This window comes from Pseudomonas sp. GW821-FHT03C07 (genome assembly GCF_059420925.1).
Map to the genome: position 1 here is coordinate 1 of NZ_JBWKUQ010000014.1, position 113,404 is coordinate 113,404.

Sequence of the window (113,404 nt, forward strand, 5' to 3'; positions counted from 1 at the left end):
CGGTCTTCCCTCGATGATCAGTCGAGAACTATCGCTCCTGACGGAGCGTTAGTCGAGATACAAGGAGCTGGCTTGCCAGCGATAGCGTCCGCAAAGTCGATGCAGAGCTTGCGGGCCTCATCGCTGGCAAGCCAGCTCCTACAAAGACCGCGTCCAGCCAGGCCGGTTACTCCGGCAACTGCATCACTCCGTCCTCATCGGTCATCGCCCGCTCCAGCAACTCCGCCGGCAGGCTCTTGCTCGCCCGCGCGCCCAACAGCTTGAGCTGTTCGCTGCGGCTGACCAGGTTGCCACGCCCGTCCGTCAGCTTGTTCCTGGCGGCGGCGTAGGCCTTGTCCAGTTGCTGGAGACGATTGCCGACCTCGTCCAGGTCCTGGATGAACAGCACGAACTTGTCGTACAGCCAACCCGCGCGCTCGGCGATTTCCCGGGCGTTCTGGCTCTGGCGTTCCTGCTTCCAGAGGCTGTCGATCACCCGCAAGGTGGCAAGCAAGGTGGTCGGGCTGACAATCACGATATTGCGGTCGAACGCCTCCTGGAACAGGTTCGGCTCGGCTTGCAAGGCCGCCGAGAACGCGGCTTCGATGGGCACGAAGAGCAAGACGAAATCCAGGCTGTGCAAGCCTTCCAGGCGTTTGTAGTCCTTGCCGGCCAGGCCCTTCACATGGTTGCGCAGCGACAGCACATGCTGTTTGAGCGCCGCCTGGCCGATCACCTCGTCATCGGCGACAACGTATTGCTGATAGGCGGTCAGGCTGACCTTCGAGTCCACCACCACCTGCTTGTCACCCGGCAACAGGATCAACACGTCCGGCTGGAAACGCTCGCCATCCGGTCCTTTCAGGCTGACCTGGGTCTGGTACTCGCGGCCCTTTTCCAGCCCGGCATGCTCAAGCACCCGCTCAAGAATCAACTCGCCCCAGTTGCCCTGGGTCTTCTGCCCCTTGAGCGCCCGGGTCAGGTTGGTCGCTTCATCGCTCAGGCGCAGGTTCAGCTGTTGCAGACGCTCCAGCTCCTTGCCCAGGGAAAAGCGTTCGCGGGCTTCCTGTTGATAACTTTCTTCCACGCGCTTTTCAAAGGACTGGATGCGCTCCTTCAACGGATCGAGCAATTGTCCGAGGCGTTGCTGGCTGTTTTCGGCAAACCGCGCCTCACGCTCATCGAAGATCTTTCCGGCCAGTTCGGCAAACTGCGCACGCAGCTCATCCCGCGAGCCCTGCAGGTCGTCCAGGCGCTGCTGATGGCTGTCCTGCTGCTCCCGCAGCTCAGCACTCAACGACGCCGCCTGGGCATCCAGGCGCCGCAGCTCGGCCTCTTTCTGGGCGCGCTCGAGGTTCCAGGCATGGGCGGCGTCGCGGGCGTTGTCACGCTCGATCTGCAGTAACTCGACTTCCCGGCGCAACGCCGCCAGTTCTGCCTGCTTGACCGTATTGGCCTGGCTCAGGTCGCTGACCTCGTCACGGCAGGCATCCAACTGGGCACTGAGACCGTCCGCCGCCAACCGGGCACTACTCAAACGCTCGTCCAACAGCAGCAACTCGGCCTGGGCAACACTCGCCCGGCGCTGCAACTGCCAGGCCAGCGCCAGCAACGGCAACGCCGCGCCCGCCAAACCGAGCAAGAGACTGGTCAGATCCAACGCCATAAGAACTCCCAAAGGGCCAACGAACGGTAAAGAATCAAGGGTAACGAACGTGATCGCCCCTGGACAGTTCGGCCCAGATGGAAATCGTATCGGCCCTGAACGAGGGCAGGGAAGCCAAGCGAAATTTCATGTAGCAGTACATGCCATATCGCAGGGCGCGCCACTCTACGCTGTTTTTCGTACGGGTAAAGTCGAAAAAACCCGGCATGCCCGGGCTAGAGCAAGCGCTTGGGACAATCCACAGAAGCTGTGGATAACTCAGTGGACAACCCTCCTCCAACCCTCGCAAAGCCGCATGGAATGGGGCTCGCAGTCAAACTGTCGATTTTTTCACCAATAAAAAAAGACGATATTTTTCATTGACTTGTATTGGCGATACAGGCATTCGAGGGACAGATTGCGCAGATGACAGTCAGGTGACAAGCCGTGGCCCAATTGTGCACAAGTAGTGCGATAACCGTTATATCGACGCACCTTTTTTGCACAGGCATGGCCATTCGCTCGCCAACGCCGCCTCTGGCACCGGCACATCGCCCTCTTTCGTGCCGCCTCCCGCCAGCGGGATCCTGCCTCAACGCCAAGGCAGCCCCCTGGACAATATTTTTCGCTAACACACTTCCCTTATTCATTTCAATGCGATAGTATCCGCACCGTTAGTACCAAGCTGAAAGTCAATTCTGGTCGAACATACCCTCATAAGCACTATCCAAAATGGATCAGTCGCTCGAAACAGGGATCGACCCCTCGATGGTTTCCAGGTAAATCTTCTCCAGTACAGCCTTATGAAAGGCGGCTGCCGAAAATGATTACTCTGACCGAACCAACCTGCAAGATTGATCAGGATCTTCACCCCGGGCCCAGAACCTTTGCCCTTGTTGTGACTGCCTGCCCTCCTAAGTACCTACCTGCCAGCCCAAGCGCCACTTAACTTCATGCGCTTCAACTGGCGGCTTTGTTCCAGTCAGGTTCTTCGTCCGATCCATAATGGTTCGACGCTACTGGAACGTTTTAACGTTGCACGGATCAGATTCCGTGTCATTTGCAGGAACACCTAATAATTATGTCGACTCAAATCCATACCCAGGATGCCATTCGCACCCTGACCAACGCCTTCGCACCGATGAACTGCCTGATCATGGCCGCTCGCAAAGGCTGCTTCAGCTTCACACTGGTCAACGAACACGGTATCGCTCGTCACAGCGAACGCTTGTATCCCGACCAGTACTCCAGCGCCGAACCGCTGCAAGCGATCATCGACCGCACGCGCCAAGCCCTGGTTGCCTGAAGTTCGAAACAAGCTGTAACCCAAAAGCCCGGCCTTTGTTGCCGGGCTTTTTATTGCCTGAAGTTTCGCGATTTTGGCTGTATGACTAAGCACGAATAAATATATAAGCCATGTGCTCATGGCTTAAATATTTTAAAAACAGACCTTTACAGCAAAGATATGACACTACACTTCAACTCAAGCGGCCCGGGCCGCTTCCGGCGGGCCTGAACGCCTCCACCGCTACCAGAGGCCAGGCCACGCCGACCAATAAAAAACGCCGATCACACGGCAGGAACATCGAGGGTGTCATGGGTATTGCCGCCAGGGAATTGCGCCTTTATGTGATTCGTCCGACCCTGCTGTACCTGGGCCGGCACAGCCCGAGCGCCGAGGCGCTGCTGCTGGGCATCGCCGCCAGCCAGTCCGACCTTGGCTCAGCCCTGCACGACCGGCGTGGCCATGGCCTGTATTGCATCGACGAGAACCGCCATGCCGCGTTATGGGACCGCTATCTGGCCCCGGACCCGGAATTGGCCAGCCTGGTTCGCGGTCTCGCCAGCCAGCACGCCTTTTTAAGCAGCCCAAATCTGGAGCTCGCGGTAAATCTTCGTTATGCCACCGCCATCGCCTGGCTGCTGGTGGAAGAACACCACCCTCACCTGCCCGCCATCGACGATCTGCTCGGTATGGCGCGGATCTGGCGACAGACTTTCCAGCCACAAGGACGCTTAAGGGACTTCACCCGCGCCTGGCGAAGTTGTGACTCATCGGTCACTCCGATCGCCTGTTAGAGCCCATACCGAGTTTCTGGAAAAACCCACCTACTTTGGTCGGATTGTCCTACAAAACCGCTCTATCTTCAGCAATACAGCCTATGGCGTCGAAGCGAAAATGTTGGTAGTTTTCGCTTCGGTGATCACCACGGAGTTCTAATAATGAAAAAAGTAATGCTCAAGACCACACTCAGCCTCGCCGTTGCTCTGGCATCCACCCAGTTGTTCGCGAGTGGCTTTGCCCTCAACGAACAGAGCATCAGCGGGATGGGGACCGGTTATGCGGGTCGATCTTCTTCTGCCGAAGATGCAAGCACCGTTTACGGCAACCCTGCCGGTATGTCCCTGCTCGGTCGCGATCAAGTGACTGCAGGTGTTGCAACCATCGATGCCAAGACCGATATCAAGAACGCCAGCGGCGGTCGCCGAGGCGGCACCAACGACGGCGATATGGTCCCGTTCACTTCCGTACCCAATGGCTTCTTCGTCAAACAGCTGGGTAACGGCTGGGCAGTGGGTCTGGGTGCTTACGCGCCTTTCGGCCTGATAACCGATTATGAAAGTGGCTTTGCTGGCAGTAACTACGGTCAAAAGAGCGAAGTCAAAGTTGTCACCCTGCAACCGACTGTCAGCTATGCCATCAACGATATGGTGTCTATCGGCGGCGGCCCGACCTTTAACCGTATGAGCGGCGAACTGAGCTCCACGACGGCGACTGGCGGTTTTGTGGACGTCAAAGGCGACGACACGGCGGTGGGTTACAACATCGGTGTGATTGTCCAACCAACCAACACCACCCGCCTGGGCCTGACCTACCATTCCAAGGTCAGCTACTCGCTGGATGGTCACACCGCCCTCAGCGGCGCGGGCTTCGGTCCCTTCAACGGTACCCGCTACAAGGGTTCCCTGGATATCACCACGCCAGAAAACGTCGACTTCTCTATCACCCAGAAACTGGATGATCAGTGGACGGTCTATGGCGGTGCCACCTGGACCCGCTGGAGCCGCCTGCAAAACATCACCATCAACAACCAGGGCGTTTCGCCGCTCCTCGGTGGCTCTGCCGGCCCGATCGGCACCATCACCGAACAACAGAACTGGCATGACACCTGGGCCTCGGCCATCGGTGTTTCCTACCGGGTCAACAAGGAATGGGTCCTGCGCAGCGGCTTGTCGGTTGACCAGGCGCCAACCAACAACACCGATCGTTCCGTGCGTATCCCGACCGGTGATCGCCGCGCCATCAGCTTCGGTGCTGGCTGGAGCCCAACCGATGACCTGACCATCGACCTCGCCGTCTCCTACCTCAAGGAAGAAGACGTCAACGTCAACCTCAACATCCCGGGTAAAGGCGCCTACAGCTCCACGTACGAAAACAGCGCATGGGGCTACGGCCTGGGCGCCACGTACAAGTTCTGATTCACAACGAGCCTGAACCACTCAGTTGTTGGATAGAAAAAACCCGCATCGTCTGATGCGGGTTTTTTATTGCCCCCTAGCAAGCACCCATCCCCAGTTGCATCAACGCCAGGCCGCCTTGATGCCAGCCCCACCAGGCCAGCGCCAGCAGCAAGGCGATCACCGCCAGGGCCAGCAGCCGCGACCAGAATGCACTCATGCCAGGCCTGCCTGCGCCTGTAACCGCGCCACGGGCCGCTCACGCACCGGCCAGTTCAAGGCCGCCGCCAGCAAGCTTAGAAGGATGGAGACCTGCCAGATCAAGTCGTAGCTGCCGGTACGGTCATAGACCACGCCGCCCAGCCAACCGCCGAGGAAAGCCCCCAACTGATGGAACAGGAAGACGATCCCACCGAGCATGGAGAGATTGCGTACCCCGAACAGCGTCGCCACGGTGCCATTGGTCAGGGGTACCGTCGACAGCCAGAGAAAACCCATCACCATGCCGAACAGGTAGGCACTGAACTGCGTCACCGGCGCCCAGAGAAACACCGCGATCACCACCGCCCGTGCCAGATACAGGGCGGTCAACAGGCGTGGTTTGGAGATCCGTCCGCCGAGCCAGCCGGCCGTGTAGGTACCGAAGATATTGAACAGGCCGATCAGCGCCAGCACCGTGGTTCCAACGGTGGCCGGCAAATGCTGGTCCACCAGGTAGGCCGGCAGGTGCACACCGATAAATACCACCTGGAAACCGCAAACAAAAAAACCGAACGCCAGCAACCAGAAGCCGGAATGGGAACAGGCCTCGCGCAGCGCCTCGGACAGGGTCTGCTCGCCCTCGAGCTTGGGCAGCGGCTTGTCCTTGAGCAGGCTCACCAGCGGCACGATCAGCGCCACCAGCACACCCAGCACCAGCAACGCCGTCGACCAGCCAAGCCAGCCAATCAGGCCCAGGGTGCCCGGCAGCATGGCGAACTGACCGAAGGAGCCGGCGGCACTGGCGACGCCCATGGCCATGCTGCGCTTCTCCGCTGGCACGGCACGCCCGACCACGCCGAGGATCACCGAGAACGAGGTCCCCGACAGGCCGAGACCAATCAGCAGGCCGGCACTCAGGGACAGGCTCAGCGCGGAGTCGGACAGGCCCATGCAGACCAGTCCGACGGCGTACAGCACGCCACCGATCAACACCACTTTTGCCGCACCGAAGCGGTCGGCCAGGGCCCCGGTGAAGGGTTGCGTCAGCCCCCAGATCAGGTTCTGCAAGGCAATGGCAAAGGCGAACACTTCACGGCCCCAGCCGAACTGCGCGCTCATCGGCGGCAGGAACAACCCGAAACCGTGCCGTATCCCGAGGGACAGCGCGAGGATCAGCGCGCTCCCGAGCAGAATCCAACCACTGGCACGCCACATCGATGTCATTGTTATGCTCCATTAGCGGGTATATACCCGCTTTATTCAAATAAAACGGCGATTACTCGCCGCTTGCCAACTCTTCCAGCAAGGCCAACAGAGTCGCGCGTTTTTCATCCCCGAGACGCTCCACCAGACGCTGCTGCGAGGCTTCCCAGGCCGGCTGGGCGGCCACCAGTCGCTCGGCCCCGGCATCGGTGAGCCGGACCAGGCGATTACGCTGGTCGGCGCCTTCGGTCAGGGCCACCAGACCGTCACACTCCAGTACCCGCAGGTTGCGCCCGAGGGTGCTGCGATCCAGGCCCATGGCTTCGGCCAGGCTGGAAATGCTCGGCTGGTCGAGACGCTTGAGATTGCACAGCAGAGAATACTGGGCAACATTGATCCCGAAGCCGTCGAGAGCGCCGTCGTAATGCCTGCTGACGCCACGAGCGGCGCGACGCAGGCTGATGCATAAGCAATCGGTTGATAACATAGCGTGTGTATATACCCGCAACACAGTAAAAACAAGTTTGAGCGATCTATCAGCGGTGTGGCGAATGACGCCATCGCCGGCAAGCCGGCTCCTACAGGGTGGTGGCGGTGTGGCAAATGTCGTGACCGTCGCGGCCCCTGTAGGAGCCAGCTTGCTGGCGATAGCATTCGCAAGATCGCCGAACAACCGTCAGACCAGCGCCAAGCCCACCAACACCACCATCTCCAGCAACTCCAGCAACGCCCCCGCCGTATCGCCTGTCGTACCGCCCAATCGCCGCATCATCAGCTGCCGCAACCAGCAGAAGCCCAGCACCGCCAGCCCGACCGCCCAAGCGCCCTTGATCCCGGCCAGCAGCCCACAGAACAGCACACTCACCAGCAACACATACCAGCCAGCCCGGCGCGGCAGATGATCGGCCAACGCCTGTCCCAACCCGCCGGCACGCACATAGGGGGTGGTCAGGAACAACCCGAGCAAGGCGCTACGGCCGATCAGCGGCACCAGCAGCAAGGTCACCGTCTGCTGGCGCTCGATCAACGCCAGCAAGGCGCAGAACTTCAACAACACCACCAGCACCAGCGTAACCACGGCAATCGGCCCGCTGCGCGGGTCCTTCATGATCAACAAGGTCCGTTCACGATCACCGAAACCGCCCAACCAGGCATCCGCGCTGTCAGCCAGGCCGTCCAGGTGCAGGCCGCCGCTGAGCAGCACCCAAGCCGTCAGCAGCAAAGCACCATGGAGCAACAACGGCGCGCCCGCCAATGCCCAATCGAGGGCATAAAGGACGGCGCCGAAGAGTAACCCCACCAACGGGTAGCAAAGCAACGACCGTCCCATGTCCCGGGGTTCCGGCATTCCCGGCAAGCGAATAGGCAGACTGCTGAGAAACTGCAAGGCGATCCAGAACGGCAAGCGGTTCACCGCGCCTCCCTCAACCCACCGTCCGCCGCCACCTGCAAGGCGAACAAAGCGCCATGGGCCACCTCGACCTGCAGCAACTGCTGACGTGGCAACCCACGAGCCTGGGCCAGCAAAACCTTCATCACCCCGCCATGACTGATCAACAGCAGGCGCTGGCCGGTATAGCGTTGCCGCAAGCGCGCCACCGCCGCCAGCACTCGCTCGGCAAACTGCTCCACCGGCTCGCCATCAGGCGGGGTAAAGCCATAGGGATCGGACCAGAACCGGCCCAGATCATCGGCGTCCGTCTCCATCAACGCTGCCGCGCTCTGCCCTTCCCAGGCACCAAAATGCAACTCGCGCAGGTCGCGCTCGATCTCGACCGCAAGCCCCAGGCGCGCGCCCAGTTCCTCGGCAAAACGCGCACAACGCTGCAAAGGCGAACTGATCAAGCAATCCCAAGGCCCTTGCTGCGCCACACCGGCCCGCATCTGTTCCCAGCCCTTGAGCGTCAAGGCATCGTCCAGGCTGCCGCGCAAGCCGCCACCCAGTTCGGTTTCGCCGTGACGCAGCAGGTCCAGGCGCAAATTCATGCCGGGCGATCGGCCACGGCCGCCTCGGCAAAGGTCGCCATCTGCCCGTGCAGGTCGCAGGCCAGGCGCACCAACGGCACCGCCAGCGCCGCACCGCTGCCTTCGCCCAGGCGCAGGCCCAGATCGAGCAAAGGCTCGGCCAGCAGGCTTTCCAGGACATGCCGATGCCCGCGCTCGGCGCCACGGTGGGCGAAGATCAGCCACTGCCGACACTCGGGATTCAAGCGCACCGCGACCATCGCCGCGACAGTGCAGATAAAGCCGTCGACCAGCGCCGCCACGCCTTCCTGGGCACAGGCCACATAGGCCCCGGCCAGCGCCGCGATCTCAAAGCCGCCCAGGCGGAACAAGGCCTGCAACGGATCGTCAGTATGCTCGGCATGCAGCGCCAGCGCCCGCTCGATGACCTGCGCCTTATGGCTGACACCGGCCGGGTCGAGCCCGGTGCCAGGGCCGGCCAACAACGCCGCCGGGCATTTCAGCAGCGCACAGGCCAGCGCACTGGCCGAAGCCGTGTTGCCGATGCCCATTTCGCCACCGATAAACAACTCGCTGCCCGCCGCCACCGCACGCCGCACGCTGTCACGCCCGGCGTCCAGCGCCAACCGGCCCTGGGCTTCGCTCATGGCCGGGCCCTGGGCGAAGTTCGCGGTACCGGCGCCGATCTGCAGATGACGCACGCCCGGCAGATTGAGCATCGGCGTCACGGTGCCGAGGTCGTTGATATCCAGTTGCGCGCCCAACTGCCGCGCCAGCACACTGATGGCCGCGCCGCCACCGACGAAGTTGGCGAGCATCTGCCCGGTCACTTCCTGCGGATAAGCCGACACCCCTTCCGCCACAACACCATGGTCGCCGGCAAAAATCGCGACCCACAGCGTGTCGACCCGCGGCTTGAGCCGGCCTTGCAAACCGGCCAGTTGCACCGCGACCTGCTCCAACTGGCCCAGGGAGCCAGCGGGTTTGGTCAATTGTTGCTGACGCTCGAACGCCGCGTCCTGCGCCTGCAGATCAATCGTCTTGCACGGGTTCAGCCACCACGATTCACTCATAACGCAGTTCCTTTCAAAGTCAGGGGCAAACCGGCGACTGTCAGCACCACACGCTGACAACGCTCGGCCAGAGCTTGATGCAGCCAACCGGCTTCATCGACATAACGGCGAGTCAGTTCGCCCAACGGGACGATACCCAGACCGGTTTCGTTGCTGACAAAAATGATCTCTCCCGGCAACTGCGCCAGGCCTTGCAACAGGGCTTCGCGCTCGATCTTCAAGCGTTCGGCGTCGTCCAGCATCAACAGATTAGTCAACCACAGGGTCAGGCAATCGACCAATAGACAGACATCGGGCGCCGCGTTCTCGCGCAGGACCCGGGCCAGTTCCAGCGGTTCTTCGATCAAGCGCCAATGGGCCGGACGCCGCTGGCGATGCAGGGCGACCCGTTCGTTCAACTCAGCGTCCAGCGGCTGGCTGGTGGCAATATAGATCACCGGCAGCGCGCTTTCCGCCGCCAGCCGTTCAGCCAGGCGACTCTTGCCGGAACGGGCACCACCGAGAATCAGTTGCAACATGGTCGGACGCCCTTATTCAAGACCGCAAAGCTGACGCAAGCGATCGGTATCCAGATGTTTTTCCACCAGGTCGGCCAGGCGTTCGATATCGCGCTCGCGCAGGGCGTGATAATCCACCTCCTGCACCTGCGCCAAGCCAGCCCAGCGCAGCAGTGCACTGCAGGCCCGGGGCGACTCGAACAAACCGTGCAGGTAAGTCCCGAGCACCTGTCCGTCAGCACTTTGGGCGCCGTCGCAACGACCATCGTCCAGGTGCACGAGCGGCTGTTCCAGCGCCGCGCCGACGGTTACCCCGGCATGGATCTCATAGCCGCTGACCTCGGCGTCTTCCAACGCCAGGCGACCGTGCACATTGCGCAGTTGTTTTTCCTGTTCCAGTTCGGTGCTCAGGGCCAGCAGCCCGAATCCTGCGCTGGAGCCCGGTGCCCCTTCCAGGCCCAAGGGATCACGCACCTGCTCACCGAGCATCTGCAGACCGCCGCAGATCCCCAGCACCTTGCCGCCATAGCGCAGGTGACGGTTGATCGCCGTGCCCCAGCCCTGCTGGCGCAGATAGGCCAGATCGCTGCGCACGCTCTTCGAGCCGGGCAGGATGATCAGGTCCGAGGCTGGAATAGCCTGGCCGGGACCGATAAATTGCAGGTCGACCTGCGGATGCAGGCGCAACGGATCGAAATCGGTATGGTTGCTGATGCGTGGCAGCACTGGCACCACCACCTTCAGCACCTGGTCGGCCTTGTCCGTCTGGCGTTGGTCGAGGCCATCCTCGGCTTCCAGGTGCAGGTCCAGTACATAAGGCAGTACGCCGATCACCGGCTTGCCAGTGCGCTGTTCCAACCAATCCAGCCCGGGCTGCAGCAAGGCGAGATCGCCGCGAAAACGGTTGATGATAAAACCCTTGACCCGCGCTTGCTCGCTGGGCGACAGCAGTTCGAGAGTGCCCACCAGATGGGCAAATACTCCACCGCGATTGATATCGGCAATCAACAGCACCGGGCAGTCCACTGCCTCGGCGAAGCCCATGTTGGCGATATCCCCGGCACGCAGGTTGATCTCCGCCGGCGAACCCGCGCCTTCGACCATCACCACCGGATAGGCGGCGCTCAGACGCTGGTGCGAGGCCAGCACGGCCTGCATGGCGATGCTTTTGTAGTCGTGATAGGCCACGGCGTTCATGCTGGTCACGGCACGGCCGTGGATGATCACCTGGGCACCGGTGTCACTGTTGGGCTTGAGCAATACCGGGTTCATATCGGTATGCGGCGCCAGGCCCGCCGCCTGGGCCTGCACCGCCTGGGCCCGGCCGATCTCGCCGCCGTCGGCGGTCACCGCGCTGTTGAGCGCCATGTTCTGCGGCTTGAATGGCGCCACACGCACGCCCTGGCGGGTCAACCAGCGGCACAGCGCTGTCACCAGGGTACTTTTGCCGGCATCGGAGGTGGTGCCTTGCACCATCAGGGTGGTCATGCCGGCTCCCCGGCAAAGACCAGCAACGCCTGCTCCAGCCGCAGCCAATCCGCTTCATTGGCGGGCAGGCCGAAACGCAGGCTGCTGTTCTGGGTGAACAGTCGCAGCAGAATGCCGCGACGGGCCATGAACTCATACAGCGCCTCGGCCCGCGCAGTCACCAGCCACTGGAACAGCGCGCAACCGCCCTGAGGTGCCAGATCGAAACGCGTCAACAACGCCACCAGCCGCTGGCTGGCCTGTTCGCTGCGCACCCGCTGGCGCTCATGGCCGGCGGTGTCGGCGAGGCAGACCTGCCCCAGTACCCGCGTCGGCCCGCTGACCGCCCAGGGCCCGACCTGTACGGCGAGCAACTTGAGCAACTTGCCTTCGGCCAGGACAAACCCCAGGCGTACGCCGGCCAAACCGAAGAACTTGCCGAACGAGCGCAGGACAATCAGCCCGACCTGGTGACTGTGGGCGGCCAGGCTGCGCTCTGGCGTGTTGTCCATGAAGGCCTCATCCACCACCAACCAGCCACCGCGCTGGGCCAGGCGGGCATGCCATTCGAGCAACTGCTCCGGGGCCAGGCTCAGGCCGGTGGGATTGTTCGGATTGACCACGACCAGCACGTCGAGGCTGTCGAGAAAAAACTCGACTTCATGCTCCAGCACTTCGCGCACGATGTAGCCATTGCGCCGCCAGGCTTCGGCATGCTCGGCATAACAAGGCGACAGCACACCGACCTTGCCCGCACGACGCAGGCGCGGCAGCAACTGGATCGCCGCCTGGGAACCGGGCACCGGCAACACCTGGGGGGCGCCGTAATAGCGGCAGGCGGCCTGCTCCAGGCCGTCATCGGTTTCCGGCAGGCGCGCCCAGGCACGCTCGGGGATCGGCGGGATCGGCCAGGGCCAGGGCGCCAGGCCACTGGACAGGTCCAGCCAATCGGCCTCGGCAATCCCGTAGTGTTCCACCGCCTTGCGCAGGCGCCCGCCGTGCTCAAGCATAGATCTCAGCTCCCAGACAAAGAATCAGCAACCACAACCACACACCCCGTTGTACCAATTGCCAGCCCCGGTCGATGGAGTCGGCGGTCGCCGGCTCCCCTTCGCCCAACGGCGGACGCTGATGCAATTCACCGTGATAAATCGCCGCCCCACCCAACTCGACCCCCAGCGCCCCGGCGCCGGCCGCCATCACCGGCCCGGCATTCGGGCTGTCCCAGGTCGGTCCCTGGCGGCGCCAGCATTGCAGCGCCAACCCGGTTTTGCCGAGCAAGGCATAGGTCAGGGCCACCAAGCGTGCAGGAATATAGTTCAAAACATCGTCGATCCGCGCCGCCGCCCAGCCAAAACGTTCGAAACGTTCATTGCGATACCCCCACATGGCATCCAGGGTATTGCTCAGGCGATACAGCACCACGCCGGGCGCGCCGGCCACGACAAACCAGAACAGCGCGGCGAACACCGCATCGCTGCCATTTTCCAGCACCGACTCGGTGGCCGCGCGGGCCACTTCGGTGTGATCGAGTTCCGTGGTCTGGCGACTCACCAGATAGCTCACGCGCTGACGGGCGCGATCCAGGTCATCGCTGCGCAAGGCCTGGGCCACGGGGATGACGTGTTCACCGAGGCTGCGCAAGCCGAGGGCGCAATAGAGCGCGAGGATATCGACGATCCAGCCGACATAGGGCGCCCACGACAAGGCCGTGGCCAAGAGGGTCAGCGGCAACACCGCCATCACCCACGCCGTGACCCCATGACTGCGCCAGCCACGCCCGCCGGAATTGAAACGTTGTTCGATACGGTCCGCCAGACGGCCGAACGCCACCAGCGGATGCCAGCGTTTGGGTTCGCCCAGCAGCGCATCCAGCGCTACCCCGGCGACACTCAACAACGCCACACTCATTGACTCACTCCCCAATAATTCTCATACAACAGTTCACTCAAGGGGCGCGGTTGCGCCCAACCTTCCAAGACCAGCATCGGTGCCGGATAAAACGCCTGGACCGGTCCCAGGCACAGCACCGCCAGCGGCTTGGCCCCCGTCGGCAGACCGAGCAGTTGCGCCAGGGCCTGCGGTTCGAACAGCGAGACCCAGCCCATGCCCAGGCCTTCGGCACGGGCGGCCAACCAGAGATTCTGGATGGCGCAGGACAAGGACGCCATGTCCATTTCCGGCAAGGTCCGCCGGCCGAAGATATGCCGCTCGCGATCATCCATCAGCGCGGCGACCAGCACCTCGGCACAGTCATTGATGCCTTCGACCTTCAACTTCATGAATTCATCGGAACGCTCGCCCAGGGCCTCGGCGGTGCGTATCCGTTCTTCTTCCACCAACTGCTGGATCTGGCCGCGCAATCCGCGGTCGGTAATGCGAATAAAACGCCAGGGCTGCATCAACCCGACGCTGGGCGCCTGATGCGCCGCCTCCAGCAAGCGCGAGAGCAGCTCGGGCGCGACGCTGCCAGCGGTAAAGTGGCGCATATCGCGGCGTTCACCGATGACACGGTAGACCGCCGCGCGTTCTTCAGGGCTAAAAGCGTTGTCGGTCATGGCCTCCGCGCGGGTAAGTCCGCGCGCTCCGAGAGTGCGCCGGCCTTGGCAAGGTGGATATCCGGGGCCAACAGCGCGGCAATCGCCCGCGGATTGGACGGAAAATAAAAGTGCACATAAGAAGCGGTCATCCGCCCTTGGCGATACACCGCCTCGGCGCCGCGCCCGCCATTGGGGCTCAGGCCCCGGGCAATCGGTTCCAGCGCCGTGGTGGTCAGCGAATGGTGATAGGTGTGACCGCGCAACAGCCCTTCCGGCAACGCCACCGCCTGCAAGGCCAGGGCCGCCAGGCGCTTCTGCATCGTCGCCTCACCCGCCAGCAGGCCCAGCAACTCGGCGCGTTGCCCTTCGACATCGGTCAGCGCATCGAGCAGATAGAGCATCCCACCGCATTCGGCGAGCAAGGGTTTGCCGGCCTGATGATGGGCGCGGATCGCCGCCAGCATCGGCGCGTTCCGGGCCAGGACCAGGTGATGCAGTTCCGGATAACCACCGGGCAGGTAAAGGCTGTCCGCCTCGGGCATGACTTGATCGTGGATCGGCGAGAAAAACCGCAACTCGGCGCCCATGGCCCGTAACAGATCCAGGTTGGCCCCATAGATGAAGGCAAAGGCCTCGTCATGGGCGACGGCGATGCGCACGCCGGCCAGCAGCGGCTCGGCGACTACCGGCGCGGGCGCGGCAAACGCCACTGGCGGCGGCAACGCCACCTCGCAGCTGCCGGCCAGAGCCTCGGCAGCCGCGTCCAGGCGCTTGTCCAGGTCATTCAATTCACTGGCCTGCACCAGGCCGAGATGACGACTCGGCAGCTCGATCCCGGTTTCCCGCGAGAGCGCGCCGTACCAGCGCAGGCCTTCGGTCAGGCTGCCTTCGAGCAATTGCGCGTGCCGTAGGGTACCGACACGGTTGGCCAGCACCCCGGCGAACGGCAGGTCCGGCTGGTAACGTGCCAGCCCCAGGGCCAGGGCGCCGAAGGTCTGGGCCATGGCCGTACCGTCGATCACTCCGAGCACCGGCACACCGAAATGTCGGGCCAGATCGGCGCTCGACGGCGTGCCGTCGAACAGCCCCATGACCCCTTCGATCAGGATCAGGTCGGCCTCGCCCGCCGCCTCCCAGAGCAGCCGGCGACTCTCCTCGGCGCCGACCATCCACAAATCCAGCTGATAGACCGGCGCACCGCTGGCGCGCTCATGGATCATCGGGTCGAGAAAGTCCGGGCCGCATTTGAACACCCGGACCTTGCGCCCCTGATTGCGGTGCAGGCGCGCCAGGGCCGCGGTCACCGTGGTCTTGCCCTGGCCGGAAGCCGGCGCGGCGATCAGCACCGCCGGGCAATGACGCGCTTGCCTCATAGTTCGATGCCCTTTTGGGCCTTGATCCCGGCCTGGAACGCATGCTTGAGCAGGCCCATTTCGGTCACCGTGTCGGCCAGTTCGATCATTTCCGGCTTGGCGCCGCGTCCGGTGACCAGCACGTGCTGCATCGGTGGACGGGCTTGCAGGTCGGTCAGGACCTGATCGAGGTCCAGATAACCGTGCTTGAGGGCGATATTCAGCTCATCGAGCAGCACCAGGCCGATGCTCGGGTTGCGGAGCATTTCCCGGGAGACTTCCCAGGCGGCTTCGGCGGCGGCGATATCGCGCTGGCGATCCTGGGTCTCCCAGGTAAAGCCTTCGCCCATCACATGGAAGCGCACCTGCTCGGGGAAGCGCCGGAAAAACAGCTCTTCGCCGGTGCTGTTGCGGCCCTTGATAAATTGCACCACGCCACACTGCATGCCATGGCCCATGGCCCGGGCGAGCATGCCGAAAGCCGAGCTGCTCTTGCCCTTGCCGTTGCCGGTGAGGACCAGCAACAGGCCGCATTCATTTGGCGCACTGGCAATACGCTCGTCGATCACCGCCTTTTTGCGCAGCATGCGCGCCAGGTGGCGTTCGTCGCGATCAGGGGATTCGTTCATGGCAGCTCTCCGTTGGGGCTGGATAAGGCAAACGGGGGGCAGGGAAAAACGCGGCCGGAGCCGTCCAGCATCGCCCGCCGTGACGCTGTGGGATGGATCAGGCCGGTCTCCGGGCTCATGAGCGCTATTCGCGGGACCGCGCGCCTTCCCATGTCGGCTGGACACAGTGGCTCAAGGCGCGGTCTTGACTCATTTACCGTTGCGGGGGCAGCGCCGGAATCGCGCCTGTCGAAGGGCTCACCGGCTTCCCTGTTTCACCCTGTCGGCGATTCGCCACAGAGCACCTGAAACAATCGGCGAAGGTTAGAGGGTTGGGGGTGGAGCGTCAAATAAAGCCGCCATCAGAAAAGCAAACGCCCCGGGCCAGGCGGGGCGTTTGTAGACAATTTGGGAGGAAGCCTTTTGCCAAAGTCGATAGTGGGAGCCAATGTCAGGAGCGAGCACCCGCGAGCACACCAGCAGGCTCGAGTTCCTTGCCGCGGCTCAAACCGACCTTGAGAAAACGACGCTGATTTTCAGAAACACCCACAGCAGCCAACGACATGGCTTCAGCGGTGAATTTGGCAATCATGGCCGCTTTCGCAGCGTTTTTAGTCGTTTTCATAGACACCTCTGCGTCTTGACAATTAAAGAGATCTTAATGACCCGCTACAGAAATCACAAGGCGACCGTCATCGCCAAAATCAAACCCTAACTCCTTGTACAAGGCGATAGCTCCCTACCCCGACCCAGATCAAAAAACCGGCGCCAGAAATTGTGCTACGTTGAGGAAGGTGATATCAAATAGCCATAACCCGACCAACAATAAAAAGGGGAGCTCCATGCAAGGCCTGATCATCAGCAATCCGAAACTGGAATTCCTGCGCCCCGCCCTGGAGCGCTGGCCCGAGTGCATCGATCGCTACAACCAGCTCCTCGGTGACGGACAGGCGCCCTACTGGTTCAACGAGCGGGCCAATCTGGGGTTATTGTCGGTCGCGGCCTGGGCGGCGGAAATGGTCACCCTGGAGCATTTCCCGACCAAGAAGCAGCTCGAAGAGGGCGACCGCAGCGGACGCTGCGACCTGCAGATCTCCACCGCGCAGGAGTCGGTCTATATCCAGGCCACGCAACGCTGGCCCAAGGTCAATAACCTCAACCCGATGCCGGCCCTGCTGGATGTGGCGAGCGATGCCAAAAAAATCAGCCATCCGCATCACCTGAAACTCGGTTGCCTGTTCGTCTCGCCGTTCAAGCCGCAGCAGAGCCCCAGCCCGGAAGACCTGCAGGATATGGTCGACGACCTGCAAAAGGCCAACAGCTGCGCCGTGGCCTGGTACTTTCCCTACGCTTATCGCAAGTTGCACAACGAAGCCGGCCAGTATCATCCCGGCATCGCTCTGCTGTTCAAGGAAGCCTAGCGCTTACGGCACAAGGTCAGGCCATCGCCCAGCGGCAGCAGCGACAAATCCACCCGCGCGTCATCCTTCAAGGCCCGATTCAGCGCCTGGATGGCCCGGGTGTCGGCGCTTTGCCCATTCACCTCGAGCACCCGCCCACTCCACAGCGTGTTATCGAACATCGCCAGGCCGCCCGGGCGCAGCAAGCGCAGGGCACTTTCCAGATACGCCGGGTAATTGGCCTTGTCGGCGTCGATGAATATCAGGTCGAACTGCTCGCCCTGCCCTTGCTGCTCCAACTGCGCCAGGGTCTCCAGCGCCGGCGCCAGACGCAACTCGATACGCGCAGCCAGACCCGCCTCCCGCCAGTAGCGCAGCGCCGTGGCGTTGTAGTCCCCGGGAATATCGCAGCACAGCAGGCTACCGCCCTCCGGCAAGGCCGAGGCCATGCACAAGGCGCTGTAACCGGTGAAGGTGCCGACTTCGAGCAAACGCCGGGCGCCGGTCAGCTTGACCAGCAACGCGAGGAACTGGCCCTGTTCAGGCGCCACCTGCCAACGCGCCATGGGCAACGCCTGGGTTTCGTCACGCAGACGCTTGAGCAACGGCGTTTCGCGCAGGGAAACGTCCAGCAGATAGCCGTAGAGGGCATCGTCCAGCTTGAGGGTGCGAGCGGTCATGACAACCTCGCGGTAACGCAGTGGCTAACTAAGGGTTGCTCGCCAGACGCCCGGCAGGCAATACACGTTTGGCATTCAGGTAGGCGTGCTGCCAATAGGCCTTGGACAGACTGTCCAGTTTCACCGTGCCGCCGGTGGCCGGCGCATGGACGAAACGGCCTTCGCCGACATAGATCCCGGCATGGCTGACCTGGGAGCCACCGTTGGTGGCGAAGAAGATCAGGTCGCCGGTCTGCAAGGCGTTCTGCGGCACGTTCGGCGCGCGCATCACGATCATCTCACGGGTCGAGCGCGGCAGGTTAATGCCTGCCATATCACGATACACATAGCTGATCAGGCCACTGCAATCAAAACCCGAGTCCGGCGTATTGCCGCCCCAACGATAGGGCGTGCCGACCAGCCCCAGGGCGCGGAACAGCACGTCTTCAGCTTCTGGCGAGGAGGGTTGCGGGGAGGCGAAGACCACGGGCCGAGCCACAGGCGCTGGCGGCGGCGGCGCATGGCCAGCACAGGCACCGAGCAAGGCGGTGAAGGCAATCAAGGCAATACGGGCCGTGGTCGACATGTGCAGAAATCCTGACTGAATGCGGCTTTCTCTGCCGTGGTGTAGAGAAATCAAAACCGCGCAAGCAGGGCTCGCGCGGTCAGATACTCAACAATATCTCAGGATTCTAGCGGCTATGCGCTAAACTTCAAGTATCACTTTAACTTCGGACGTTTTTTGTACAGATTCGCCTGACACTGAAGCTTGGCATTTAGCCATCAGCAGGGCCGAAGACTACAAAACGTTCGCGCGATTACTTGTTGCTGGCGGTGACCACGGTCGGAGCCATCGCCAGGGCGCGCTTGGCTTCAATGAAGGTCTTGCTCCAGTAGCTGTCGCCCAGGCTGTCGATCCGCACACCACCGCTGCGGCGGCTGCTGGAGTGGATGAACTGGTCATCACCCAGGTAGATCCCGGCGTGGCTGACACGACCGCGACGACCGTTGGTGGCGAAGAACAGCAGGTCACCCGGCTTGAGCTTGTTGCGCGCAACCAGCGGCGCCTTCACGTTGATCATCTCACGGGTGGAGCGCGGCAGGTCCAGCCCGGCTTCCTCACGGAACAGATAACCAATGAAGCCGCTGCAGTCAAAGCCGGAACTCTCGTTGGTGCCGCCAAAACGGTAACGGGTACCGATCAGGGACATGCCACGTTCGAGAATGCTGTCGGCCAGGACCGGCAACTGGTAAGGCTTACCGTCGGCGAACTCGGCGAGTTCCTTTTCCGTGGCCAGTTCATCGTCCAATACGGCCGAGGATTTGACGCCAGAAACCGATGCGGTTTTGACCGAATTATCGACCTGTTGTTGCGAAACCGGCGTATGCGCCGCGCAACCAAACAACAGGGTAACGAGTGCGAGAGGCACGAGGGGTGCGAAGCGATTTAGCATGGGCACGACCGTGGCTGAATGTGTAAGGAGGCGTGACTATGCCCTCTATCACCCTCATTTGCAAATTTTATGGGACAAGATGTGACTCGGTCGCTTCTTGAAAACATCTAACGACTTAATACCCAAACGGTTCCCGCGCGCCTGAAAAAAGCTTCTGGCGTGGGTTTTGTGACGTCTGGATTTTGGCGAAAAAGCGCTGAAAGCCCCGGTTTTACCAGCCCAGGGTCTCTTTGAGAAAGGGGATGGTGAGCTTGCGCTGGGCCTGCAACGAGGCCTGATCGAGCCGTTCGAGCAATTCGAACAGGGCACTCATGCTGCGAGTACCACGGGTCAGGATGAAATGCCCTACTTCGTCGGTCAAATGCAGGCCACGTCTTGAAGCACGCAGTTGCAAAGCCCGCAGCTTGTCTTCATCCGAGAGGGGACGCATCTGGAAAATCAGTGCCAGGGTCAGGCGCGATTTCAGGTCGGCCAGCTTGACCGGCAGTTCACGCGGCGAGGTCGAGGCGGCAATCAGCAGGCGCCGACCGCTGTCACGCAGACGGTTGAACAGGTGAAACAGCGCCTCTTCCCAATCCGCGCGCCCGGCGACCACTTGCAGGTCATCCAGGCACACCAACTCGTACTGCTCGAGGTTGTCGAGCAACTCGACCCCTCGGTCCATCAACTCCGCCAGCGGCAGGTACACCGCCGGCTCCCCCATCTGCTCGAAGCGCAGGCAAGCCGCCTGCAACAGGTGGGTACGCCCCACGCCGTCCTTGCCCCAGAGGTAGATCAGGCTTTCGGTCCACCCAGCGTCGGCTTCGCATAGCCGCTCGACATAGCCGAGTGCAGCGGCATTGGCGCCTGGGTAGTAGTTGATGAAGGTGGCGTCATCACGCAGACGCACACCTAGGGGCAGCTGAATCGGTTTCATGCTGACTGAACGGTTACCGGGAACCGTTAGTGGCCTCTGTGTAAAGTGTGCAAAGTTTATACCCGTGACGCCGGGTGCACAATGCAACAGACCACAAGCAAAATCAAAGGTTTGCGTGCGCTCTTCAGAGGTCGGGGTCTTCCTGGCCGCCGTACATGTCCGAACGTTTGTACAGATCGTGCATATGCCGCACCAGCACCATGATCACCGCGGCCACCGGCAGGGCCAGCAATACGCCGGTGAAACCGAACAGTTCACCCCCGGCGAGGATCGCGAAGATCACCGCCACCGGGTGCAGGCCTATACGGTCACCGACCAACAGCGGCGTCAGCACCATCCCTTCCAGGGCCTGGCCAATCATGAACACCGCGAGGATGCCGATCATCGGGTACAGGTCACCGCCAAACTGGAACAGGCCGGCGATCATCGCCGCGCCGATGCCAATCACAAAGCCCATATAAGGCACGATGGCCGCCAGTCCGGCCAGCAGGCCGATCAACAGCCCCAGCTCCAGGCCAACCAACATCAGGCCACCGGCGTAGATCCCCCCCAACGCCAGCATCACCAGCAACTGGCCGCGCATGAAGGCCCCCAGTACGTCATGGCACTCACCGGCCAGGGAAACGATACGCGCCTCGCGGCCACGGGGTAGCAGGCTGCGGATCTTCGCCATCATCAGGTCCCAGTCCCGCAGCAGGTAGAAACTCACCACGGGGACCAGCAACAGGTTCGCTGCAAAGCCGATCAGCGCCAGACCCGAGGCCGTCGCCTGGGACAGCACCACACCGACAATGTCGCTGGTCTGGCCCATGTGCTCGCTGATGGCCGCCTTGACCTTGTCGAACTTCCAGAAACCGTCGGCCAGGCCGAACTTGTGCTGGGCCCAGGGCATGGCGGTGTGCTGCAGCCAGTCAAGCATCTGCGGCGCCAACTCATACAGGCGGAAGAACTGCTTGGCCAACATCGGCACCAACACCAGCAGCAAGGTCATCAACACCAGGATAAACAGCGCGAACACCGAGACCACACCCCAGGTCCGGGACATCCCGAGTGTTTCCAGGCGATCGACCACCGGGTCGAACATATAGGCCAGCAGCAGACTCACCAGGAACGGCGAGAGTATCGGGTGCAACAGGTACACGAACAGACACAGCAGGATCGCCGCGCCCAACCAAAACCATCGACGTGTGTCGGTCATGGACGACCTCTGCCTTATATATAGAAAGAAATTCGATAGAAGCGAAAAGCTACCAACGGAAACGCAACTGCGCCGTCGCTGGCGTCGGTGCAACAGGTGTCGCGGCCGGAGCCCCAGGGGCTGCTGGCGGAGCGCTGGCCGTCACTGCCGGCAAAGCCTCACCCGCCGGAATTTCCTGCAACTTCGCCAATCCCAACTGCGCACGCAACTGCTCGGCACTGCCGCTGACCTGATAGACGATCCTCTCGCCATCCACACTTTGCGGCCGGCCGCCGAAGGGTTCGAGCAAATGTTCCAGGGCCGCGTAACGCTCCAGGGTCATGCCCCGCACTTCCAGCAGTTGTTCGCTGGTCACCCCGGGCTTGGCCGCAAAGCGCGGCGCCAGGCGCTCGCTCACCGCCAACAGCACGGCATCCGCCAACGCGGCGCTGTCGGCGCCCTGGGCCGTGCCCTGTTCTTTCTGGTCGCCCAGCCACAAGCGCCATTTCGCCTGCCACTGGCCACCGTCCTGATGGGCGTGCACCGCCAGCAGCGCATCGGCGCCGTAGCGTTCGGACGCCGCGTGCAACGGCGAAGCATCGCTGCCTTCAAGGTTCTTCGCCGTGGCCACGATCTGTTCATCCAGGTCGGCCAAGGGCAGACGCAGTGGCAGACCACGGTGTTGCGCCGCGCGGCGCAGCGGTTCGGCGGCCGATTGACCGTCACCGACCAGGTTGGAACCCTCGGTCGAATCATTCAGCCACCAACCGAGAATCGCCGGTCGGTTGCTGCCCCACAGCGCCAGTCCGGCACCGCGCAGGGCGCGATCGGTGCTCACCGGGTCGAAATCCACCTGCAGGCTTTCCGGCGGCCCGGCGTCATAGCCGTACTGGCTGATGATTTGCTGCGGGTCCTTGCGCACTTCGGCCAGGCCCGGGCTCTGCAACGCCTTGGGATCGCCGGTCAGGCGCAACACCAGGGTTTCCAGAGCGCGCTGGGTGGCCTGGGTGCGCTCATCCGGCGTCTGGCTGCTGACCGGTTCGCGCACCTGGTACAAGCCATTCAGGGTTTGCGCGTGGATCGCCAGGCTCAACAGGGAAAGACAGCCGGCACTCAATAATGTGATCAGACGCATGAAAAATTCCCGACGGGCAGAAAGCGGCAGGTAAAGACCGCATGAATACAAGGCGACAGGTTTAGGACCACGGCGCAGTGCCATTATTCACACAATCGCTGAAAAGTTTTTCCCCGTCATAAAGATCGCGGGGCAAGAGCTATACCTTATACAGCCGCGTCAATTGCGGCCAGCATGAGCGCACAGGGATTTTTTTAACACGATATGACCCTGCCGTCGGCCCGAGGATGGCCGCTGCTGCCCAAGCCTGATAAAATCGCGCGCCTTCGCAGACCGGCGAGCGTCAGGCCCAGGGAAACTCGAACCTGTTCGTTTTCCCCATGAAGCCCAACCGCTGCCGGTCGATACCCCCTGAATCCCCCCTAAAGGCCTGGATCATGAGCAAGCAACCCTCCCTGAGCTACAAGGACGCCGGTGTAGACATCGACGCCGGTGAAGCATTGGTCGAACGCATCAAGAGCGTGGCCAAGCGCACTGCGCGCCCGGAAGTCATGGGCGGCCTGGGCGGTTTCGGCGCCCTCTGCGAGATCCCGGCCGGTTACAAGCAGCCGGTCCTGGTCTCCGGCACCGACGGCGTCGGCACCAAGCTGCGCCTGGCGCTGAACCTGAACAAGCATGACAGCATCGGCATCGATCTGGTGGCCATGTGCGTGAACGACCTGGTGGTCTGCGGTGCCGAACCGCTGTTCTTCCTCGATTACTACGCCACCGGCAAGCTCAATGTCGACACCGCCGCCCAGGTGGTGACCGGTATCGGCGCCGGCTGCGAACTGGCTGGTTGCTCCCTGGTAGGCGGCGAAACCGCTGAAATGCCAGGCATGTACGAAGGCGAAGACTACGACCTGGCCGGTTTCTGCGTCGGTGTGGTGGAAAAGGCCGAGATCATCGACGGCTCGAAAGTCGCCGCTGGCGATGCCCTGCTCGCCCTGCCGTCTTCCGGCCCGCACTCCAACGGCTACTCGCTGATCCGCAAGATCATCGAAGTGTCCGGTGCCGACATCGAAAGCATCCAGCTCGACGGCAAGCCGCTGGCCGACCTGCTGATGGCCCCGACCCGCATCTACGTCAAGCCGTTGCTCAAGCTGATCAAGGACACCGGCGCGGTCAAGGCCATGGCCCACATCACCGGCGGCGGCCTGCTCGACAACATCCCGCGCGTCCTGCCAAAAGGCGCCCAGGCCGTGGTCGACGTGGCCAGCTGGCAGCGTCCGGCGGTTTTCGACTGGTTGCAGGAAAAAGGCAACGTCAATGAAACCGAGATGCACCGCGTGCTGAACTGCGGCGTCGGCATGGTCATCTGCGTGGCCCAGGAACACGTCGAAGCGGCACTCAACGTCCTGCGCGAAGCCGGCGAGCAGCCATGGGTCATCGGCCAGATCGCCACTGCCGCCGAAGGCGCTGCCCAGGTCGAACTGAAGAACCTCAAGGCGCACTGATGTCCGCGCCGATAACCTCGACCTGTAACGTCGTGGTGTTGCTGTCCGGTAGCGGCAGCAACTTGCAGGCGCTGATCGACAACGTGCGGACCGGCGAAAATCCGGCCCGCATCGCCGCGGTGATCTCCAACCGCGCCGACGCCTACGGCCTGCAACGCGCCCAGGACGCGGGGATCGAAACCCGCGCCCTGGACCACAAGGCCTTCGACGGCCGTGAAGCCTTCGATGCCGCGCTGATCGAACTGATCGACACCTTCAATCCGCAACTGGTGGTCCTGGCCGGTTTCATGCGTATTCTCAGCGCTGACTTCGTCCGTCACTACCAAGGGCGCCTGCTGAATATCCACCCCTCTCTCCTGCCCAAGTACAAAGGCCTGCACACCCATCAGCGCGCGCTGGAAGCGGGTGATCGGGAGCATGGCTGCAGCGTGCACTTCGTCACCGAGGAACTCGATGGCGGACCTCTGGTCGTACAGGCTGTGGTTACGGTAGAGTCTGACGATACCGCGCACAGTCTGGCGCAACGGGTCCACGCCCAGGAACACAGGATTTATCCGCTGGCGGTACGCTGGTTCGCCGAGGGGCGTTTGGTCCTGGGTGAACAGGGTGCATTGTTGGACGGTCAATTACTCGCGGCCAGCGGCCACATGATTCGAACCTAGGAGATTTTATGCGTCGTGCCCTGCTCTTCGCTCTTACCCTGCTCGCCTTGCCGGCAGTGCAAGCGGCGGATCTTCAACCTTTCTCCGCCAGCTACACCGCCGACTGGAAACAACTGCCCATGAGCGGTTCGGCCGAGCGCAGCCTGTCGAAAAACGACAACGGCACCTGGACCTTGAGTTTCAAGGCTTCCATGATGATCGCCAGCCTGACCGAGGAAAGTACTATTCGCCTCGACAAGGACACCCTGCTGCCACAGAGCTACACCTTCGAACGTGGCGGCCTGGGCAAGGCGAAGAAGATCAACCTGGACTTCGACTGGGCGTCGAAGATGGTCACCGGCACCGATCGCGGTGACCCGGTCAAGGTGCCCCTCAACAGCGGCATGCTCGACAAGTCCACCTATCAGTTGGCCCTGCAACGTGATGTTGCGGCCGGCAAGAAAAGCATGAGCTACCAGGTGGTCGAAGGCACCGACACCGACACCTACGACTTCCGGGTCCTGGGCGCGGAAAAAGTCAGCACCAAGGCCGGCTCGGTCGATGCGATCAAGGTCGAGCGCGTGCGCGACCCGACGCAGAACAAGCGCACCACCGTCATGTGGTTCGCCAAGGACTGGGACTACCTGCTGGTCCGCCTGCAACAGGTGGAAACCGACGGCAAGGAGTACAACATCATGCTCCAGGAAGGCACCGTGGCCGGCAAAGAGGTCAAGGGCAGCTGATTCAAGCCGCCAGAAAGAGCCCCGCGAACGCGGGGCTTTTTTATGCCGCGATAAAACCTGCATCACGCTTCTGTAGGAGCTGGCTTGCCAGCGATAGCGACCTGACAGTCACCACCGTCCTCTTACCGTAACCACGCTCGCCAGTGTCTGGGACGCTGTTTTGCAGCGCAGCCAAGATGAAACTTTTGTCATAAAACTCCCGCCCAAAAGACGCAAACCCAAGCAATCCGGGCCCTTGGCTATTATTGCATTCCTGGCAAGAGTAAATTCCGTCTGTTACCGATTTACGTAGGAGCCTAATGAATCATATAACAGAGGCCTGCGACGCGTTGCCGCAGTTCAACAGAGACTGGAGCTTGCAGATGACCGTAAAAGTAACCGAACGCGATGATGCACACATGTCCCATGAAGGCGTTGCCCACGGCATTCGAATCTGGGATGTACACCAGCAGGACCTCCTGGTAGGCATGTTCCACAACGAGACCGACGCTCATAATTATAAGAACGAGCTGGAAACCCTCGAGAAGAACCGCGAGATGCAGGCGTCCTGAACGCCTGGCAGTGACAGACTTGTAGAACGACAAACCCCGCACCTGGCGGGGTTTGTCGTTTCAGGCCGGAGCAGGTGTGGAGGTGTGCCGGCTTAGGCGGCTTGAGCGATATGCAGCTCAACATGCAATCCGGCGGCGGCCAGCATGTTGATCAGCGTGTCGATGCTGAACAGTGTGATCTTGCCGCGAAGCAGATCAGAAATACGCGGCTGAGTGACGCCGAACAGCTTGGCGGCAGCCGCTTGCGACAAGCCATCGGCCTCAATACGTCCCTTCAAAGCGATCATCAAAGCGGAACGCACCTTCATGTTTTCGGCTTCGGCAGGGGTGTCCTCAATGGCATCCCAGACACTTTCGAAACGTTGACTCATGGGACTGACTCCTTTATCAAATCCTTCAGTCATTGGGTGGCCAGCACGACATCAGCGCGGCTGGTCTTCTGGGTTTTCTTCTGGAAGCAGTGCAGCACAAAAATGGCGTCTTCAAACTTCGCGACATAGATCACTCGGAAAGCTCCAGAAGCTTCACGGATGCGTATTTCACGAACGCCGACGCCAATACTTGCCATTGGCTTCCAATCGTCCGGCTCACGACCTTGCTGAATCTGATCCAGTTGGTGACCGGCCTCTCGCCGAGCATCTTCTGGAAACGTGCGCAGATCGCTAAGGGCGCTGCCGCAAAACTCTAGGGGCTTATGGTTTCGCGTCATGATTTAAACCATACAAAATTTTGTATAAACTAAGCAAGTGCCTTCTGTCTATCAAACGATAGCCTGGGTGGGCGATAGCTGATTGAATGGGGACGCGCCCTCAAGCAGCGCATCTACCACCGCACGTGCCACTTCCACCGAATGCAGCATGCCCCAGAACAACGCCCGCTCGACGGGATTAGAATGCAAGCTGATTTCGTCGCCGTTGAGTTCCGCCGTTTCGAGCAGATTGGAAACGTAGGTCAGGGCGTCCTGGGCATTGATGCCCGGTTGAATGGAAAACAGCGTGGGTTTGTACGGAGCTTCAGGGATGACGGGTTTGGAGCAGGTGAATGCGAGGGTGTCGAGCAAACGGGACATGTTTGCCGGGGTCGGCTCGGGTTCGCTGGAGGGGATATCAGAGAGTCTGCGCAAGTACGTCGCCCTGTCAGCGGTGCTGAGGGCTTTGCAAACGACAGGCGGGTCGGGGGTGATCTTCTTAACCATAGCGGCATTCCTATTCGAGTTCAGGAGTTCGCCACTTTCCGCGTTCAAACAAAAGGTGGCGGACCGTACGCAGGTTGAACGACCGGGAATAGGAACCGGCAGGCCGAAGCCTCCTGCGCACAGCCCGCCATAACGCGAGCACAAAAATACCGCTTTCGCGGGGCTGTGCGCCTATTCATTTCCGGGCGTTCAAACCCGTGTCGCTGAATTTGCAGCGACACCTGAACAGTAGCCCCGACGTTTGGCGCACGCAATATTCTCCCATGCCTGAAACGTGTGGGAAATATGAGTTTTTTCCAGCAGGCTATATCGCGTATTGATTCGGCGCTACGGCCCGCCCCATGCCTGGCCCCCATAAAACACAAACCCCGCCTTTTCAGCGGGGTTTGTTGTTTTCAGCCGGTTACCACATCAGATCATCAGGGATCTGGTAGGCCGCGTACGGATCATCCTCATCCGGCACCTGGGCTTCGCTCAGGACGTTGAGCTGGACGATACGCTCAGGGGCCCGCTCCTGGATCTTCAGCGCCGCTTCACGCGGGATCACCTCGTAGCCGCCAGCGTGATGGACGATCGCCAGGGAGCCGTTGCTCAGCTTGTTGCGCATCAGCGTGTTGACCGACAGGCGCTTGACCTTCTTGTCGTCGACGAAGTTGTAGTAGTCCTCGGTGGTCAGCTTGGGCAGGCGCGAGGTTTCGATCAATTGCTTGACCTGGGCCGCGCGGGCCTTGGCCTCGACCTTTTCCTGCTGCTGGCGGTTCAGTTCCTGGTCGCGCTTGACCTTCTCGGCCTGCGCTTCCTGGGCCAGGCGCGCCTGGGTGTCGTCAGCCTCGATCTGGCCCTTGTGGACCAGGCGCTGCTGCTTCTGTTTCTCTTTGCCGACCTGTTTGGCCTGCTTCTGGTTGACCAGTCCTGCTTTGAGCAACTGGTCGCGAAGGGAAAGACTCATGGTGCTTACTCACTTGGGCAACGGCTCAGCCGCAGCTGGGCCTATTCTTTTCCTGACGTTTGGCTTCGCCCCACAAGGCGTCCAACTCTTCGAGGGTGCAATCTTCCATGGGACGGTGGGTGTCGCGCAATGCCTGTTCGATAAAACGGAAACGTCTGTCGAATTTGCCATTGGCGCCACGCAAGGCATTTTCCGGGTCGACCTTGAGGTGCCGGGCCAGATTGACCACGGCAAACAGCAGGTCGCCGAGTTCATCGGTGATCGCCGCCGGGTCGTTGTCGGCCATGGCTTCGCGCACTTCGTCGAGTTCTTCGCGGATCTTGTCCAGCACCGGCAGCGCGTCCGGCCAGTCGAAACCGACCGTGGCCGCGCGCTTCTGCAACTTCGCGGCCCGGGACAGGGCCGGCAAGGCGGCCGGTACATCGTCGAGCAGGGACAATTGCTCAGGGGCGCGGTGGTTCTCCGCACGCTCCTGGGCCTTGATCTCGTCCCAGCGCAACTTGACCTGTTCCTCGCTCAAGCGTGGCAGGTCCAGCGGCGCATAGAGATCGCCGGTAGGAAAGACATGCGGGTGGCGACGAATCAGCTTACGGGTGATGCTGTCGACCACACCGTCGAATTCGAAACGCCCTTCTTCCCGCGCCAGTTGGCTGTAATAGACCACCTGGAACAGCAAGTCGCCCAGTTCACCCTGCAAGTGCTCGAAGTCGCTGCGCTCGATGGCGTCGGCGACTTCGTAGGCTTCCTCCAGCGTGTAGGGAACAATCGTCGCGTAGGTCTGCTTGATGTCCCAGGGGCAGCCGTATTGCGGGTCGCGCAGGCGGGCCATGAGGTGGAGCAGGTCTTGAAGGCTGTACATCGATGTTCTCAATACTCTTGAATTGAGCGTCGCGAGCGAAGACATGGCTAGGCCCAATGCCATTCAGTTAAGCGAACATTGCCCCCTGTAGGAGCGAGCTTGCTCGCGATGGTAGTCAGGACGCCGCGGGGTATCAGGTGCCCAGCGTTATCGTTGACGTCCATCGCGAGCAAGCTCGCTCCTACAGTCGACCGTATGCGGCCTTAACTGAACAGCATTATGGCCAGGCCGAGCGCAGCCGCTCAAGGGATGCGGTTACGCCGGGTTTCAATGATGTTCGGCAACTGGGAAATCCGCCCCAGCAACCGCCCCAGTGCGTCCAACCCCGGGATCTCGATGGTCAGGGACATCAACGCGGTGTTGTCCTCCTTGTTCGAGCGGGTATTGACCGCCAGCACGTTGATCCGTTCGTTGAGCAGCACCTGGGACACGTCACGTAGCAAGCCGGAACGGTCGTAGGCACGGATGATGATATCCACCGGATAGGTCAGCACCGGCACCGGGCCCCAGCTGACCTGGATGATCCGCTCTGGCTCGCGCCCACCGAGTTGCAGCACCGCGGCGCAGTCCTGGCGATGAATGCTCACGCCACGACCCTGGGTGATGTAACCGACGATGGCATCCCCCGGTAGCGGCTGGCAGCAGCCGGCCATCTGGGTCATCAAATTGCCGACCCCCTGGATCTGGATATCGCCACGCTTGCCCGGTTTGTAGCCGGTGGCCTTGCGCGGAATCAGTTCCAGCTGTTCGTTGCCGCGCTCCGGCTCCACCAGCTGCTGCGCGGCGTTGACCAGTTGCGCCAGGCGCAGATCACCCGCGCCGAGGGCGGCGTACATGTCCTCGGCGGTTTTCATGTTGGCCTTGTCAGCCAGCTTGTCGAAATCCACCTGCGGCAGGCCCAGGCGCGCCAGCTCACGTTCGAGCAAGGTCTTGCCGGCCGCGACGTTCTGGTCGCGGGCCTGCAACTTGAACCAGTGCACGATCTTCGCCCGCGCCCGCGACGTGGTGATGTAGCCCAGGTTCGGGTTCAGCCAGTCACGGCTCGGCGTGCCGTGCTTGCTGGTGATGATCTCCACCTGCTCGCCGGTTTGCAGGCTGTAGTTGAGCGGCACAATGCGCCCGTTGATCTTCGCGCCCCGGCAGTTGTGGCCGATCTCGGTGTGGACCCGATAGGCGAAGTCCAGCGGGGTCGCGCCCTTGGGCAGGTCGATGGCATGACCATCAGGGGTGAAGATATAGACCCGGTCCGGCTCGATATCGACCCGCAACTGCTCGGCCAGGCCACCGATATCCCCCAGCTCTTCATGCCACTCGAGCACCTGACGCAGCCAGGAAATTTTCTCTTCGTAATGATTGGAGCCGGATTTGACGTCGGTACCTTTGTACTTCCAGTGCGCGCACACCCCCAGCTCAGCCTCTTCGTGCATGGCATGGGTGCGGATCTGCACTTCCAGGACCTTGCCTTCGGGACCGATCACCGCCGTGTGCAACGAGCGGTAGCCGTTCTCTTTCGGGTTGGCGATGTAGTCGTCGAACTCTTTCGGAATATGCCGCCACAGGGTGTGGACGATGCCGAGCGCGGTGTAGCAGTCGCGCATTTCCGGGACCAACACGCGGACCGCGCGCACGTCATAGATCTGGCTGAACTCCAGACCCTTGCGCTGCATTTTGCGCCAGATCGAATAGATGTGCTTGGCCCGGCCGCTGATATCGGCCTTGACCCCGGTGGCCAGCAATTCATTTTCCAGCTGGTTCATCACCTCGCTGATAAAACGTTCACGGTCCAGCCGCCGCTCGTGCAGCAACTTGGCGATCTGCTTGTACTGGTCGGGTTCCAGGTAACGGAACGACAGGTCTTCCAGTTCCCACTTGATATGTCCGATACCCAGACGGTGAGCCAGCGGCGCGTAGATATCGAAGACCTCGCGGGCGACGCGGTTGCGCTTCTCGTCGTCGGCAGTCTTCACCGCACGGATCGCGCAGGTGCGTTCGGCCAGCTTGATCAGCGCCACGCGGACGTCGTCGACCATGGCCACGAGCATCTTGCGCAGGTTTTCCACCTGCGTCTGACTGCCCAGGACCTGGGACTGGCGCGGGCTGAGGCTGGCGCTGATGGCGGCCATGCGCAGCACGCCGTCGATCAGCTTGGCGACCACTGGACCGAACTTCTGGCTGACCGCGGTCAAGGGGATCTGCCCCTCGCGCACGCAGCGATACAGCACCGCCGCTACCAGCGAATCCTGGTCCAGCTTGAGGTCGGCGAGAATCTCGGCGATCTCAAGGCCAGTGCTGAAACTGGAACCCCCTTCGGGCCAGAGGTTCTGCGCCGCGTTGGTCTGTTGTTCGGCAAGCCGTGCGTATTCGCAGGCTTGTTTCAAGGCCTCACGGTCCAGCGCCAGATCGACGCTCACCGTATGATCAAGCCATGCCTCGAGATTGATACTGCCGTCGGTGTTGATCGGCTGGTGTGCTCTCACCTGTACCATCTTGCTTACCTTCCCTACGACGCAGATTCAATGCGTCAAAATCGCTGACCTGTTATAGCCCCCGCAGCCTGGCTGGGCTGACAGAATACGGCGGCGGTCAGTCGGACCAGACGAGCATCCTAGCTCGCTTCAAATAACGCCATGGCCTCGACATGCGCAGTCTGCGGAAACATATCGAGGATCCCGGCACGTTTTAACCGGTAGCCCTGCTTGATCAATTCAACTGTGTCGCGCGCCAGCGTCGCCGGATTGCAGGACACATACACCAACCGTTTGGCACCCAGGGCGGCGAGCTTGCCCACCACCTCGAACGCACCGTCACGGGGTGGGTCCAAGAGTACCGCAGAAAAGCCGTCTTTGGCCCAACCGGCATCACTCAAAGGCTGGGATAAATCGGCCTGAAAAAAATACGCATTATGCAGATTATTGCTCAAGGCATTGGCGGCGGCCCGTTCGACCATGCTCGCCACGCCTTCCACCGCCACCACTTCACGCACCTGACGGGCCAGCGGCAAGGCAAAGTTGCCAAGCCCGCAGAACAGGTCCAGGACACGCTCATCGGCAGCCGGCTTCAGCCAGTCCAGCGCCTGGGCGATCATGGCCTCGTTGACCCCGGCATTGACCTGGACGAAGTCCCCCGGCCGATAGGCAAGCGCCAGATCCCAGGTCTCCAGGCGATAGCCCAGGGGCAACGACGGGTCCACCGGCTGCGGGCCGTCTTCGCCATGCAGCCAGAGTTGCGCCTCATGCGCAGTGCAGAAATCCTGCAGTACTTGCAGGTCCTGCGCCGACAGCGGTGCCATATGCCGCAACAACAACGCCAGCGCCGAACCACTGAACAATTCCACATGGCCCAGGGCCTGGGGTTTGCTCAAGCGCCGCAGCATGGCCGGCAATTCGCGCATCAGCGGTTGCAAGGCCTGTACCAGCACCGGGCAATCGGCGATGGCAACGATATCCTGGCTGGAGGCGGCACGAAAACCGACCTCGAGGGCCTTGCTCTTGGCGTCCCAGCGCACGGCCACGCGGGCCCGTCGCCGATAGCCGAATTCCGGGCCGGTCAAAGGTGCCGCCCACTCCAGCGGTTCGACGCCGGCGACACGCGACAGTTGCTCGGCGAGCATGCTCTGTTTCAGGGCGAGTTGGTCGTCGTGGGGCATATGCTGCACGCTGCAACCGCCGCAGCGTCCGGCATGGGCGCAGGGCGCGGGACGGCGCTGTTCGCTGGCGAGGAACACCCGTTCGGTGCGCGCCTCGACCACCTTGCCGTGGGCCGCCAACACCCGCGCTTCAACCTCTTCACCCGCTAGGGCGCCGGCGACGAACCAGGTGCGCCCTTCAACAAAGGCAATGCCACGCCCGTCGTTGGACAGCCGCTCGATGGTCAGGCGCTGCTTCTTGCCGGTTGGTACTTGTGGCGCCCGGCTACCGCCAGTGGGCTGGAAGCGCAGGCCGCGTTCATGCTTGGCCATCAGTTGGGCGCGTCGTAGATGCCGGTCGACAGGTAACGGTCGCCTCGGTCACAGATGATCGCGACCATCACCGCGTTCTCGACTTCACGGGACAGGCGCAGCATGGCTGCCACCGCACCGCCGGAAGAGACGCCGCAGAAAATACCTTCCTCGCGGGCCAACCGACGCATGACGTCCTCGGCTTCTTCCTGCGCCATGTCGACAATGCGGTCGACCCGTTCGGCCTGGAAAATCTTCGGCAGGTATTCGTGGGGCCAGCGACGGATGCCCGGAATCGAGGCGCCTTCCATCGGTTGCAGACCGACGATCTGCACGTCTGGGTTCTGCTCTTTCAGGTAACGCGACACGCCCATGATGGTCCCGGTGGTGCCCATGGAGCTGACGAAATGAGTGATGGTGCCCTGGGTCTGACGCCAGATTTCCGGACCGGTGCTGGTGTAGTGCGCTTCGGGATTGTCGCCATTGGCGAACTGGTCGAGCACCTTGCCACGGCCTTCGGCCTGCATGTGTTCGGCCAGGTCACGGGCGCCTTCCATACCTTCCTCGCGGGTCACCAGGATCAACTCGGCGCCATAGGCGGTCATCGCCGCCTTGCGTTCGGCGGTGGAGTTGTCCGGCATGATCAGGATCATCTTGTAACCCTTGATCGCGGCGGCCATGGCCAGGGCGATCCCGGTGTTGCCCGAGGTGGCTTCGATCAGGGTATCGCCGGCCTGGATCTGCCCACGCAATTCGGCGCGGGTGATCATCGACAGTGCCGGGCGATCCTTGACGGAGCCCGCGGGGTTGTTCCCTTCGAGCTTGAGCAACAGGGTATTGCTGGTGGCGCCGGGCAGACGCTGCAAGCGGACCAGGGGCGTGTTGCCGACGCAATCGGCGATGGTGGGGTACTGCAAGGTCATGGCGTATTCGCAATCCAGACTGCGGGGGCTGACATCATACCGGCAAACGCTGGCGCTCCATATCACTCAAAATGCAGTGCCTATAACTGAACGATATAACCCGAGCAAACCCAACGCCCCGCTGCCTGTCGTCGTGCCCCCCACATTTTTTTGAACCCCCTGAAGGATTTTTTGCGCTCATGGTCCATGACTCCTCTTGAGAAAATAGAAAAACAAGACTGTTTTCCAAGACTAAACATCCGGAGCGTTTTGCCTATCTGTCAGAAATGACAGTTCCGACCAACGGCTACCTCTTCCCCCTTCGAACTGTCATTTCTGACAGTAGCCAGCCTGGTGTTTACGGCGCCCAATAAACCCCATCGTCAACCCGATAGGAGTCCCGCCATGACCCGCTCGGTCGTCGCCCTGCCGCTCGAGGAAATCGACATCCCCGACAAGAAAAGTCCCCTGCCGCCCATGCCCCCAGACACCTGGGGCATCAGTCGCGCCGCGGCCGTCGACCTCTGGCCCCATGCCGGCTTGCGGGTACAGATCCCCGCCTGGGACATCATGCACATCGGCGACAGCGTCGTGGTCAGGCTCGATACCAACACTGTCGCGCAGGGCAGCATTATCCAGGCTGACGAGGTCGGCAAGCCCGTGACGCTGTTCATTCCCAGCGCACGCCTGGGGGACGGGGGCTATTTCATCGTGGACTATGTGGTCACGCGGGCCAGCGACGATCCTGATTTTTCGCCCCGCACCAAGATCTACGCCAAGCTCGACCTCCCCGGCGGCAAGGATGAGAACGGCAGCATTCCCGGTCACTCCGAACTGCATATGGAGATCCCCGAAGAGATTCTGTTGGACGGCGTCGATGCCGATACGCCCTTCGTGCCGATCACCATCAAATCCCCCGTTGCCGGGGAGCCGCCCTATCCCAACATTGCCGAAGGCGACCGCATTTCCCTGAGCTGGGGGGGCGTGTATGTCGAACATGAGGTGACCTACGACGAAGCCTTCAACTTCGAGGCCTTTCCGATCGAGGTCATCGTCGACAAGGCGACGATCGATGAGGCCGATGATTCCGACGGCCTACCGGTGGCCTTCGAAATCTACGACGTGGTCGACAACCGCTCCGAGGACTGGAGTGCCGAAATCCGTATCGTGGTCGACACCGGCAGCTCGCGGCTCGACGCGCCGATTATCAAGGAGGCCATCAACAATATCCTGGATATGGACGCCTTGCCCACGCCGAACACGGTAACCGCTCAAGTCATCGTGAGGAACGGTACTCCCGGCAATCCCGACTTCGCCGTGGGCGACCAGATTGAAATGCGGGTCAAGGGCACCACGCTGGATGGCGAATCGATAGCGCTTGAGTACCCGCCTAAAACCATCGAGAGTGTTCCCAGCGTTCCCGAGATTCCACTGCCCAGCGCCGATATCCGTCCGCTGGTCAGGACCCAGGCGGTGTTCTCCTACCGTTTGATCAAGGCTGACAGTTCCGCCGACCTGCTTTCCAAAGGCCAGTTCGTTCGTGTGATCGGCGAGGCCGGCCTTCTGGCCGCGCCCATTGCCGTGGACGCCATTGCGGACACCCTCGATCCGGCGTTGCCTCGGACCGTGATCGAAATTCCCTGGGACGAGAGCATGAAGGCCGGCCAGGTCATAGAGCTGAAGTGGTTCGGCACCCGGGCGATCGGCGGCGGGGTTTACCTGCCCGATCTTGATCGTCACCCGATCACCCAGGGGGAAGGGGATGCCAAGGAGTCTATTTTCATGCCCGTCGACGGTGCTCATTTACGCGCCATCGAGGGCGGCACGCTGGAGCTCTTCTACCTGCTGTTGCGTGACACCGATGCCCGTGACGTGGTCAGCCGTGAATCCCTGCATGCCGAGCTGTTGAACGTTGGCGAGCCGGTAGCGGAACTGCCGCCACCGGTGGTCGAGCATGAGCAAGGCGGTGTGCTCGATCCTGCGGACGCGCCCACCGGTACTCGCTTGATTGTCCTGAAGTACACCGATCAGATTTCCGGGGATGAAGTGCACTATATCTGGAGAGGTTCGAAGACCGGATCGAAAACCGACTCTGTCACCCTCAATTCGATTACCGACAAGATGGACGTGCCGTTCGACATCCCCTTCGCCCTGATCAAGGACAACGAAGGCGGCACCGTGCGGGCTTCTTATTGGGTCAAGCGCAAGGCCGGGGGCTACAGTGCGTCCGAGGTCTTGCCGATGACCATTGGCGCGGCGATGAATCTGTCGGCGCCCAGCGTCAAGCAGGCCACCGGCACCGCGCCCAGCCAGCAGCTGAATCCGGTGGCGGCCAAGGATGCCCTGACCGTGGTGATACCCGAGTACGGCGTCCAACCCGGTGATCAGGTCCGTGTGACCTGGACCGGTACGGCGGGAGGGGGCTCGCACACCACCCCGGCGCAAGCGCTCCCTACCAGCCGCGAGATCCCTATTCCGGTCGAGGTGCTCGCCTACAACCTGGGCAAGCCGGTGACGGTCACCTACAGCGTGATTCGCAACGGCGAAGCCTCCGATCCCTCAGCCGCGCTCAACCTGGCGGTGCAGACCTTCGCTCCCGGCGATCTGCTGGACGCCAGGCCGAAGATCCTGCAAGCCGAAAACGGCGGTGAAGGCAGCGAGCTGGACCTCAATACCATCAGCGCCAATGCCACCTGCCGAGCGGGTGTCTGGCCGCTGATTGCGCCGGGCCAGGACGTGTGGCTGCGTCTCAAGGGCACGAAAGCCGACGGGACCTCCCCCTATGACCTGAATATCTGGACGCCACCACCACAGGGTCCGGTCGCCAGCACGACCTGGATAAACCAAGGCTACTACGACACTCCCGTCGCCTACAGTTATCTGAAAGAACTGAAGGACGGCAGCACCCTGACCATGGAGTTCAAGGCCGACTTCAGCCAGACCACCAATGAAGCCAATGCGCAGACCTTTCCGTTGCGCACCTATACCATCCGCGCGGCCATGGACCTGTCTGCCCCCAGGGTCAAGCAGGCCACCGGCACCGCGCCCAGCCAGCAGCTGAATCCGGTGGCGGCCAAGGATGCGCTGACCGTGGTGATTCCGGAGTACGGCGTCCAACCCGGTGATCAGGTCAGCGTGACCTGGACCGGTACGGCGGGAGAGGGCTCGCACACCTCCCCGGCGCAAGCGCTGCCCACCAGCCGCGAGATCGATATCCCAGTCGAGGTGCTCGCCTACAACCTGGGCAAGCCGGTGACGGTCACCTACAGCGTGATTCGCAACGGCGAAGCCTCTGATCCCTCTGCCGCGCTCAACCTGGCGGTGCAGACCTTCGCTCCCGGCGATCTACAGGACGCCAGGCCGAAGATCCTGCAAGCCGAAAACGGCGGTGAAGGCAGCGAGCTGGACCTGAACACCATCAGCGCCAATGCCACCTGCCGAGCGGGTGTCTGGCCGCTGATTGCGCCGAGACAGGACGTGTGGTTGCGTCTCAAGGGCACGAAAGCCGACGGGACCTCCCCCTATGACCTGAATATCTGGACGCCACCACCACAGGGTCCGGTCGCCAGCACGACCTGGATAAACCAAGGCTACTATGACGTCCCCGCTGCCTACAGTTATCTGAAAGAGCTGAAGGACGGCAGCACCCTGACCATGGAGTTCAAGGCCGATTTCAACAAGACCACCAATGAAGCCAATGCGCAGACCTTTCCGTTGCGCACCTATACCATCCGCGCGGCCATGGACCTGTCTGCCCCCAGGGTCAAGCAGGCCACCGGCACCGCGCCCAGCCAGCAGCTGAATCCGGTGGCGGCCAAGGATGCGCTGACCGTGGTGATTCCGGAGTACGGCGTCCAACCCGGTGATCAGGTCCGTGTGACCTGGACCGGTACGGCGGGAGAGGGCTCGCACACCTCCCCGGCGCAAGCGCTGCCCACCAGCCGCGAGATCGATATCCCAGTCGAGGTGCTCGCCTACAACCTGGGCAAGCCGGTGACGGTCACCTACAGCGTGATTCGCAACGGCGAAGCCTCTGATCCCTCTGCCGCGCTCAACCTGGCGGTGCAGACCTTCGCTCCCGGCGATCTACAGGACGCCAGGCCGAAGATCCTGCAAGCCGAAAACGGCGGTGAAGGCTCCGAGCTGGACCTCAATACCATTAGCGCCAATGCCACCTGCCGAGCGGGTGTCTGGCCGCTGATTGCGCCGAGACAGGACGTGTGGTTGCGTCTCAAGGGCACGAAAGCCGACGGGACTACTCCCTATGACCTGAATATCTGGACGCCACCACCACAGGGTCCGGTCGCCAGCACGACCTGGATAAACCAAGGCTACTACGACACTCCCGTCGCCTACAGCTATCTGAAAGAACTGAAGGACGGCAGCACCCTGACCATGGAGTTCAAGGCCGACCTCAGCCAGACCACCAATGAAGCCAATGCGCAGACCTTTCCGTTGCGCACCTATACCATCCGCGCGGCCATGGACCTGTCTGCCCCCAGGGTCAAGCAGGCCACCGGCACCGCGCCCAGCCAGCAGCTGAATCCGGTGGCGGCCAAGGATGCCCTGACCGTGGTGATTCCCGAGTACGGCGTCCAACCCGGTGATCAGGTCAGCGTGACCTGGACCGGTACGGCGGGAGAGGGCTCGCACACCACCCCGGCGCAAGCACTCCCCTCCAGCCGCGAGATCCCTATTCCGGTCGGGGTGCTCGCCTACAACCTGGGCAAGCCGGTGACGGTCACCTACACCGTGATCCGCAACGGCGAAACCTCGGATCCCTCAACCGCGCTCAACCTGGCGGTGCAGACCTTCGCTCCCGGCGATCTGCTGGACGCCAGGCCGAAGATCCTGCAAGCCGAAAACGGCGGTGAAGGCAGCGAGCTGGACCTGAACACCATCAGCGCCAATGCCACCTGCCGAGCGGGTGTCTGGCCGCTGATTGCGCCGGGCCAGGACGTGTGGCTGCGTCTCAAGGGCACGAAAGCCGACGGGACCTCCCCCTATGACCTGAATATCTGGACGCCACCACCACAGGGTCCGGTCGCCAGCACGACCTGGATAAACCAAGGCTACTACGACACTCCCGTCGCCTACAGTTATCTGAAAGAACTGAAGGACGGCAGCACCCTGACCATGGAGTTCAAGGCCGACCTCAGCCAGACCACCAATGAAGCCAATGCGCAGACCTTTCCGTTGCGCACCTATACCGTCAAGACGCTGGAAGTGATCGCACCGACGCTCACCGACATCACCGACTCCCTGGGTTCTGTTGTCGGAGGGACAACCCTGGAAACCAGCGTGACCGTCACTGGCACCGGCAGCAGAGGCCAGGAGATTCAGTTGATAGATGGTGCTGATACTATTGGCGGTGCTGTCAGCATTCCGGCTGACAGCACAACCTGGAACACTATTCTCACGAACCTGGCCGCCAAGGCTTACAGTCTCAAGGCCAAAGCCCTCTACGGCGACGGCCAGGAGTCGGAGGCCAAAGCCTTTAGCGTGGTGGCACCGTTGACGATCAATCCGGAACAGATGGTCCTCGACACCTGGATCTTCCTGAGCAGTACCGGCGCCGTTCCGCCCAGTCCGCCACCCGGTGCATATGAAGTTCGTCAGCCCAGCGGTGGCGTTCCGCCTTACCGATACAGTTCCAGTGACCCTAACGTGGCTTATGTGGATGACACTGGGAAAGTCACTTCCTTTGGCAACGGCTACGCCACCATTACCGTCGTGGATCAGGTCGGCCAGCCGGTGTCCTATACGGTTGCGGTCTCCAACGTGTTCGTGGCCTTCGGCACAGGCGTGAACGGCACATACACCCAGTGCAGCAATGCGGCAAGCAACCAGGGAGGACGCCTGCCATCACTCGCTGAATGGCAGCGACTGAGAAGCGACTACAACGGCACGCCAGGAGTCGGCCCCAACTGGACCTGGTCGACGACCGCGTTTGGCATCGGTTATGTGTACGGCATCCTGACGGAAAACGGCCAGACAAAAGCACTCGAGTCGGTTTTGGGCAGGGATCGGGCCGATGGGTTTGGTATCAAGGCGAAGTAGGTCAAGTGAAAGCACCGTTACAACAGCGGTGCTTTTTTACACCGGTGTCCAGCTCGCTGATCCGACCAGCGGCCCCCTTTTACCCCTCCGAACTGTCAGAAATGACAGGTTGCAGGGGAAATGAGGAGCACTTGTCGGAAGGGGCGGGGGAGCTTCTATTTCATCGCCGTCGCCTGTCCGGGCGACGGGATCAGCTCTGATTCAGCTCCAGGTATGAACCGGCCAACCGGCCTTTTCCGCCTGCGCCCGCAGCACCGGATCCGGGTTGACCACATGCGGATGATCAACCTTGAGCAGCAACGGCAAATCGTTGCGTGAGTCCGAGTAGAAACTCGCGCCTTCGAGGTTCTCGCCTTCGGCATCCAGCCACTCCATCAACCGCACGATCTTGCCTTCACGGTAGGTGAGGGTACCGACGGTATGGCCGGTGTAGACACCGTGCAGCACGTCAAGGTCGATGCCCAGCACTTCGTCGATCCCGACGCGCTCGGCAATCGCCCTGACCAGGTGAGTGCCCGATGCCGAGATCACCAGGATCCGGTCACCCGCCGCGCGGTGGGCGGCAATCGCCTTGCAGGCATCGCTGTAGATCAGCGGCTCGATCACGTCCTCGACCCAGGGCGCCACCAGGTGGGCGATTTCTTCCGGGGTGCGCCCGGCTATCGGCTCCAGGCTGAACAGCATGTAGTCTTCCATGGCCAGTTCGCCACGGCCGTAGGCGTCCATCAGCTCGTTGTTGCGCTGCATGAACGTCTCCGGGTCGACCCAACCCAGGCGAACCATCTGCTCGCTCCAGAGGGTGGCGCAGTCGCCGTGGATCAGGGTGTCGTCCAGATCAAAAATTGCCAGGGCCATCAGTACCGCTCTCTCTTCAAACGCTCCAAGGACATCAGGCTACCTCACATAGCGCACTGGGATCGATAGACAGCGACAAACGCCGGCCTTCGGGGTGCAGGTCGGCGGCCGAGCGGTTGAGCACGTCCACCACCAATTCCACGCCGCGGGCCTCGACCCGATAACGAATCACGTTGCCCAGCAAGCTGTGACCGCGGATCAGCGCGTCCAGTTCACCCTCGGCACGCAGTTCGATGGCTTCCGGGCGAATGGCGATACGCCCGCTGATCGGCCGCTGCAACAGACGGCTGGCCGCGTCGGCGTCGAGCAGGTTGTAGTTGCCGATAAACCCGGCGGCAAACACATCCACCGGCGCGGTGTAGAGCGATTCGGCGTCACCGCTCTGGACGATCTTGCCCTGGTTCATCAGGAAGATCCGGTCACTCATGGTCAGGGCTTCTTCCTGGTCGTGGGTGACGAAAATCGTGGTCAGCCCCAGTTCGCGCTGGATCGCCCGGATCTGCTCGCGCAGGTGCTTGCGAATCCGCGCATCCAGGGCCGACAGCGGCTCATCGAGCAGCAGCAGGCGCGGGCGGGTCACCAGCGAGCGGGCCAGGGCCACGCGCTGGCATTGGCCGCCGGACAGCTGGTGCGGGTAGCGCGCGGCGAAGTCGTGCAGCTCCACCAGCTTGAGGGCTTCGATAACGCGCTTGTGGCTGTCGTCGGCATTGACCTTCTGCATCTTCAGGCCGAAGGCGACGTTCTGTTCCACGGTCATGTTGGGAAACAGCGCGTAGCTCTGGAACACCATGCCGATCGCGCGTTTCTGCGGGCTCAGCGGCACGATGTCCTGGCCGTCGAGGAGGATTTTGCCGCTGTCCACCGCGGTCAGGCCGGCGATGCAGCGCAGCAGGGTGGACTTGCCGCAACCGGACGGGCCGAGCAGGGTGACGAATTCACCCTTGGCGACTTCGCAGTTGATATCGCTGAACACCGTGGTGCCGGCGTAGGTTTTTTTCAGGTTCTGGACACTGATGAAGCTCATTGGCTTTTGTCCTTCTCTTTTGGTGAAGAGCTCAGGCGATTGGCGACCCAGGTGAGTACCAAAACGAAGAGGAAATAGGAGATGACCAGGGCACTGGTGAAGTGGCCGCTGCTGTTGCGCATGTTGTTCAGGTACACCTGCAGGGTTTCATAGCGGGTACCGACCAGGATGTTGGCGAACACGAACTCGCCGAACAGGAAGGAGAACGACAGCAGCAATGCGACCATCAGGCCCTTGCGCAGGTTCGGCAACACCACCAGGAACGCCGCCTGCCAGGTGCTGGCGCCGAGCAGGTGGGCGGCGTCCATCAGGTCGCGCAGGTTGATCGCCTGCAGGTTGTTGGTGATCGCCCGGTACATGAACGGCAAGGCCACGGTGAAGTAGCAGCCGATCAGGATCCACGGCGTGCCGACCATGGCGAACGGTCCGGAACCGTACAGCTGCAACAGGCCCACCGAGGACACCACCGGCGGCACCGCGAAGGGCAGCAGGATCAGGATGTTCATCAGCGCGTCAAGCCTGGGGAAGTGGTAGTGGACCACGAACAGCAGCGGCAGGATCAGCACCACCGACAGCACCAGCGAGCCGACGCAGACGATCAGCGACTGGCCAAAGGCATTGAGGAAGCGCGGGTCGCTCCACAGCTGCAGGTACCACTTGAAGGTGAAGCCGGCGGGCAGGATGGTCGCCGACCAACTGCTGGCCAGGGAGTAGACCAGGGTGCCGGCCAGCGGCAGCAGCAGGATCAGGAACAGCAGGTAGACCACCAGGCGGTGGTACAGGGCGGCGGAGCCGGGTTCAGCGCGCGACATGGTAGCTCCTCTTCAACAGCCACTGGTGGATCAAGGTTACGAAGGTCATCAGTCCCACCAGGATCACCGCCAGCGCGCTGGCCATGTTCGGGTCGAGGCTGATGTCGCCGGAAACCATCGCGGCGATACGGATCGGCAACACGTTGAAGTTACCGGTGGTCAGGGCATACACCGTGGCGTAGGCGCCGAGGGCGTTGGCCAGGAGGATCACGAAAGTCCCCAGCAGCGCCGGGGTCAGCACCGGCAGGCCGATATGCCGCCAGAACTGCCAGCCGCCGGCACCGAGCAGCGCGGCGGACTCGCGCCAGTCTTCGCGCAGGGCGTCGAAGGCCGGGTAGAGCAGCAGCACACCGAGGGGAATCTGGAAGTAGGTGTAGAGAATGATCAGGCCGGTTTTCGAGTACAGGTTGAAATCCTGAATGATCCCGGCCTGTTTCAGCATGATGGTGATGGTGCCGTTGAAGCCCAGCAGGATGATGAAAGCGAAGGCCAACGGCACGCCGGCGAAGTTGCTGGTCATGTTGGCGAAGGCGTTGACGAAATCCCGCAGGCGCGAGTCGACCCGGCGCAGCGAGTAGGCGCCGAGCACGGCGATGAGCATGCCGAACACGCTGGACCAGAAGCTGATTTCCAGGCTGTACTGGATCGCCTGCAGGTAGAACTTCGAGCTGAAGATCTTGCTGAAGTTGGCCAGGCCCCAGCCGTCGTCTTCCGATTGCAGGCTGTTGATCAACACCCACACCAACGGCGCGATCTCGAACACGATAAAGAACAGGGCAAAGGGCACCAGGCAGAGCACGGCGAGCCATTTGCCACGGGTGAGTGAATTCACTTCAACAACTCCCGGCATACAGGTTTGTCATGGGGGACGCCCAGCAGTTCGCAGATCGTGCCGCAGAGCTGCGTTTGTCGGGGCGCGGCGTCGGGGTTGAAACTGAAGGCATCGCCGAGGACGAACAGCGGCACTTCGCGCTCTTCGGCCAGCAGGCCGTTGTGCGAGCGGTCGTTGTTCATGCCGTGGTCGGCGGTCACCAGCACCTGGTAGCCGGCGTCGAGCCAGCCTTGCAGGTAGTCGGCCAGGATGATGTCGGCGGAACGCGCGCTGTTGCGGTATTGCGCGGTGTCGAGGCCGTGTTTGTGGCCGGCGTCATCGATGTTCATCGGGTGCACCAGCAGGAAGTTCGGCGCGTGTTGCAGGCGCAGGCTTTCGGCATCGGCGAACAGATGGGAGTCGGGGTAGTGGTCGACCCAGTAGAAATGGCCGTGCTGGATCGCCAGATTGTCGTCCCGGGTGTGACGGTCACGGGCGGCGACAAAGGGCGTGCGGTTGTACAGCTCGCTGACCCAGTGATAGGCCGCCGCGGCGGTGGTCAGGCCGGCGTCGCGGGCGTAGTGGAACACGCTGCGCTGGTTGGACAGGCGCGCGACGTGGTTGTGCACGATGCCGCTCCGGATCGGAGCCACACCGGTAAGAATGCATTCGTAGAGCGGTCTTGAGAGCGAGGGCAACTCGCATTCCAGTTTGTACAGCGCCGCGCGTCCTGCGCCAGCGTAAGCCTGGAGATGGCCCATGGCATGGCGGGCGACCTCGTAGTTCAGGCCATCGAGCACGACCAGGATAACGTTGTGCTGCATAAGCCGGGTCTCCATGTTGGGGAACAAACAAAATCTGTAAACACGCTCTCGGCCCGTAACGCGTCACTGTGGGAGCCGGCTTGCCGGCGATGAGGCCCTTGAGGCTTGCATCGTTCTCCCGGTCCTCATCGCCGGCAAGCCGGCTCCAACAATGACCGTGTTGACCCGAGTGACGCGCACCGGGTCAAGCCTGTCGCGTTATTGCATGTTGATGATGACTTCTTCCTGCCACTTCTGCGGCAGCGCCTTGGACGTCTTCTCCCAGGCGTCGGCATCTTTGATCGGCGTGACTTTCTTGTACTGCTCGTTAGGCAGCAGCTTGGCTTTCACGTCTTCCGGCAGGGTCAGGTGCTCGGCGCGGATGGGACGTGCATTGCCTCGCGCCAGGTTGGTCTGGCCGGCGTCGCTGAAGATGTACTCACGCGCCAGCTTGGCCGCATTCGGGTGCTTGGCGTATTTGTTGATGAGGGTGGTGTAGCCGGAAATCACCGAACCGTCCGCTGGGATCAACACCACGTAGTCATCCGGGTTGGCCATCTTGGCCTTGTAGCTCAGACCGTTGAAGTCCCAGACCACACCGACTTCGACTTCACCCTTTTCCATGGTGGCGATGGTCGGGTTGGCGAGCGACAGGCGACCTTGCTTGGCGATCTCGGCAAACATCAGCAGCGCCGGCTGGACGTTCTTCTCGTTACCACCATTGGCCAGGGCCGCGGCCAGTACGCCGTTGGCGGCCTGGGCAGCGGTGCTCACGTCACCGATGGAAACCTTGTATTTACCGGTCTTGAGGTCAGCCCAGCTTTTCGGCGCTTCGGAACCGTGCAGCAGCTTCTTGTTGACGATGAACGCGATGGTGCCGGTGTAGGCCAGCGCCCAGTTGCCATCCTTGTCCTTCGCCCAGGCCGGAACCTGTTCCCAGGTGCTTGGCTTGTAGGGTTGGGTCACGCCCTGCTTGACCGCGATCGGGCCGAAGGCGGCACCGACGTCGCCGATGTCGGCGCTGGCGTTGTCTTTCTCGGCCGCGAACTTGGCCACTTCCTGGGCCGAGCTCATGTCGGTGTCGATGTGCTTGAGGCCGTACTTGTCGCTCAGGTCTTTCCAGGTGCCCGCCCAGTTCGCCCAGTCATCGGGCATGCCGACGCTGTTCACGGCGCCTTCTTTCTTGGCGGCGGTTTCCAGTGCTTTCAAATCGGTGTCAGCGGCCATGGCGCAAGTGGACAGGGCAATGGTCGAGCCTAACAGTGATGCCAGGAAAAGCTGTTTCATCCGAAGCTCCTTTGGGCGTTTTCAACGCTGAGATTTTTATCGACGGTTTTTATAAAAGTAGTGCAGTGGTTTGGATCGTTTGGTCTAGGTCAGCAATACCTGAGCCAATTTAAGCTTGCTGGATGACACTTTGATGTCGGCATCAGTCCTGCAAGGTTTTTTTGCGGCAGTCTTCAGGATTGTCGAGTTAAGCGTAGACCATAGTTAACTTACTGATATTAAAAGGATTGATCCTTATGGAACGAACGTCCATGTGCACCGTTTCGTCGCTTTGTCACATATCAGTCATCTGTATTGCCTAGGCTTGAGGCAACCCACGGAAGCCGTGATCTACCGCGCTTCTGCCCTGAAACAGTGCTGGTCTAGTCCAGATAGGTAACGTTGATGCGTGATGAGGCACCAAAGGCGGTGACAGCCATCGGTCAGGCCCTGTATGAGCAGATCGGACACGGCCTGCTGCCACCGGGTAGCAAATTGCCCGCCGAGCGCAAACTCAGTGAGTTGTTCGGTACCACCCGGATCACGGTGCGCGAGGCCTTGTTGCAGTTGGAGGCCCAGGGGCTGATCTATCGCGAGGAGCGCCGCGGCTGGTTTATTTCGCCGCCGCGCCTGGCTTATAACCTGATGCAGCGTAGCCACTTTCACGCGATGGTCAGTGCCCAGGGACGGGTGCCGTCGACCCAGGTGATTTCGGCGCGGCTGCAGCCGGCATCGGCGGCGGTGTGTGACTGGTTGCAGTTGCCGGCGTTGTCCAGCGTGATCCAGATTCGCCGGGCGCGGCGGATCGACGAGCGGCTGGTGCTGTATGTCGAGCATTACCTGAATCCGCAGTATTTCCCGGGGATCCTGGAGTTTGACCTGAACCAGTCGATCACCGAGCTGTATGCCCGGCATTACGACCTGCATTACGGGCGGGTGAGGTTCGAGATCGTGCCGACTTCATTGCAGGTTGAGGCGGCCGCGGCGTTGCGGGTGTCGGTGGGCAGCCCGGGGTTGCGGATTGCCCGGGTCAACTATGACCAGCATGGACGGCTGATCGACTGCGATCTGGAGTTCTGGCGCCATGATGCGATTCATGTCGGGGTGGATGTGGTTTAACCCGCAGTTGGATCCGAGGGGGCTTGAAGTTGAGTAGGGTCTTGTGGCGAGCGGGCTTATGTGGGAGCGGAGCTTGCCCGCGAAGGGGCCCTTAAGATCGCTAAAAGCTTCGCGGGCAAGCTCCGCTCCCACAGGTTCAGTGGTGTGCTCAGGATTTCAGCTGAGCACTCAAGATTGCTGTGGCAGTCTCAGGATTTCAGCTGAGCACTCAAGATTGCTGTGGCAGTCTCAGGATTTCGGCGTGGATTCCGTTTCCGGATCGCCGCCCGCCGTCACCACCTGCACACTCAACCGCGGCGTCGCCAGATCCAGCCCGGCCTCGTCCATGGTGCGCTTGAGCGCCAGGTTGAAGGCGCGGGAAACCTCCCACTGCTTGATCGGCGCGGTCTTGAACCGAGCACGCAGGATCGCGCTGCCGGACTCGAAACTCTCCACCCCCTGGATCTCCAGCGGCGACCAGATATTGCGCCGTTGCAGCGGGTCGGTGCGCATCTTCTGGCCAACATCGCGCATCAGCTTGATCGCATTGTCGATCGGCATGTTGAACGGGATCGCCACCCGGAAGATCGCGTAGCCGAACTCCCGCGAGTAGTTCTTGATGCTCTTGATCTCGCTGAACGGAATGGTATGGACGATGCCGTCGATATCCCGCAACCGCACCGTGCGGATGGTCAGGCCTTCCACCGTGCCGAGGTGGCCGCCGACGTCGACGTAGTCGTCGATGGCCAGCGAATCCTCGATGATGATGAACAGGCCGGTGATCAGGTCCGCCACCAGCGACTGCGCACCGAAACCGATGGCCAAACCGATCACACCGGCACCGGCCAGCAGGGGCGTGACGTTCATGCCCATGTTCGCCAGGGCGACGATCAGCGCGATGATGAAGATCGCCACGAACAGCACGTTGCGGATCAGCGGCATCATGGTCTGTGCCCGGGCATTCGCCAGGCCTTTGCGCGAGCGGGTCAGGGCGTGGTGCACGGCGGTGTCGCTGAGAATCCACACCAGCCAGGCGAAGATCAGCGTGCCGCCGAGGCTGAACAGCTTGACGCTGACCTCATGGCCCTCGCCCTCGGTGAAGCGGATCAGCGACATACCCCAGACCCGCAGACCCAGTTCGATAAACACCAGCCACACCGCCAGGTGCACCAGGGTGTAGCCGAAATTGGTCAGGCGCTCGGAGTATAGGGCGTGGCGCTTGTGCCCACGGTGGGGCTTGAGGGCGTGACGGCGTACCAGTCCGTTGAGCACCATGCACAACACCACCAGCACGGTGCAGATCAGCGACTGGCGCAGGGCGGTGCTGGTATCGCCGGCGGAGATGAAGGTGGCGAACAGCGAGATCGCCACCAGGATCAGCGCCGGGACGAACCAGAAGGTGCCGAGGATCGCCAGGGTGTCGCTCAGGGCGCGGCGGTTCAGGCGCCGGGACAGCGGCTGGTTGCGGATCAGGTGGGCGATGGGCCGACGGAAGCGCAGGATGAATAGGCCGCTGGACAGCGCCGCCATGACATTGGCAAAGGTCGCGGCGGTGTGCGCCAGGTGGCTGCCGAGGCCGGCGATCATCCGTGGGTCGCTGAGGGCCTCGCCAAAGGCGGCGAAACTGCCGATCAGCCACAGCGGTCGGAAGGCTTGGCGCCGCAGGATGTACAGGGCCTGATGGCGATGCTGGCCGTCGAGCACGGAGAAGGCGATCACGCAGATGGCCGAGAAGCAGGTGCCGACCACCAGGGCATAGGCCAGCACCATCGCCAGGTTCTTGCCCAGGGACGAGGGCAGGGCGTAGCTCATGTACACGGTGATGATCAGGGCGATCAGCCAGGGCCCGAGCTTGCGCAGGGCGAAACGCAGCAGGTCGACGGTACGCGGGTGTTGTGGCAGCTCTTCGCTGAGGCCGAAGCGCAGGCGCACTTGGCGTCCGAGCCAGATCATGGCCCAGGCAAGGAAACTCCAGAGCGCCAGGATCAGGGCGAAGGCCAAGACCATTGGCACCCACTCGCTGGCCGGTAGCATCAGGTCCAGCAGTTCGCCCTTGGCCAGGTCGAATTCTTCCGACCAGCGATTGATCGGGCTGTCGTCCCCGGAAAACTGTTTTTCGAAGCCGGCGAGGGTACTGCCGATCAGCCCCAGCACGCCTTCCTCGGTGGCCGGTTGGGCTTTTTTGGTGCTGTCGCGCAGCTTCTTCAGGTCGCTGAGCAGCTTGGCGCGTTGCTGGTCGTTTTCCAGGTTCTTGATCACTTCATCCAGCGATTGCGCCAGGGGCTCGCTGGGGGCCGGCTGGGTTTTTTCCGCGCTGGCCAGCAGGCTCGGCAGGCCGGCCGCATTGGCGCTGAGCAGCGGCAGGAGGGTCAGCAGACAGATGAAGAAAACGGCAGGCAAGGCGAGGAGACGGGCAAACACTGGGCAGTCAACCATGGACAATACGGGTCGACGAAGTGTACGTCAGGCTTGGGGGCAATGCATTTAATCGCTCAGTTGGGCGAGGATCTTGTAGACCACGGTGCCGAGGATGAACAGCATGCCGACCCAGATCAGCAGGACCCCGGCGTTGCGCTCGCGAAAGTTGAAGCCGATGGCCAACATCAACATACCGCCCACGATGGGAATGAGCATGGTGTGGAAAGCGAAGGGTGTGATCATGACGACGACCTGGTCGGGGGGATACCTTGAGTCTAGGTCGGATTGGCGGGGGTGGGGTCGATGTGTAGCAGGGAGGATTGACGACGTTTAAAACTGTGGGAGCCGGCTTGCCGGCGATGAGGCCTTCAAGAACGATGCAAGCTTCAAGGGCCTCATCGCTGGCAAGCCAGCTCCTACACAGGTGTTGTGTTGTTTTCAGGTCCTATGGCAGCTCGCGGCTGGCGTAGAACGCGCTCAACACTTTCACCAGATGCGCCAGGTCGTGGCTGCCGGCCAACTCGCGGATCGAGTGCATGGCGAAGGTCGGCAGGCCGATATCCACCGTACGCACCCCCAGGTGGCTGGCGGTGATCGGGCCGATGGTCGAGCCACAGCCCATGTCGCTGCGCACCACGAAGCTTTGCACCGGCACTTCCTCGGCCATGCACAGGTGGCGGAAGAACCCGGCGGTTTCGCTGTTGGTGGCGTAGCGCTGGTTGCTGTTGACCTTGATCACCGGACCGGCATTGAGCTTGGGGCCATGGTTGGCGTCGTGCTTGTCGGCATAGTTGGGATGCACGCCGTGGGCATTGTCCGCCGAAACCAGCAGGGATTTCTGGATGGTCCGTACGAACTCATCACCTTCCGGCAGCAGGCGGCGCAGGGTCTGTTCCAGCATCGGGCCGTCGGCGCCGCAGGCGGAGCAGGAACCGACCTCTTCGTGGTCGTTGCAGACCAGCACGCAGGTTTCCTCGCTGTCGGCGCTGAGCAGCGCTTGCAGGCCGGCGTAGCAGGACAGCAGGTTGTCCAGGCGCGCGCCGGCGATAAAGTCGCCGTTCAGGCCGATGACCGCGGCGGCCTGGGTGTCGTAGAAGCTCAGCTCGTAATCGAGCACCACATCGGCATTCAGGCCGTGTTCGCGAGCCAGTTGTTCGGTCAGTACGGCGCGGAAGTCGACCCGTTCGTCACCGGCGAACTGGGCCAGGATCGGCGGCAGCTCGTTCTGCGCATTGATCGCCCAGCCCTGGTTGGCCTCGCGGTTGAGGTGGATCGCCAGGTTGGGGATGGTGGCGATGGGCAGCTTGAAGTCGATCAGTTGGCTTTCGACCTTGCCGTCGCGGCGGAAGGTCACGCGCCCGGCCAGCGACAGGTCGCGGTCGAACCAGGGGGCGAGCAGGGCGCCGCCGTAGACTTCGACCCCCAGTTGCCAGAAGCCCTGGCGTTGCAGCTCCGGTTGCGGCTTGACCCGCAGGCACGGGCTGTCGGTGTGGGCGCCGACCAGGCGGATGCCGCCCAGCAACGGCGAGGCACGGCCGAGCTTGATGGCGATAATCGAAGAGTCATTGCGGGTGACGTAGTAGCGACCGTTGGCCTCGGTGTGCCAGGTCTCGCGCTCGTCGAGACGCTGGTAACCCGCCGCTTCCAGGCGCTGAACCAGGCTGGAAGTGGCATGGAACGGGGTGGGGGAGGCCTTGAGGAAGTCGATCAGGCCTTGGTTCAACTCTTCGCGCATAAGTAGCTCCAGACAGCAGTGTCAGGAGTTTACCGTATCTTGTAGGAGCCAGCTTGTCGGCGATGAGGGCCTTGAGGTGTGCATTGTTCTCACGGGCCCCATCGCCGGCAAGCCAGCTCCTACAGAGGCCGGGGCAATGCCGGGAGTTTGTGCCGGGTTGCCGAAGCAGGACTTGCCCCGATGCCACTCCCAGTGTCTCAGAACGGGGCCGGGCACTCGAAGCGCAGGCGTTCGCCGCTTTGCGGGTGGGTGAAGCTCAGCATGCTCGCATGCAGGCACAGCCGGGGCCAGGCGGCCAGCGCCTGAGGATGGGCGTACAGGCCATCGCCGAGCAACGGGTGACCGATGGACAGCATATGCACCCGCAACTGGTGTGAACGCCCGGTGATCGGGGTCAGTTCCACCCTGCACCAGTCGCCGCAACGCTCCAGGACTTTCCAGAAGGTCAGCGCGTGTTTGCCGAACTCGTGGTCGACCACGTGGCGTGGCTTGGTCGGCGGGTCGTAGCGCAGGGGCAGGTCGATGCTGCCGCTGTCCAACTCCGGTTGGCCCCAGCAGAGTGCGGTGTAGGCCTTTTCGGTTTCCCGGTCGTGGAACTGTCGCGACAGTTCGCGATGGCTATCCGGGTCGCGGGCCAGCAGGATGATCCCGGAGGTTTCCCAGTCCAGCCGGTGGACGATCCGGGCTTCGGGGTAGCCGTTTTCCTGCAGACGGGTAATCAGGCAGTCCTTGTTGTCATCAGCCCGGCCGGGGACGGAGAGCAACAGGGTCGGTTTGTCCACCACCAGTACGGCGGCGTCCTGATGGAGGATGCGGATATTGGACAGCGGCATTAAAACAGTCTCGTAACAAACGCCAACGGCGGCCCGCACCCCGCGCCTTCCTGTAGGAGCAGAGCTTGCTCGCGAATGGATTTCACAGCCGACTCAAGTGTCGACTGATTGATCGCTTTCGCGAGCAAGCTCTGCTCCTACAAAAAGCACAGGCTCCGGGCCGCCGTGGCTCCGGCCGGATCGATCAACGATCGGGCAGGGTGATATTGAGTTCCAGGATCGAGCAGCTGCCCTGGTTTTCCAGCGCCACGTGTACGTCGTCGGATCCGATATTGACGTACTTGCGGATCACTTCCACCAGTTCCTTCTGCAAGGCCGGCAGGTAATCCGGGGTGCTGCGTTGGCCGCGTTCGTGCGCCACGATGATCTGCAGACGCTCTTTCGCGACCGACGCGGTGCTTACTTTTTTGCTGGCACGAAAGAAGTCAAAAAGGTTCATTGCTTAGTTGCCTCCAAACAGGCGCTCGAAGAGTCCTTTCTTCTTCACATCGAGAAAACGATGTTCCACGGTCTTGCCCAGCAGTCGGTCGACCGCGTCGCTGTAGGCCTGGCCCGCATCGCTCTGGTCATCGAGAATCACCGGCACGCCCTGGTTGGAGGCCTTGAGCACCGCCTGGGATTCGGGGATCACGCCGAGCAGGGTCACCGCGAGGATTTCCTTGACGTCTTCGACGCCGAGCATCTCGCCGTTGCTGACGCGCGCGGGGTTGTAGCGGGTCAGCAGCAGGTGTTCCTTGATCGGCTCTTCGTTGTTCTCGGCGCGGCGCGACTTGCTCGCCAGCAGGCCGAGCATACGGTCGGAGTCACGTACCGAGGACACTTCGGGGTTGGTCACGACGATGGCTTCGTCGGCGAAGTACATGGCCAGGTGGGCACCGGTTTCGATACCCGCCGGGGAGTCGCAGACGACGAACTCGAAGTCCGCCTTGAGCGCCATCAGGACTTTTTCCACGCCTTCCTTGGTCAGCGCGTCCTTGTCCCGGGTCTGGCTGGCGGCCAGCACGTAGAGGTTTTCCAGGCGCTTGTCCTTGATCAGGGCTTGCTGCAGGTTGGCTTCGCCCTGGACAACGTTGACGAAGTCATACACCACGCGACGCTCACAGCCCATGATCAGGTCGAGGTTACGCAGGCCGACGTCGAAGTCGACGATCACTGTCTTGTGGCCCCGCAGCGCGAGGCCGGTACCGATGGCGGCGCTGGTGGTGGTCTTACCCACACCACCCTTGCCGGATGTAACCACGAGAATCTTGGCCAAGGTGTATCACCCCTAAGGAATAAAGGACTTTCAGCCCCTGAAGAACGTCACTAAAAAAATAACTGTAGTCGTGTAGCGTCGGTTGGGAATCGAGGAAAAGTCTGAAGTACCTCGGGTTTTTCTTACCTTTCGCGATTTCCCACACCATTCGAGCTGTTTTCGCTACGAGAAGGCGACATTTTGGAAATGGCGGCAAGTATCCGTTAAAGCCGGATGATGTTCAACACGTCGCCGGACAAGCTGACTTGAACACCGGCGCCCCACAATGGATCGCGGCGCAAATCTTCGGAGACCTTGTACTGGCCGGCGATCGAGATCAGCTCGGCGCTCAGTTGCTGGCAGAAAATCCGCGCCTTGGTGTCCCCCTTGATGCCGGCCAGGGCGCGACCGCGCATGGGGCCATAAACATGGATGTTGCCATCGGCCAGAAGTTCCGCGCCGGGGCTGACGGAAGCGATGACCACCAGGTCGCCGCCCTGGGCGTAGACCTGCTGGCCACCGCGTACGGGCGAGGTGATGATTTTCGTCGGTTTGATGGTCGGCTCGGGTGGTTTTTCCGGCGCTTTCTTTTCCAGACCTTCCGTCGGGTCGACCGGCCGTTCGCGGGCGCCGGACGGTGGCAGCACCGGCAGGTCAATGGCAATCGCGGCGGCAATGTCTTCGATACGGTTGGCGCGGATCGCCAGGGTGCGCAGGCCGTGTTGACGGCAGACGCGCATCAGCCCGGGCAGGTCGATCGGTCCCTGGCCGTCCGGCAGTTTGTCCAGCGCCAGTACCAGCGGGGTGTTGCTGAAGAAGTTCGGGGCCTGGGCGACCTTGGCCGCCAGTTGCCGATCGAGGGCGTCGAGGTTGTTCTGCGCCAGTTCCAGCACCGTGATGGCGAGCATGCTGCCCTTCAGCTGGAACACGGGATCCTGGTCTAGCAGTTCGGTTTGGCTCATGGTCGGCATAACGCAGCTTGTCACTAAAAGTGCCGAGACTTATAACGAGAACGCCCTCAGGCCGCAAGCCGCCGCGAACCGTTGTAGAATGCGCGGCCCTGTTGTCTGTCCGGAATCACCCATGGATCGCCCGCGTTTTCGAGCTGCTTTTCTTCATCCCCGTTACTGGCTGCTATGGCTGGGGTTGGGTTTGCTGTGGCTGATTGTCCAGTTGCCCTACGGCTGCTTGCTGTCACTCGGGCGTTTGCTCGGTGCGGTGATGTACCGGGTGTCCGCCGACCGACGGACGATTGCCGCGCGCAATCTGCAATTGTGTTTTCCGGCATTGTCCGACGCCGAGCGTGACCAACTGCTACGCAAGAATCTCGCCTCCACCGGGATCGCCTTCTTCGAAATGGCCATGAGTTGGTGGTGGCCCAAGCCGCGCCTGGCGCGCCTGGCCCATATCGAAGGCCTTGAACATCTGCAGCAGGCCCAGCGCGAAGGCAAGGGCGTGATCCTGATGGCCCTGCATTTCACCACCCTGGAAATCGGTGCGGCCTTGCTCGGCCAGCGGCACACCATCGACGGTATGTACCGTGAGCACAGCAATGCGCTGTTCGATTTTATCCAGCGCCGTGGCCGCGAGCGGCACAACCTGGATTCCCTGGCGGTCGAGCGCGATGACGTGCGCGGCATGCTCAAGTTACTGCGCGCCGGTCGGGCGATCTGGTACGCGCCGGACCAGGACTACGGGATCAAGCAGAGTGTGTTCGTGCCGTTGTTCGGCATCCCGGCGGCGACGGTCACCGCCACCAGCAAGTTCGCCCGCCTGGGCAAGGCGCTGGTGGTACCCTTTACCCAGGAGCGCCTGGCCGACGGCCGTGGCTATCGGCTGGTGATTCATCCACCGCTGAGGGACTTCCCGGGGGAAACCGAAGAGGTCGACTGCCTGCGGATCAACCAGTGGGTCGAGGTGGTTCTACGCCAATGCCCGGAGCAGTACCTCTGGGCTCATCGCCGCTTCAAGAGCCGACCGCCGGGTGAACCCAAGCTCTACGAAAAGCGCCGATAAACCTGCCCGGGTGTTGCGGCGGGGACCGGGGGTGGTGTATCAGGAAGTTTCCTGATTGACGGAGTGTCGCGATGAGCCCAGCTGAACCGGTCACCGGTCTGATTCTCTCCGGAGGGGGCGCGCGCGCGGCCTATCAGGTGGGGGTGCTGGCGGCGATTGCCGAGCTGTTGCCGCCGGGAGCAGTCAATCCATTTCCAGTGATCGTCGGCACGTCGGCCGGCGCGATCAATGCGGTCAGCCTGGCCAGCGGGGCGATGGACTTTACCGCGGCGATCGAACGCCTGACCGCGTTCTGGCAGGGCTTTCGCAGCCACCTGGTGTTGCGCAGCGACTGGCCGGGAGTGATCCGCCAGGCCAGCCGTTTTGTCGGCCACAGCCTGCTGGGCCTGGGCACGCAGGTCCCGGTGGCGCTGCTCGACAGTTCACCCTTGCGCGATCTGCTCAATGACAAGTTGCACCTGCCGGGTATCGACCATGCCATCGAGCAACAGCGTTTGCACGCCGTGGCAATCACCGCGTTTGGCTATGAGTCCGGCCAGGCGGTGACCTTCTATCAGGGGAAGGGCGCCATTGACTCCTGGTTGCGCCATCGGCGGGTCGGTGTGCCGACCCGGTTGAGCGTCGAGCATTTGCTGGCCAGTTCGGCGATACCGCTGCTGTTTGCTCCGGTCAAGCTCGGCCAGGAGTATTTCGGTGACGGTGCGGTGCGCCAGTCGGCGCCGATCAGTCCGGCGTTGCATCTGGGGGCGACCCGGGTGTTGGTGGTGGGGGTCAGCGGCAACCCGCGGGGTGTCGACACCGCCACCGAGCGGACTTATAGCGGGCAGCAGCCGAGTCTGGCGCAGATCGGTGGGCATATGCTCAACAGCACCTTCATCGACAGCCTGGAAAGCGATATTGAGTTGTTGCAGCGCTTGAATCAGTTCAGCCGGCTGTTGCCGCCCCAACCGAGTAGCTTGGGCTTGGCGCCGGTGGATGTGCTGGTGATCGCGCCGAGTCAGCCGATCGATGAAATCGCCGCACGCCATCGGCATGAATTGCCGGCGGCGTTGCGCTTTTTCCTGCGTGGGCCGGGGGCGACCCGGACCAGTGGCGCGGGGGTGTTGAGTTACCTGTTGTTCGAGGCGTCTTATTGCAGCGAACTGATCGAGCTGGGGCGTCGCGATGCGCTGGCCAAGCGCGAGGAGCTGTGCCGGTTCTTGGGGTTGCCGCAGGTTTCGCTGCTGGCGCAGACGGCGTCGGCGCTGACCTGAGAACACCACACAACCCTTGTGGGAGCGGGCTTGTCGGGACGCCGCATCGCAGCGATGGGGCCCTTGAGTCTTGTGGCGTCCAGGTGGACGCCATCGCCAGCAAGCTGGCTCCTACAAGGGACCGTGTTCAGTCTGTGTCTTGGGCCGGCAGCAGATTCGCCGCCAGATAGCGGGCCACCGATTCCTCGCTGCAACTGCCCAGGGTTTCATGCCCCGGCAGGGCCTGGAACACCTTGGCGTGAGCCGTCCCCATCACCAGGCCCTTGCCGATGCTCGAGAGCATCTCGACATCGTTCATCCCGTCGCCGAACGCGATGCATTGGCTCAGTGGCACTTGCAGGAAGTCCGCGAGTTTCTTCAGGGCACTGCCCTTGGATACGCTGGCGGCCATCATTTCCAGGCACCAGGGCGAGGAAAAGGTGCTGTGCACCTGATCGCCGACCCGGGCCTTGAGCTGTTCATCGAGACTCGCCAGGGCTTCGTGGTCGTGGTCCTGGTGGATAAAGAAGATCTTCTCCACCACCTCGATCGGGAACTCGTCGATCCCCACGACCGTGGGCGGGAAGCCCAGGTTCTGCTTGAACTGCTTCAGTTGCTGGCTATCGGCGTTGGTGAACCAGCGGGATTGGCAATACAGGTTGGTCACCAGCTTCGGGTTGTGGCGGGTGGCGTCCAGCAGTGTCCGCACGACCTGCGGTGGCAGGTGCTCGCTGGTGTCGAAGGTCTTGCAGGCACTGCTGATCCGCGCGCCGTTGGCGGTGATCAGGTGAACCGACAAACCATAGGGCCGCAGGATCGCCTCGACATCGGGCTGGCTGCGCCCGGTGGCGATGACCACGTGCTTGCCGGCCTCCAGCAGACGCTGGAGCACCCCATGCGAATAGTCGCCGATGCGGTCGTTCGGTAACAGCAGGGTGCCGTCCAGGTCGGTAGCGATCAGCTGGTACATGCTTGAGTCCTTGTTGAGCCTGTTTATCGACAATCCCGAGAGCACCGCGTCCCTGTAGGCGCCAGCTTGCTGGCGATGGTCGTCAACGATAACCCGACAAACCTGACGCCCCGCGGTGCCTCGGCCACCATCGCCAGCAAGCTGGCTCCTACAGGGGGAGATGCACGCCGTCCCGATAATCTCCGGGCTTATTCGGCGATCTGCAACTTGCGCGCCTCGGTGTACACGTAGCGGACTTTCTCGTATTCGAACGGCGAGTTCAACTGGCCATAACGGAAGCTGGTGGTGTAGCGCTTGTCGATGGCCTCCAGCAGATAGATTTCCGGATGGTCCGAGCTGACCTGCGAAACATTGAGGAAGTTGATCTGTGATTCGGCGGCGAAGTCGAATACCAGGCCACCGGTATCGCGCAGGTTCGACGGTCCGAAGAACGGCAGCACCAGGTACGCCCCGCCCGGCACGCCATAGAAACCGAGGGTCTGGCCGAAGTCTTCGGTCTGCCGTGGCAGGCCCATCCTGGTCGCTGGATCCCACAGGCCGGCGACGCCGATGGTGGTGTTGAGCAACAGGCGCCCGGTGGTTTCCAGTGCCCGCTTGCCCTTGAACTGGAACAGGCTGTTGAGCAGGTTGGAAACATCTCCCAGGTTACTGAAGAAGTGGCTCACGCCCTCGCGCAGGAAGGTTGGCGTGACGTAGCGGTAACCATCGACCGCTGGCAGAAATACCCATTCGTCGAAGCGGTAGTTGAAGTGGTAGACCCGGCGGTTCCAGGACTCCAACGGGTCGTAGACACTCAGGGCGTTGAGGGTCGAGCGTTCGAATTCACGCTGGTCCAGGCCCGGGTTGAACTTGAGCTTTTTCAACGGTTCGGTGAAGCCGTCCGCGTCCGGCACCACGGAGTCGTGGGCTTTGCTGTTGTCGGCCAGGGCAGGGGTTGCGCAGAGCAAGGCGGCGAGCAACAAAAGAGATTTAGCCACGGAAGAACTCCAGCATGGCGTCGGCGTTGACGCGGTAATTGAGGTTGCCGCAGTGACCGCCATGGGGGTAGACCGTCAGGCGATTGCCAAAGGTGCTGCGCAGGAAACCGAGGTCGCCAGGGCCGAGGATGACGTCGTCGGCGTTGTGCATCACGGCGATTTTCGGGCTGTCGTGCAGGTAGTCCTTGAGCGCGTAGAGGCTGACCTGGTCGATCAGTTGCAGCAGGCTGCCGCCGTCGCTGCGGGCCCGCCACATCGGGATCACCTGCTCGGTCAGGTAGCAGTCGAAATCGCATTGCAGGGCACGCTTGAACATTGGCGTAAGGCTGGTGCCTTCGCTGATCGGGTACTTCGGTGGGGTGATCAGGCCGCGGCGGTTGATCAGGTCCGAGGTGAAGGCGATGTCCGCCGCCGAAAAGCGGAAGGTGGTGCCGATCAGCATGGCCATCTGTTCGTTGCTCAGATGTTGCTTGGAGTGTTGGAAGTCGTAGAGCAGGGCGTCGTTGAGGTCGATGTAGCCCTTCTGCTGGAAGTAACGGGTCAGCTTGGCCAGCACCAGTTCATAGAAGGAGGTGGTATTGGTGATGCCCTTGACCTCGGTCTGGACCAGCTTGTCCAGGTTGGTGACCGAGGTGTAGAGGTTGACCGGCGGATTGAGCAGCAGGACTTTCTTGAAGTTGAAGCTGCGCCGGGTTTCATCCAGTTTGCTGACAAAGGCCGCGTCGAGGGCGCCGAGGCTGTAGCCGGTGAGGTAGTACTCGGTCACCGGCAATTTCGGTTGCTGGGCACGCACCGCCTGCATGACCCGGTACATGTCCTCGGCGTCTTCCTGGCTGATGCCGGGGGTGGCGAAGCGCGAGGCGGCGCTCATGAAGTCGAAGCTGGTGGGCGACGACAACTGCACGACGTGGTAGCCGGCCTGGTAATAGAGCTTCTTCAGGTATTCGTTGATGCTGCTGTCATAGCGTGCGCCGGTGCCGGAGATCAGGAAGATCAGCGGCGCCGGGTGATCCTGCCGGGCCAGGCGGTAGGTGAGTTTTTTTACCGCCCAGAAATTGTCCGGGAGGATGAAGTCGCGTTCGGGGCGCAGCTTGAGGTTGTAGTCGGCTTGGTGGATGTCGTCGTCATCGGGCAGTGTTGGACGCAGGGCCGGTGGCGTGGTGGCGATGGTCGCTTCGAATGGGTTGGTCAACGGGTAGCCATAGCTGGCGGCGTCGACATCGACTGCCAGGGCGGACGCACTCAAAATGAGACCGCCGATAAAGGCAGCGAGGCGTAGAGAACGGAGCATGACTACATCCCTTTGAAGGAAAGCACTGAATGAGGTTCGCAGGCTATGACCACCGGGGTACTGCCGAAGTGCCATGTTCCGACACTAAAAAAGCATTTTAGACGGGGTTGCCAGGGATATTTCCTTGGCAACGATACACTTTGCCGCAGTTTGCCGAGCAGTTAAGTGTGGCGAGCGCTTGCATAGGTGGTTGTGGCGATTATGCTGGTCGCCGTTTTCGCTTATCGGAGTTGTCCATGTCTCGCCGTTTGCCGCTGGTCCTGCTGCTTATTCTCCTGCCGTTGTGGCTGGCTGCCAGTTATGGCGTGCGCTACGGGTTGATGGAGGACGGGCAGTGGGTCGGGGCGTGCGTGGATGAGGCATTGCGTTGGCAGTGCCAGGCGCGTTCCAGCCTGGGCTGGTTGATCCACTTCAAGGCGCTGGGCTGGACGGCGTTGGTCGCGGCGCTGCTGGCGTTTGTCGCGCCGGGGCGTTTGGGCCGAGGCTTGGCGGTATTGGCGCTGCTGGCCGGATTTCCGGCGCTGGCGTTGTACAACACCAGCCTGGCGGTGTTTGCGTTGGTGATTGCGGGGTTGCGGTTGGTGCGGGCGGCTTGATGGCGCGGTAGAGACCGTCTTGACCTTTGTCTCATCGTTACGCTCAACACGGTCATTGTGGAAGCCGGCTTGCTGGCGATGGCGTCCTTATGGGCAGTGCAAGGCTTGCGGGCCTCATCGCCGGCAAGCCTGCTCCCACAGGGTGGTGTTTCAGCGCGCAATAGCGTCGAGCCCTGAAGCAAGGCTTTCCGGTTATTTACAAACCCGCATGCTGCGCCACAGGGCGGCCACCATCAGCCCGTTGACCAACGCCCAGCCCCAGGCCTGCTGGTTGGCCAGGCCCTCGCGATACAGCTGCGGGGCAATGCCGGCGCCGATGATCAGCGCCAGCAGACCGAGCTCCCGACGCGGACCACGGACCGGCCGCACCAGGAATACCAGCGCCGGCAACAGCAAGGCCGCGCTCGGGAAGCTGCGGTAGCGTGGATCGAACACCAGCTCCAGCATCATCACCGCCGCGGCAAAGCCGGCACCCGCCAGCAACCAGCCAGCGCGTTGTTCCAGCCATTTGCACAGGCCCGCCCGCCCGCCGGCCTGGCTGCCGAGGGTCAACGTGGCATGGGCCAGCACCAACAGGTTCAGCGCCAGCAGCAGGGCGGCCCAGATCCACTCGCCGGGAAACCGGCTGGTCACCCGCGCCAACTCGCCCCAGGCACCGATGGAACAACCCGCCAGTGCTCCCAACAGCGGTAGCAGCAGCGCCGCCCGCGTGCTGCGGACCCGTCCGGCGATCAGCAAGGTGCCGAGGAAAATCAGCCCACCGAACCCCAGCCACTGCGGCCAATGCGGCAAGTTCGAAACCGCACCGGCCAACACCCCCTTGTCCTGGCGATCGGCATCGAACAGGCCCCAGTAACCGCCGACAGCGCCTTCGCTACCGCGTTTCCACGGCTGGTCGAAGGCCTCGATCAGGTTGTAGTGCCAGCCGTTCTGCTCGGCCAGGGTGACAAAACCACGAATGAAGCGGGCTTCGTTGACCCGGCTCGGCAGGGCGGTTTCGCGCTGGCGGCCTTCGCTCGGCCAGCCGGTTTCGCCGATCAGGATGTCCTTGGGCGCGAACTGCTTGCCGAACACCTCGCGGACCTGGGCGACATGTTCGAGCGCGCGGTCGATGCTCGAGGGTTCGTCTTCCCAGTACGGCAGCAGGTGAATGGTCAGGAAGTCCACGGCGGGGGCGATCTGTGGATGCTCGAGCCAGAACACCCAGACGTCGGCATAGGTGACCGGCTGCTTCACATGGGCCTTGACCTTCTGGATCAGCTTGACCAGTTGGTCGCCGGTCACTTCCTTGCGCAGCAAGGCTTCGTTGCCGACGATCACCGCGCTGACCACGTCGGGGTTGGCGTTGGCCGAGGCGATCAGGGCATCGACTTCCTGTTCAGTGGCCACGGGATCGCTGCTGACCCAGGCGCCGATCATCATCTTCAAACCGTGCTTGCGTGCCAGGTCCGGCAGGGCTTCGAGGCCGGTCATGGAGTAGGTGCGAATGCACTCGAAGTTCGTCGCCAGCAGTGCCAGGTCAGCCTCCATGCGTTCAAGACGTGGCTTGAACGGTTGGTCGAACGGCGATTGGTCCTTGGCGAACGGGGTATAGGAGGCGCATTGCAGCTTGTGCGTCGGCGTCGCCGCATCGGGCAGCAGCACCGGCTGGCCGAGGCCATACCAGAAGCCGCAGAGTGCAAGAAGCCCGAGCAGGCAAGCGAACAAATAGGGGCGGAGCGGGAAACGGGCAGTGGCGGACATGGTCGGGCCGTATGGGAACAAAGCCGCGCATATTACCCGGATTTCCCCAGGCCTTGGGCCCGTGCAGTATTTTGTCATGCAAAGTTCGAGCGCAATAAACGAGGGGGATTTCTCAAGCCCCCGATTGATGGCGTTCTGATGTCGTTTCTCGTTGCCTTGAGGTCGCTGTCAGAGCAGGTCGATGGGCGAGTCGGGTTGATGATCAGGGCGTCAGAACTCCGCTGATGATCGGACGGGTTTACGGGTGAGGCGTGATGGGGGCGCCATGCGCTATAACAATACGTTGACGTCGCCCGGCAGTCGTCGGGTGCAGCATTTCGGGGAAGTAACGATGAAGATGCGACGACTCTTAGGCGCTGGTGCCGTTCTGGCGCTGGCGATCAGCTCCACACTGGTGAGTGCCGCTGGCAAGGAAATCACCATCGGTTATGTCGATGGCTGGTCCGACAGCGTTGCCACCACCAACGTGGCGGCCGAGGTGATCAAGCAGAAGTTGGGTTACGACGTGAAGCTGCAGGCTGTGGCGACCGGGATCATGTGGCAGGGCGTTGCCACCGGCAAGCTCGATGCCATGCTCTCCGCCTGGCTGCCGGTGACCCACGGTGAATACTGGGCCAAGAACAAGGACAAGGTGGTCGACTATGGCCCCAACTTCAAGGATGCCAAGATCGGCCTGATCGTACCGGAGTACGTCACGGCCAAGTCGATCGCCGACCTGAAGGATGACACCACCTACAAGAACAAGATCGTCGGTATCGACGCCGGTTCGGGTGTGATGCTCAAGACCGACCAGGCGATCAAGGACTACGGCCTGGACTACAAGCTGCAAGCCAGTTCGGGCGCGGCGATGATCGCCGAATTGACCCGTGCCGAAGAGAAGCACGAATCCATTGCCGTCACCGGTTGGGTGCCGCACTGGATGTTCGCCAAGTGGAAGCTGCGGTTCCTGGACGACCCGAAAGGCGTCTACGGCGCGGCTGAGACCGTCAACAGCATCGGCAGCAAGGGCCTGGAAGCCAAGGCGCCGGAAGTGGCGGCGTTCCTGAAGAAATTCCAGTGGGCCTCCAAGGATGAGATCGGCGAAGTCATGCTGGCGGTCCAGGACGGCGCCAAGCCGGACGTCGCGGCCAAGGACTGGGTCGCCAAGCACCCGGACCGCGTAGCCGAGTGGACCAAGTAACCCGCTTCCCCGCGTAGTACCCCGAAAAGGCCGCATGACTGCACGTCATGCGGCCTTTTTGCGTCTTGAGGCCAGGTGAGGCGTCCTGCCGGTCGATAGCGTTTTGACCCAAACATCGCGCTTGCGCGATGAGGGTCAAGACGGTATCTACAGGTTTTGTGGCGGTTTCAGGGCTTATTCGGCCAAAAACTGGCGAAACCGTAATGTCGTTCTAATACTAAGGTCGTCTGGAATCCATTCGATAGCCGCCTAAAGTGGAATATGTTCCAACTCATCTGTGCTGCGAGGATAAAAACAATGAACGACAGCATTTACCTCTCGATTCAAAACAGCCCCCGCTTCAAGGAGCTGGTCAAGAAACGAGAACGCTTCGCCTGGACACTTTCGGCGATCATGCTCGGGCTTTACTCGGCTTTCATTCTGATGATCGCCTATGGGCCACAGATCCTGGGCGCCAAGCTCAGTCCTGGCTCTTCCATTACCTGGGGCATCCCGTTGGGTGTCGGACTGATCGTTTCGGCGTTCGTCCTGACGGCCATCTATGTGCATCGCGCCAATGGCGAGTTCGATGACCTGAATAACGCGATTCTCAAGGAGGCCCAACAATGATCCGGCGTCTATTGGCAGTATTGGCTGGCTCGGCCTTCGCGCCCCTGGTCCTGGCGGCTGACGCCCTGACCGGCGAAGTGCACAAGCAACCTCTCAATGTGGCGGCCATCGCGATGTTCGTGGTGTTCGTCGGCGCAACCCTGTGCATCACCTACTGGGCCTCCAAGCGCAACAAGTCGGCCGCCGACTACTACGCGGCGGGCGGCAAGATCACCGGTTTGCAGAACGGTCTGGCGATTGCTGGCGACTATATGTCGGCGGCGTCCTTCCTGGGGATTTCCGCGCTGGTCTACGCCTCGGGCTACGACGGCCTGATCTACTCGATCGGCTTCCTGGTGGGCTGGCCGATCATCCTGTTCCTGATTGCCGAGCGCCTGCGCAACCTGGGCAAGTACACCTTTGCCGATGTGGCGTCCTATCGCCTCGGGCAAACCCAGATCCGCTCGCTGTCGGCCTGCGGTTCGCTGGTGGTGGTGTCCTTCTACCTGATCGCCCAGATGGTCGGCGCCGGCAAGCTGATCCAGCTGCTGTTCGGCCTGGACTACTACGTGGCGGTGATCCTGGTGGGCATCCTGATGTGCCTCTATGTGCTGTTTGGCGGCATGTTGGCGACCACCTGGGTGCAGATCATCAAGGCGGTGCTGTTGCTGTCCGGTGCCTCGTTCATGGCGCTGATGGTGATGAAGCATGTCAACTTCGACTTCAACACCCTGTTCTCCGAAGCGATCAAGGTTCACCCCAAGGGTGAGGCGATCATGAGCCCCGGTGGTCTGGTGAAGGATCCGGTCTCGGCCTTCTCGCTGGGGCTGGCGCTGATGTTCGGTACTGCCGGCCTGCCGCATATCCTGATGCGTTTCTTCACCGTGAGCGACGCCAAGGAAGCGCGCAAGAGCGTGTTGTATGCCACTGGTTTCATCGGTTACTTCTATATCCTGACCTTTATCATCGGTTTTGGCGCGATCCTGCTGGTCAGCACCAATCCGGCGTTCAAGGATGCGGCGGGCGCGTTGCTCGGTGGCAACAACATGGCGGCGGTGCACCTGGCCAACGCGGTGGGCGGCAACATCTTCCTTGGCTTTATCTCGGCGGTGGCCTTTGCCACCATCCTCGCGGTGGTGTCCGGTCTGACCCTGGCCGGTGCCTCGGCGGTGTCCCATGACCTGTATGCCAGCGTGATCAAGAAGGGCAAGGCCAACGAAAAGGATGAGATTCGTGTCTCGAAGATCACCACCATCGCCCTCGGCGTGTTGGCGATCGTCCTGGGTATCCTCTTCGAAAGTCAGAACATCGCGTTCATGGTTGGCCTGGCGTTCTCCATTGCTGCCAGTTGCAACTTCCCGGTGCTGCTGCTTTCCATGTACTGGAAGAAGCTGACCACCCGGGGGGCGATGATCGGCGGCTGGATGGGCTTGATCAGTGCGGTCGGGCTGATGGTTCTGGGGCCAACCATCTGGGTGCAGATCATGCATCACGAGAAAGCCATTTTCCCGTATGAGTATCCGGCGCTGTTCTCGATGGCCATTGCGTTCGTCGGGATCTGGTTCTTCTCCATCACCGACAAGTCGACGGCCGCCGAGAACGAGCGGGCGCTGTTCTTCCCGCAATTCGTGCGTTCGCAGACTGGGTTGGGGGCGAGCGGGGCGGTTTCTCACTGAGGGATGGATACGCTTTATAGATAAGCTGTGTTGCAACAAAATGCCCCGGTCGAGAGACCGGGGCATTTTTTGTTGGGCTGTCTCGGTCCTTGTAGGCGCGAGCTTGCTCGCGATGGGCGTTAACGATAACGCGGGGCATCTGGGGCTTAACGGTGTGGCGGCTACCATCGCGAGCAAGCTCGCTCCTACAAGGCCGGCATTGAGCCGTTGGATCTCCACAAACAGAAACGGCCTCTATCAAGAGGCCGTTTCCGGTGTAGCCAAGACGCTATTGCAAGGCCGCTGTTACTTGCGGTCTTCCAGCTTGGTGATGTCACGCGACTCGTAGCCGGTGTACAGCTGGCGCGGACGGCCAATCTTGTACGGGCTGGAGAGCATTTCCTTCCAGTGGGAGATCCAGCCCACGGTCCGCGCCAGGGCGAAGATCACGGTGAACATGCTGGTCGGGATGCCGATCGCCTTGAGGATGATCCCCGAGTAGAAGTCGACGTTCGGGTACAGCGAGCGCTCGATGAAGTACGGATCGGTCAGGGCGATCTCTTCGAGACGCATGGCCAGTTCCAGCTGCGGATCGTTGTTGATGCCCAGCTCTCGGAGGACTTCGTCGCAGGTCTGCTTCATCACGGTGGCGCGTGGGTCGCGGTTCTTGTAGACCCGGTGACCGAAGCCCATCAGCTTGAACGGATCGTTCTTGTCCTTGGCCTTGGCGATGAACTTGTCGATGTTCGAGACATCGCCGATTTCATCGAGCATGGTCAGGACCGCTTCGTTCGCGCCGCCATGGGCAGGGCCCCAGAGCGCGGCGATACCGGCGGCGATACAGGCGAACGGGTTGGCACCCGAAGAGCCCGCCAGGCGCACGGTGGAGGTCGAGGCGTTCTGCTCGTGGTCGGCATGGAGGATGAAGATCCGGTCCATGGCCTTGGCGAGCACCGGGCTGATCGGTTTGATCTCGCACGGGGTGTTGAACATCATGTGCAGGAAGTTTTCCGCGTACGACAGGTCGTTGCGCGGGTACATCATGGGCTGGCCCATGGAGTACTTGTACACCATCGCGGCCAGGGTCGGCATCTTGGCGACCAGGCGAATGGCGGAAATCTCGCGGTGCTGGGCGTTATTGATGTCCAGCGAGTCGTGGTAGAACGCCGACAGGGCACCGACCACGCCGCACATCACGGCCATCGGGTGGGCGTCGCGACGGAAGCCGTTGAAGAAGGTCTTCAACTGCTCGTGCACCATGGTGTGATTCTTCACGGTGCTGACGAACTGGGCCTTCTGCTCGACCGTCGGCAGTTCGCCGTTGAGCAGCAGGTAGCAGGTTTCCAGGTAGTCCGATTTCTCGGCGAGTTGCTCGATCGGGTAGCCGCGGTGCAGCAGAATGCCGTTATCGCCGTCGATATAGGTGATCTTCGACTCGCAGGAAGCGGTCGACATGAAGCCAGGGTCGAATGTGAACCGGCCCGTGGCCGTCAGGCCCCGCACGTCGATTACATCGGGACCAACGGTGCCGGTTAAAATGGGCAGCTCGACGGGGGCTGCGCCCTCGATGATCAACTGCGCTTTTTTGTCAGCCATGTGGCCTCCTATTTATGCTTGAAATCATCAGACAGGCCCCCCACGCAGGGCCCGCACCACTATAGTGAGATAAATTTGAATGTCAATTTGCCAAAAGTCTTGTCGTAGGCGGCTTTGGGCGGAGCTTTTCCTCGAAATTGACGGCTATTTACGCCTTTTATCCTACTAACGCAATGCGCTATTAGGGGTAGTCCTTTGCGTTGTCATTAGTAGCCTAACTGTCTATACTCGGCAGCCGACCGCCAGGGGCTTTTGGGCCTGTTTTACTGGGGGTCGTCACTCCCTGGGTGGTGGGTACCTGACCAGTGCACTTGCCCAACAACTTTGCCCTGATCGTTAGGGCTCATCAGTGAAAAAAAAGCCGTGAAAAGCCAACGACCTGTAAACCTAGACCTAAGGACCATCAAACTCCCCATAACCGGCGTTACGTCGTTTCTTCACCGTGTATCCGGCATCATCCTGTTCCTCGGCCTGGGCTTCATGCTGTACGCATTGAGCAAATCCCTGGGTTCGGAGGAAGGTTTCGCCGAGGTGAAGGCGTGCTTGACCAGCCCGCTGGCCAAGTTCGTTGGATGGGGGCTTCTGTCCGCCTTGCTGTATCACATGGTGGCTGGCGTGCGCCATCTGATCATGGATATGGGCATCGGTGAAACGCTGGAAGGCGGCAAGCTGGGCTCGAAAATCGTCATCGCCATTTCCGTGGTGCTGATCGTTCTGGCGGGAGTTTGGATATGGTAACCAGCGTTACGAACCTATCGCGTTCGGGCCTCTACGACTGGATGGCGCAGCGCGTGTCTGCCGTCGTTCTCGCGGCTTATTTCATTTTTCTGATCGGATACGTCGTCGCGAACCCTGGCCTGGGCTACGCCCAGTGGCACGGCCTGTTCGCCCACAACGGGATGCGCATCTTCAGTCTGCTGGCCCTGGTGGCCCTGGGCGCTCACGCCTGGGTCGGCATGTGGACCATTTCGACCGACTACCTGACGCCGATGGCGCTGGGCAAGTCCGCGACAGCAGTGCGTTTCCTTTTCCAGGCAGTGTGCGGCGTTGCGATGTTCGCGTACTTCGTCTGGGGTGTGCAGATTCTCTGGGGTATCTGATTCATGGCTAACATTCCAACGATTTCTTTCGACGCCATCATCATTGGTGGCGGCGGCGCGGGCATGCGTGCCGCACTGCAACTGGCCGAGGGCGGTCACAAGACTGCCGTGATCACCAAGGTGTTCCCGACCCGTTCGCACACCGTATCCGCTCAGGGTGGCATCACCTGCGCCATCGCTTCGGCCGACCCGAACGATGACTGGCGCTGGCACATGTACGATACCGTCAAGGGTTCCGACTATATCGGTGACCAGGACGCTATCGAATACATGTGTCAGGAAGGCCCGGCTGCGGTTTACGAGCTGGACCACATGGGCATGCCGTTCTCGCGTACCGAGCAGGGTCGTATCTACCAGCGTCCATTCGGCGGTCAGTCGAAGGATTACGGTAAAGGCGGTCAGGCTGCACGTACCTGTGCCGCTTCCGACCGTACCGGTCACGCGCTGCTGCACACCCTTTATCAGGGCAACCTGAAAGCCGGCACCGTGTTCCTGAACGAGTACTACGCGGTCGATCTGGTGAAGAACCAGGACGGCGCGTTCGTCGGTGTGATCGCCATCTGCATCGAAACCGGCGAAACTAGCTACATCCGCGCCAAGGCTACCGTCCTGGCCACCGGTGGTGCCGGTCGTATCTACTCGTCCACCACCAATGCCCTGATCAACACCGGTGACGGCGTCGGCATGGCTCTGCGTGCTGGCGTGCCGGTACAAGACATCGAAATGTGGCAGTTCCACCCGACCGGCATCGCCGGCGCCGGTGTACTGGTCACCGAAGGTTGCCGCGGTGAAGGCGGTTACCTGATCAACAAGCACGGCGAGCGTTTCATGGAGCGTTATGCGCCGAACGCGAAAGACCTGGCCGGTCGTGACGTGGTAGCACGTTCGATGGTCAAGGAAATCATCGCCGGCAACGGCTGTGGCCCGAACGGCGACCACGTGCTGCTCAAGCTCGACCACCTCGGCGAGGAAGTGCTGCACAGCCGCCTGCCAGGTATCTGCGAACTGTCCAAGACCTTCGCTCACGTTGACCCGGTCGTTGCGCCAGTTCCGGTTGTCCCAACCTGCCACTACATGATGGGTGGTGTTCCCACCAACATCCACGGTCAGGCGATGACTCAGGACGCCAACGGCGTCGACACCATTATCCCGGGCCTGTTCGCGGTCGGTGAAGTGGCCTGCGTATCGGTTCACGGCGCCAACCGTCTGGGCGGCAACTCGCTGCTCGACCTGGTGGTCTTCGGTCGTGCGGCCGGCCTGCACCTGGAAAAAGCCCTGAGCGACGGTATCGACTACGACGACGCCACCGACGCCGACATCACGGCGGCACTGGCACGTCTGTCCGCTCTGAACGAGCGCACCGACGGCGAAGACGTCGCCACCCTGCGTCGCGAGCTGCAAAGCTGCATGCAGAACTACTTCGGTGTATTCCGTACCGGCGAATACATGCAGAAGGGTATCGCTCAGTTGGCTGGCCTGCGCGAGCGTATCGCCAACGTCAAGATCAACGACAAGTCTCAGGCCTTCAACACCGCGCGTATCGAAGCCCTCGAGCTGCAAAACCTGCTGGAAGTGGCCGAAGCCACGGCGATTGCCGCTGAGCATCGCAAAGAGTCCCGCGGCGCCCATGCCCGTGAAGACTTCGAAGAGCGCGACGACGAAAACTGGCTGTGCCATACCCTGTTCTTCCCGGGTGAGAAGCGCGTGACCAAGCGTGCCGTTAACTTCTCGCCGAAGACCGTTCCGACTTTCGAACCAAAAGTCCGGACTTACTAAAGGGTGATCGATATGTTGCAAGTCGAAGTTTATCGTTACAACCCGGACACCGATTCGGCGCCGAAAACCCAGGTTTTCCAGGTCGACACCGGTGGCAAGGACTTGATGGTGCTGGACGTTCTGGCCCTGATCAAGGAACAGGACGAAGGTTTCTCCTATCGTCGCTCGTGCCGTGAAGGCGTGTGCGGTTCCGATGGCATGAACATCAACGGCAAGAACGGCCTGGCGTGCATCACGCCGCTGTCCGCCGTGGTCAAGGGCAACAAGCTGGTGGTACGTCCGCTGCCTGGTTTGCCGGTGATCCGTGACCTGGTCGTCGATATGAGCATCTTCTACAAGCAATACGAGAAGGTGAAGCCATTCCTGCAGAACGACACGCCGGCCCCGGCCATCGAGCGTCTGCAGTCGCCGGCAGAGCGCGAGAAGCTGGACGGTCTGTACGAGTGCATCCTGTGCGCTTGCTGCTCGACTTCCTGCCCGTCCTTCTGGTGGAACCCCGACAAGTTCCTGGGCCCGGCCGCCCTGCTGCAAGCGTACCGCTTCCTGGCAGACAGCCGCGACACCAAGACCAGCGAGCGCCTGGCTTCGCTGGATGACCCGTTCAGCGTGTTCCGCTGCCGCGGGATCATGAACTGCGTCAACGTTTGTCCGAAAGGCTTGAATCCGACCAAGGCCATCGGTCACATCCGTAACATGCTGCTGCAAAGCGGCGTGTGATTCAGCGGCTGTAACCTGGCTGTTGTAAAAGTGCTACCGCTGTAACCGTAGAAAGGCCAGGGCGCGGGCTTCAACCCGCGCCCCGGCTATAACCAGAGCAACGGCTCATAAAGCTGTGGCTCTTATTTTTGAAGAAATGAGACCAGCAGGGGCATCCGGGCTGGTACCCGGACTATCAGCGTGATCCCAAGTGGCTTGTTTTGGTCGCTGCATTCGGACTGTTGCAAGTGTGCGTGGTGTTTTCGTCGATGGTGTCCCCTAACCGAGGGTGACCAAGCATGCAAGAAAGCGTGATGCAGCGCATGTGGAACAGCGGCTATCTTTCAGGTGGTAACGCTGCCTATGTGGAAGAGCTCTACGAGCTCTACCTGCACGACCCTAACGCTGTGCCAGAAGAGTGGCGCACCAAATTTCAGACGTTGCCCGCTGACGGCAACGCTGCCACCGATGTTTCGCACTCGACAATCCGCGATCATTTCGTCTTGCTGGCAAAGAACCAGCGCCGCGCCCAACCGGTTTCTGCCGGCAGCGTGAGCAGTGAGCACGAGAAGAAGCAGGTTGAAGTGCTGCGATTGATCCAGGCCTACAGGATGCGTGGCCACCAAGCAGCCCAGCTCGACCCGCTGGGACTGTGGCAGCGTCCTGCACCCGCAGACCTGTCGATCAATCATTACGGCTTGACCAATGCCGATCTTGATACGACCTTCCGTGCCGGCGACCTGTTCATCGGCAAAGAGGAAGCGAGCCTACGCGAAATTCACGAAGCGTTGCAGCAGACATATTGCCGCACCATCGGCGCTGAATTCACGCACATCGTCGACTCCGAGCAACGCCACTGGTTCCAGCAGCGTCTGGAAAGCGTGCGCGGCCGTCCAACCTTCTCCGCGGACATCAAGAGCCATCTGCTCGAGCGCGTCACCGCCGCCGAAGGCCTGGAAAAGTACCTGGGCACCAAGTACCCGGGCACCAAGCGTTTCGGCCTGGAAGGTGGCGAGAGCCTGATTCCGATGCTCGATGAGCTGATCCAGCGTTCCGGTTCCTACGGCACCAAGGAAATCGTCATCGGCATGGCCCACCGTGGCCGTCTGAACGTACTGGTCAACACCTTCGGCAAGAACCCGCGCGAGCTGTTCGACGAGTTCGAAGGCAAGAAGAAGGTCGAGCTGGGTTCCGGTGACGTGAAATACCACCAGGGCTTCTCGTCCAACGTGATGACCACCGGCGGTGAAGTTCACCTGGCAATGGCGTTCAACCCGTCCCACCTGGAAATCGTTTCCCCGGTGGTCGAAGGTTCGGTTCGCGCCCGTCAGGACCGTCGCAACGATGCGACCGGTGACAAGGTTCTGCCGATTTCCCTCCACGGTGACGCTGCGTTCGCAGGGCAAGGCGTGGTCATGGAAACCTTCCAGATGTCGCAGACCCGCGGTTTCAAGACCGGCGGCACCGTGCACATCGTGATCAACAACCAGGTCGGTTTCACCATCAGCAACCCGCTGGACTCGCGCTCCACCGAGTACGCCACCGACGTTGCGAAGATGATCCAGGCGCCGATCCTCCATGTGAATGGCGATGATCCGGAAGCCGTCCTGTTCGTGACCCAGCTGGCCATCGACTACCGCATGCAGTACAAGCGCGACGTGGTGATCGACCTGGTCTGCTACCGTCGTCGTGGTCACAACGAAGCGGATGAGCCGAGCGGCACCCAGCCGTTGATGTATCAGCAGATCACCAAGCAGCGCACCACCCGTGAGCTGTACGCCGAGCGCCTGGTTCAGTCCAAGGTCCTGGATGAAGCGCGTGTCCAGGCGAAAGTCGACGAATACCGCAACGCCCTGGACAACGGTCTGCACGTGGTAAAAAGCCTGGTCAAGGAACCGAACAAGGAGTTGTTCGTCGACTGGCGCCCTTACCTGGGTCACGCGTGGACCGCACGTCACGACACCCGCTTCGATCTGAAGACCCTGCAGGAATTGTCCGCCAAGCTGCTGGAAATCCCGGAAGGCTTCGTGGTCCAGCGTCAGGTCGCGAAGATCTACGAAGACCGGCAGAAGATGCAAGCCGGCGGCCTGCCGATCAACTGGGGTTACGCCGAAACCATGGCGTACGCGACCCTGGCGTTCGAAGGTCACCCGATCCGCATGACCGGCCAGGACATCGGCCGTGGTACGTTCTCGCACCGTCATGCCGTGCTGCACAACCAGAAAGACGCGGGCACCTACATCCCGTTGCAGAACCTGTACGCAGGTCAGCCGCGCTTCGATCTGTACGACTCGTTCCTGTCCGAAGAAGCGGTGCTGGCGTTCGAATACGGTTACTCGACCACCACGCCGGAAGCGTTGGTGATCTGGGAAGCCCAGTTCGGCGACTTCGCCAACGGTGCCCAGGTGGTTGTCGACCAGTTCATCACCAGTGGCGAGCACAAGTGGGGCCGTCTGTGCGGTCTGACCATGCTGCTGCCGCACGGTTATGAAGGTCAGGGGCCGGAGCACTCCTCGGCTCGTCTGGAACGCTACCTGCAGCTGTGCGCCGAGCACAACGTCCAGGTCTGCGTGCCGACTACCCCGGCACAGATCTACCACCTGCTGCGTCGTCAAGTCATCCGTCCGCTGCGCAAGCCGCTGATCGTGCTGACACCCAAGTCGCTGCTGCGTCACAAGCTGGCCATCTCCACGCTGGAAGATCTGGCCGAAGGTTCGTTCCAGACCGTTATCCCGGAAATCGATGCCCAGGACCCGAAAAAGGTCGGTCGTCTGATTCTGTGCAGCGGCAAGGTTTACTACGACCTGCTGGAAAAACGTCGTACCGAAGGCCGTGACGACATCGCTGTCGTGCGTATCGAGCAACTGTATCCGTTCCCGGAAGACGACCTGATCGAAGTCCTGGCACCGTACAAGAACCTCAAGCACATCGTCTGGTGTCAGGAAGAACCGATGAACCAGGGCGCCTGGTACAGCAGTCAGCATCACATGCGTCGCATCGTTGGCGGGCACAACAAGTCGCTGGTACTTGAGTACGCCGGCCGTGACGCCTCTGCCGCACCGGCTTGTGGTTATGCATCGATGCACGCTGAGCAGCAGGAAAAACTGCTGCAAGATGCCTTTACTGTTTAACGCCTTCGCGCACCTGAAACCGAATTTAAGGAACCACAGATAATGGCTATCGAGATCAAAGCCCCCACTTTCCCGGAATCGGTTGCCGATGGCACCGTTGCCACCTGGCACAAGCAACCGGGCGACGCCGTCAAGCGTGACGACCTGATCGTCGACATCGAAACCGACAAAGTGGTCCTGGAAGTACTGGCTACCGCCGATGGCGTGTTGGGCGCTATCGTCAAGAACGAAGGCGATACCGTTCTGTCCGATGAAGTCCTCGGCTCCATCGTTGCCGGCGGCGCTGCTGCCGCTGCTCCTGCCGCCGCCGCTCCGGCTGCCGCTGCCCAGGCTGCCGCACCGGCTGCGACTGGCGAAGACGATCCGGTGGCTGCACCGGCCGCGCGCAAGCTGGCTGAAGAAAACGGCATCAACATCGCTTCCGTTGCCGGCACCGGCAAAGGCGGTCGTGTGACCAAGGAAGACGTGGTGGCTGCTGTTGCCGCGAAGAAAGCCGCGCCTGCCGCCGCACCGGCCAAGGCTGCCGCTCCGGCTGCCGCCGCGCCGGTGTTCGCTGCCGGCGATCGCGTCGAGAAGCGTGTACCGATGACCCGTGTTCGCGCCACCGTGGCCAAGCGCCTGGTTGAAGCACAGTCGAACATGGCGATGCTGACCACGTTCAACGAAGTGAACATGAAGCCGATCATGGACCTGCGTTCGAAGTACAAGGACCTGTTCGAGAAGACCCACAACGGCGTGCGCCTGGGCTTCATGTCGTTCTTCGTGAAAGCGGCCACCGAAGCGCTGAAACGCTTCCCGGCGGTCAACGCTTCCATCGACGGCGCCGACATCGTTTACCACGGCTACTCCGACGTCGGTGTCGCGGTGTCCAGCGACCGTGGCCTGGTGGTTCCGGTACTGCGCAACGCCGAGCTGATGAGCCTGGCCGAAATCGAAAACGGCATCGCCACCTACGGCAAGAAAGCCCGTGACGGCAAGCTGTCCATCGATGAAATGACCGGCGGTACGTTCACTATCACCAACGGTGGTACATTCGGTTCCCTGCTGTCGACTCCGATCGTCAACCCGCCACAAGCCGCCATCCTGGGCATGCACAACATCAATGAGCGCCCGATGGCGGTCAAGGGTGAAGTGGTGATCCTGCCGATGATGTACCTGGCGCTGTCCTACGATCACCGTCTGATCGACGGCAAGGAAGCGGTGTCTTTCCTGGTGACTATCAAAAACCTGCTGGAAGACCCGGCTCGCCTGCTGCTGGATATCTGATTGCGCCCAAGGGGCAGGGCGCTTGTGCCTTGCCCGCTTAAACGATCAGCTTCGTCCCACGACGGTCCCCACGCGGGGCCGTCCGGTTTGATTCGATAAGGAATGACACATGACTCAGAAATTCGACGTGGTAGTGATTGGCGCGGGCCCTGGCGGCTATGTAGCCGCCATCAAGGCAGCGCAACTTGGTCTCAAGACTGCCTGCATCGAGAAGTACCAGGATAAAGAGGGCAAGCTGGCCCTCGGCGGTACTTGCCTGAACGTTGGCTGCATTCCGTCCAAGGCGCTGCTGGACAGCTCCTGGAAGTACCATGAAGCCAAGGATGGGTTCGCCATCCACGGTATCAGCACCGGCGCCGTGAAAATGGACGTGCCGGCGATGGTCGGTCGCAAGGCCGGTATCGTCAAGAACCTGACCGGCGGCGTGGCCATGCTGTTCAAGGCCAATGGCGTGACTTCGATCGAAGGCCACGGCAAGCTGCTGGCTGGCAAGAAAGTCGAAGTGACCAAGCCTGACGGCACGGTTGAAGTGATCGAAGCCGAGAACGTGATCCTGGCGCCTGGCTCGCGTCCGATCGACATTCCACCGGCTCCGGTTGACCAGAACGTGATCGTCGATTCGACTGGCGCCCTGGAATTCCAGGCCGTACCGAAGCGCCTGGGCGTGATCGGCGCGGGCGTGATCGGTCTGGAACTGGGTTCCGTCTGGTCCCGTCTGGGCGCGGAAGTGACGGTGCTGGAAGCCCTGGACACCTTCCTGATGGCTGCCGACACCGCCATCTCCAAGGAAGCGCTGAAAACCCTGACCAAACAAGGTCTGGACATCAAGCTGGGTGCGCGCGTGACCGGTTCCAAGGTCAACAAGGGCAAGGAAGTGGTTGTTACTTACACCGACTCCGCCGGCGAACAGACCATCACGTTCGACAAGCTGATCGTTGCCGTAGGCCGTCGCCCAGTCACCACCGACCTGCTGTCGGCTGATTGCGGCGTGGTTCTCGACGAGCGCGGTTTCGTGCACGTCGACGACCATTGCGCGACCGCCGTACCGGGCGTCTACGCCATCGGTGACGTGGTTCGCGGCATGATGCTGGCACACAAGGCCTCGGAAGAGGGCATCATGGTCGTCGAGCGCATCAAGGGCCACAAAGCCCAGATGAACTACGACCTGATCCCGTCGGTTATCTACACCCACCCGGAAATTGCCTGGGTCGGCAAGACCGAACAGGCTTTGAAAGCCGAAGGCGTTGAAGTTAACATCGGCACCTTCCCGTTCGCCGCCAGTGGCCGTGCCATGGCAGCCAACGATACCGGCGGTTTCGTCAAGGTCATCGCGGATGCCAAGACTGACCGCGTTCTGGGCGTCCACGTGATTGGCCCAAGCGCTGCCGAGCTGGTACAGCAAGGCGCGATCGGTATGGAATTCGGCACCAGCGCCGAGGACATCGGCATGATGGTTTTCTCCCATCCGACCCTGTCCGAAGCGTTGCACGAAGCGGCACTGGCAGTGAATGGCGGCGCCATCCACATTGCCAACAAGAAAAAACGCTAAGTAGATAATAAGAAACCACGGCGGCCCGCCCGTCGTGAGCCTTGCGCGCAAGACTCACCGCGGAACGTCCGCTGGACGCAGTCTTGCGTCGTCGCGCCGGGCAACCGGAAGACCACGCAAGCAGCAGTCACAGGTGGTGCGGCACTGCAATCAGTGCAGCACCGAATGCGCAGTACCTAACGAAGACGGTAAAAAGCATGAATCTTCACGAGTATCAGGGTAAGCAGCTGTTCGCTGAGTACGGCCTGCCAGTATCCCAGGGTTTTGCGGTAGATACCCCGGAAGCAGCAGCAGAAGCTTGCGACAAGATCGGTGGTACCGAGTGGGTTGTCAAAGCCCAGGTCCACGCGGGTGGTCGCGGTAAAGCGGGCGGCGTCAAGCTGGTTCGCAGCAAAGAAGACGCTAAAGCCTTCGCACAGCAGTGGCTGGGCAAGCGTCTGGTGACCTATCAGACTGATGCCAATGGCCAGCCTGTCACCAAGATCCTGGTTGAATCGTGCACTGATATCGCTAAAGAGCTGTACCTGGGCGCTGTCGTTGACCGTTCGAGCCGTCGCATCGTGTTCATGGCTTCCACCGAAGGTGGCGTGGACATCGAGAAAATCGCGCACGACACCCCTGAGAAAATTCTCAAGGCCACTATCGATCCACTGGTTGGCGCTCAGCCATTCCAGGGTCGCGAGTTGGCATTCCAGCTGGGTCTGGAAGGCAAGCAAGTGACTCAGTTCGCCAAGATCTTCGTCGGTCTGGCCAAGCTGTTCAAGGATCACGACCTGGCCCTGCTGGAAGTGAACCCGCTGGTGATCAAGGCCGACGGCGACCTGCATTGCCTCGATGCGAAGATCAACATCGACGCCAACGCCATGTACCGTCAGCCTAAGCTGAAAACCTTCCACGATCCGTCCCAGGACGATCCGCGCGAAGCGCACGCTGCCAAGTTCGAACTGAACTACGTAGCCCTGGAAGGCAACATCGGTTGCATGGTCAACGGTGCTGGCCTGGCCATGGGTACCATGGACATCGTCAACCTGCATGGCGGCAAACCAGCCAACTTCCTCGACGTGGGCGGTGGTGCAACCAAGGAACGTGTGACTGAAGCGTTCAAGATCATTCTGTCCGACACCAACGTCGCGGCCGTACTGGTCAACATCTTCGGCGGCATCGTTCGCTGCGACATGATTGCCGAAGGCATCATCGGCGCGGTGAAAGAAGTCGGCGTGAAAATCCCGGTTGTTGTTCGCCTTGAAGGCAACAACGCTGAACTGGGCGCTAAAGTACTGGCAGAAAGCGGCTTGAACATCATCGCTGCTACCAGCCTGACCGACGCTGCTCAACAAGTTGTCAAAGCTGCGGAGGGCAAATAATGAGCGTCCTGATCAATAAAGACACCAAGGTTATCTGCCAGGGTATCACCGGTTCGCAGGGTAGCTTCCACACCCAGCAAGCTATCGAATACGGCACCAAGATGGTCGGTGGCGTAACTCCGGGCAAAGGCGGCACCGAGCACCTGGGCCTGCCCGTGTTCAACACCGTGAAAGACGCTGTAGCCGCTACTGGCGCCACCGCCAGCGTGATCTACGTTCCAGCTCCTTTCTGCAAGGACTCGATCCTGGAAGCAGCGTTCGGCGGCATCAAGCTGATCGTCTGCATCACCGAAGGCATTCCTACCCTGGACATGCTGGACGCCAAGGTCAAGTGCGACGAACTGGGCGTGATCCTGATCGGCCCTAACTGCCCAGGCGTGATCACTCCAGGCGAATGCAAGATCGGCATCATGCCAGGTCACATTCACTTGCCAGGCAAGGTCGGTATCGTTTCCCGTTCCGGCACCCTGACCTACGAAGCTGTGAAGCAGACCACTGACGCCGGTTTCGGTCAGTCGACTTGCGTCGGCATCGGCGGTGACCCGATCCCAGGCTCGAACTTCATCGACATCCTGAAGCTGTTCCAGGAAGACCCGAAGACCGAAGCGATCGTCATGATCGGTGAGATCGGCGGTTCGGCTGAAGAAGAAGCGGCGGCCTACATCAAGGCTCACGTGACCAAGCCAGTGGTTTCCTACATCGCTGGTGTGACTGCCCCTGCGGGCAAGCGCATGGGCCATGCGGGCGCAATCATCTCCGGCGGCAAAGGCACTGCGGACGAGAAGTTCGCTGCCCTGCAAGACGCCGGTGTGAAAACCGTGCGTTCGCTGGCAGACATCGGCAAGGCCCTGGCCGAGCTGACCGGTTGGGCAGTCAAGTAAGCCTCGCGCTTAGCTGACGCTTTACCTGCAAAGGCCACCTTCGGGTGGCCTTTGTGCTTTCTGGGTGTCAGGAAGTTTTATGCAATCTGTGCCGGCCTCTTCGCGGGCAAGCTCCGCTCCCACAGGTTTTGTGTCGTACACAGAATTTTGGGTTGACTCGAACATTGTGGGAGCGGAGCTTGCCCGCGAAGGCGTCGGCACGGGCGGCACCGTTTTCATATGAAAACGCGACACGGAAATGTCGCTTATCGGACAATTCGCCCTCTAACAGTGCGTTTTCCGCCCGAATTCGTTAGGCTGGCAGCCATTTTGCGTTGGCTCCCCAAAAGGGATCGGCGCGCTAAACGGGTCAACCCCATACGGGTCGACAGCATTTCCCTCACCCCACGGGAAATCCCTCTCTAAATTCCGATTCAGCAGTGTGGTATTTCCTGAAATGAAAGTGTTGAAAGGCCAGGACATCCTGGCACTTGGCTTTATGACTTTTGCCCTGTTCGTCGGGGCTGGCAACATCATCTTCCCGCCGATCGTCGGTTTGCAGTCCGGGCCCCATGTCTGGATGGCGGCGCTGGGCTTCCTGATCACCGCGGTCGGCCTGCCGGTCATCACCGTGGTCGCGCTGGCCAAGGTCGGCGGCGCCATGGATGCCCTGAGCAGCCCCATCGGCAAAGTCGCCGGCGGCTTGCTGGCCGCGGCCTGCTACCTGGCGGTCGGTCCGCTGTTCGCCACCCCGCGCACGGCCACCGTATCCTTTGAAGTCGGCCTGGCGCCGTTGACCGGTGAAAGCCCGTTGGCGCTGCTGCTCTACAGCTCGGTGTACTTCTTGCTGGTGTTCTTCATCTCCCTGTACCCCGGGCGCCTGCTGGACACCGTCGGCCGTTTCCTCGCGCCACTGAAGATCATCGCCCTGGCGGCCCTGGGGATCGCGGCCTTTGCCTTGCCGGCCGGCGATATCGGCACCGCCACCCCCGAGTACGTCGCGGCACCGTTCTCCCAGGGCTTCATCAATGGCTACCTGACCATGGATACCCTCGGCGCCCTGGTGTTCGGTATCGTCATCGTCAATGCCATCCGCTCTCGTGGCGTCGATTCGCCGCGGCTGATCACCCGCTACGCGATCATTGCCGGACTGATTGCCGGGGTTGGTCTGGCGCTGGTGTACATCAGTCTGTTCCGCCTGGGGTCGGGCAGCCATGAAATCGCGGCCGGTGCCAGTAACGGCGCGGCGGTGCTGCACGCCTATGTGCAACACACCTTCGGCTCCCTCGGTAGCGGTTTCCTCGCGGTGCTGATCTCCCTGGCGTGCCTGGTGACGGCGGTGGGCCTGACCTGCGCCTGCGCCGAGTATTTCAGCCGCGTCCTGCCGCTGTCCTACAAGAGCCTGGTGATCATCCTGGCGGCGTTCTCGCTGCTGGTGTCGAACCTGGGGCTGACCAAGCTGATTGCCTTCTCGATCCCGGTCCTGACCGCGATCTACCCGCCGTGCATCGCCCTGGTGGCCCTGAGCTTCTGCCAGTCGTTCTGGCATGCGCAGGGGCGTATCGTCGGGCCGGTGATGCTGGTGTCGTTGCTGTTCGGCATGATCGACGCCCTCAAGGGCGCCGGGCTGGCGGACTGGATGCCGGCTCAGCTGTCGCACCTGCCGCTGAGCGAGCAGGGCCTGGCGTGGCTGGTGCCGTCGGTGGTGATGCTGGCGGTTGCGGTGCTGATTGACCGCGTGCTCGGCAAACCTAGCGAAGTCCTGGCCTGATCGCGACCTCTGTGTGCCGGCTTGCTGGCGATGCGATCTGTTAGTCGAGGTCGTTGTCGCCTGGAATATCGCTATCGCGAGCAGGCTGGCTCCTACAGGGGGAGATGGCAGGCCGGTGTCAGAAAAAATAAAACCCGCACTAGGCGGGTTTTATTTTGCGTGAAGGTTTTTGCCGTTGGGTCTTTGCAAGAACCTCCAGGGCAATCAGGAGCCGGTGGCTTCCTTGGACTGCTCTTGTGCCGCTGCTTTGCTGGAATCAACCTGAGCTTTGGCAGCATCGGCGTTTTCCTTGGCGGCCTCGTTCACCTTATCCTGAGCTTGGCTCATGCTCTTCTGAGCTTCCTGAGCGTGTTGGTTGGCGTCTTGAGCTTTGTCCTCGGATTTTTTATCGCAGGCGGCGAGACCGAGGGTAGCGGTCAACATCAAGGCAATAGCTAAAGTCTTACGCATGGGGGTGTTGCTCCTGTGTGGATATCACTGACTACTGGCCTTCAGAACACGCCCCCAAGGGTTAAGTTCCTTGATTTTAAAAGATATATAAGTACCGACCGAACGGAACTTTTTCTCTATGTTTCGTTTTTTCGGACGTATTTCTCCCGGACGAGAGCCATAAGTTCATGACCCAGAACCCTATTTTCGAGCGCGCTACGCGCTTTCTCGGCGCTATCCGGCACTGCCAGGTCCTCGGGCTGCGCTTGCACAGCGCCGATGCCCAGGGCCTGACCGTGCTCCTGCCGTACAGCGCCGAGATCGTCGGTGATCCGCAGAGCGGGGTGATCCATGGCGGGGCACTGACGACCCTGATGGACACCGCCTGTGGCATGGCCACCCTGTGTGTGTTGCCCGAGTTCGAGGTCTGTCCGACCCTGGATCTGCGCATCGACTATATGCACCCGGCAACGGCGCAGCAGGATGTCTATGGTTTCGCCGAGTGCTACCGGGTGACCCGCGACATCATCTTCGCCCGCGGCTTTGCCTATCAGGATGACCCGCAGCGGCCCATCGCCCATGTGGTCGGGACCTTCATGCGCATGGGCAAGGGAATCAAGGGCGCCCACGGTTTCAGCGGCGCGATCAACGGTGGTGCGGCATGAGCGAGGACTTCAAGACGCTGCTGCAGCAGGCCCACCAGCAGGGTGACTACGGGCAATTGCTGCAGCTTATCCCCTACGCCAAGCTGATCGGCATCCAGTGCTCACGGCTCGGCGATGAGCTGTTGTTCTGCCTGCCGGCGAACAAGGACAACATCGGCAACCCGTTGCTCCCGGCGATTCACGGCGGGGTGATCGCCGGTTTTATGGAGCTGGCCGCCGCCCTGCACCTGCTGGTGTTTACCGGCTCGCCAGGGGTGCCCAAGGTCATCGACTTTTCCGTCGATTACCTGCGCGCCGGGCAATACCGTGACACTTACGCCAAATGCCAGGTCTGTCGCCAGGGCCGGCGGGTGGCGAACGTCGCCGTCACCGCCTGGCAAAGAACCGAGGCCGAGCCGATTGCCACCGCCCGGGCCCACTTCAAGATCGAGGAAACGCTCCCGGGCACTTGAAATCGCCGTCACCGCCCCCAACTTTGATGACAACCCGCCGCCAACCCTTTCGGGGGCGGCCACTGCCATCCAATTGGAGTTTGATGACCATGAGTGTGGAAACTCAAAAGGAAACCCTGGGCTTCCAGACCGAGGTGAAGCAACTGCTGCACCTCATGATCCATTCGCTGTATTCCAACAAGGAAATTTTCCTTCGCGAATTGATCTCCAACGCTTCCGACGCTGTCGACAAATTACGTTTCGAAGCCCTGTCCAAGCCTGAGTTGCTGGAAGGTGGCGCGGAACTGAAAATCCGTGTGAGCTTCGACAAAGAGGCCAACACTGTCACTCTCGAAGACAACGGTATCGGCATGAGCCGTGACGATGTGATCACCCACCTGGGGACCATCGCCAAGTCCGGCACCGCCGATTTCATGAAGAACCTCTCGGGCGACCAGAAAAAGGACTCGCACCTGATCGGTCAGTTCGGGGTGGGCTTCTATTCGGCCTTTATCGTCGCCGACCAGGTTCAAGTGTTCAGCCGTCGTGCCGGCCTGGCCGCCAGTGAAGGCGTGCACTGGTCGTCCAAGGGCGAGGGCGAGTTCGAAGTCGCCACCGTCGAGAAGGCCGACCGCGGTACCCGTATCGTCCTGCACCTGAAGTCGGGCGAGAACGAATTCGCCGACGGCTGGCGCCTGCGCAACATCATCAAGAAGTACTCCGACCATATCGCCCTGCCGATCGAGCTGCCGAAAGAAGTGGCTGCGGTTGAGGGCGAAGAGAAGCCGGCGCTGGAGTGGGAAACCGTCAACCGCGCCAGCGCCCTGTGGACCCGTCCGCGCACTGAAGTGAAGGACGAGGAATACCAGGAGTTCTACAAGCACATCGCCCATGACTTCGAGAACCCGCTGAGCTGGAGCCATAACAAGGTCGAAGGCAAGCTGGAATACAGCTCGTTGCTCTACGTACCGGCCCGTGCGCCGTTCGACCTGTACCAGCGTGAAGCGCCGAAGGGCCTCAAGCTCTACGTGCAGCGCGTGTTCGTCATGGATCAGGCCGAGTCCTTCCTGCCGTTGTACCTGCGCTTCATCAAGGGTGTGGTCGACTCCAACGACCTGTCCCTGAACGTGTCGCGGGAAATCCTGCAGAAAGATCCGATCATCGATTCGATGAAGTCGGCGCTGACCAAGCGTGTCCTCGACATGCTGGAAAAACTGGCGAAGAACGAGCCTGAGCAATACAAGGGCTTCTGGAAAAACTTCGGCCAGGTCATGAAAGAAGGCCCGGCTGAAGACTTCGCCAACAAGGAAAAAATCGCCGGCCTGCTGCGTTTCGCCTCCACCCTGGGTGACGACGGCGAGCAAGTGGTGTCCCTGGCCGAATACCTGGCTCGCGGCAAGGAAGGCCAGGACAAGATTTACTTCCTGACTGGTGAAACCTACGCCCAGGTCAAGAACAGCCCGCACCTGGAAGTCTTCCGCAAGAAAGGCATCGAAGTGCTGCTGCTGACCGATCGTATCGACGAGTGGCTGATGAGCTACCTCAACGAATTCGACGGCAAGAGTTTTGTCGATGTGGCACGGGGCGACCTGGACCTGGGCAACCTGGACTCGGAAGAGGACAAGAAGGCTGCCGAGGAAGTCGCCAAGACCAAAGAGGGCCTGGTGGAGCGGATCAAGACCGCCCTGGGCGACGCAGTCAGCGAAGTGCGGGTTTCCCACCGCCTGACCGACTCCCCGGCGATCCTGGCCATCGGTGAGCAGGACCTGGGCCTGCAGATGCGCCAGATCCTCGAAGCGAGCGGGCAGAAGGTGCCGGACTCCAAGCCGATCTTCGAATTCAACCCGGCGCACCCGCTGATCGAGAAACTCGATGGCGAACCGGATGAAGACCGCTTTGGCGATCTGTCGCACATCCTCCTCGACCAGGCGGCCCTGGCGGCCGGTGACAGCCTGAAGGATCCGGCGGCTTATGTGCGCCGTCTGAACAAGTTGCTGGTTGAGTTGTCGGTTTAAGCACGCTGTACGAAAACCCGCTTCGGCGGGTTTTTTTATCCTTGAATGTTTTTATCGGAGTCCGAAATGAGCCAAGTTACTGTGAGTTCGGTGGTCTATCAGATCGATGGCCAGTCCTATGAGAGTCGCCTGGCTTTTGACGCCGGCCACAAGGGGCCGCGTCCGGGCCTGTTGATGGCGCCGAACTGGATGGGCGTCAGCGCTGGTGCCGAGAAGATCGCTGAAGCGGTCGCGGCCAAGGGGTATGTGGTATTGATCGCCGACCTTTATGGTCAGTCGGTTCGCCCGAGCAATAACGACGAAGCCGGCGCGGCGATGATGCCATTGAAAAATGATCGTGCGTTGTTGCGCAAACGCATGCAGGCGGCGTTCGAAGCGCTGCAAGGCCAGGAACTGGCTGTGGTGGACACGACTAGGCTGGCGACCTTCGGTTTCTGCTTCGGCGGTTGCTGCTCGTTGGAACTGGCTCGCGCCGGCGCGTCGTTGAAAGCGACCGTGTCGTTCCATGGCACGCTGGATACGCCGAACCCGGCGGATGCGAAGAACATCAAAGGCTCGGTACTGGTGCTGCATGGCGCGGCCGATCCCCTGGTGTCGAAAGAGCAGTTGCCGGCATTCGAGGAGGAAATGAATGCGGCGGGTGTCGATTGGCAGTTGCTGAGCTATGGCGGCGCGGTGCATTCCTTCACCGATCCGCACGCCAATGTGCCGGGCATGATGATGTATGACGCGAAGACGGCGGGCCGTGCGTTTGTGTCGATGCACAATCTGCTGGAAGAAGTGTTCAAGGGCTGAGAGGGCCTCTAACCTCTGACCCGGTCCCGTGTCGGAGCCGGCTTGCTGGCGATGGCGGCGGTGAGTTTTACATCGCCATCGCTGATGGGCTGTGTTGTTCTGGCGGCCGCTATCGCCAGCAAGCCGGCTCCTACAGGTTTGTGCTTGTCCTTCAGGGCCGTGTCGGCAACTCGATCCGCTCGCTTTCCCCCGGCACCTTCGGCCAATCCCCGGCCGCCCAGCGCTGACGGGCGCTATCGATCAAGGCCGGATCACTGGCGACAAAGTTCCAGTTCATCCGCCGCGGCCCATCCAGTGGCGCGCCCCCGATCACTACCAGGTGACACTCACTCTCGGCGAATAGCGTGAGGTTTTCCCCTGTCGGCAGCACCACCAGGCTGCGCGGCTCCAGCGCTTCACCCTCCAGTTGTGCCTCGCCTTCCAGCACATACACCGCACGTTCCGCATACTCATTCGCAATCAGCAGGGTGGTTGCGCTGTCCATGTGGATATCGGCATACAGCGTGGGTGACAGCACCGGCACCGGTGAGGTCAGGCAAAAACCGCTGCCGGCCACCAGGCGGATTCGCACCCCGAGATTGTCACTGCAGGGCAGGCTGGCAGCGGGGTGATGGCTGTAATGGCCGGGCCCCTGTTCCAGGGCCTTGGGCGATGCCAGCCAGATCTGCAGGCCATGCAGGCTGGAACCGCTGGCGACCAGTTCGGCCGGGGTCCGTTCGACATGGGCAATAGCGCTGCCGGCGGTCATCCAGCTGACATCGCCGGGTTTGACCTGCTGCTCGGAGCCGAGGCTGTCCTTGTGCACGATCTCGCCGGTGAACAGGTAGGTCAGGGTCGACAGGCCGATATGCGGGTGTTGCCGCACATTCATTCCGTGCCCCGGCGCATAGCGGGTTTCCAGCATATGGTCGAAAAACACGAAAGGCCCGACGCTGCGGCATTGGGCCGAGGGCAGGGGGCGCAGGATCGGTTGACCTTCGACCTCCTCGGCGCGAGGACGGATCACCAGTGGTGTGTTCATGGGGGGCTTCCTGGCTCGGCGGGCGATGGGCAAAGCATAACCCGCTTTTTCGCCGCCGCCCTTACTGGCTCAAAGCGTCTTCGGCCAGCAGGCCGTACTTGCCTTTCTGTTCCTGGCTGTTGTCGCGCTTGACCTCGACGGTGACTCCGGTCAGCGGGATGGTTTTTTTCGCGCTCGCGCCCTGGCGGGCCGATCGAGCGGCCTCTCAGCACAGGAGTGGTACTTTCCGGCAGGCAAAAAAAGCCCCGAACCAGTCGGGGCGTTTTTCATCTGGCGATCAAGCCGGGCTTACTTGCCCTGCCAGCGCTTCAGGACCAGGGTGGCATTGGTGCCGCCGAAGCCGAAGCTGTTGCTCATCACGTTGTTCAACTCAACATTTTCGCGGGTCTTGGTCAGGACCGGCATGTCAGCGACTTCCGGGTCCAGCTCTTCGATGTTGGCGGAACCGGCAATGAACTTGCCTTCCATCATCAGCAGGCAGTAGATCGTTTCGTGAACGCCAGCGGCGCCCAGGGAGTGACCGGACAGGCTCTTGGTCGAACTGATGACCGGGGCCTTGTCGCCGAAGACTTCACGCACACCTTTCATTTCCGCGACATCGCCGACCGGAGTCGAGGTGCCGTGGGTGTTCAGGTAGTCGATCGGGCCGTCGACGGTGGCCATGGCCATCTGCATGCAACGCACCGCGCCTTCGCCGCTTGGCGCGACCATGTCGTAGCCGTCGGAGGTTGCACCGTAGCCGACGATTTCCGCGTAGATCTTCGCGCCACGGGCCAGAGCGTGCTCCAGCTCCTCGACCACCACCATGCCGCCGCCGCCGGCGATGACGAAACCGTCACGCTTGGCGTCGTAGGCGCGGGAGGCCTTTTCCGGGGTTTCATTGTACTGGGTGGACAGCGCGCCCATGGCGTCGAACAGGAACGACTGGCTCCAATGTTCTTCTTCACCGCCACCGGCGAAGACGATGTCCTGCTTGCCCATCTGGATCTGCTCCAGGGCGGTACCGATGCAGTGAGCACTGGTGGCGCAAGCGGAGGAGATCGAGTAGTTCAGGCCCTTGATCTTGAACGGCGTGGCCAGGCACGCGGAAACGGTGCTGCCCATGGTGCGGGTCACGCGGTACGGCCCGACGCGCTTGACGCCCTTTTCGCGGAGGATATCCAGCGCTTCCATCTGGTTCAGGGTCGAGGCGCCGCCGGAGCCAGCCACCAGGCCAGTACGCGGGTTGGACACCTGCTCTTCGCTCAGACCGGAGTCGGCGATGGCGTCTTTCATGGCCAGGTAGGCGTAAGCCGCCGCGTGGCCGACGAAGCGATAGATCTTGCGATCGATCAGCTCTTCGAGATTGAGGTCAATGGAGCCGGAAACCTGGCTACGCAGACCCATTTCGGCATATTCCGGGTTGAAGCGGATGCCAGGGCGGCTTGCACGCAGGTTAGCGGAGACGGTCTCTTTGTCATTGCCCAGGCACGAAACGATGCCCAGACCAGTGATAACGACGCGGCGCATGCGAATAACCCTTAGAAGTTGTCAGTGGAAGTAAAAACGCCGACCCGAAGGCCTTCGGCGGTGTAGATCTCGCGACCGTCGACCGTCACCGAACCATCGGCAATGGCCAAGTTCAGCTTGCCTTTGAGGACGCGCTTGATCTGAATGTTGTAGGTCACTTTCTTGGCGGTCGGGAGGACCTGGCCGAAAAATTTCACTTCGCCCGAACCCAGCGCACGACCACGGCCCGGCAGACCCTGCCAGCCGAGGAAGAAACCGACCAGTTGCCACATGGCGTCGAGGCCCAGGCAGCCTGGCATCACCGGATCGCCCTCGAAGTGACAAGCGAAGAACCACAGGTCCGGAGTGATATCCAGTTCGGCGACCAATTCACCCTTGCCGTACTTGCCACCCTCTTCGCTGATATGGGTGATGCGATCGACCATCAGCATGTTGGGGGCGGGCAGTTGCGCGTTACCTGGGCCGAACAGCTCGCCACGACTGCAGCGCAGCAGATCTTCCCGGGTAAAGGCGTTTTGTTTGGTCATGCGAGCTCCTCAATAGTCCCATGCGGCAGGTGGGGCAAATCTTCCCGGCCGATCGAAGCGTTCATGCCTCGAATCGACAGCCTACTCATAGACTATTGCGTTGTGGTGAAAGTCACAGCACCAAGGACATGAATGTACACTTGTGCACTGAAATTTTTATTCAAGCCGGTTTTCCAGCTCATTCGGGTGCCTAAGACTGCCGCACTTTCGTCTTTCACGCCAGTCGCACATCGTATTCAGGGCAGCCATTTCCGGAGAATCTGCTGTAAGTCCACACGTTTGAAGGGCTTGGCCAGGTAGTCGTTCATGCCCGCCCGCAGGCAGCTTTCGCGATCGCCCTGCAAAGCGTTGGCGGTCAGGGCGATGATCGGTACCTGAGCGTACTCGGGCAGTTGGCGGATTTGTCGGGTGGCTTCGTAGCCGTCGACAATCGGTAGCCGGCAGTCCATCAGGATCGCCGCGAACAGGCCGTTGCGAGCCCGGTCGATGGCCTGGGCGCCGTCGGTGGCCAGGCTGACGTCGAAGCCGAGGCCGCGCAACATGGCGTCGATCACGGTCTGGTTGACCGGGTTGTCCTCCACCAGCAGCACCTTGCGCCCTTCGCCATGACCGCTCGACATGGGCGCCGAGGCGGCGGTTTCGGTCGGATGATGCAGGGCCAGGGGGATTTCCAGGGTGAACACCGAACCCAGGCCTTCTTCGCTGTGGGCGTGCAGGGTGCCGCCCATGCGTTCGGCCAGGGTTCGTGCAATGGGCAGGCCCAGGCCGGTGCCGCCGTAGCGCCGGGAGATCGAGCTGTCGGCTTGCTGGAAGGCATCGAACATCAGTTCCAGGCGTTCGCTGGAAATGCCGATGCCGCTGTCGCGTACCGTGCAGGTGAACCACAGCACATCGTCGTCCAGCGCCTGCCAGTGCGGTTCGATGCCGACGCTGCCGTGTTCGGTGAATTTCAGCGCATTGCCGATCAGGTTGACCAGGATCTGGCGGATCCGTGTCGGGTCGCCCTTGACCTGCAGGGCCAGCATGTCCGTGGGGATCTGCAGGTCCAGGTGCAGGCCGCGTTGGCTGGCATTGTGCTGGAAGGCCTGGGCGCAACTGTTGAGCAGTTCCGCGAGGTTGAACGGAATATGTTCCAGCTCCAGGGCCGAACGTTCGATCCGTGAGAAGTCGAGGATATCGTTGATCACCTTGAGCAGGTGCTCGGTGGACTCCGAGGCCAGGGCCGCGTATTCGCTCTGTTCCTCGGTCATTTCGGTGGTTTCGAGCAATTGCAGCATGCCCAGTACACCGTTCATCGGCGTGCGCAGTTCATGGCTCATCATGGCCAGGAAGTCCGACTTGGCATTGTTCGCCCGTTCCGCTTCCTCACGGGTCTGGATCAGTTGGGCGATGGCCTGGTGCTGTTCGCGGCTGGCCTGTTCCAGGGCGCCGGCAAGGTTATTGATATGTCGCGACAGGGCCCCGAGCTCGGCGTCGTCGACCACCGGCAGTTGGGTCTTGTAGTCGCCCTGTTGAATGGCCTTGACCGCCAGGCCCATGGCGCTGATCGGTTGCGCCAGGCTGGCCGCCAGTCGCCGGGCCAGGAGAAAGGTGAAGAGCAGGGCGAACAGCGCCAGGATCCCGGCCTTGAGCAGGATTTCCTGTTGCCGCTGGCTGAAGGCGTCATTGGACATGCCGACAATCACCCGCCCCAGATAGTCCTCGCTCGGCGCCACGCTGGGGGCGCTGCCTTCCTGCAGGAAGTCGTTGTCCAGTTGAATGCGTTGCAGGCGCACCGGCGCCAGGAACAGTTTCAGCGACTGTGGCCGGGCGAGCTCCGGCGCGGGTTGTTCGACATGGACCAGGATATTGTTGCTACGGTCCTGGACCTCGAGGAAGCGTACGTGGGGTGTGGCCAGGGTCGCCCGCATCAGGCTCTCGAGGACTTCGCTGTTGCCGGAAATCACCCCGTATTCGGTGGCCGGGGCCAATTGGTTGGCGATCAGTTGGCCGGTGTGGTCGAGTTCCTGGCGCAGGTCCTGGATCCGCACGAAGGTGAAGAAACTGATCAACAGCAACGTCAGTAACAGCGCGGGGCCGAGGCTGATCATCTGGGTCCGGGCACTGATGCCCCAATACCGGCGCAGGGTCATGGGCGGGTTTCTCCTTCGGCCAGCCGGATGGCGAGCGAGGCTTCGTCGATCGGCTCGATACCCAGGGCGCGGGCGACTTGCGGGTTGCTCAGAACCTTGAAACGGTGCGGGTACAGGTTGCCCGGCCAGCTGGACGGGGCACGGTCGAGCAATTCGTCGAGGATCGCCAGCCAGTCGCTCTGGTCGCTGTAGGTGCTGGCCAGGCTGCCGGCCTTGACGAAACCGGCGTTGGGGCCGATCAGCGCCAGTTGCCGGGCATAGCTGCTGAGCAGCAGGTTCTTCGCGGTCCGGGGGTTATACAAGGTCGGATCGTCCAGCCCCAGCAAGACGTCGCTGCTCTTGAGCAGGGTTTGCAGCGGACGACTGTCGCTGGTGTCGTCCCAGCGCTGGGTGACGATCTCCAGCCCCAGAGGCCGGGCCGCCTGGTTCAGTTCGGTGAGCAGGAATTCGCTGCCCTGGGTATACAGCACGCCGATCCGCCGGGCCTGGGGCATGACTGCGCGGATCAGGCGCAGTTGGCGCGACAGCGGCGGATCGCTCCACAGCAGGCTCAAATTGGCCGGCAAGCTGTTGCCCAGGCGCTGCATCGCCTGCAGGCGGCTGATGCGCAAGACCAGGGTCGCCGGCCCCTGTTTATCCTTCAGCCGCCAGTCGAGGCTCGGCGGGTCCAGCAGGATCAGCCGGGTGGCGGGGGGCAGGTGGCTGGGGGCGGGCATCTGGGCCAGGGGCACGAAGCGTATCTGGTCGCTCGGGCGCTGTTGTGCCAGGGCGGCGGTAAAGACCCGGACTCCGGGGCTGTCCTCCAGGCCGGTCAACAGCACCTCGGCCGAGCGCGCCGGGACGCTCGACAACAGCACGAACAGGGCCAGGCCCAGTCGCCTCAGGCGTCGGTTCCATGCAGATGTCATCCTTGACCTCGGGTGGCTCATGCTCAGAACTCCAGTTCTGCGCTGAAGTAGACGGCGCGGCGCTGGTTGTAGTTGTTGTCGATCCAGGTAACGGGTTGGTCGTCGAGGCGTTGTTGCAGCATCCCGGCCAGTTCCAGGCTGGCCTTGTTAAAGGGAATACGCTTGGCCAGGCGCAGGTCGACCCGTTCGAAGCGGTACTGGTTGATGGCCGCGTCGCCATAGTAGAAGGCCGAGCTCGACCAGCCGCCGCCCCAGTCGCGCATCCAGCCGGCCGAGCCGCTGTTGCGGGCGGTGAACTGCTCGTCGACCGGGTTGCTGGCCTGGACATCGACATAGGCATAGGTCAGGCGCAGGCGGTCGGCGCTACCCAGGCGCCAGTCGAACTGGGCTTCGCTACCGGTGAAGCGGGAGCTGTTGGCGTTGCTGGCGATAAACTGGTTGTTGCGCAACGGCGTGCTGATCATGTCGCTGATTTCGTCGTAGAACAGTTTCACGTCGAGGCTCAGGCCGATCTCGGCGAAGAAACCGTTATAGCCCAGTTCCCGCGAGCGCATCCGCTCCTTGTCCAGGTTTCCCGGGCCGCGGGTCTGGACAAAATACTGGCCGCTGCTCTGGCCGTAGGTGGGCGAGCTCAGGTTGGTGACCTTGTAACTCCAGTTGACGTTGTTCTCGAACATGTCCGGCGAGCGTATGGCTTCGGAATACACCGCGCGTAAGCCATGCCGGGGATTGATCAGGTAGTTGACCGCAAAGCGCGGGGTCAGGGAGGCGCCGGTCAGTTGCGCGTCTTCGTACATGGCGCCGCCCTGCACCAGCCAGTGTTCGCTGGCACGCCATTCGAGCTGGCCGAACAGGCGCCAGGTGCTGTCGTCGATGGTGCCGTTGAAATAGGTCTCGGAGTCGGCCTTGTCATAACGATAGTTCATGCCGCTGACCAGGCGCAGGCTGTCCGACAGGCTCAGGGTGTCCTGCAGTTCGAGATCGTAGCGGGTTTCGCGGGTGCTCTGGTCGATATCGCCGCAGACGGTCTGGCTGGCCCCGCCGGCCCATTGGCCGAGGACCTGGCTGGCCAGATCCTGCTCCGCCGTGCTGCCTGCCGGCGGGCTTCCGGCATTAGAGTATTGTTTTATATTGCGCGCCAGGTTTTCGGCATAGTTGGGATTCAACTGCCACAACTGGGTCAGTTGCGGACTGAACGAGATCTTGGCATCGCAGGCGCGCCAGACCTGCTGGCGATCCCAGTGCTGGGCCGAACCCTGGATATACAGGCTGTGCTGGGGATTGAGGTCGAGGTTCCAGCGCAGCGAGCCGGCGTAGTCCTTGGCGACCACATCGGAGTTGTCGCCGGCCGCCGTGATATCGGGAAACACGGCCTTGTAGGTATAGGGTCGCTGGTTGGTGCCGTCCTTGACGTTCAATTGCCAGTCGATGCTCTGTTGTTCGTTGAGCGTCTGGCTGACCGAGAGATTGACGCGGGTGATGCGCCGGCCATCGCGGTAGTCATTGCCCAGGTGGTCACTCTGGAACCCGTCGTCGTCCTGGCCGGACATCGACAGGCGCAGGTCGCCGGTGCCCCAGCCGCTGCCCTGGCTGGCGTACCAGTCATTGATGCCACGTTCGCCACGGGTGATCTTCAGGGTCGCGCCGTGGGTACTGCCCGGTGACTTGGTGAGGATATTGACCACCGCCATCAGCGCATTGGCGCCGTAGCTGACGGTGTTGGGGCCGCGAAACACCTCGATGCGCTCGATATCCTCAAGGGCCACCGGGATATCGCTCCAGTCCACGGTCGCCAGGCCCGCGCGATAGACCGAGCGGCCATCGATCAGCACCTGCATGCGTCGGGCGTTGCTGGCATCGGTACCGTGGTAGTTGATGCTGGCCTGGTTGCCGTTGGTGTAGCCGACCATCATGCCCGGCACCAGGCGCAGCAGCTCGCTGATATCCCGGGCGCCGCTGGCCTTGATCAGTTCATTGTCGATGACCGTCATGCTGCCGGGTACCGCGGCCGGCGATTGTTTCAGACGGGTGGCGGTCAGCACCTCGGGCAAGGGCTGGTTTTCCAGAAACAGGTCGTCAGCCAGCAGCGGGCCGCTGAATATCAGGGCCAGGACGACGGAGGAGCGCGTGGTGGGGGGGCCAAAGGACACGGCACAGCCTTGAAAAAAATAATAGCCGTGCATGTTAACCGAGCTTGCCAGGTTTGCCATGGCGTATGGCCGTCATTGTATAGGCTGAATCGGTCAAGCGTCCGAAACCCAGGGCACGCCACCAACTTGTGGGAGCCGGCTTGCCGGCGATGGCGTCGGTAAGGACGCTACAAGGCTCAAGGGTCCCATCGCTGGCAAGCCGGCGCCTAAAAGGATTGCGTCCGTTTAGAGGATTTGTATTGGGGCTGGCTGCCGGTGGCGTGCTCCGTATAATGCAGCCATCGCCATTGGTAGGGATAGACGGGTTACATATGACTGAACAGTACCCAATCGCGGTTCTGGGTGGCGGAAGTTTCGGCACTGCCATCGCCAATCTGCTGGCCGAGAACGGTCACCGGGTGCGCCAATGGATGCGTGATCCCGAGCAGGCCGAATCGATTCGCGTCAATCGCGAGAATCCGCGTTACCTCAAGGGCATCAAGGTGCACGCGGCGGTCGAGCCGGTCACCGACCTGGTCGCGACCCTTGACGACTGCGAGCTGTTTTTTGTCGCCTTGCCCTCCAACGCCTTGCGCAGTGTGCTGGCGCCCCATGCCGAACGCCTGGGCGGCAAGCTGCTGGTGAGCCTGACCAAGGGCATTGAGGCACAGACCTTCAAGCTGATGAGCGAGATTCTCGAAGATATCGCGCCACAAGCACGGATTGGCGTGTTGTCCGGGCCGAACCTGGCCCGCGAAGTGGCCGAGCACGCCTTGACCGCCACGGTGGTCGCCAGCGAAGACGAGGCACTCTGCAGCCGCGTCCAGGCCGCGCTGCATGGCCGGACCTTCCGCGTCTATGCCAGCGCCGACCGCTTTGGCGTCGAGCTGGGCGGGGCGTTGAAGAATGTCTACGCGATCATTGCCGGCATGGCGGTGGCGCTGGGCATGGGCGAGAACACCAAGAGCATGCTGATTACCCGGGCCCTGGCGGAAATGACCCGCTTTGCCGTCAGCCAGGGCGCCAACCCCATGACTTTCCTTGGCCTGGCCGGGGTCGGCGACTTGATCGTCACCTGTTCCTCACCGAAGAGCCGCAACTACCAGGTCGGTTTCGCTCTCGGCCAGGGCCTGAGCCTGGAAGAGGCGGTCACCCGCCTGGGCGAGGTCGCCGAAGGGGTCAATACCCTCAAGGTATTGAAGGTCAAGGCGCAGGAAGTTGGAGTCTATATGCCCCTGGTGGCCGGTTTACATGCCATTCTGTTTGAAGGGCGGACCCTGAACCAGGTGATCGAGCTGCTGATGCGCGGCGAGCCGAAAACCGATGTCGATTTTATTTCCACCAGCGGTTTCAACTGATATTCAGCGCCACGGGAGCGAGTCATGAACGAGTCCAAGTACGAATCCATTGTGTTGCGCATTGTCTGGATGCTGGTGTTCCTGCTGGTCTGGCAGGTCGCCCAGTTCATCCTCGGCGGAGTCGTGCTGGTGCAGTTGGGCTATCGGCTGTTCTATGGCGCGCCGAGTGCCAACCTGATGAACTTCGGCGACAGCCTGAGCCAGTTCCTCGCCCAGATCGGTCGTTTCGGCAGTTTCCATAGCGAACAGAAGCCCTGGCCGTTCGCCGATTGGCCGGCACCACGGGCTCCGGAAGGCGAAGCCGCGCATGTGGTGCCGCCGGCGCCGCATCCGGCCCGTGACGAGGAGCCCAAGCTATGAAAGTCTGGGTTCTGCGTCATGGCGAAGCCGAACCCCAGGCCCGCAGTGATGCCGAACGGGCGCTGACCGCCCATGGCCGCGAGCAGGTCCTGCGCAGCGCCGCCCAACTGATCGGCCAGCCGTTGCAGGCGATCTACGCCAGCCCTTACCTGAGGGCGCAACAAACCGCGCAGCTGGTGCGTGATGTGCTGGGTTTCGAGGCCGAGATCATTACCGTGCCCTGGCTGACCCCGCAGAGCAATCCGCGCGATGTCAGCCTGCGGCTCGACACGGGGCAGAACCTGTTGCTGGTCAGCCATCAGCCGCTGGTGGGCAGTCTGCTCAGCTTGTTGCTGCACGGCCATCTGCACCAGCCGGAGCCCATGGGCACGGCCAGCCTCGCCGAGCTGGAAGGGGAGTTGCCGCTGGACGGGGCGATGACGCTGTTGGGCGTCAGGCACCCCTGAGGGTCAGTGGCTCAACACCGCACCGAGCAAATCGGTGCGGGTGTTTTTCAAGGTGGCGGCGTTGACCCTGGCGCCCTTGAACAGGCAGGCCTCAAAGTGACCGGAGAGCACGGTGTTCCTCAGGTCGCAATGGCTGAAGTCGTTGCTTTTGAAACCACTGGAGAGCAGTGCCGCGTTGAGATTGGCGGCTCTGAAGTCGGCCTCCTGATATTGCCCGAAAAATCTCACCCCGCGTAAATCCCCGCCGCTCAGGTCAACGCCGATCATATTGACGTTGGTCACCTGCAAGGCCCTTAACGCCTGGCAGATGGATGCCTTGCTCCAGTACCTGAACGCGCGGCGGGTATCCTCGTCCTGGAATGGCAGGTCCTGGATGGCCTGGTGATCCCGGGCGGCGATGTTCAGGGCGCAGCGCTTCAGGGCGTTGGTCAGTTGCGGTGATAGCGAGGGCGGTACCCGCAAGTCGAAGAGTTTCTTCTGCACATGCAGGGACACCCGGCCGCCACCGTCCAGGTGAACACCGTCCCAACTGTTCAGGATGCCAGGGAAGCGGGCGGCGGCGGCCACCATCAATTCCAGCAGGTCGGCCAACGGGTACTGGCGCAGGGACGGCGCGCTGCCGAGGAACAGCCGCGCCTGGAGCAGCGAGTCCTTCAAGCCGAGCAGGGTCAGGTCGCGTTCGCTCCGCGAGAAATCGTCTGACATCAGCTCGCGGACCGCGCCGCTGTGCGGTTCGCCCGGGCTGGTGTTTGTGAGAACGGGGAGCTGGGCGTTGACCTGGGCGTTACCCGAGGGCATGAAGCGGCGAAGAAGACGGCCTATCGTTGCCATGGAAATCTCTTGCAAGGGCTGGAAGGCGGAAATTCGACGCGATATGCCCCGTGGCGACTATCAGATTCCGCCCGGCTTTCCTGGCGCGGGCTGCTGCCTCCTGCACTTGATGGGGGCTTTTTCAGCTTGCGAGCTTCTGTTCTTCCGTGAAATAGTCGACCGAGCGTCTGCTTGGTTGGTCGGACCTTGGCCGTGTGGCGCCTGAGGTGAACACGGGGCGAGGGTAGGGCCGCGGCTAAGACGAATAATCAGCGTAGGGGAATCAATAATGGCTTTGTGGCGCACCGTACCGAATCTCGAACAACTCAATGCCTTGCAGAAAAACACCATCGGCGAACTGCTGGATATCCGCTTCGAGGCCTTTGATGAGGAATCGCTGACCGCCAGCATGGTCATCGATCATCGCACCCATCAACCCTACGGGCTGTTGCACGGTGGCGCCTCGGTGGTGCTGGCCGAAAGCGTCGGTTCCATGGCCAGCTACCTGTGCATCGACGCGAGCAAGTTCTATTGCGTGGGCCTGGAAATCAACGCCAACCACCTGCGCGGCCTGCGCAGCGGGCGGGTCACCGCCGTGGCCAAGGCCATCCATATCGGCCGTACCACCCATGTCTGGGATATCCGCCTGAGCAGTGACGAAGGCAAGGCCAGTTGCGTGTCGCGCCTGACCATGGCCGTGGTGCCGCTGGGGCAAACAGCGCCGGCGCGCTGAGTCGAACCATAGCGATGGCCGGACTGTCATCATTCCTGGCAGTTACGGTCATTGCCGTCGGGCCGGCGCGTGCCGACAATGAACACCTGTCTTTTTCGAGATGTGCCCGGTATGTCGCAGCCTGTGTTCTTCGCCCACGCCAACGGTTTTCCCTCGGGCACCTACGGCAAATTGTTCGCCGCGCTGGCGCCGGAGTATCAGGTGGCGCATCTGCAACAGCATGCCCACGACCCGCGTTTTCCGGTGGATGACAACTGGCGCAACCTGGTCGACGAACTGATTCATCATCTGCAGCAACAGCCCGAGCCGGTTTGGGGCGTCGGCCACTCCCTGGGCGGCGTCCTGCACCTGCACGCGGCCCTGCGTTGCCCGTGGCTCTACAAGGGCGTGGTGATGCTCGACTCGCCGGTGCTGACCCGCGCCGACCAGTGGCTGATCCGCGCAGCCAAGCATCTGGGCTTTATCGATCGTCTGACGCCGGCCGGCCGTACCCTCGGGCGACGGGAAGAATTTGCCGATCTGGAGTCCGCGCGCCGCTACTTTGCCGACAAGAGCCTGTTTCGCGGTTTCGATCCGGAGTGCTTCGATGCCTATCTGCAACACGGTCTGCGCCAGGACGGCGACCGCCTGCGCCTGAGTTTCGATCCGGCCACGGAAATCCGCATCTATCGTGGTGTGCCCCATACCAGCCCGGGGTTGGCCCGGCATTTGAAGGTACCGCTGGCGGTGGTCCGTGGTCAGCAGAGCCGTGTGGTCATGCGCCATCACACCCGCAGTGTCGGCCGCCTGCCCCATGGCGAATCCCTGAGCTTGCCCGGCGGCCACATGTTTCCCCTGGAGCGTCCGCAGGACACCGCGCGCTTGCTCAAGGATATTTTCGCCCGCTGGGAACGCCAGGCCGGGCAGGGGTGCTGCGCATGAGCCATGCCGTTGAAGAGGTGCGCCTGAGCCTGCCACATATCGAGTTGGCGGCTCATCTGTTCGGTCCCGAGGATGGGCAGCCGGTGATTGCCTTGCACGGCTGGCTGGACAACGCCAACAGTTTCGCGCGTCTGGCGCCGAAGCTCCACGGCCTGCGCATCGTCGCCCTGGACATGGCCGGGCACGGGCATTCCGGGCATCGACCGGTGGGGGCCGGGTATGCGCTGTGGGACTACGTCTACGACGTCTTGCAGGTCGCCGAACAGTTGGGTTGGAAGCGCTTCAGCCTGTTGGGGCATTCGCTGGGCGCGATCGTCTCCATCGTGCTGGCCGGTGCCTTGCCGGACCGGGTGACGCGCCTGGCCCTGATCGATGGGGTGATTCCACCCACCGGCAGTGGCGAAAACGCCGCCGAGCGCCTGGGCATGGCCTTGCAGGCGCAGCTGGCGTTGCAGGACAAGCGCAAGTCGGTGCATTCGACCCTGGACCGGGCCATCGAGGCGCGGATGAAGGGGTTGGTGGCGGTCAGCCGCGAAGCCGCCGAACTGCTGGCCCAGCGCGGCCTGATGCCGGTGCCCGGTGGTTACACCTGGCGTAGCGACAATCGCCTGACCTTGCCGTCGCCGTTGCGCCTGACCGAGGAGCAGGCCATGGCCTTTATCCGCCGCATCGTCTGCCCGACCCAACTGGTGGTGGCCGAGCAAGGCATACTGGCCCAGCACAAGGACTTGCTCGATCGTCTACCCTTCAGTCTGGAACGCCTGCCGGGTGGGCACCATCTGCACCTGAACGACGAGGCCGGCGCCCTCCTTGTCGCAGACTGTTTCAATCGCTTTTTCTCCACGCCTTGACTTGTCGCCTGCAACTGTCGAGGCTTGGTGGGTTGAAAGGGAGACAACCATGCCAGACCTCGACCTCCACACGACCTTGAGTCGTCCTGTTCCGGCACGTCCTGTTCCGGTTATCGCGCTTACCGTTCAGGCCCTGTCTATCCGATGATGAAGTTATCCACAGCCCTGGCCTGCGCCGTTGGGATGGCCTGTTGCAGTTCGCCGCTTTTCGCCGCCGATGTCCCGGGTAGCCATGATCTGGCGCTGGTGCCGCGCCTGGCCGATGCGCAGATCGTCGACTATCGGGCGCCCGCCGAACTGGAGCGGATTTATCCACAGAGCGCGATCCGCAAGATCAGCAACCGCCTGCGCACCGATGCCCAGGTCAGTGCCCGTGGGCAGATGACCTCGGTGACCTACGAATTGCCCCCTGAACACGGTGCCGACGAAGCCTTCACCGCGGCGCGCGAAGCCTTGCAGAAGCAGGGTGCGCAGCTGCTGTTCTGGTGCCAGGCCCGCGATTGCGGGGAAAACAGCCTGTGGGCCAATGAAGTGTTCGGCAACTCCACGTTGTCCGGTGCCGACGATCAGCAGGCTTACCTGCTGCTGCGCCTGGCGGCCCCGGCGGATAATTCACTGGTGGCCTTGTACAGCATCACCCGTGGCAACCGCCGCGCCTACCTGCATGTGGAGCAGTTCGCCGCCGCTTCACCGCTGGGCGAATTGCTGCCCACCTCGGCGACCTTGCTGCGGGAACTGCGCGATACCGGCAAGCTCGACTTCCCGATGTTGGCCGGTGCGCCCCAGGACACCTGGGTCACCCTGATTTCCCGCGGCCTGAACCTGGACGCTACCTCGCGGGTCAGCCTTTCGGGGGCCTCCGCCGAGGCCTGGCGCCAGGCGCTGATGGCCCAGGGTGTGAGGGCCGCACGCCTGGAGGTTGGCGGCGCCGCTTCCAGCGGTTTGCATATCGAATTGCTGCGCTAGAGGCTGTACGAAAGGCCCCCGAGAGACGATCATGCGCGTTTACGGCTGAACCCCGGTCGTCTGTCGGTAAAAAACGCCCGGCCCTGGCTTCGCCTACGCTTTGATTGCCTCTCTTTGTCTGGAATACCGATGCCCAATAATGATCGTCTGCTGGTGCAGATACTGCTCCTGGTGCTGTTCGGTGCCACCTTGTGGGTGCTGGCACCGTTCTGGTCGGCGCTGTTCTGGGGCGCCGTGCTGGCGTTTGCCAGTTGGCCGCTGATGCGCCTGTTGACCCGCGTGCTCGGCCACCGCGAATCCCTTGCGGCCGGGCTGCTGACCCTGGGCTGGATGCTGCTGGTGGCCGTGCCCCTGGTCTGGCTGGGGCTCAACCTGGCGGACCATGTGCGCGATGCGGTGACCTTTATCAAGGATGTCCAGGTCGACGGGCTGCCGGCGGCACCGGCCTGGCTGGGCACCTTGCCGATCGTCGGCGAACGCCTGGTGGGCATCTGGAACACCATCGACCAGCAAGGCGCGGCCATGCTGGTGGCGATCAAGCCTTATCTGGGGCAGGTCGGCAACTGGCTGCTGGCGCGCAGTGCGCAGATCGGCGGCGGGATCCTCGAACTGACCCTGAGTATCGTCTTCGTATTCTTTTTCTATCGCGACGGTCCGCGGCTGGCGACCTTTATCCACGGCTTGCTGGAACGGTTGATCGGCGAGCGTGCCGATTACTACCAGGAACTGGTGGCCGGTACGGTGCAGCGGGTGGTCAACGGTGTGATCGGCACGGCGGCGGCCCAGGCGGTGCTGGCGCTGATCGGTTTCCTCATCGCCGGTATCCCCGGCGCCCTGGTGCTGGGCATCGCGACCTTCCTGCTCAGCCTGATTCCGATGGGGCCGCCGCTGGTCTGGATTCCCGCCACGGCTTGGCTGGCCTGGAAAGGCGAGTACGGCATGGCGGTGTTTCTCGGGATCTGGGGCACCTTCATCATCAGCGGCGTGGACAACGTGCTCAAGCCGTACCTGATCAGCCGTGGCGGCAACCTGCCGTTGGTGATTGTGTTGCTGGGAGTGTTCGGCGGCTTGATCGCCTTCGGCTTTATCGGCCTGTTTATCGGCCCGACCTTGCTGGCGGTGGCCTACAGCCTGTTGATCGACTGGAGTACCAGCCAGTCGCGGCGGTAGGAGCGAGCTTGCTCGCGATGGACCTCAACGATGACATGGGGTACCTGACGCCCTGCGGTGTCAGGACCACCATCGCGAGCAATCGAGCGTCGACCGGCTGCTCCTACAAGTAGGTGGATCAGGCAGCGGCGGCGACGCTGCTGCTATTCTGTGCCACGGTCTGGCTCTTGAGGTTGACCATCAACCGACTCAAAGCCTCGGCGATGTTTTCCTGGGCAGTCTGGCTGTTGGTGCCCGACCCTGTACCCGAGCCGCTACCGGTGTTGCTGCTACCGCTTGCACTGGCCAGGGCCTGGAGCAGCAGCGTGGTGGCGTTGAGGCTGGCGCTGGTGCTTGTGCTGCTGGTGCTGCTTGTCGTGCCAGTGGTCGAACTGCTGGTCGAGGTGCCCTGCAAGGCGCTGGTCAACTCGGCCTGACTGATGCTGCCGTCACCATTGCTGTCCAGTGCGCTGAACAGGTCGCTGGCGGACATCGAGGGTGGCGGTGCTGGCGGTTGGTTCGCGGCCAGGGCCGAGGCCAGCTCGCTGGTGCTGATGCTGCCGCTGTTGTCGGTGTCCAGGGCGCTGAATATCGAGGCACTGTCGGCGGTGCTGCCGGCGTTGGTCAGCCCGGTGGCCAGTTCGCTGCTGCTGATGGAACCGTCACCGTTGGTGTCCAGGGCCTTGAGCAGGGCATCGGCCAGTTGGGTATCGGGCTTGCCGTCGCCACCGCCATGACCGTGCGGTTTCATCGCCGACAGTTCAGTGGCGCTGATGGTGCCGCTGCCGTCGGTGTCCAGGGCGCTGAAATTCTGGCTCAGGTCATTGAGCACTTTGCTGCCGCTGTTCTGCGACAGGGCCGCGTTCAGTTCGTCTTTGCTGATGGAGCCGTCACCATTGGTGTCGAGCTTGGCCAGCAGTTGCTTCTGGAACTGTTGCTGGCGTTGCGTCGCCGTCGTGCTGCTGGTGTTGTAACCGGTATAGCTCGAGTAGTTGCTGACGCTACTGATCGTGCTCATAAGTGCACACTCCCTAAGTGTTGGCAAAGCCGATGACAGTGCACCGGCTTGTGCAGACTCCAAGGCTAAGGTGTCGAGGGTGTGTGGGCTTTGTACCGGCGGTTACACAGAGTGTTCAGGCCCGGGGTAGACGCACCACCGCGGTCAGGCCGCCGCCCGGGGTTTCTTCCAGGGTCAACTCGCCACCCAGGCGCTGGGCCGCTTCCCGGGCAATGGTCATGCCCAGGCCGACGCCGCCGGAGTTGCGGTTGCGCGAACCTTCCAGGCGAAAGAAGGGTTCGAACACCGCTTCGCGTTTCTCCGCGGCAATCCCCGGACCATGGTCGATGACCCGGATCAGCAGTTGTCGACGGCTGTCTTCCAGGGTGATCAGGGCATCGCCGGCGTAGCGCAGGGCATTGTCCAGCAGGTTGTTCAGGCACGAACGCAACGCCATGGGTTGCACCAGCAACGGCGCGCAATGGCCGCTGGCCTGGACCTGCGAGCCCTGGTCCTGGGCGTTTTCGCACAGTGACTCGACCAGGGCCTGGACGTCCATCCATTGCATGGCTTCGCTGGTGCGCTGTTCATGCAGGTAGCTGAGGGTAGCGTCGAGCATGCTGATCATGTCGTCCAGGTCCTGGCGCATCTGGCCCTGGAGTTTCATGTTGTCGACCTGTTCAAGCCGCAGCTTGAGGCGGGACAGCGGCGTGCGCAGATCATGGGACACGGCGCCGAGCATGCGTCCACGCTGTTGCACCTGTTCCCGGATGCGTTGCTGCATCAGATTGAACGTGTTGGCCGCCAGCCGCGCCTCGCGCGGGCCGGTTTCATCCAGTGGCGGGCTGTTGAGGTCTTCGCTGAGGCGCTCGGCGGCATCGCTCAGGCGCTGGATCGGTCGGGACAGCAGTTTGGCGCCATACCAGGCGACAATCACCAGGGAAATCACCTGGAATGTCAGCGGCACCAACGGTCCGCCAAACCAGGGCCGGGGCGGGCGACGATGGGGCGGCGGATGGTCGGGGTCGAAATTCTCCATCATGCCGGGAGGGGGCGGTGGCGGCGGTGGGCCGCCGTAATGATGAAACCAGAGAAAACCCAGCAAGTGGGCGAGGATGATCGCCACCAGCGACACGCCGAACAGGCGACCGAACAGCGTGTCGAGGCGGGTGCGCATCAGCCGATTTCTCTCGCGTCGAACAGGTAGCCTTCACCCCGCACGGTCTTGATCAGTTGCGGTGATTTCGGATCGTCGCCGAGTTTCTGCCGCAGGCGTGAGACCAGCAGGTCGATGCTGCGGTCGAACGCTTCGATGGAGCGACCCCGGGCGGCATCGAGCAACTGCTCACGGCTGAGCACCCGGCGCGGGCGTTCGATAAACACCCAGAGCAGCCGGAACTCGGCGTTGGACAGCGGCACCACCAGCCCGTCGTCGGCGATCAATTGGCGCAGCACACTGTTCAGGCGCCAGTTGTCGAAGCGGATATTGGCCCGCTGTTCGGTCCGGTCGTCGCGCACCCGGCGCAGGATGGTCTGGATGCGGGCCACCAGTTCACGGGGCTCGAAGGGCTTGGCCATATAGTCGTCGGCGCCCAGCTCCAGGCCGATGATGCGGTCGGTGGGTTCGCAACGGGCGGTGAGCATCAGGATCGGGATGTCCGATTCGGTGCGCAGCCAGCGACACAACGACAGGCCGTCTTCACCCGGCAGCATGAGGTCGAGGACCACCACGTCGAAGGTTTCCAGCTGCAAGGCCTGGCGCATGCCGGCGCCGTCGGTGACACCGGTGGCCTGGATGCTGAAGCGCGCCAGGTAGTCGATCAGCAGTTCGCGAATGGGGATGTCGTCATCGACGATCAGCGCGCGGACATTCCAGCGCTTGTCATCGCCCGTTGGAAGCGATTTGTTGACGTCAGCCAGAGGAGCGGGAGTGTTCTGCATGCGTGCGATTATCTACCGGTAAGCAGCCAGCGCCTGATAAGTAGGGGGGCCGCGAATTGTTGCAGGATAGATACCCGGCTCGAAGCCAGGAATCCCTTTCAAGTGTAGCCATGCAAGAAGCTACAGGGGGGGGATGTTGGCCGCTTGTCGGTTGTGTATCTGGACTGATACAAATATTCCCCGTCAAACCGCTTATCTCCCTGGAGCTCGTCCGGATTCTAGGGTGTAACGCCTACGTAAAGTCACTCTTTACGCCTTCTTTACGCATCGCCCCCGGCGTCGCTCTCGTTCCTTTACGGCCTCCCTCACGACAATAAGCCCCACACACGGCCGTTGCCGTACCAAGGGGAAAATTCCATGAGCATTCTGGACGGGGTGTCACTGCTGCTGGCTGTGGCGCTGTTCATTTATCTACTGGTTGCGCTGTTGCGCGCGGACCGGAACTAGGAGCGGCAGGTATGCACAGTTATGACTATTTGCTGATCCTGGCGTTTCTTGTGCTGGTGCTTGCGCCCGCACCGGCATTGGGACGGTTTTATTACCAGGTGATGGAAGGTCGGCGGACCTGGCTAACGCCGCTGCTGGGGCCAGTGGAGCGGGCCTGTTATCGCCTGTCCGGGGTGGACGCCAGTAGCGAACAGAGCTGGCAGAAATACGCTCTGGCCTTGCTCGCCTTCAACTTCGCGGGCTTCCTGCTGTTGTTCGCGATCCTGCTGTTGCAGCAGTACCTGCCGCTCAACCCGCAGAATCTGCCGGGTCTGGAGTGGACCCTGTCGTTCAATACCGCCGTCAGTTTCATGACCAACACCAACTGGCAGAACTACAGCGGTGAAGCCTCGCTCAGCTACCTGAGCCAGATGGCCGGCCTGACCGTGCAGAACTTCGTCAGTGCCGCCACCGGCCTGGCCGTGCTGGTTGCACTGTGCCGCGGCATCAGCCGGCGTTCAACGGCGACCCTGGGCAACTTCTGGGTCGACATGACCCGCGCCACGCTCTACGGCCTGTTGCCGATGTGTCTGGTGCTGGCGCTGTTCCTGGTCTGGCAGGGTGTTCCGCAGACCTTCGCGCACTACGTCAATGCCGTGACCCTGCAAGGTGTCGACCAGGTCATTCCCCTGGGCCCGGCGGCCAGCCAGATTGCGATCAAGCAACTGGGCACCAACGGCGGCGGTTTCTTCGGCGTCAACTCGGCCCACCCGTTCGAAAACCCCACCGCCCTGAGCGATCTGATCGAGCTGGTGTCGATCATCCTGATTCCGGCGGCTCTGGTCTTCACCTTCGGCCATTACGTCAAGGACCTGCGCCAGAGCCGGGCCATCATGGCCTGCATGCTGTCCCTGCTGTTGATCGGTGGCGCGGTCTCGCTATATGCCGAGTATCAGCCGAACCCGGCGCTGCACAATCCGCTGGTGGAGCAGACCGCTCCGTTGGAGGGCAAGGAAACCCGCTTCGGTACGACCGCCAGCGTGGTGTGGGCGGTGACCACCACGGCGGCGTCGAATGGATCGGTCAATGCCATGCATGACAGCCTCAACCCCCTGAGCGGGATGGTGGCGCTGGTCAATATGATGGTCGGCGAAGTGATCTTCGGCGGCGTCGGCGCGGGCCTCTACGGCATGCTGCTGAACGTGCTGATCGCGGTCTTCCTCGCCGGCCTGATGATCGGCCGTACCCCGGAATACCTGGGCAAGAAGCTCCAGGCCAAGGAAGTGCAACTGCTGGTGGTGACCCTGCTGGTGATGCCGGTGGGCACCCTGGTGCTCGGCGCGCTGGCTGCCAGCCTGCCAGGACCGGCCGCCGCGATCAGCAATCCGGGGCCCCATGGTTTCAGCCAGTTGCTGTACGCCTACACCTCGGCTTCGGCCAACAACGGTTCGGCGTTTGGCGGTTTCAGCGCCAACACTACGTTCCATAACCTGATGATGAGCTTGAGCATGTTGCTCGGCCGCTTCGGTTACATCCTCCCGGTACTGGCCCTGGCCGGTAGTCTGGCGATGAAGAAGACTGCGCCGATTGGCCAGAACAGTTTCCCGACCCATGGCCTGCTGTTCGTCACGCTGTTGACTGTGACCATCCTGCTGGTGGGTGGCCTGACCTTTCTGCCGACGCTGGCGTTGGGACCGATTGCCGAACATCTGAGCATGGGTTTCTGAGGATTTGATGATGAATATGCCTCTTCCCGCAGCAAAAACGGCGCAAGCCAAACCGGCCGAGCCAGCCAAGACCGCGATGTCGGCCCTGTGGCGTCCGGCCCTGGTCCAAGCCTTCGTCAAGCTCGACCCGCGCCAGTTGCAACGGGCGCCGGTGATGTTCGTGGTCGAACTGACGGCGATCCTGACCACTGTCCTGTGCTTTGTGCCGGACAGCACTGTTTCGCTCTTTATCTCCGCCCAGATCGCCGTCTGGCTCTGGTTCACCGTGTTGTTCGCCAACTTTGCCGAAGCCCTGGCCGAAGGCCGCGGCAAGGCCCGCGCCGACAGCCTGAAGGCTGGCAGCGAAGGCCTGGTGGCCCATCGCCGCAAGGCCAATGGCAGCTTTGAGTCGGTTCCGGCCGCCAACCTGCGCAAAGGCGATGTGGTACGGGTGGCCGCCGGGGACATGATTCCCGGCGACGGCGAGGTGATCGAAGGGATCGCCGCGGTCAACGAGGCGGCGATTACCGGTGAGTCCGCACCGGTGATCCGTGAGTCCGGTGGCGACCGCTCGGCGGTCACCGGCAATACCCGCCTGGTGTCCGACTGGCTGATCGTGCGCATCACCGCCAACCCCGGTGAATCGACTCTGGACCGCATGATCGCCCTGGTGGAGGGCGCCAAGCGGCAGAAGACCCCCAACGAAGTGGCGCTGGATATCCTGCTGATCGGTCTGACCCTGATCTTCCTGCTGGTGGTGGTGACCTTGCAGCCGTTCGCCCGTTTCTCCGGCGGCAGTTTGCCGCTGGTGTTCCTGGTGGCGCTGTTGGTGACCCTGATCCCGACGACCATCGGCGGCCTGCTCTCGGCCATCGGTATCGCCGGGATGGACCGCCTGGTGCGCCTGAACGTGATTGCCAAGTCCGGCCGTGCGGTGGAAGCGGCGGGTGACGTGCATGTGCTGTTGCTGGACAAGACCGGCACCATCACCTTCGGTAACCGTCGCTGCACGGCGGTCTATGCCACCCCTGGCGTCAGCGCCAAGGAATTGGCCGAAGGCGCCTTGCTCGCCTCGCTGGCGGATGACACCGCCGAAGGCAAGTCGATTGTCGAGTACCTGCGCGAACTGCACCCCCAGCAAGAACCGGCGGCGAGCGAACTGACCGCCGTGCCGTTCAGTGCCGAAACCCGCCTGTCGGGTGTCGACTACCAGGGCCGGGTGTATCGCAAGGGCGCGGTGGATTCGCTGCTGGCCTTTGTCGGTCAGAAACGCAGCGACCTGTCGCCGGTATTGTCCCGGGAAGTCGACCGGATCGCCCAGAGTGGTGGTACGCCGTTGCTGGTCTGCGCCGATGGCCGGCTGCTGGGGGCCATTCACCTGAAGGACGTGGTCAAGCCGGGCATCCGTGATCGCTTCGCCGAGTTGCGCAAGCTGGGTATCCGTACCGTGATGGTGACCGGCGACAACCCGCTAACCGCCGCGGCGATCGCCGCGGAGGCGGGGGTTGACGATGTGCTGGCCGAGGCCACCCCGGAGAAGAAGCTGGCGCGGATTCGCCTGGAACAGAACGACGGTCGTCTGGTGGCGATGTGCGGTGACGGTGCCAACGACGCCCCGGCACTGGCCCAGGCCGACGTTGGCATGGCGATGAACGATGGTACCCAGGCGGCGCGCGAGGCGGCGAACATGGTCGACCTCGACAGCGACCCGACCAAGTTGCTGGACGTGGTGCAGATCGGCAAGGAGTTGCTGGTGACGCGGGGGGCGCTGACCACCTTCTCGATTGCCAACGACGTGGCCAAGTACTTCGCCATCCTGCCGGCGCTGTTCGCCTCGATTTATCCACAGCTGGGCGTGCTCAACATCATGCACCTGACCAGCCCGCAGAGCGCGATTCTCTCGGCGATCGTGTTCAACGCTCTGATCATCGTCGTGCTGATCCCGCTGGCGCTGCGCGGCGTGCGGGTGCAGGCGGCGAGTGCCGCGCATCTGTTACGGCGCAACCTGCTGATCTACGGGCTGGGTGGGATCGTGGTGCCATTTGTGGGGATCAAGGCCATCGACATGCTGCTGACGGCGCTGCACCTGGTGTGACGCAACGAGCTTGCCGAAACGTATGAAAATTGTGGGAGCCGGCTTGCCGGCGATGAGGCCAGTGAGACTTGCATCGCCTGATCGACCGCTATCGCCGGCAAGCCGGCTCCTACAGGTTGTGTACCCCTGAATTTGAGGAATTGAACATGTCCAGCGTAGTACGTCCGGCCTTGAGCCTGTTGGTCCTGATGACCCTGATGACCGGCGTCGCCTATCCCCTGGTGGTCACCGGTGTAGCCCAGGTGGTCTTCCCGGAACAGGCCAATGGCAGCCTGGTACGCGATGCCGATGGCAAGGTCCGTGGCTCGGCCCTGATTGCCCAGGATTTCACCGGTGATACCTGGTTCCATCCGCGCCCTTCGGCGGGGGCCTTCGCCACCGTGTCGAGTTCGTCGAGCAACCTGAGTCCGAGCAACCCGGCCCTGGCCACGCGGATCTTCGACGATGCCAGTAAGCAGGCGGTACCCGGTCAGGGGCCTGTGCCTCTGTCCATGCTGACCACCTCGGCCAGCGGCCTTGATCCGCACTTGCCTCCTGAGGCAATTCGCTATCAACTGGCGCGAGTGGCGCAGGCGCGCCACCTGCCGGCGGCCGATGTCGAGCGACTGGTGGAAATGCATATCGAGCAACCGTTGATTGGCCCACCGGTGGTCAATGTGTTTGCCTTGAATGCGGCCCTGGCCGAAGTTTCGAAATAATGCGGCAAATGCCACTAACACCGCGAACCTTGTAGGCGCCAGCTTGCTGGCGATGCGATCTGGTAGCCGACATCGTTGTCGCCTGGATCACCGCTAGCGCCAACAAGCCGGCTCCTACAAGGGGGTGGTGGTGTTAGCTTCATAAGTGAGAACCGATGACATGAGTGATTCCGGTCGCGCCGACGCGCTCCTAGCAGAACTGCCCCGCGACGGTCGTGGCCGGCTCAAGGTCTTCCTCGGTGCCTCACCCGGCGTCGGCAAGACCTACGCCATGTTGCAGGCCGCCCACACGCAATTGCGTCAGGGCGTGAAACTCCTTGCCGGGGTGGTGGAGACCCACGGTCGCGCGGAAACCGAGGCGCTGCTCAGCGGTTTGCCGCAGCAGCCGCTGGTGCGCTCCGAATATCGCGGGGTGCTGCTCGAGGAAATGGATCTCGATGGCCTGCTCAAGGCCAAGCCCAAGCTGGTGCTGGTCGATGAACTGGCCCACAGCAACGCCCCCAACAGTCGTCACGTCAAACGCTGGCAGGATGTCCAGGAGTTGCTGGCCGCCGGCATCGATGTGTTCACCACGGTCAACGTCCAGCACCTGGAAAGCCTCAATGACCAGGTGCGCGGGATTACCGGCGTGCAGGTCCGGGAAACCCTGCCGGACTGGGTCCTGCAGGAGGCCGACGAGCTGCTGCTGATCGACCTGCCGCCCCGTGAGTTGCTGGAGCGCTTGCGCGACGGCAAGGTCTACGTGCCAGAGCAGGCCCGTGCGGCCATCGATGCGTTTTTCACCCAGACCAACCTCACCGCCTTGCGTGAACTGGCCATGCAGACGGCCGCAGCCCAGGTCGACAACGACCTGGCCCTCGGCTACCGCACCCTCGGCCAGTCGGCGCCGACCCTGCGCGGGCGCTTGCTGGTCGGGGTGGACGGCGATGCCCAGGCCGAGCGCCTGGTGCGCCATGCCAGTCGGGTTGCCCAGCGCCGGCATCTGCCCTGGAGCCTGGTGCATGTGGACAACGGCAGCGTCCGTGACGAGCCGTCGCGCCTGCGTCTGCAAAGCGCCCAGCAACTGGCCGAACGCCTGGGTGGGGAAGTGGTGTTGCTGCGCGCCGGGGAAGTCGCCAAGACCCTGATTCAACATGCCGCCGAGCGCCGCGCCAGTCTGGTGCTGGTGGGGCAGTCGCGTCAGCGCTGGTATCGCCGGCTGTTTGGCGGAGGCCTGGCGGCGCGCTTGTTGCGTAGCGCCCGTGGGCTGGAAATCAACGTGCTGGACCGTGACGAAGAACAACATGTCGCGCGTGCTCGCGCCCCGCAAGCGGTGGTTTGGTTCGACTATGCGATGGCGCTGCTGGCGACGATCCTGGCCACCGGCCTGGCCTGGGGCGTGGCCAGTCTCCTGCCGTTGCCGAATATCTCCCTGGTGTTCCTCGCCGCCGTGTTGCTGGTGGCCGTGCGCAGCAGCCTGGGGCCGTCGCTGGCCTGTGCGGTACTGTCGTTCCTGAGTTACGACTTCCTGTTTATCCCACCGAAATTCTCCTTCGCCATCCAGCGTGAGGAGGATGTCCTGACACTGCTGTTTTTCCTCTTGATGGCGGCGCTCACCGGTAACCTTGCGGCGCGTCAGCGGCGGCAACTGGAGGCCCTGCGCGACACCCAGGAAGAAACCAGCGAACTGCTCGACCTGTCGCGCAAGCTGACGGCGGCCACCGATCGCCAGGCAGTGGTCAGCGCCGCTTCCCAGCACCTCAGTGGCTGGGGGGAGCTGCAAGTGTGCCTGCTCAACCGTGACGGTGAGGGTGGCTGGAAAGTCGAGACCGGCGGCCCGCAAACTTTCTCCGAGTCCGAGCGCGCCGCCGCCGACTGGGCCTGGCAGCACGACCAGCCCGCAGGCATGGGCACCGGGACCTTGCCGTTCGGGCGTTGGTGGTGGTGGCCGTTGTCGGTGGAGGAGGGGCCATTGGCCCTGCTGGGTGTGCGGCCCAAGGATGGCCAGACCCTGAGCGGCCAGCGTCGGCGCCTGTTGACCGCCCTCAGCCAGCCGCTGGCCCAGGCGCTGGCCCGGGCCCAGTTGGCCGACGACCTCGAGGCCGCGCGCCTGCACGGCGAAACCGAGCAACTGCGCAGTGCCTTGCTCGCCTCGGTGTCCCATGACCTGCGCACGCCGTTGACTTCGATGCGTGGCAGCATCGACAGCCTGCTGGCGCTGGGCGAGGCGATTCCCCTGGCCGACCGCCAGGAACTGCTGGAAGGCACCCGCGACGAAGCCGAGCGCCTGGACCGCTATATCCAGAACCTGCTGGACATGACCCGCCTGGGTCACGGGGCGCTGAAGCTGGCCCGCGACTGGGTTGCGCCGGCCGATATCATCGGCAGCGCGCTGAACCGGCTGCGGGCGGTACTGGCACCCTTGCAGGTGAGCACCGAGTTGCCGGTGCAGTTGCCGTTGCTCTATGTGCACGCGGCACTGATCGAACAGGCGCTGATCAATGTCATGGAAAACGCTGCGCGTTTTTCACCGCCCCGGGGCCGCTTGCAACTGCGCGTCGGTACCACCGACAAGGAGCTGTTTTTTTCCGTCAGCGACGAAGGCCCGGGAATTCCGCCAGAGGAACGGAACAAGATTTTCGACATGTTCTACACCGCGGCCCGCGGTGATCGCGGTGGGCAGGGCACGGGTCTGGGCCTGGCGATCTGCCAGGGCATGGTCGGCGCACACGGCGGGCATATCGGCGTGGATGACGGCATCGATGGCCACGGGACTTGTATCACTCTGTTCCTCCCGTTGCAGGAGCAACCGGGCATTGAAAGTGAAGCCTGATATGCTTTGGCAACCGATAGCCACGATGCTAAGACCATGACCCAGATTGCGACCATCCTGGTCATCGACGACGAACCGCAGATTCGCAAGTTCCTGCGTATCAGCCTGGTGTCCCAGGGCTATAAGGTGCTGGAAGCCGGCACTGGCGCCGAGGGTCTGGCCCACGCGGCCTTGAACAAGCCGGACCTGCTGGTGCTCGATCTCGGCTTGCCGGACATGGACGGCCAGCAGGTTTTGCGCGAGTTTCGCGAGTGGTCCACGGCGCCGGTGCTGGTGCTCTCGGTGCGCGCCGGCGAGGGGCAGAAGGTCGAGGCGCTGGATGGCGGGGCCAACGACTACGTGACCAAGCCGTTCGGCATCCAGGAGTTTCTCGCGCGGATTCGTGCCCTGTTGCGCCAGGCGCCCAGCGGCGAGGCGCAGGAGGCGGCGTTGACTTTTGGACCGCTGACCATCGACCTGGCTTACCGGCGGGTGCTGCTCGATGGCGCGGAAGTGGCGCTGACCCGCAAAGAGTATGCGGTGCTGGCGCAACTGGCGCGGCATCCCGGGCGGGTGATCACCCAGCAACAGTTGCTCAAGGATATCTGGGGCCCGACCCATACCGAAGACAGTCACTACCTGCGGATCGTGGTCGGGCATCTGCGCCAGAAACTGGCGGATGATCCCACCGCGCCCCGGTTTATCGTGACCGAGGCGGGTGTCGGTTATCGGTTGCTGGATAGCCAGGGTTGATGGGGATGTAACCTGTGGGAGCGGAGCTTGCCCGCGAAGCTTTTAGCGACCACAGGGGCCCCATCGCCGGCAATCCGGCTCCCAAAGGAAGTGTGTTCGGCCTTGAGCTTCAGGGGGCCTAACGTCCTTCTTCCTCATAGCGATCCAGCGTATCGCTGGCAATCTCGCGCCCCAGGGCGATCAGTTCCGGTGCCTTGTAGAACTCGAAGAACCGGCACACCCGTTTCGGCACGTTGATCAGGATATCCGGCGGGTAGCCGGCGATCTTGTATTGCGCCAGCGAGGTCTGCATTACCTCGAAACTCTGGTTGATCAGGTCCAGCAGCGAGGCCGGCCCCACATTGTCGATGATGAACGAGCCGGTGGCGGACTTCGGCGCACCGTTGCCTTGGGGGGCGGCGGCCGGTTGTTGGCCCTGCGGCTCCGGGCCGTCGAGCCAGGGATTGCCGACCTGAGCGGCGTCGCTGGCGAGGGTCTGCTGTTCCAGGCGCAATAGCTCCTCGGCCTGTTTACGTCGGAACGGCAAGCGCGAGCCCATGGAACTGAGCAGGTTGTTGAAGCGGCTCTTGAACGCCGGTGGGCGCTGGATCACCGGCAACTGGTACTGCTTCTGGTTGGTGGCGTTGAGGTTGACGGCGATGATCAGGTCGCAGTGGCTGGAGACCACCGGCACGATCGGCAAGGGATTGAGAATGCCGCCGTCCACCAGCATGCGGTTGCCCTGCATGACCGGGGTGAACAGGCTGGGGATCGCCGCCGAGGCGCGCATCGCCTGGTGCAGGCAGCCTTCCTGGAACCAGATTTCCTGCTGGTTGGTCAGGTCGGTGGCGACGGCGGTGTAGGGAATGCGCAGGTCCTCGATATTCACCTCGCCGACGATCTTGCGGATCTGCCCGAAGACCTTTTCGCCGCGAATGGCGCCCAGGCGAAAGCTCACGTCCACCAGACGCAGCACATCCAGGTAATCCAGGCTCTCGATCCAGCGGCGATAGTCGTCGAGCTTGCCGGCCGCATAGATGCCGCCGACCACCGCGCCCATCGAGCAGCCGGCAATGCAGGCGATATCGTAACCGCGCCGTTCGATTTCCTCGATCACCCCGATATGGGCATACCCGCGGGCGCCACCCGAGCCCAGCACCAGCGCGACACGTTTTTTCATGACTCAGTCCTTGAACAAGCTCTTGCTAACAATGCACCTACGGGGAGACAGGTACAATCGTGGCATTGGTTGTTCTTTGCCGTCGAATCGGATCGACTGCAGCCATCGTCATCTGGATTGGCTAAGCTTGAGTGAAAGGCCAAGGCACTTTTTGCCTGGCGCGCCGTCTTAACCTGCACAAGTATTTATTTTCCCTGAGGTGTCATTGATGAAAGCCTGGATCTGTGTGCCATTGATTGCGTTGGCGTTGGCCGGTTGCGCGGGTAAATCAGCTTACCGAGAAAGCTGTGGCAGCCAGTTGGATGCCGCCTGGCATGAACTGGACCTGGCCAAGGCCGAAGGTTTTGCCGGGACTGTGAGTTACTCCAAGGCGCTGTCGCTGCTGACCGGGGCCAAGACCCAGCAGCAGTTCGAGGCCTATGAGGGCTGTACCA

Annotated in this window: 104 protein-coding genes, 1 pseudogene and 1 riboswitch (1 of these 106 cut by a window edge); of the genes and pseudogenes, 45 read left to right on the forward strand and 60 right to left on the reverse strand. The window is 62.0% G+C overall.

Features of this window, described 5'->3' with window-relative positions:
- Nucleotides 1-166: 166 nt before the first annotated feature.
- Nucleotides 167-1,531, reverse strand: a complete 1,365-nt coding sequence (locus AC07VG_RS23405) for a DNA recombination protein RmuC (protein ID WP_495004087.1) — start codon at nt 1,529-1,531, stop codon at nt 167-169.
- Nucleotides 1,532-2,705: 1,174 nt separating this feature from the next.
- Here AC07VG_RS23405 and AC07VG_RS23410 point away from each other — a divergent pair.
- The 3 genes from AC07VG_RS23410 (at nt 2,706) to AC07VG_RS23420 (ending at nt 5,104) form a co-directional block, all read left to right on the forward strand.
- Entirely contained in the window at nt 2,706-2,930 is a 225-nt protein-coding gene (locus AC07VG_RS23410) for a hypothetical protein (RefSeq protein WP_420648078.1), read from the forward strand.
- A 290-nt stretch (nt 2,931-3,220) separates the two neighbouring features.
- On the forward strand, nt 3,221-3,703 hold the full coding sequence (locus AC07VG_RS23415) for a hypothetical protein (protein ID WP_495004060.1): 483 nt from the start codon (nt 3,221-3,223) through the stop codon (nt 3,701-3,703).
- Nucleotides 3,704-3,847: 144 nt separating this feature from the next.
- On the forward strand, nt 3,848-5,104 hold the full coding sequence (locus tag AC07VG_RS23420; RefSeq protein WP_495004059.1) for an OmpP1/FadL family transporter: 1,257 nt from the start codon (nt 3,848-3,850) through the stop codon (nt 5,102-5,104).
- A 76-nt stretch (nt 5,105-5,180) separates the two neighbouring features.
- On the opposite strand, the gene AC07VG_RS23425 is transcribed toward AC07VG_RS23420, so the two are convergent.
- The 14 genes from AC07VG_RS23425 to AC07VG_RS23490 all read right to left on the reverse strand — a co-directional run bounded on the left by AC07VG_RS23425 (nt 5,181) and on the right by AC07VG_RS23490 (nt 16,614).
- Entirely contained in the window at nt 5,181-5,303 is a 123-nt protein-coding gene (locus AC07VG_RS23425) for a hypothetical protein (protein WP_256261664.1), read from the reverse strand.
- Complete coding sequence (locus AC07VG_RS23430) at nt 5,300-6,499, reverse strand: MFS transporter (protein ID WP_495004086.1); 1,200 nt, start codon at nt 6,497-6,499, stop codon at nt 5,300-5,302. The genes AC07VG_RS23425 and AC07VG_RS23430 overlap by 4 nt, the downstream gene beginning before the upstream one ends.
- A gap of 61 nt (nt 6,500-6,560) precedes the next feature.
- Entirely contained in the window at nt 6,561-6,974 is a 414-nt protein-coding gene (locus AC07VG_RS23435; protein WP_495004058.1) for a MarR family winged helix-turn-helix transcriptional regulator, read from the reverse strand.
- Nucleotides 6,975-7,163: 189 nt separating this feature from the next.
- Nucleotides 7,164-7,901, reverse strand: a complete 738-nt coding sequence (locus AC07VG_RS23440; protein WP_495004057.1) for an adenosylcobinamide-GDP ribazoletransferase — start codon at nt 7,899-7,901, stop codon at nt 7,164-7,166.
- The gene (gene cobC / locus AC07VG_RS23445; RefSeq protein WP_495004056.1) at nt 7,898-8,473 is read right to left on the reverse strand and encodes an alpha-ribazole phosphatase family protein; all 576 of its coding nucleotides are present in this window, start codon (nt 8,471-8,473) and stop codon (nt 7,898-7,900) included. Before cobC ends, AC07VG_RS23440 begins: the two co-directional genes overlap by 4 nt.
- Nucleotides 8,470-9,525 carry a nicotinate-nucleotide--dimethylbenzimidazole phosphoribosyltransferase gene (cobT, locus tag AC07VG_RS23450; protein WP_495004055.1) on the reverse strand — a complete coding sequence of 352 codons (1,056 nt, stop codon included), beginning with the start codon at nt 9,523-9,525 and terminating at the stop codon, nt 8,470-8,472. Before cobT ends, cobC begins: the two co-directional genes overlap by 4 nt.
- Nucleotides 9,522-10,043: a bifunctional adenosylcobinamide kinase/adenosylcobinamide-phosphate guanylyltransferase gene (gene cobU / locus AC07VG_RS23455; RefSeq protein ID WP_495004054.1), complete on the reverse strand. Its 522-nt coding sequence runs from the start codon at nt 10,041-10,043 to the stop codon at nt 9,522-9,524. The genes cobT and cobU overlap by 4 nt, the downstream gene beginning before the upstream one ends.
- A gap of 12 nt (nt 10,044-10,055) precedes the next feature.
- Complete coding sequence (locus AC07VG_RS23460) at nt 10,056-11,510, reverse strand: cobyric acid synthase (RefSeq protein ID WP_495004053.1); 1,455 nt, start codon at nt 11,508-11,510, stop codon at nt 10,056-10,058.
- Nucleotides 11,507-12,499 (reverse strand): threonine-phosphate decarboxylase CobD, encoded by a 993-nt coding sequence (gene cobD, locus AC07VG_RS23465; protein ID WP_495004052.1) that lies wholly within the window; start codon nt 12,497-12,499, stop codon nt 11,507-11,509. Before cobD ends, AC07VG_RS23460 begins: the two co-directional genes overlap by 4 nt.
- A complete protein-coding gene (gene cbiB, locus AC07VG_RS23470; RefSeq protein WP_495004051.1) occupies nt 12,492-13,400 on the reverse strand; it encodes an adenosylcobinamide-phosphate synthase CbiB in 909 nt (302 codons plus the stop codon). Before cbiB ends, cobD begins: the two co-directional genes overlap by 8 nt.
- Nucleotides 13,397-14,047, reverse strand: a complete 651-nt coding sequence (gene bluB / locus AC07VG_RS23475) for a 5,6-dimethylbenzimidazole synthase (protein ID WP_495004050.1) — start codon at nt 14,045-14,047, stop codon at nt 13,397-13,399. The genes cbiB and bluB overlap by 4 nt, the downstream gene beginning before the upstream one ends.
- Entirely contained in the window at nt 14,044-15,402 is a 1,359-nt protein-coding gene (locus tag AC07VG_RS23480) for a cobyrinic acid a,c-diamide synthase CobB (RefSeq protein WP_495004049.1), read from the reverse strand. Before AC07VG_RS23480 ends, bluB begins: the two co-directional genes overlap by 4 nt.
- Nucleotides 15,399-16,010: a cob(I)yrinic acid a,c-diamide adenosyltransferase gene (cobO, locus tag AC07VG_RS23485; RefSeq protein WP_495004048.1), complete on the reverse strand. Its 612-nt coding sequence runs from the start codon at nt 16,008-16,010 to the stop codon at nt 15,399-15,401. The genes AC07VG_RS23480 and cobO overlap by 4 nt, the downstream gene beginning before the upstream one ends.
- A gap of 83 nt (nt 16,011-16,093) precedes the next feature.
- Nucleotides 16,094-16,313, reverse strand: a riboswitch (cobalamin riboswitch).
- 127 nt (nt 16,314-16,440) lie between these two features.
- Nucleotides 16,441-16,614 (reverse strand): hypothetical protein, encoded by a 174-nt coding sequence (locus AC07VG_RS23490; RefSeq protein ID WP_495004047.1) that lies wholly within the window; start codon nt 16,612-16,614, stop codon nt 16,441-16,443.
- A 217-nt stretch (nt 16,615-16,831) separates the two neighbouring features.
- Between AC07VG_RS23490 and AC07VG_RS23495 the strand changes: the two genes are divergently transcribed.
- Nucleotides 16,832-17,410, forward strand: a complete 579-nt coding sequence (locus AC07VG_RS23495) for a hypothetical protein (protein WP_121133768.1) — start codon at nt 16,832-16,834, stop codon at nt 17,408-17,410.
- On the opposite strand, the gene AC07VG_RS23500 is transcribed toward AC07VG_RS23495, so the two are convergent.
- From AC07VG_RS23500 to AC07VG_RS23525, 6 genes are all read right to left on the reverse strand, one after another.
- A complete protein-coding gene (locus AC07VG_RS23500; protein ID WP_495004046.1) occupies nt 17,407-18,069 on the reverse strand; it encodes a class I SAM-dependent methyltransferase in 663 nt (220 codons plus the stop codon). The two genes, AC07VG_RS23495 and AC07VG_RS23500, sit on opposite strands and share 4 nt — an antisense overlap.
- A gap of 28 nt (nt 18,070-18,097) precedes the next feature.
- On the reverse strand, nt 18,098-18,634 hold the full coding sequence (locus tag AC07VG_RS23505) for a C40 family peptidase (protein ID WP_495004045.1): 537 nt from the start codon (nt 18,632-18,634) through the stop codon (nt 18,098-18,100).
- 232 nt (nt 18,635-18,866) lie between these two features.
- Nucleotides 18,867-19,502, reverse strand: a complete 636-nt coding sequence (locus AC07VG_RS23510; protein ID WP_248796832.1) for a C40 family peptidase — start codon at nt 19,500-19,502, stop codon at nt 18,867-18,869.
- Between the two features lie 211 nt (nt 19,503-19,713).
- Nucleotides 19,714-20,418 (reverse strand): DnaA regulatory inactivator Hda, encoded by a 705-nt coding sequence (gene hda / locus AC07VG_RS23515; RefSeq protein ID WP_100940947.1) that lies wholly within the window; start codon nt 20,416-20,418, stop codon nt 19,714-19,716.
- Nucleotides 20,419-20,542: 124 nt separating this feature from the next.
- Nucleotides 20,543-21,616 (reverse strand): AI-2E family transporter, encoded by a 1,074-nt coding sequence (locus AC07VG_RS23520; RefSeq protein ID WP_495004044.1) that lies wholly within the window; start codon nt 21,614-21,616, stop codon nt 20,543-20,545.
- Nucleotides 21,617-21,665: 49 nt separating this feature from the next.
- Nucleotides 21,666-22,730, reverse strand: a complete 1,065-nt coding sequence (locus AC07VG_RS23525) for a DUF2066 domain-containing protein (RefSeq protein ID WP_495004043.1) — start codon at nt 22,728-22,730, stop codon at nt 21,666-21,668.
- A 377-nt stretch (nt 22,731-23,107) separates the two neighbouring features.
- Here AC07VG_RS23525 and purM point away from each other — a divergent pair, with 377 nt between their 5' ends.
- The 4 genes from purM to AC07VG_RS23545 all read left to right on the forward strand — a co-directional run bounded on the left by purM (nt 23,108) and on the right by AC07VG_RS23545 (nt 26,101).
- On the forward strand, nt 23,108-24,166 hold the full coding sequence (gene purM, locus AC07VG_RS23530; protein ID WP_495004042.1) for a phosphoribosylformylglycinamidine cyclo-ligase: 1,059 nt from the start codon (nt 23,108-23,110) through the stop codon (nt 24,164-24,166).
- 11 nt (nt 24,167-24,177) lie between these two features.
- The gene (purN, locus tag AC07VG_RS23535) at nt 24,178-24,828 is read left to right on the forward strand and encodes a phosphoribosylglycinamide formyltransferase (RefSeq protein ID WP_495004085.1); all 651 of its coding nucleotides are present in this window, start codon (nt 24,178-24,180) and stop codon (nt 24,826-24,828) included.
- A gap of 8 nt (nt 24,829-24,836) precedes the next feature.
- Nucleotides 24,837-25,550: a DUF3108 domain-containing protein gene (locus AC07VG_RS23540; protein ID WP_495004041.1), complete on the forward strand. Its 714-nt coding sequence runs from the start codon at nt 24,837-24,839 to the stop codon at nt 25,548-25,550.
- 362 nt (nt 25,551-25,912) lie between these two features.
- Nucleotides 25,913-26,101: a hypothetical protein gene (locus AC07VG_RS23545; protein ID WP_103499730.1), complete on the forward strand. Its 189-nt coding sequence runs from the start codon at nt 25,913-25,915 to the stop codon at nt 26,099-26,101.
- A 92-nt stretch (nt 26,102-26,193) separates the two neighbouring features.
- On the opposite strand, the gene AC07VG_RS23550 is transcribed toward AC07VG_RS23545, so the two are convergent.
- The 8 genes from AC07VG_RS23550 to cysM all read right to left on the reverse strand — a co-directional run bounded on the left by AC07VG_RS23550 (nt 26,194) and on the right by cysM (nt 33,964).
- Nucleotides 26,194-26,472: a helix-turn-helix domain-containing protein gene (locus tag AC07VG_RS23550; protein ID WP_495021963.1), complete on the reverse strand. Its 279-nt coding sequence runs from the start codon at nt 26,470-26,472 to the stop codon at nt 26,194-26,196.
- Nucleotides 26,473-26,501: 29 nt separating this feature from the next.
- Nucleotides 26,502-26,810, reverse strand: coding sequence for a type II toxin-antitoxin system RelE/ParE family toxin (locus tag AC07VG_RS23555; RefSeq protein ID WP_495021964.1), 309 nt, complete (start codon nt 26,808-26,810; stop codon nt 26,502-26,504).
- A gap of 51 nt (nt 26,811-26,861) precedes the next feature.
- Nucleotides 26,862-27,296, reverse strand: a complete 435-nt coding sequence (locus AC07VG_RS23560) for a hypothetical protein (protein WP_495021965.1) — start codon at nt 27,294-27,296, stop codon at nt 26,862-26,864.
- A 403-nt stretch (nt 27,297-27,699) separates the two neighbouring features.
- Entirely contained in the window at nt 27,700-28,245 is a 546-nt protein-coding gene (locus tag AC07VG_RS23565) for a DUF2058 domain-containing protein (RefSeq protein WP_495021966.1), read from the reverse strand.
- Nucleotides 28,246-28,270: 25 nt separating this feature from the next.
- Nucleotides 28,271-29,104 (reverse strand): nucleoside triphosphate pyrophosphohydrolase, encoded by an 834-nt coding sequence (gene mazG / locus AC07VG_RS23570; protein ID WP_495021967.1) that lies wholly within the window; start codon nt 29,102-29,104, stop codon nt 28,271-28,273.
- A 242-nt stretch (nt 29,105-29,346) separates the two neighbouring features.
- The gene (gene relA / locus AC07VG_RS23575) at nt 29,347-31,590 is read right to left on the reverse strand and encodes a GTP diphosphokinase (RefSeq protein ID WP_495004785.1); all 2,244 of its coding nucleotides are present in this window, start codon (nt 31,588-31,590) and stop codon (nt 29,347-29,349) included.
- 119 nt (nt 31,591-31,709) lie between these two features.
- Complete coding sequence (gene rlmD, locus AC07VG_RS23580) at nt 31,710-33,062, reverse strand: 23S rRNA (uracil(1939)-C(5))-methyltransferase RlmD (protein ID WP_495021968.1); 1,353 nt, start codon at nt 33,060-33,062, stop codon at nt 31,710-31,712.
- Nucleotides 33,062-33,964, reverse strand: coding sequence for a cysteine synthase CysM (cysM, locus tag AC07VG_RS23585; protein ID WP_495004787.1), 903 nt, complete (start codon nt 33,962-33,964; stop codon nt 33,062-33,064). Before cysM ends, rlmD begins: the two co-directional genes overlap by 1 nt.
- A gap of 384 nt (nt 33,965-34,348) precedes the next feature.
- Between cysM and AC07VG_RS23590 the strand changes: the two genes are divergently transcribed.
- Nucleotides 34,349-40,003 carry an immunoglobulin-like domain-containing protein gene (locus AC07VG_RS23590; protein WP_495021969.1) on the forward strand — a complete coding sequence of 1,885 codons (5,655 nt, stop codon included), beginning with the start codon at nt 34,349-34,351 and terminating at the stop codon, nt 40,001-40,003.
- A gap of 201 nt (nt 40,004-40,204) precedes the next feature.
- On the opposite strand, the gene AC07VG_RS23595 is transcribed toward AC07VG_RS23590, so the two are convergent.
- The 6 genes from AC07VG_RS23595 to AC07VG_RS23620 all read right to left on the reverse strand — a co-directional run bounded on the left by AC07VG_RS23595 (nt 40,205) and on the right by AC07VG_RS23620 (nt 45,595).
- On the reverse strand, nt 40,205-40,858 hold the full coding sequence (locus AC07VG_RS23595; RefSeq protein ID WP_495021970.1) for an HAD family hydrolase: 654 nt from the start codon (nt 40,856-40,858) through the stop codon (nt 40,205-40,207).
- A 34-nt stretch (nt 40,859-40,892) separates the two neighbouring features.
- Nucleotides 40,893-41,882, reverse strand: a complete 990-nt coding sequence (locus AC07VG_RS23600; protein ID WP_495002869.1) for an ABC transporter ATP-binding protein — start codon at nt 41,880-41,882, stop codon at nt 40,893-40,895.
- The gene (locus tag AC07VG_RS23605) at nt 41,879-42,694 is read right to left on the reverse strand and encodes an ABC transporter permease (RefSeq protein ID WP_495002870.1); all 816 of its coding nucleotides are present in this window, start codon (nt 42,692-42,694) and stop codon (nt 41,879-41,881) included. Before AC07VG_RS23605 ends, AC07VG_RS23600 begins: the two co-directional genes overlap by 4 nt.
- Entirely contained in the window at nt 42,681-43,526 is an 846-nt protein-coding gene (locus AC07VG_RS23610) for an ABC transporter permease (protein ID WP_495002871.1), read from the reverse strand. The genes AC07VG_RS23605 and AC07VG_RS23610 overlap by 14 nt, the downstream gene beginning before the upstream one ends.
- The gene (locus tag AC07VG_RS23615) at nt 43,523-44,329 is read right to left on the reverse strand and encodes an alkaline phosphatase family protein (RefSeq protein WP_495021971.1); all 807 of its coding nucleotides are present in this window, start codon (nt 44,327-44,329) and stop codon (nt 43,523-43,525) included. The genes AC07VG_RS23610 and AC07VG_RS23615 overlap by 4 nt, the downstream gene beginning before the upstream one ends.
- 198 nt (nt 44,330-44,527) lie before the next feature.
- On the reverse strand, nt 44,528-45,595 hold the full coding sequence (locus tag AC07VG_RS23620; protein WP_495002873.1) for an ABC transporter substrate-binding protein: 1,068 nt from the start codon (nt 45,593-45,595) through the stop codon (nt 44,528-44,530).
- A gap of 384 nt (nt 45,596-45,979) precedes the next feature.
- Between AC07VG_RS23620 and phnR the strand changes: the two genes are divergently transcribed.
- Entirely contained in the window at nt 45,980-46,693 is a 714-nt protein-coding gene (gene phnR, locus AC07VG_RS23625; RefSeq protein ID WP_495002874.1) for a phosphonate utilization transcriptional regulator PhnR, read from the forward strand.
- Between the two features lie 228 nt (nt 46,694-46,921).
- On the opposite strand, the gene AC07VG_RS23630 is transcribed toward phnR, so the two are convergent.
- The 7 genes from AC07VG_RS23630 to minC all read right to left on the reverse strand — a co-directional run bounded on the left by AC07VG_RS23630 (nt 46,922) and on the right by minC (nt 53,854).
- Nucleotides 46,922-49,093, reverse strand: coding sequence for a mechanosensitive ion channel family protein (locus AC07VG_RS23630; RefSeq protein WP_495021995.1), 2,172 nt, complete (start codon nt 49,091-49,093; stop codon nt 46,922-46,924).
- A 63-nt stretch (nt 49,094-49,156) separates the two neighbouring features.
- Nucleotides 49,157-49,333, reverse strand: coding sequence for a hypothetical protein (locus tag AC07VG_RS23635; RefSeq protein WP_495002875.1), 177 nt, complete (start codon nt 49,331-49,333; stop codon nt 49,157-49,159).
- A gap of 202 nt (nt 49,334-49,535) precedes the next feature.
- The gene (locus AC07VG_RS23640; protein WP_495002876.1) at nt 49,536-50,825 is read right to left on the reverse strand and encodes a M18 family aminopeptidase; all 1,290 of its coding nucleotides are present in this window, start codon (nt 50,823-50,825) and stop codon (nt 49,536-49,538) included.
- 197 nt (nt 50,826-51,022) lie between these two features.
- Nucleotides 51,023-51,658, reverse strand: coding sequence for an RluA family pseudouridine synthase (locus AC07VG_RS23645; protein ID WP_495002877.1), 636 nt, complete (start codon nt 51,656-51,658; stop codon nt 51,023-51,025).
- A gap of 184 nt (nt 51,659-51,842) precedes the next feature.
- On the reverse strand, nt 51,843-52,097 hold the full coding sequence (gene minE / locus AC07VG_RS23650; RefSeq protein ID WP_007898843.1) for a cell division topological specificity factor MinE: 255 nt from the start codon (nt 52,095-52,097) through the stop codon (nt 51,843-51,845).
- Between the two features lie 3 nt (nt 52,098-52,100).
- Nucleotides 52,101-52,913: a septum site-determining protein MinD gene (minD, locus tag AC07VG_RS23655; RefSeq protein WP_495002878.1), complete on the reverse strand. Its 813-nt coding sequence runs from the start codon at nt 52,911-52,913 to the stop codon at nt 52,101-52,103.
- Between the two features lie 203 nt (nt 52,914-53,116).
- Complete coding sequence (gene minC, locus AC07VG_RS23660; protein ID WP_495002879.1) at nt 53,117-53,854, reverse strand: septum site-determining protein MinC; 738 nt, start codon at nt 53,852-53,854, stop codon at nt 53,117-53,119.
- A gap of 121 nt (nt 53,855-53,975) precedes the next feature.
- On the opposite strand from minC, the gene AC07VG_RS23665 reads away from it, so the two are divergent.
- Nucleotides 53,976-54,908 (forward strand): lipid A biosynthesis lauroyl acyltransferase, encoded by a 933-nt coding sequence (locus tag AC07VG_RS23665; RefSeq protein WP_495002880.1) that lies wholly within the window; start codon nt 53,976-53,978, stop codon nt 54,906-54,908.
- Nucleotides 54,909-54,979: 71 nt separating this feature from the next.
- Nucleotides 54,980-56,161: a patatin-like phospholipase family protein gene (locus tag AC07VG_RS23670; RefSeq protein WP_495002881.1), complete on the forward strand. Its 1,182-nt coding sequence runs from the start codon at nt 54,980-54,982 to the stop codon at nt 56,159-56,161.
- A 127-nt stretch (nt 56,162-56,288) separates the two neighbouring features.
- On the opposite strand, the gene AC07VG_RS23675 is transcribed toward AC07VG_RS23670, so the two are convergent.
- The 3 genes from AC07VG_RS23675 to AC07VG_RS23685 all read right to left on the reverse strand — a co-directional run bounded on the left by AC07VG_RS23675 (nt 56,289) and on the right by AC07VG_RS23685 (nt 59,378).
- Nucleotides 56,289-57,110, reverse strand: coding sequence for a Cof-type HAD-IIB family hydrolase (locus AC07VG_RS23675; protein ID WP_495021972.1), 822 nt, complete (start codon nt 57,108-57,110; stop codon nt 56,289-56,291).
- Between the two features lie 188 nt (nt 57,111-57,298).
- Complete coding sequence (locus AC07VG_RS23680) at nt 57,299-58,087, reverse strand: MlaA family lipoprotein (RefSeq protein WP_495002883.1); 789 nt, start codon at nt 58,085-58,087, stop codon at nt 57,299-57,301.
- Nucleotides 58,080-59,378: a serine/threonine protein kinase gene (locus AC07VG_RS23685; RefSeq protein WP_495002884.1), complete on the reverse strand. Its 1,299-nt coding sequence runs from the start codon at nt 59,376-59,378 to the stop codon at nt 58,080-58,082. Before AC07VG_RS23685 ends, AC07VG_RS23680 begins: the two co-directional genes overlap by 8 nt.
- Nucleotides 59,379-59,614: 236 nt before the next feature.
- On the opposite strand from AC07VG_RS23685, the gene AC07VG_RS23690 reads away from it, so the two are divergent.
- The gene (locus AC07VG_RS23690; RefSeq protein ID WP_495021973.1) at nt 59,615-59,974 is read left to right on the forward strand and encodes a hypothetical protein; all 360 of its coding nucleotides are present in this window, start codon (nt 59,615-59,617) and stop codon (nt 59,972-59,974) included.
- Nucleotides 59,975-60,166: 192 nt separating this feature from the next.
- Here the strand turns inward: AC07VG_RS23690 and AC07VG_RS23695 are convergent, their stop codons facing one another.
- On the reverse strand, nt 60,167-61,717 hold the full coding sequence (locus AC07VG_RS23695; RefSeq protein WP_495021974.1) for a glycoside hydrolase family 17 protein: 1,551 nt from the start codon (nt 61,715-61,717) through the stop codon (nt 60,167-60,169).
- 331 nt (nt 61,718-62,048) lie between these two features.
- On the opposite strand from AC07VG_RS23695, the gene AC07VG_RS23700 reads away from it, so the two are divergent.
- The 3 genes from AC07VG_RS23700 to AC07VG_RS23710 all read left to right on the forward strand — a co-directional run bounded on the left by AC07VG_RS23700 (nt 62,049) and on the right by AC07VG_RS23710 (nt 65,161).
- Nucleotides 62,049-62,897, forward strand: a complete 849-nt coding sequence (locus AC07VG_RS23700; protein WP_495002887.1) for a glycine betaine ABC transporter substrate-binding protein — start codon at nt 62,049-62,051, stop codon at nt 62,895-62,897.
- A 297-nt stretch (nt 62,898-63,194) separates the two neighbouring features.
- A complete protein-coding gene (locus AC07VG_RS23705) occupies nt 63,195-63,506 on the forward strand; it encodes a DUF485 domain-containing protein (RefSeq protein WP_495021975.1) in 312 nt (103 codons plus the stop codon).
- Nucleotides 63,503-65,161 (forward strand): cation acetate symporter, encoded by a 1,659-nt coding sequence (locus AC07VG_RS23710; RefSeq protein ID WP_495002889.1) that lies wholly within the window; start codon nt 63,503-63,505, stop codon nt 65,159-65,161. Before AC07VG_RS23705 ends, AC07VG_RS23710 begins: the two co-directional genes overlap by 4 nt.
- Before the next feature lie 285 nt (nt 65,162-65,446).
- On the opposite strand, the gene gltA is transcribed toward AC07VG_RS23710, so the two are convergent.
- Nucleotides 65,447-66,736: a citrate synthase gene (gene gltA, locus AC07VG_RS23715; RefSeq protein ID WP_191485189.1), complete on the reverse strand. Its 1,290-nt coding sequence runs from the start codon at nt 66,734-66,736 to the stop codon at nt 65,447-65,449.
- A gap of 363 nt (nt 66,737-67,099) precedes the next feature.
- Here gltA and sdhC point away from each other — a divergent pair, with 363 nt between their 5' ends.
- The 10 genes from sdhC to brnQ all read left to right on the forward strand — a co-directional run bounded on the left by sdhC (nt 67,100) and on the right by brnQ (nt 80,249).
- Nucleotides 67,100-67,474 carry a succinate dehydrogenase, cytochrome b556 subunit gene (sdhC, locus tag AC07VG_RS23720; RefSeq protein ID WP_338523070.1) on the forward strand — a complete coding sequence of 125 codons (375 nt, stop codon included), beginning with the start codon at nt 67,100-67,102 and terminating at the stop codon, nt 67,472-67,474.
- Nucleotides 67,468-67,836, forward strand: coding sequence for a succinate dehydrogenase, hydrophobic membrane anchor protein (gene sdhD / locus AC07VG_RS23725; protein ID WP_103498762.1), 369 nt, complete (start codon nt 67,468-67,470; stop codon nt 67,834-67,836). Before sdhC ends, sdhD begins: the two co-directional genes overlap by 7 nt.
- A gap of 3 nt (nt 67,837-67,839) precedes the next feature.
- Entirely contained in the window at nt 67,840-69,612 is a 1,773-nt protein-coding gene (gene sdhA / locus AC07VG_RS23730; protein WP_495002890.1) for a succinate dehydrogenase flavoprotein subunit, read from the forward strand.
- Nucleotides 69,613-69,624: 12 nt separating this feature from the next.
- Nucleotides 69,625-70,329, forward strand: coding sequence for a succinate dehydrogenase iron-sulfur subunit (locus tag AC07VG_RS23735; protein ID WP_495002891.1), 705 nt, complete (start codon nt 69,625-69,627; stop codon nt 70,327-70,329).
- Between the two features lie 278 nt (nt 70,330-70,607).
- Complete coding sequence (locus tag AC07VG_RS23740; protein ID WP_495002892.1) at nt 70,608-73,439, forward strand: 2-oxoglutarate dehydrogenase E1 component; 2,832 nt, start codon at nt 70,608-70,610, stop codon at nt 73,437-73,439.
- A gap of 42 nt (nt 73,440-73,481) precedes the next feature.
- A complete protein-coding gene (gene odhB / locus AC07VG_RS23745) occupies nt 73,482-74,705 on the forward strand; it encodes a 2-oxoglutarate dehydrogenase complex dihydrolipoyllysine-residue succinyltransferase (RefSeq protein ID WP_495002893.1) in 1,224 nt (407 codons plus the stop codon).
- A gap of 109 nt (nt 74,706-74,814) precedes the next feature.
- Complete coding sequence (lpdA, locus tag AC07VG_RS23750; RefSeq protein ID WP_495002894.1) at nt 74,815-76,254, forward strand: dihydrolipoyl dehydrogenase; 1,440 nt, start codon at nt 74,815-74,817, stop codon at nt 76,252-76,254.
- Nucleotides 76,255-76,451: 197 nt separating this feature from the next.
- Nucleotides 76,452-77,618: an ADP-forming succinate--CoA ligase subunit beta gene (sucC, locus tag AC07VG_RS23755; protein WP_103498765.1), complete on the forward strand. Its 1,167-nt coding sequence runs from the start codon at nt 76,452-76,454 to the stop codon at nt 77,616-77,618.
- Nucleotides 77,618-78,499 (forward strand): succinate--CoA ligase subunit alpha, encoded by an 882-nt coding sequence (sucD, locus tag AC07VG_RS23760; protein WP_019692317.1) that lies wholly within the window; start codon nt 77,618-77,620, stop codon nt 78,497-78,499. The genes sucC and sucD overlap by 1 nt, the downstream gene beginning before the upstream one ends.
- Before the next feature lie 436 nt (nt 78,500-78,935).
- Nucleotides 78,936-80,249, forward strand: a complete 1,314-nt coding sequence (gene brnQ, locus AC07VG_RS23765) for a branched-chain amino acid transport system II carrier protein (RefSeq protein ID WP_495021976.1) — start codon at nt 78,936-78,938, stop codon at nt 80,247-80,249.
- A gap of 204 nt (nt 80,250-80,453) precedes the next feature.
- Here brnQ and AC07VG_RS23770 read toward each other — a convergent pair whose 3' ends face one another.
- Nucleotides 80,454-80,699 (reverse strand): hypothetical protein, encoded by a 246-nt coding sequence (locus tag AC07VG_RS23770; protein ID WP_495002896.1) that lies wholly within the window; start codon nt 80,697-80,699, stop codon nt 80,454-80,456.
- Nucleotides 80,700-80,866: 167 nt separating this feature from the next.
- Here AC07VG_RS23770 and AC07VG_RS23775 point away from each other — a divergent pair, with 167 nt between their 5' ends.
- The 4 genes from AC07VG_RS23775 (at nt 80,867) to AC07VG_RS23790 (ending at nt 84,584) form a co-directional block, all read left to right on the forward strand.
- Nucleotides 80,867-81,343 carry a PaaI family thioesterase gene (locus AC07VG_RS23775; protein ID WP_495002897.1) on the forward strand — a complete coding sequence of 159 codons (477 nt, stop codon included), beginning with the start codon at nt 80,867-80,869 and terminating at the stop codon, nt 81,341-81,343.
- Complete coding sequence (locus AC07VG_RS23780; RefSeq protein ID WP_495002898.1) at nt 81,340-81,795, forward strand: PaaI family thioesterase; 456 nt, start codon at nt 81,340-81,342, stop codon at nt 81,793-81,795. The genes AC07VG_RS23775 and AC07VG_RS23780 overlap by 4 nt, the downstream gene beginning before the upstream one ends.
- Before the next feature lie 89 nt (nt 81,796-81,884).
- The gene (htpG, locus tag AC07VG_RS23785) at nt 81,885-83,789 is read left to right on the forward strand and encodes a molecular chaperone HtpG (protein ID WP_495002899.1); all 1,905 of its coding nucleotides are present in this window, start codon (nt 81,885-81,887) and stop codon (nt 83,787-83,789) included.
- Between the two features lie 66 nt (nt 83,790-83,855).
- Complete coding sequence (locus tag AC07VG_RS23790; RefSeq protein WP_495002900.1) at nt 83,856-84,584, forward strand: dienelactone hydrolase family protein; 729 nt, start codon at nt 83,856-83,858, stop codon at nt 84,582-84,584.
- A gap of 151 nt (nt 84,585-84,735) precedes the next feature.
- On the opposite strand, the gene AC07VG_RS23795 is transcribed toward AC07VG_RS23790, so the two are convergent.
- From AC07VG_RS23795 to AC07VG_RS23825, 7 genes and pseudogenes are all read right to left on the reverse strand, one after another.
- On the reverse strand, nt 84,736-85,605 hold the full coding sequence (locus AC07VG_RS23795) for a pirin family protein (RefSeq protein WP_495021977.1): 870 nt from the start codon (nt 85,603-85,605) through the stop codon (nt 84,736-84,738).
- A gap of 88 nt (nt 85,606-85,693) precedes the next feature.
- Nucleotides 85,694-85,774 (reverse strand): annotated as a pseudogene (locus AC07VG_RS23800) (OsmC family protein); the annotation flags it as partial.
- Nucleotides 85,775-85,893: 119 nt separating this feature from the next.
- Nucleotides 85,894-87,114 carry a beta-ketoacyl-ACP synthase I gene (fabB, locus tag AC07VG_RS23805; RefSeq protein WP_495002902.1) on the reverse strand — a complete coding sequence of 407 codons (1,221 nt, stop codon included), beginning with the start codon at nt 87,112-87,114 and terminating at the stop codon, nt 85,894-85,896.
- An 11-nt stretch (nt 87,115-87,125) separates the two neighbouring features.
- Nucleotides 87,126-87,641 carry a 3-hydroxyacyl-[acyl-carrier-protein] dehydratase FabA gene (gene fabA, locus AC07VG_RS23810; protein ID WP_017127984.1) on the reverse strand — a complete coding sequence of 172 codons (516 nt, stop codon included), beginning with the start codon at nt 87,639-87,641 and terminating at the stop codon, nt 87,126-87,128.
- 236 nt (nt 87,642-87,877) lie between these two features.
- The gene (locus tag AC07VG_RS23815; RefSeq protein ID WP_495002903.1) at nt 87,878-89,773 is read right to left on the reverse strand and encodes an ATP-binding protein; all 1,896 of its coding nucleotides are present in this window, start codon (nt 89,771-89,773) and stop codon (nt 87,878-87,880) included.
- Entirely contained in the window at nt 89,770-90,681 is a 912-nt protein-coding gene (locus tag AC07VG_RS23820) for an ABC transporter substrate-binding protein (protein ID WP_495002904.1), read from the reverse strand. The genes AC07VG_RS23815 and AC07VG_RS23820 overlap by 4 nt, the downstream gene beginning before the upstream one ends.
- Before the next feature lie 23 nt (nt 90,682-90,704).
- Nucleotides 90,705-92,831: a TonB-dependent receptor plug domain-containing protein gene (locus AC07VG_RS23825; protein ID WP_495002905.1), complete on the reverse strand. Its 2,127-nt coding sequence runs from the start codon at nt 92,829-92,831 to the stop codon at nt 90,705-90,707.
- A gap of 311 nt (nt 92,832-93,142) precedes the next feature.
- On the opposite strand from AC07VG_RS23825, the gene AC07VG_RS23830 reads away from it, so the two are divergent.
- The 3 genes from AC07VG_RS23830 to sixA are packed head-to-tail and all read left to right on the forward strand — an operon-like array spanning nt 93,143 to nt 94,974.
- Nucleotides 93,143-94,168 (forward strand): NAD(P)H-dependent glycerol-3-phosphate dehydrogenase, encoded by a 1,026-nt coding sequence (locus tag AC07VG_RS23830; RefSeq protein ID WP_495002906.1) that lies wholly within the window; start codon nt 93,143-93,145, stop codon nt 94,166-94,168.
- Between the two features lie 24 nt (nt 94,169-94,192).
- The gene (locus AC07VG_RS23835; RefSeq protein ID WP_495002907.1) at nt 94,193-94,528 is read left to right on the forward strand and encodes a DUF4389 domain-containing protein; all 336 of its coding nucleotides are present in this window, start codon (nt 94,193-94,195) and stop codon (nt 94,526-94,528) included.
- On the forward strand, nt 94,525-94,974 hold the full coding sequence (gene sixA, locus AC07VG_RS23840; protein WP_495021978.1) for a phosphohistidine phosphatase SixA: 450 nt from the start codon (nt 94,525-94,527) through the stop codon (nt 94,972-94,974). Before AC07VG_RS23835 ends, sixA begins: the two co-directional genes overlap by 4 nt.
- A 3-nt stretch (nt 94,975-94,977) precedes the next feature.
- On the opposite strand, the gene AC07VG_RS23845 is transcribed toward sixA, so the two are convergent.
- The gene (locus AC07VG_RS23845) at nt 94,978-95,805 is read right to left on the reverse strand and encodes a pentapeptide repeat-containing protein (protein WP_495002909.1); all 828 of its coding nucleotides are present in this window, start codon (nt 95,803-95,805) and stop codon (nt 94,978-94,980) included.
- Nucleotides 95,806-96,073: 268 nt separating this feature from the next.
- Between AC07VG_RS23845 and AC07VG_RS23850 the strand changes: the two genes are divergently transcribed.
- From AC07VG_RS23850 to AC07VG_RS23870, 5 genes are all read left to right on the forward strand, one after another.
- Nucleotides 96,074-96,517, forward strand: a complete 444-nt coding sequence (locus AC07VG_RS23850; protein ID WP_495021979.1) for a hotdog fold thioesterase — start codon at nt 96,074-96,076, stop codon at nt 96,515-96,517.
- Between the two features lie 111 nt (nt 96,518-96,628).
- Complete coding sequence (locus tag AC07VG_RS23855) at nt 96,629-97,438, forward strand: alpha/beta fold hydrolase (protein ID WP_495021980.1); 810 nt, start codon at nt 96,629-96,631, stop codon at nt 97,436-97,438.
- The gene (locus AC07VG_RS23860) at nt 97,435-98,289 is read left to right on the forward strand and encodes an alpha/beta hydrolase (RefSeq protein ID WP_495002912.1); all 855 of its coding nucleotides are present in this window, start codon (nt 97,435-97,437) and stop codon (nt 98,287-98,289) included. Before AC07VG_RS23855 ends, AC07VG_RS23860 begins: the two co-directional genes overlap by 4 nt.
- Before the next feature lie 147 nt (nt 98,290-98,436).
- The gene (locus tag AC07VG_RS23865; protein WP_495002974.1) at nt 98,437-99,255 is read left to right on the forward strand and encodes a DUF4892 domain-containing protein; all 819 of its coding nucleotides are present in this window, start codon (nt 98,437-98,439) and stop codon (nt 99,253-99,255) included.
- A gap of 129 nt (nt 99,256-99,384) precedes the next feature.
- Nucleotides 99,385-100,425: an AI-2E family transporter gene (locus tag AC07VG_RS23870; protein ID WP_495002913.1), complete on the forward strand. Its 1,041-nt coding sequence runs from the start codon at nt 99,385-99,387 to the stop codon at nt 100,423-100,425.
- A 118-nt stretch (nt 100,426-100,543) separates the two neighbouring features.
- Here the strand turns inward: AC07VG_RS23870 and xopAW are convergent, their stop codons facing one another.
- The 3 genes from xopAW to AC07VG_RS23885 all read right to left on the reverse strand — a co-directional run bounded on the left by xopAW (nt 100,544) and on the right by AC07VG_RS23885 (nt 103,342).
- Nucleotides 100,544-101,422: a XopAW family type III secretion system calcium-binding effector gene (xopAW, locus tag AC07VG_RS23875; protein ID WP_495021981.1), complete on the reverse strand. Its 879-nt coding sequence runs from the start codon at nt 101,420-101,422 to the stop codon at nt 100,544-100,546.
- A 115-nt stretch (nt 101,423-101,537) separates the two neighbouring features.
- Entirely contained in the window at nt 101,538-102,578 is a 1,041-nt protein-coding gene (locus AC07VG_RS23880) for an ATP-binding protein (protein WP_495021982.1), read from the reverse strand.
- Complete coding sequence (locus tag AC07VG_RS23885) at nt 102,578-103,342, reverse strand: response regulator (protein WP_218225209.1); 765 nt, start codon at nt 103,340-103,342, stop codon at nt 102,578-102,580. Before AC07VG_RS23885 ends, AC07VG_RS23880 begins: the two co-directional genes overlap by 1 nt.
- A gap of 357 nt (nt 103,343-103,699) precedes the next feature.
- Here AC07VG_RS23885 and kdpF point away from each other — a divergent pair, with 357 nt between their 5' ends.
- From kdpF to AC07VG_RS23915, 6 genes are all read left to right on the forward strand, one after another.
- Complete coding sequence (gene kdpF / locus AC07VG_RS23890; protein ID WP_017128001.1) at nt 103,700-103,789, forward strand: K(+)-transporting ATPase subunit F; 90 nt, start codon at nt 103,700-103,702, stop codon at nt 103,787-103,789.
- 11 nt (nt 103,790-103,800) lie between these two features.
- Complete coding sequence (kdpA, locus tag AC07VG_RS23895; RefSeq protein ID WP_495002916.1) at nt 103,801-105,495, forward strand: potassium-transporting ATPase subunit KdpA; 1,695 nt, start codon at nt 103,801-103,803, stop codon at nt 105,493-105,495.
- A 10-nt stretch (nt 105,496-105,505) separates the two neighbouring features.
- Nucleotides 105,506-107,569: a potassium-transporting ATPase subunit KdpB gene (gene kdpB, locus AC07VG_RS23900; RefSeq protein ID WP_495002917.1), complete on the forward strand. Its 2,064-nt coding sequence runs from the start codon at nt 105,506-105,508 to the stop codon at nt 107,567-107,569.
- Nucleotides 107,570-107,715: 146 nt separating this feature from the next.
- Entirely contained in the window at nt 107,716-108,267 is a 552-nt protein-coding gene (gene kdpC, locus AC07VG_RS23905; protein WP_495002918.1) for a potassium-transporting ATPase subunit KdpC, read from the forward strand.
- 160 nt (nt 108,268-108,427) lie between these two features.
- The gene (locus AC07VG_RS23910) at nt 108,428-111,079 is read left to right on the forward strand and encodes a DUF4118 domain-containing protein (protein WP_495002919.1); all 2,652 of its coding nucleotides are present in this window, start codon (nt 108,428-108,430) and stop codon (nt 111,077-111,079) included.
- A 36-nt stretch (nt 111,080-111,115) separates the two neighbouring features.
- Nucleotides 111,116-111,811: a response regulator gene (locus AC07VG_RS23915; RefSeq protein ID WP_495002920.1), complete on the forward strand. Its 696-nt coding sequence runs from the start codon at nt 111,116-111,118 to the stop codon at nt 111,809-111,811.
- Nucleotides 111,812-111,929: 118 nt separating this feature from the next.
- On the opposite strand, the gene AC07VG_RS23920 is transcribed toward AC07VG_RS23915, so the two are convergent.
- Nucleotides 111,930-112,970 (reverse strand): patatin-like phospholipase family protein, encoded by a 1,041-nt coding sequence (locus AC07VG_RS23920; RefSeq protein WP_495002921.1) that lies wholly within the window; start codon nt 112,968-112,970, stop codon nt 111,930-111,932.
- A 208-nt stretch (nt 112,971-113,178) separates the two neighbouring features.
- Here AC07VG_RS23920 and AC07VG_RS23925 point away from each other — a divergent pair, with 208 nt between their 5' ends.
- Nucleotides 113,179-113,404, forward strand: the 5' portion of a protein-coding gene (locus AC07VG_RS23925; RefSeq protein WP_191485152.1) for a hypothetical protein. Its footprint extends 53 nt past the window's final position; the window shows 226 of its 279 coding nt (coding positions 1-226); its start codon is at nt 113,179-113,181; the stop codon falls past the right edge of the window.

Coding starts and splice junctions, on each gene's coding strand:
- AC07VG_RS23410 (WP_420648078.1), top strand. CDS start 2,706: ATGTCGACTCAAATCCATACCCAGGATGCCATTCGCACCCTGACCAAC.
- AC07VG_RS23415 (WP_495004060.1), top strand. CDS start 3,221: ATGGGTATTGCCGCCAGGGAATTGCGCCTTTATGTGATTCGTCCGACC.
- AC07VG_RS23420 (WP_495004059.1), top strand. CDS start 3,848: ATGAAAAAAGTAATGCTCAAGACCACACTCAGCCTCGCCGTTGCTCTG.
- AC07VG_RS23425 (WP_256261664.1), bottom strand. CDS start 5,303: ATGAGTGCATTCTGGTCGCGGCTGCTGGCCCTGGCGGTGATCGCCTTG.
- AC07VG_RS23430 (WP_495004086.1), bottom strand. CDS start 6,499: ATGTGGCGTGCCAGTGGTTGGATTCTGCTCGGGAGCGCGCTGATCCTC.
- AC07VG_RS23435 (WP_495004058.1), bottom strand. CDS start 6,974: ATGTTATCAACCGATTGCTTATGCATCAGCCTGCGTCGCGCCGCTCGT.
- cobC (WP_495004056.1), bottom strand. CDS start 8,473: ATGAATTTGCGCCTGGACCTGCTGCGTCACGGCGAAACCGAACTGGGT.
- cobT (WP_495004055.1), bottom strand. CDS start 9,525: ATGAGTGAATCGTGGTGGCTGAACCCGTGCAAGACGATTGATCTGCAG.
- cobU (WP_495004054.1), bottom strand. CDS start 10,043: ATGTTGCAACTGATTCTCGGTGGTGCCCGTTCCGGCAAGAGTCGCCTG.
- AC07VG_RS23460 (WP_495004053.1), bottom strand. CDS start 11,510: ATGACCACCCTGATGGTGCAAGGCACCACCTCCGATGCCGGCAAAAGT.
- cobD (WP_495004052.1), bottom strand. CDS start 12,499: ATGCTTGAGCACGGCGGGCGCCTGCGCAAGGCGGTGGAACACTACGGG.
- cbiB (WP_495004051.1), bottom strand. CDS start 13,400: ATGAGTGTGGCGTTGTTGAGTGTCGCCGGGGTAGCGCTGGATGCGCTG.
- bluB (WP_495004050.1), bottom strand. CDS start 14,047: ATGACCGACAACGCTTTTAGCCCTGAAGAACGCGCGGCGGTCTACCGT.
- AC07VG_RS23480 (WP_495004049.1), bottom strand. CDS start 15,402: ATGAGGCAAGCGCGTCATTGCCCGGCGGTGCTGATCGCCGCGCCGGCT.
- cobO (WP_495004048.1), bottom strand. CDS start 16,010: ATGAACGAATCCCCTGATCGCGACGAACGCCACCTGGCGCGCATGCTG.
- AC07VG_RS23490 (WP_495004047.1), bottom strand. CDS start 16,614: ATGAAAACGACTAAAAACGCTGCGAAAGCGGCCATGATTGCCAAATTC.
- AC07VG_RS23495 (WP_121133768.1), top strand. CDS start 16,832: ATGCAAGGCCTGATCATCAGCAATCCGAAACTGGAATTCCTGCGCCCC.
- AC07VG_RS23500 (WP_495004046.1), bottom strand. CDS start 18,069: ATGACCGCTCGCACCCTCAAGCTGGACGATGCCCTCTACGGCTATCTG.
- AC07VG_RS23505 (WP_495004045.1), bottom strand. CDS start 18,634: ATGTCGACCACGGCCCGTATTGCCTTGATTGCCTTCACCGCCTTGCTC.
- AC07VG_RS23510 (WP_248796832.1), bottom strand. CDS start 19,502: ATGCTAAATCGCTTCGCACCCCTCGTGCCTCTCGCACTCGTTACCCTG.
- hda (WP_100940947.1), bottom strand. CDS start 20,418: ATGAAACCGATTCAGCTGCCCCTAGGTGTGCGTCTGCGTGATGACGCC.
- AC07VG_RS23520 (WP_495004044.1), bottom strand. CDS start 21,616: ATGACCGACACACGTCGATGGTTTTGGTTGGGCGCGGCGATCCTGCTG.
- AC07VG_RS23525 (WP_495004043.1), bottom strand. CDS start 22,730: ATGCGTCTGATCACATTATTGAGTGCCGGCTGTCTTTCCCTGTTGAGC.
- purM (WP_495004042.1), top strand. CDS start 23,108: ATGAGCAAGCAACCCTCCCTGAGCTACAAGGACGCCGGTGTAGACATC.
- AC07VG_RS23540 (WP_495004041.1), top strand. CDS start 24,837: ATGCGTCGTGCCCTGCTCTTCGCTCTTACCCTGCTCGCCTTGCCGGCA.
- AC07VG_RS23545 (WP_103499730.1), top strand. CDS start 25,913: ATGACCGTAAAAGTAACCGAACGCGATGATGCACACATGTCCCATGAA.
- AC07VG_RS23550 (WP_495021963.1), bottom strand. CDS start 26,472: ATGAGTCAACGTTTCGAAAGTGTCTGGGATGCCATTGAGGACACCCCT.
- AC07VG_RS23555 (WP_495021964.1), bottom strand. CDS start 26,810: ATGACGCGAAACCATAAGCCCCTAGAGTTTTGCGGCAGCGCCCTTAGC.
- AC07VG_RS23560 (WP_495021965.1), bottom strand. CDS start 27,296: ATGGTTAAGAAGATCACCCCCGACCCGCCTGTCGTTTGCAAAGCCCTC.
- AC07VG_RS23565 (WP_495021966.1), bottom strand. CDS start 28,245: ATGAGTCTTTCCCTTCGCGACCAGTTGCTCAAAGCAGGACTGGTCAAC.
- mazG (WP_495021967.1), bottom strand. CDS start 29,104: ATGTACAGCCTTCAAGACCTGCTCCACCTCATGGCCCGCCTGCGCGAC.
- relA (WP_495004785.1), bottom strand. CDS start 31,590: ATGGTACAGGTGAGAGCACACCAGCCGATCAACACCGACGGCAGTATC.
- rlmD (WP_495021968.1), bottom strand. CDS start 33,062: ATGGCCAAGCATGAACGCGGCCTGCGCTTCCAGCCCACTGGCGGTAGC.
- cysM (WP_495004787.1), bottom strand. CDS start 33,964: ATGACCTTGCAGTACCCCACCATCGCCGATTGCGTCGGCAACACGCCC.
- AC07VG_RS23590 (WP_495021969.1), top strand. CDS start 34,349: ATGACCCGCTCGGTCGTCGCCCTGCCGCTCGAGGAAATCGACATCCCC.
- AC07VG_RS23595 (WP_495021970.1), bottom strand. CDS start 40,858: ATGGCCCTGGCAATTTTTGATCTGGACGACACCCTGATCCACGGCGAC.
- AC07VG_RS23600 (WP_495002869.1), bottom strand. CDS start 41,882: ATGAGCTTCATCAGTGTCCAGAACCTGAAAAAAACCTACGCCGGCACC.
- AC07VG_RS23605 (WP_495002870.1), bottom strand. CDS start 42,694: ATGTCGCGCGCTGAACCCGGCTCCGCCGCCCTGTACCACCGCCTGGTG.
- AC07VG_RS23615 (WP_495021971.1), bottom strand. CDS start 44,329: ATGCAGCACAACGTTATCCTGGTCGTGCTCGATGGCCTGAACTACGAG.
- AC07VG_RS23620 (WP_495002873.1), bottom strand. CDS start 45,595: ATGAAACAGCTTTTCCTGGCATCACTGTTAGGCTCGACCATTGCCCTG.
- phnR (WP_495002874.1), top strand. CDS start 45,980: ATGCGTGATGAGGCACCAAAGGCGGTGACAGCCATCGGTCAGGCCCTG.
- AC07VG_RS23635 (WP_495002875.1), bottom strand. CDS start 49,333: ATGATCACACCCTTCGCTTTCCACACCATGCTCATTCCCATCGTGGGC.
- AC07VG_RS23640 (WP_495002876.1), bottom strand. CDS start 50,825: ATGCGCGAAGAGTTGAACCAAGGCCTGATCGACTTCCTCAAGGCCTCC.
- AC07VG_RS23645 (WP_495002877.1), bottom strand. CDS start 51,658: ATGCCGCTGTCCAATATCCGCATCCTCCATCAGGACGCCGCCGTACTG.
- minE (WP_007898843.1), bottom strand. CDS start 52,097: ATGAACCTTTTTGACTTCTTTCGTGCCAGCAAAAAAGTAAGCACCGCG.
- minC (WP_495002879.1), bottom strand. CDS start 53,854: ATGAGCCAAACCGAACTGCTAGACCAGGATCCCGTGTTCCAGCTGAAG.
- AC07VG_RS23665 (WP_495002880.1), top strand. CDS start 53,976: ATGGATCGCCCGCGTTTTCGAGCTGCTTTTCTTCATCCCCGTTACTGG.
- AC07VG_RS23670 (WP_495002881.1), top strand. CDS start 54,980: ATGAGCCCAGCTGAACCGGTCACCGGTCTGATTCTCTCCGGAGGGGGC.
- AC07VG_RS23675 (WP_495021972.1), bottom strand. CDS start 57,110: ATGTACCAGCTGATCGCTACCGACCTGGACGGCACCCTGCTGTTACCG.
- AC07VG_RS23685 (WP_495002884.1), bottom strand. CDS start 59,378: ATGCTCCGTTCTCTACGCCTCGCTGCCTTTATCGGCGGTCTCATTTTG.
- AC07VG_RS23690 (WP_495021973.1), top strand. CDS start 59,615: ATGTCTCGCCGTTTGCCGCTGGTCCTGCTGCTTATTCTCCTGCCGTTG.
- AC07VG_RS23695 (WP_495021974.1), bottom strand. CDS start 61,717: ATGTCCGCCACTGCCCGTTTCCCGCTCCGCCCCTATTTGTTCGCTTGC.
- AC07VG_RS23700 (WP_495002887.1), top strand. CDS start 62,049: ATGAAGATGCGACGACTCTTAGGCGCTGGTGCCGTTCTGGCGCTGGCG.
- AC07VG_RS23705 (WP_495021975.1), top strand. CDS start 63,195: ATGAACGACAGCATTTACCTCTCGATTCAAAACAGCCCCCGCTTCAAG.
- AC07VG_RS23710 (WP_495002889.1), top strand. CDS start 63,503: ATGATCCGGCGTCTATTGGCAGTATTGGCTGGCTCGGCCTTCGCGCCC.
- gltA (WP_191485189.1), bottom strand. CDS start 66,736: ATGGCTGACAAAAAAGCGCAGTTGATCATCGAGGGCGCAGCCCCCGTC.
- sdhD (WP_103498762.1), top strand. CDS start 67,468: ATGGTAACCAGCGTTACGAACCTATCGCGTTCGGGCCTCTACGACTGG.
- sdhA (WP_495002890.1), top strand. CDS start 67,840: ATGGCTAACATTCCAACGATTTCTTTCGACGCCATCATCATTGGTGGC.
- AC07VG_RS23735 (WP_495002891.1), top strand. CDS start 69,625: ATGTTGCAAGTCGAAGTTTATCGTTACAACCCGGACACCGATTCGGCG.
- AC07VG_RS23740 (WP_495002892.1), top strand. CDS start 70,608: ATGCAAGAAAGCGTGATGCAGCGCATGTGGAACAGCGGCTATCTTTCA.
- odhB (WP_495002893.1), top strand. CDS start 73,482: ATGGCTATCGAGATCAAAGCCCCCACTTTCCCGGAATCGGTTGCCGAT.
- lpdA (WP_495002894.1), top strand. CDS start 74,815: ATGACTCAGAAATTCGACGTGGTAGTGATTGGCGCGGGCCCTGGCGGC.
- sucC (WP_103498765.1), top strand. CDS start 76,452: ATGAATCTTCACGAGTATCAGGGTAAGCAGCTGTTCGCTGAGTACGGC.
- sucD (WP_019692317.1), top strand. CDS start 77,618: ATGAGCGTCCTGATCAATAAAGACACCAAGGTTATCTGCCAGGGTATC.
- brnQ (WP_495021976.1), top strand. CDS start 78,936: ATGAAAGTGTTGAAAGGCCAGGACATCCTGGCACTTGGCTTTATGACT.
- AC07VG_RS23770 (WP_495002896.1), bottom strand. CDS start 80,699: ATGCGTAAGACTTTAGCTATTGCCTTGATGTTGACCGCTACCCTCGGT.
- AC07VG_RS23775 (WP_495002897.1), top strand. CDS start 80,867: ATGACCCAGAACCCTATTTTCGAGCGCGCTACGCGCTTTCTCGGCGCT.
- AC07VG_RS23780 (WP_495002898.1), top strand. CDS start 81,340: ATGAGCGAGGACTTCAAGACGCTGCTGCAGCAGGCCCACCAGCAGGGT.
- htpG (WP_495002899.1), top strand. CDS start 81,885: ATGAGTGTGGAAACTCAAAAGGAAACCCTGGGCTTCCAGACCGAGGTG.
- AC07VG_RS23790 (WP_495002900.1), top strand. CDS start 83,856: ATGAGCCAAGTTACTGTGAGTTCGGTGGTCTATCAGATCGATGGCCAG.
- AC07VG_RS23795 (WP_495021977.1), bottom strand. CDS start 85,605: ATGAACACACCACTGGTGATCCGTCCTCGCGCCGAGGAGGTCGAAGGT.
- fabB (WP_495002902.1), bottom strand. CDS start 87,114: ATGCGCCGCGTCGTTATCACTGGTCTGGGCATCGTTTCGTGCCTGGGC.
- fabA (WP_017127984.1), bottom strand. CDS start 87,641: ATGACCAAACAAAACGCCTTTACCCGGGAAGATCTGCTGCGCTGCAGT.
- AC07VG_RS23815 (WP_495002903.1), bottom strand. CDS start 89,773: ATGACCCTGCGCCGGTATTGGGGCATCAGTGCCCGGACCCAGATGATC.
- AC07VG_RS23820 (WP_495002904.1), bottom strand. CDS start 90,681: ATGACATCTGCATGGAACCGACGCCTGAGGCGACTGGGCCTGGCCCTG.
- AC07VG_RS23830 (WP_495002906.1), top strand. CDS start 93,143: ATGACTGAACAGTACCCAATCGCGGTTCTGGGTGGCGGAAGTTTCGGC.
- AC07VG_RS23835 (WP_495002907.1), top strand. CDS start 94,193: ATGAACGAGTCCAAGTACGAATCCATTGTGTTGCGCATTGTCTGGATG.
- sixA (WP_495021978.1), top strand. CDS start 94,525: ATGAAAGTCTGGGTTCTGCGTCATGGCGAAGCCGAACCCCAGGCCCGC.
- AC07VG_RS23845 (WP_495002909.1), bottom strand. CDS start 95,805: ATGGCAACGATAGGCCGTCTTCTTCGCCGCTTCATGCCCTCGGGTAAC.
- AC07VG_RS23850 (WP_495021979.1), top strand. CDS start 96,074: ATGGCTTTGTGGCGCACCGTACCGAATCTCGAACAACTCAATGCCTTG.
- AC07VG_RS23855 (WP_495021980.1), top strand. CDS start 96,629: ATGTCGCAGCCTGTGTTCTTCGCCCACGCCAACGGTTTTCCCTCGGGC.
- AC07VG_RS23860 (WP_495002912.1), top strand. CDS start 97,435: ATGAGCCATGCCGTTGAAGAGGTGCGCCTGAGCCTGCCACATATCGAG.
- AC07VG_RS23865 (WP_495002974.1), top strand. CDS start 98,437: ATGAAGTTATCCACAGCCCTGGCCTGCGCCGTTGGGATGGCCTGTTGC.
- AC07VG_RS23870 (WP_495002913.1), top strand. CDS start 99,385: ATGCCCAATAATGATCGTCTGCTGGTGCAGATACTGCTCCTGGTGCTG.
- xopAW (WP_495021981.1), bottom strand. CDS start 101,422: ATGAGCACGATCAGTAGCGTCAGCAACTACTCGAGCTATACCGGTTAC.
- AC07VG_RS23880 (WP_495021982.1), bottom strand. CDS start 102,578: ATGCGCACCCGCCTCGACACGCTGTTCGGTCGCCTGTTCGGCGTGTCG.
- AC07VG_RS23885 (WP_218225209.1), bottom strand. CDS start 103,342: ATGCAGAACACTCCCGCTCCTCTGGCTGACGTCAACAAATCGCTTCCA.
- kdpF (WP_017128001.1), top strand. CDS start 103,700: ATGAGCATTCTGGACGGGGTGTCACTGCTGCTGGCTGTGGCGCTGTTC.
- kdpA (WP_495002916.1), top strand. CDS start 103,801: ATGCACAGTTATGACTATTTGCTGATCCTGGCGTTTCTTGTGCTGGTG.
- kdpB (WP_495002917.1), top strand. CDS start 105,506: ATGAATATGCCTCTTCCCGCAGCAAAAACGGCGCAAGCCAAACCGGCC.
- kdpC (WP_495002918.1), top strand. CDS start 107,716: ATGTCCAGCGTAGTACGTCCGGCCTTGAGCCTGTTGGTCCTGATGACC.
- AC07VG_RS23910 (WP_495002919.1), top strand. CDS start 108,428: ATGAGTGATTCCGGTCGCGCCGACGCGCTCCTAGCAGAACTGCCCCGC.
- AC07VG_RS23915 (WP_495002920.1), top strand. CDS start 111,116: ATGACCCAGATTGCGACCATCCTGGTCATCGACGACGAACCGCAGATT.
- AC07VG_RS23920 (WP_495002921.1), bottom strand. CDS start 112,970: ATGAAAAAACGTGTCGCGCTGGTGCTGGGCTCGGGTGGCGCCCGCGGG.